The sequence below is a fragment of the Hymenobacter sp. DG25B genome, assembly GCF_000801315.1.
In the GTDB taxonomy this organism is placed as follows: Bacteria; Bacteroidota; Bacteroidia; order Cytophagales; family Hymenobacteraceae; genus Hymenobacter.
In genome coordinates this window covers 1,262,941-1,378,283 of the sequence record NZ_CP010054.1, presented here as the reverse complement: position 1 = coordinate 1,378,283, position 115,343 = coordinate 1,262,941, and the positions used below count along the sequence as shown (strand labels likewise).

Sequence of the window (115,343 nt, the reverse complement as noted above, 5' to 3'; positions counted from 1 at the left end):
AGCTAGACTTGATAATGAGCGGGTTATCCGAAAAAAATTCAACTGGCACGATATTCTACACGTCCAGCCTCGGGAAATAATCCGTAAGTTTGTAGTCAGCAAAAGCCCGGGGGCATCGGTCGGATGCCCGCATCGGTGCGTTGAGAAGTGAGTGGAAAGGGGCCGGCATTCAGGCGCGTAAAGCGGCAGCAGCTCGCCCCCACGGAACTTTTCAGTGCTGGCAAAAGTAGGGCTATTTCCGCTCGGATTCAATTTTACGCAGCTATAACGGGAGTCGATGCTCAAGGAATTTCGGATTAGACTTTTACTGGTTTTTATCGCCTTTACGGGTCTGATCATCTCATCTTCGGCACCACTTGACAAGGGCGCCCGGCCCAGCAGCGCCGCTGAGCAGTCCTGGGTAGATAGTGTGTTTACCTCGCTCACGCCCGATCAGCGGCTGGGCCAGCTGTTTATGGTGGCCGCCTATTCCAACAAGGACCGCAAGCACACGCAGTACATCGATTTTCTGGTTAAGGAATACCATATCGGGGGCATTATGTTCCTGCAGGGCGGCCCGCGCCGGCAGGCCATCCTGACCAACCGCTACCAGGCCGAGGCCAAAGTACCGCTGCTGGTGGCCATGGATGCCGAGTGGGGCCTGGACATGCGCCTGGACAGCTCCATGCACTTTGCCAAGCAGATGACTCTGGGCGCCATGGACGATGACCAGTACGTGTACCAGATGGGCCGCGAAATTGCCCTCAAGCTGAAGGCCATGGGTGTGCACGTGAGCTTCTCGCCCGTGGTGGATGTCAATTCCAACCCCAACAACCCGGTTATCGGCAACCGCTCCTTCGGCGAAAACAAGGAAGAAGTATCCAAGCGCAGCGTGGCCTATATCCGGGGCCTGCAGGACTATGGCGTCATTGCCGTAGCCAAGCACTTTCCCGGCCACGGCGACACCGACGTGGACTCGCACCTGGCCCTGCCCGTTATCAACACGGATATGGCCCGCCTGGCTAATGTGGACCTCTACCCTTTTCAGAAATCATTTGAGGCCGGGGTAATGGGCGTGATGGTGGCGCACCTGTACATGCCGCTATTTGATACCGTACGAACCCAGTCTACTACTCTTTCCCGCAACCTGGTAACGGGCCTGCTGAAGGAGAAAATGGGGTATAAAGGCTTGGTTTTCACCGATGCGCTGAATATGAAGAGCGTATCGAACCTCTATAAGCCCGGGGAGCTGGATGCCTTAGCCCTGATGGCCGGCAACGACGTGCTCCTGTTTTCGGAAGATGTGCCGGTGGCCATCCGGAAGATTAAGGAGATGGTGGCCGCCAACAGGATTTCGCAGGAAGACATTGACTACCGCGTCCGGAAGATTCTGCGCGCCAAGTTCTGGGCCGGCCTCAACCGCTACAAGCCCGTAGACGTGGCCCGCCTGGTTGATAATCTAAACCGGCCACTTAGCCGGGCCGTGCAGCAGCAGATTTATGAGCACGCGGTTACGGTAGTAAAAAACACCGACGATATTCTGCCCTTTCACCGGCTGGATACGCTCCGCATGGCTTCCATTACCATTGGGGCGCCCACCGGCAACATCTTCGCGCAGACCATGGCTAACTACATGCCCTGCGCCACCTATTCCGTGCCCAACCGCTACGCCTCCGACTCTACCTTCGACCGGCTGGCAGACCGGCTTACGCCCTACAATACGGTGGTGGTAAGCCTGCACAACATGAACAACACCCCCGTGCACAATTATGGCCTCGGGGATGGTGCGCTACGATTCATTCAGCGCCTGCAGGCCAATCCGCGGCAGAAAGTGGTGGTAGTAGCTATGGGCAACGCCTATGCCCTGAAATATCTGGAAGATGCCCGCACCCTGGTGTGTGGCTACGAGGATAACCCTGCGTCTCAGTATGTGGTACCGCAGGTGCTCTTTGGGGCCCTGCCGGCCAAGGGCCAGCTGCCCGTCACGGTTTCAGAGAAGCTGAAAGCCGGCCTGGGTCTGCCCACCCCCGATTTCCGCCGCCTGCGCTACGGGCAGCCCGAGAGCGTAGGACTCGACTCCAGAGTATTGGCCCAGATAGACAACATTGCGCTGGAAACCGTAGCCTACGCCGCCGCCCCCGGCTGCCAGGTGCTGGTGGCCAAGGATGGCGTGGTGGTGTTCGATAAAAGCTACGGCTACACCACCTACGATAAGTCGAACCCCGTCACCAACAGCACGCTCTATGATCTGGCCTCGGTGACCAAAGTAGCCGGTACGCTGCAGGCCATAATGTACCTGAAAGACCAAGGCAAGCTGAACCTGGACGCCAAGCTGGCCGACTACCTGCCGGAGCTGCGCACTTCCAACAAGAAGGATATGGTGGTGCGGGATGTGCTGCTGCACCAGGCAGGCCTGAAAGCCGGCATTCCTTTTTGGGAGCGTACTGTTACCCGGAGCGGCGGCCTGAAGTCGGCCTTCTACGCCAGCACCAAAACCGATGATTTTCCCCGTGAAGTGGTACCGGGCACTTACAGCGTAAAATCTGCCGAAGACTCCATGTGGGTCTGGACGGTGCGCTCTGGCCTGCTGCCCAAGGTAAAGGGCAAATATCCCGCGGAGTACAGCGACCTGAGCTTTATTGTGCTGAAGCGCCTGAGCGAAAAGCTGTTGGGCCAGCCCATCGAGAAGTTCCTGCAGGAAAATTTCTACAGCTCGCTGGGCCTGAATACCATGACCTATAACCCGCTGGAGCGCTTCCCTAAATCCTGCATTGCGCCCACGGAAAACGATACGTACTACCGGCGCACGCAGCTGCAGGGTACCGTGCACGACCAGGCCGCCGCTATGATTGGGGGTGTGAGCGGGCACGCAGGGCTGTTCTCTAATGCCAACGACCTGGCCATTCTCATGCAGATGAACCTGCAGAACGGCCGCTATGGCGGGCAGCGCTATTTCCAGAACCCGGTGGTAGCGGAGTTTGCCCGCTCTACGGAGGCCGGCAGCCGCCGCGGCCTGGGCTGGGACCACGGCGACCCCAACAAGCCGAATGGGCCTACTTCCAACCTCTCGCCCATAAGCACGTTTGGCCACACGGGCTTCACGGGCACCTGCGTCTGGATGGACCCCGAAAACAAAATCATGTATATCTTTCTTTCCAATCGGGTGTATCCGGATGCCGGCAACAACAAGCTGGTGCAATTCAATATCCGCTCACGCATCCATGACGTCATTTACAAGTCTTTAATCAAGACATGACCTGTTGTTTGCTCATCTGTTCTTCCTGAACCGCTTGGTGGCGGTGAGACATTCCTGGAATGTCCCACCGCCATTTTTTTTACCGTAAGCCCCGGCTTATTTCCTTCTCGTAGCTTTGGCTTTGGCCTTTCTTCACTTTCTGCACAGGTTTGCGCCTGTCTGCTTTCCCACCCATGAACATCGGAATTGTTTGCTATCCTACTTTCGGCGGCTCGGGCGTAGTGGCCACTGAGCTGGGCAAGGCGCTGGCGCTGAAGGGGCACCACGTGCACTTCATCACCTACAGCCAGCCCGTGCGCCTGGATTTCTTCAACGAAAATCTGTTCTACCACGAGGTTTACATCCCCCCCTATCCCCTGTTCCAGTTTCCGCCTTACGAGCTGGCGCTGGCATCCAAAATGGTGGATATTGTGCAGAACGAGAAGCTGGATGTGCTGCACGTGCACTATGCCATTCCGCACGCCTCGGCCGCCTACATGGCCAAGCAGATTCTTCTCACGCGGGGCATCCGGATTCCGGTGGTTACCACCCTGCACGGCACCGATATAACCCTGGTGGGCAAAGATGCCAGCTACGAGCCCGTGGTTACGTTTAGCATCAATCAGTCCGATGGGGTAACGGCCGTATCGGCCGATCTGCGCAAGGAAACCTATGAGTACTTTGCTATTGAGAAGGACATTGAGGTGATTCCCAACTTCATCAATCTGGACCGCTTCCAGAAGCAGAAGAAAGAGCATTTCCGGGCCGCTATTGCCCCGGAAGGCGAAAAGCTGCTGATCCACACTTCTAACTTTCGGGGTGTAAAGCGGGTGGAAGACGTGGTGCGCATTTTTGCCGGCGTGCGCAAAGAAATACCCGCCAAGCTACTGCTGGTAGGCGACGGCCCCGACCGCCCCCGCATCGAAAAACTCTGCCGCGAAACCGGCTATTGCAACGATATTCGCTTCCTGGGCAAGCTGGAGGCCGTGGAAGAAGTCCTCAGCATTTCGGATCTGTTTCTGATGCCCTCAGAAAAGGAAAGCTTTGGCCTGGCCGCGCTGGAAGCCATGGCCTGCGAAGTGCCTGTCATCAGCACCAACGCCGGCGGCATACCGGAGCTGAACGTGCACGGCGTAACGGGCATGCTCAGCGAAATTGGCGACGTGGCCGATATGGTCAAGAATTCGCTGTACGTTCTGCAGGACGAGAATTTGCCGCGCTTTAAAGATGCCGCCCGGGCCCGGGCCGAGGAGTTTGCGGTAGAGAAAATCCTCCCCCGCTACGAGGAATGCTACCAGCGCGCCATTGCCACCCAAATGGCCACTATGTAGAACCGTGGCATTGTGAGGCGGGTGCTGTCATTGCGAGGCACGAAGCAATCCGTCCTCTATGCAGCCAGACACTCCCTTTTACCAGAAAGCCCTTGACGTATGGTACGTCAAGGGCTTTCTGGTTTAGTAGGACTTAGCACGTTTGAGAGGACGGATTGCTTCGTGCCTCGCAATGACAATCGTCTATTTAAAAAAGCTGAGCGGCTTCCCGCTTTACCGAAAACAAAGCCTGCGCCGTGGGGTCTACTTCTTCGTTGATCAGGGTTTCCAGGACGCGTTTGGCCAGCTCGGTGCCGCGGGCCTGCTGGGGCGTGGGCATGGCGTGGTAGGCTTTGTTGATCATGGTGAGGACGTTTTCCTTGGCCTGCTTTACCTGGCCCCAGGTTTCGGGGCTCATGTAGAGCTGCTGGGAGAGGTTGTGCTCATACTCCGCCCGGATTTCCTGCAGCAGCTGGCGGTGGTAGTCGGGGGCGGTTTGGCCGGCGCTGCTCAGGCGCACCAGCAGGTTGTTGGGCGTGATGCGCTCCAGCAGCAGCGTAATGCGTTCAAACGCCTGCAGGCGCAGGGGCAGCGTGGTTTTGCTGGTTTCCAGCCGGTACTCAATCAGGCGGCGCTGCTGCTCCTTTTGCAGGTATTCTTTAATCAGGAAAAATATAACCCCGGCTACAATCAGCGCGGGCAGGATAATTTTTAGCAGATCGAAGACGTAGGTAGTGGTATCCATGCGGGCAAGACGGCCAAACAAGTGAGGAAGGAAAGGAAATGTACGCAGGCAAAGCCCGGCTGGCAAAGATATACGGTGAACCCCAGCCTTGTGTCTGTTGTTATAGGCTAAAGCCCGGGAGTAGCAGCAGTGCGCCGGGCTTTGTATCTTTGCCGTCTGTTTTCGTCTAACTCTGCACACACTATGGCCACCGCCACTAAACTTGCTCCCATCAGCCTCACTCCCCGCGCGTTGGAGGAGGTAAGAAATATTTTGCGTGAGAAGAATGTTCCGGCCGAATATGGCCTGCGCGTAGGGGTGCAGGGCGGCGGCTGTTCCGGCCTGAGCTACCTGCTGGGCTTCGATAAACCCAAAGAACAGGACGAAACCTTCGATCTGGACGGGGTGCGCCTAGTAATGGATAAGAAGCACGCCATGTACGTCATGGGCATGGAAGTAGATTTCCAGGATGGCCTGAACGCCCGCGGCTTTATCTTCAATAACCCCCAGGCTAAAAGCACCTGCGGCTGCGGTACGTCTTTCTCCGCGTAGTAGCTTTCTGATTTTAGCTTTCATTAAAGCCCCGACAACTTGCGTTGTCGGGGCTTTAATTTTTAATTCCCATTACTGCTTTTGTAGTAATGATCGAACAATGCCAGCAGACGCAATTATCAAAGGAATTACCAAAAACAGAAAAGCCTGATTGATAAGAAACCATTTAAGAGCCTGTTAAAGAATGTAAGTAACTGAAAGACAAAAAGAAACCAGCCAGGTTATTTCCTTTTCCTCATCCGACCAAAGATGTACGAAACGGACCTGACTGATTCCCAGTGGCAAGTTATGGAAGAAATTCTGCCGGTCAAACGCCGCCGTAAATACGACTTGCGCCTCATTCTCAATGGGTTGCTCTATCTGACCAAGAGCGGCTGCCAATGGCGGCTGTTGCCCAACGACTTTCCGCCCTACCCGCTCTGCTTTTACTATTTTCGGCGCTGGCAGCAAACCGGGCATTGGACTCGGCTCAATAAAGTGCTAGTGGAGCAAGAACGCCAACGCGCTGCGCCTTCCGGCCATGCCAGCCCAAGTGTGGCCATTCTGGATGCGCAATCCATCAAATCCAGCGAGCGGGGCGTGCCCAATAAAGGCTTCGATGGGCACAAGAAAATACAGGGCCGCAAGCGGCAACTCATCGTTGATACGGGCGGGCGGTTGCTGGCCGTTGCGGTCGGACCGGCCCACGAAAATGACCGTGTCGGTGGGCAAAGCGCCTTGCAGAACCTGCTTACGCAGGGCTATACACGCCTCAAGCTGGTGCTCACCGATGCCGGGTATGCGGGCCGGCCGTTGGCTGAGTGGGCGTTCCGACACGCCGGATGGCAGCTTGAAACAGCCCCAGGGCTAAGCGGCAGCGGCGGCTTTACCCCGCAACCGGTTCGCTGGGTTGTTGAGCGCTCCATCAGTTGGCTGCACTGGGACCGACGCTTGAGTCGGGACTACGAATGCGAAACCAAGAGCGCCGAAGCCGTCTTGCTTTTGTCTAGTATTCGACACCTCATTCGAAAATTTTAACAGGCTCTAAGATAATAACGATTGTTGACATTTCTGGGACCGATAAATGTGCCTTTTGGTGCTAAATAAATGGCTAGAAGTAACAAAGGAATATATCCATAAATCACAGTGTAAAAGGATAAAAGAACAGGCACATACAGATCAGAAAAACCTGATAGGAATAAAAACAATATCCCCAGTGTATTGATCAGCAGATGTAGCTTGATAACAAAAAGTCCTGCTTGCTCGGAAATAGATTGCCCTATCATTTTCAAATTCTTAATAAGTATTGCTTATATCTTCTGGATTTTTATTCGCCAAAAGTCACAGCAGCAGAAGTTGCCGGGTCCTTTTAGTTAGCGTATTTTTTCTCCTGCCATCACTTTTATGGATGAGCCATCTGCCATAAATACTGATTTTGGCGCTTCACTCAAGGGCGCAACAAATGCTTCGCCATACAGTTGGGCCACGCTGCAGTTCATTTCGTAATTGAGGACTTCATGCGCATTCCAGCGCGGGTGCACCACTTCGTATTGGCCGGTATTCTTTTCTCCTAATTGGGAATAGCCCCAGTAGTGCTCCGTAATGAATTCAGCCTCCGAACCAACTTCAATGGGCTTGGCTAAGTTGCTTGTAGTGGAGCGGAGGAAGTTCCAATCTTTTCCCACCCGCCAGCCATATTCTACCTCCAGCGCACCTGCGCCTTTTGGGCGCCAGTGGTGGCGCATGGGCATGGCCGCGTACTTCTCGCCGTACAAAGTGTTGGCGACGGCCACGATCATCGGGCGGGGCACAATCTCCTTCACAAACACTACACCGCGCCGCCAACCATGCTGTGGGTCGCGGTGGCGCACGTAGAAGCGCAGATTAACTTCCTCGAAAGTACGATGCCAGGGAATGCTGAAGCCTCTCACCCGTGTGTTAGTGAACAGAAAGCCCACCATACTGGCGTAGTGGGTGCCATTCCAATCGTCGAGTTCAGTACCGTAGGGCAGATAAGGCTTCAGGATACTGGGCTCAACGGCATAGTTGGCCATGAGCAGATTACGCCATTCAGCGCTAAGGAAGGTAGTGGGCATCTTTTAGTAAGTCTTGGTCATATCCTCCGGCACCACCAGCACATAATCCGCTTTCTGCCGGTTCTCCTTTTCCAACTCCTTCAACTGCTCCTGCGAAACGGTGCTGATGGTCATAATGCGCAGCTTGGGCTCGGCCTGGCGCAGGTACCACACAATGCCGTCGTGGTTATCGGAGTGGTAGCTGCCGTTGAAGTGCAGCAGGAGCTGGCCGGGCTGGCGGCTCTGGCGGATGAAGTGGGCCATAGTGGCATCTTTCAGGGCCTGCGCCTGAATAATGTTCTGCACGCCGCTGGCGTGGGCGGCATCCCCGCCAAACATCTTGCGCATGTTTTGGTAGCCGGGCAGCTCAAAATCCACCGCAATGGGCAAGGGTGCCAGCCAGGCTTTTTCAGGGGTTGCCAGGGTATCCAGGGCGGTGAGGCTGCCTTTGGCAACGAGCGAGGCGTAGCGGCGTGGCACGTTGGTGCCTACCACGCGCAGCTTTTGCTGCCGGGCCAGTTGCAGCAGTGGCTTGTAGTCGGTAGGGTAATTGGGCCAGGGGCGGCTTTGGGCTTCAAACTCCTTCTCGTCCAGCTCGCCTACGTTGTACTGCTCTACCAAAGGCTGCACGTCGCGCTCAAACATTTCCAGGCCCAGCACCAGCTGCCCTTGTTTCAGCTGGGCCAGATCGCGGGCTACCTGCAGCTCCAGCCAGTGGGCCATGGCATCGTTGTGCTGCTCGCCAAACAGGACTACATCGGCCTTGGCCAGCTCTTTCAGCATTTTAGCGTACCGTACCGAGCGGCCAGCGCCCGTAAAAAGGCGGTAGGCGGGTTTATCAGCAGCGGTGAAGCTAGCCAGCAGTAAGGCCAGGGGCAGCAGCAGTTTGGTGGGCATCATACCAGCATTAGGTTAAGAAAAAGCACTAGCGAAGCTACGCAGAAAGCCCCGATGCAGACCGGCCGGAGCAGCTGCATCGGGGCTTTCCCATAACCATTCAGAAACTGATTTAGCCTTTGTAAAACAGCCAGCGCGACAACTCGCGGTAGTTTACCTTCTTGCCGTACATGAGAATACCCACGCGGTAGATGCGGCCGGCCATCCAGATGGCAAACACAAATCCCATAATCAGCAGCAGCATAGAGAGGCCCAACTGCCAGGCGGGCACGCCGCCAAATGGCAGGCGCATCATCATGGCAATGGGCGAGGTCAGGGGAAACATCGACATCCAGAAAGCAACCGTGCCGTTGGGGTTGGTGGTAAGCACTGCCTGCGACACCACAAAGGTGAGCACCAGCGGCATGGTCACGGGCATCATAAACTGCTGGGTGTCGGTTTCACTATCCACGGCCGAGCCGATGGCCCCGAACAAAGCCCCGTAGAACAGGTAGCCGCCCAGGAAATAAAACAGGAAGCAGGCTATCAGCAAGGGCATGTTCAGGTCGGCGCTGGCCAGGGCCTGCGAGAATTTGGCCGCAACGTTTTCCTTTTTGGCGGCCTGATCCTGCGTGGTGGTGGGGCGCACCATGGCCGTGGTGCGGGCCGCCCGGTCTTCCACTACTTTATCCGGGCTGATGGAGCCGGCCATAACGGAGCTGATGCCCATGGAAAGCAGCACCCACAAAGCCAGCTGCGTAAAGCCCACGGCGGCAATACCCAGCACTTTGCCCATCATCAGCTGAAAGGGCTTCACGGAGGAAATCACTACTTCCACAATGCGGCTGGTCTTTTCTTCCATTACGCCGCGCATAATCTGCACGCCGTAGATGAAGATGAAAATGTAAATGAGGAAGCCGAAGAAATAGGCTACGCCGGTGCTGATGCCGGTACTGGAGCTTTTCTCGCCATCGTCGCTCAGGCTTACGGTTTGCAGATCTACATCGGCTTTCAGGTTGTCCAGCACGGCCTGATCGATGCCGGCGGCGCGCAGGCGCTGGGTTTCAATGGCCTTATTCACGGCGCGGTTGATGTCGTTTTCCAGCGACATACCCAACCCCTTCCGCGAAAATACCTGAAAGCCGGTGGGGTTAGCGGCATCCAGCTTGGGCACGTAGAGCAGGGCATCATACTTCGCCTTTTTAAACTCGGCTTTGGCCGTAGCCAGGTCCGGCGAGATGCGCGTAAAGCTAATATCGTCCTTGGCCTCGGGCAGTTTTTCAGCGAAAAGACCTCCGGCATCAGAAACGGCCACCACTTTGCCGCTGTCCGACATTTTGGCAATGAGCACCGGCACGGCAAACAGCCCCACCGTGAGCAGCGGCCCAATCAGGGACATGATGATAAAACTCTTTTTGCGGACGCGGGTGAGGTACTCGCGCTGTACGATAAGCCAGATTTTTGACATGATATTTTTGGGGCTAGGAGCCAGGAGTTAGAAGTCAGGAGAAAACGCGGGTAAAAGCAGCACAGAACAGGTCAGCGCCTAACTTCTGGCTACCAGCTCCTCTTCCTGGGGCACGTAGTCGGGGTGGGTTTCCTGCACCCGGCGAATAAAGATTTCGTTGATGCTGGGCACCTTCTCGCGGAACGTATGCACCTCCACGTTGGCCGGCCCAATGAGGTAGCGGAGCAGGTCGTTGGGAGTACCGTGCACAATGCGGATCCGGTCGTAGAAGTGGCCGTTTTCCCGCTCTTTGTGCTCTATCACTTCAAAATCGGGGTGCACTACTATCAGGCGGCCGCGGCCTTCTACCTCGTAGGTTTGGGTGCGGTAGGCGTCGCGCACTTCGCTTACGGGGCCATCCAGCACCTTTTTGGAGCGGTTAATCAGGGCAATATGGTCGCACATTTCCTCCACCGACTCCATACGGTGGGTGGAGAAGATAATGCTGGCGCCCCGGTCGCGCATGGCCAGAATTTCATCTTTCAGCAGGTTAGCATTAATGGGGTCGAAGCCGGAGAAAGGCTCGTCCAGAATGACCAGCGTGGGGTCGTGCACCACGGTGGCAATAAACTGCACCTTCTGCTGCATGCCTTTGGAGAGGTCCTCAATGTTCTTATCGGCCCACCCCTTAATATCGAAGCGCTCCAGCCAGCCTTTGATTTTCTGCCGGGCTTCGTCCTTCTTAATGCCTTTCAGCTGAGCCAGGTACAGAAGCTGCTCCCCTACTTTCATTTTTTTGTAGAGGCCGCGCTCCTCGGGCAAATAGCCAATCTGGCCAATGTGCGAAGGGTTCAGCCGCTCCCCGCGGAACAGGATTTCGCCGGAATCGGCGCCGGTAATCTGGGTGATGATGCGGATGAGAGAGGTTTTGCCGGCGCCATTGGGGCCCAGTAGCCCGAAGATGGAGCCTTCCGGCACTTCCAGGCTCACGCCATCGAGGGCAGTGTGGTTGGCGTACTGCTTATGTACGTCCACAACTTGTAGAATTGGTTTCACGGCAGAAAGGATCTGTAGATGATTTCGGGGACTAATGTAGGGTTTTTGCTATGTATATCACGTCAGAGGCCAACCCAATATTTTATTCTTTCAACTCATGTAGGGTAGCTTCCAGCTGGTCCAGGTACTTACCATAGCGTCGCTGTTGCCGCTGCTGGTCAAGATACAGCAAGCCGGCAATCAGCATAGCGGCAGCAAAAGTGAGCAGGATGGTTAGGCCCCAGTCCACGGTACCCTTGTGCAGGGCCTGCATGATGGAATCGTAGCGGATATAGAAGGCCGCCAGGATAATGGAGACCAGAAACAGCATACCCGCATATTTTTTATTCTTAATCAGGCTTCTTATCTGCTGAATTGTCTGCCTCAGGTGCCTATAGGTTGAGGTATCGGCCGCCTGCAACTGGGTGAGTAGCCGCCGCTTCCGGTAGGTGGTCCACGCAATAAATACCACCATCAGACCCACGCAGCCATAAAGCAGCAGCTGGGCATTCAGGCTGGCACCACTCAAATGGCGGTTAAACATATTGGATACATTCACCCAGTTCAGTATCAGGATGAACACCAGCACCCGCTGTTCTTTGCGGGCGTTGCGCAGCATTTGACTGACGAGGCTATCAGATTGATTAGCAAGCATGGTCTGGAGTTTTTGGTGTGTTAAAGTTGATTCTGAAGTGCCAGTGGGCTGCTGTTGCCACTGCCGGCGAAACGCATCGAGGTCCATCAGGCGGGTTGGGTTAAAAATTGGCGAAGCTTGTCCTGCACGCGGTGCATTTTCACGCGCACATTGTTTTGAGTGATGCCCAGGATATCGGCCATTTCCTCGTAGGTGCGCTCTTCCAGGTAAAGGAGTACAAAGGCCTTTTCTACATCGGATAGCTGCTCAATAGCCCGGTAAAGCTGCGCCAGGTCATCGGCATCGGGACCGGATTCCGGCGGCAGCGGAATGTCCGGCACGGCCGCATCCAGGCGGCTAGTGGCGGGGCTGCGCGTGCGTTGCCGTAATGCGGATATGGCTACGTTCAGGGCAATGCGGTAGAGCCAGGTGCTTACTTTCGCGCGCCCTTCAAAGCGGGGCCAAGCGCGCCAAAGCTGCAGCACTATTTCCTGGTACAGGTCCTGCTGGTCGTCGGCATCAGCCCCATACACGCGGGTTACCCGCCGCAGCAAGGGTTGGTACTGGTTTAATACAGCCAGGAAATCCGGCGAAGCATCAGCAGACATAGCGGCAGGGTTTGGCATATAGGTCGCCGCTCCGGTTTCAACATTACAACTCCGGCCAGATATTTTTTAGAATTCCACTCTCCCACTGTCATCTTCCCCCACTCTCTCCCTACAACCAGCTGTCATCCTGGGCTTTGCGAAGGACCTTCTCACCGCAGAACGATAATCGTCACAACGACTTGTGCTAGCGTGAGAAGGTCCTTCGCAAAGCTCAGGATGACAGGCATTTGGGGTTACTACAAACACAAAAAAGCCCGGCTTCCAAAACTGGAAACCGGGCTTTTCTACCGTTAGCGCACTTGCTTATTGGAAGTACTCCTTTACTTTCTCAAAGAAGCCTTTGTCGTTCTTGCCGGGGTTGGGCGTAAAGTTGCGGGAGTCGCGCAGGCGCTCCAGCAGCTCGCGCTCTTCGCCGGTTACGTTCTTCGGCGTCCAGACATTCAGATGAATGAGCTGGTCGCCGCGCCCGTAGCCGTTCAGGTCTTTGATGCCCTTGCCGCGCAGGCGCAGGATCTTGCCGGGCTGCGTGCCGGCGTCCACCTTAATTTTGACTTTGCCTTCAATGGTCGGCACTTCGATGTTAGCGCCCAGGGCAGCATCGACAAACGAAATGTACTGCTCGTACATGATGTTGTTGCCGTCGCGCCGGAGCACTTCGTGCAGCTCTTCCTCAATCTGAATGAGCAGGTCGCCGGGCACGCCGCCGCGCTCGGGGTAGTTGCCTTTGCCGCTCATGGAGAGCTGCATGCCTTCGGCTACCCCGGCGGGAATGTTAATTGGAATGATTTCCTCCTGTAGCTGGCGGCCTTCGCCGTGGCAGACGTCGCACTTGCTGGTTACTACTTTGCCCTCACCATTACAGGTGGGGCAGGTAGAGGAGCTCACCATCTGGCCCAGCATGGTATTTACCACGCGCTTTACCTGGCCCTGGCCGTGGCAGGTGCTGCAATCCTTCAGATCAGTGCCATTCTTGGCGCCAGTGCCGGAGCAGGGTGCGCAAGCTACGTAGCGCTTCACCTTAATCTTCTTTTCCACGCCGTTAGCTACCTCTTCCAGGTCCAGCTTCAGCTTAATACGCAGGTTGGAACCCTTACGTACGCGCCGGCCGCCTTGCCCGCGGCCTCCGCCACCGAAGAAGCCCTCGAAGCCGCCCCCACCGAAGATGTCGCCGAACTGGGAGAAAATGTCTTCCATGTTCGGGCCACCACCATTGCCGCCCATGCCCTGGTGGCCGAAACGGTCGTAGCGGGCCCGCTTTTGCTCATCAGACAGCACTTCGTAGGCCTCTGCGGCTTCCTTGAACTTGTCCTCGGCGGAAGGGTCATCGGGGTTTTTATCGGGGTGATATTTGATGGCCACTTTACGGTAGGCCTTCTTTATCTCGTCGCCCGCCGCGGTTTTGGCCACGCCCAACACCTCGTAATAATCTCGCTTCGTTGCCATTTTTTTGTTACTCGTCGGTCATGCCTCTCTTGGTTGGCATGACGTATCTTTTTTACTGGCCTAATACCACTTTGGCGTGCCGGATAACCTTATCGCCCAAGTAATAGCCTTTTTCAATCTCATCCACAATCTTGCCCTTCAGGTCTTCAGAAGGAGCCGGAATCTGGGTAATGGCCTCGTGCAGCTCCGGGTCAAACGCCCCGCCTTTGGCTTCCATAGAAACCAAGCCTTTTTGCTGCAGCGTCTTAGCCAGCTTGCCATGGATAATGTCGATGCTTTCGCGCACAGCGTTGGCATCATCGGTATCCTTGGTGAAGTTGCGGGCCCGGTCAAAATCATCCAACACGGGCAGCAAGGCCACCATCAGCTCTTGGTTAGCGGTTTTGAACAGGTCGGCGCGCTCTTTCGAGGTCCGGCGCTTGTAGTTTTCAAACTCCGCGGCCATGCGCAGGTATTTGTCCTTCAAATCGGCCAGCTCGGCATCAGTTTTGGAGCCTTCCTGTTTCGGGGCACCTTCCACCTCGCCCAGATCGGGGGCGTTGGGGTCTTCGGGCAGCTCGCCGGCCACATGGTCAGTGGCGGCGCCGGATGCATTTTGGTCGTTCTGCAATTCGTCGGGGTGGGGTACTTTATCGTCAGCCATTTTCGCTTGAAATCGTCGGAATGGGTTGAATCGGTTGGACATAAGCAACAGCGGCAGGCACAAGGAACCTGCCAAACGCCCAGCAGGTGTCAATTTGGCACAACAACCCCAAGATCTAATGTATTAGTTCGGACGAGGTGGCATATGGCTACTTCTCAATTTACTCCTTCATTTAACAATTACCGTGTAACACGATATTCCTCAACAATCCAAGGAGCGCTTTCTAACTTTTTATATAGATTAACAACAGCGTTATGATTGGTTAATAAGGATTCTAAAAAACCAATATGGCTTTCCAGATTAGCGCGGGCTGCCAAAAACTGGTTATCAAACAAAGACTTAGGCATATCAATAAATAGCGTTCTAAATATCAAATAAAACGCCGATAAATAAAGCCATTTAATACCCATTTTAAAGCGTTTTTCCTGCTTATTAAGGAGCAGTTTATAGGGCATTAGCAGACTATATCCTTTTCCAAAAGCCCGAATCATTCGCTTATAGTACGGCCAGTTCAAGCGAGGCTTGGTCATGTAATGCTTAAATAGTAACCGGGAGTCATAGTAGATATGACCACCGTTCAGAATAATGTTATAACAAAGTTCAACGTCTTCGCCGCCAGCAAGGTTTTTTCCCGTTCTTCCCTCAAGCACACTTTTAAATCCGGTGTTTTCTAAATCCTCAATAACCGATTTGCGGAAGGTAGACCCAGCCGTATATAAGAAACCTCTTTCCAGTGAAACCTTACTCGGATTATCTCTCCCCGCTTGTGGACCTATAGCGTAATATGCTTTAAATTGCTCAAACCAAGCAGGAGGCTGCACTTCACAAACAGCCTCGCCTTGTCCTCCTAGCGCGGCAATTTCAGCATTACTAGTCATGATGTTGTAGACATTTTCGACATAACTATCGATTAGCCAGTTGTCATCATCACAAAATAGCACGAATTCATATTTTGATTTTTGAATTCCTGATTCTCGGGCAATAGCTGTTCCTGGCCTAGGTTCAGTTATTACGTAGAGTGGAGCCGGCATCTTGTACTTCTGCCATTCTGATAAAGCAAAAGCAGCTGTATTGTCTGTTGAACCATTATCCATGATAATCACCTCCCATGGAATAGATAAGTTGCTAAACTTCTGCTTAGCAAGGTGAGCTAAGGTTTCCGGAAGTCGTGAACTGCTGTTGTAACAACATATTACAACTGATACACCCGCGTGATGGACTGCCATGTTTTTAATTTTAATCTCTCCGGGTTATTAATAAATAGCTGTAATCTCAGCTTCTAATGAAGACTGTGACTACAGCTATTTATAAGAATTCAACTTGTCAGGAAACCTGATCTATTTGGTCCACAAATCCCAAGGGAAAGCATTCAGAAGTTTAGTGTGGTCAAATTCCACAATGGGGGCCTGCCCTCCCATTTCCAATGCCTGCTCTACGGAAGTAGCAAACTCTATTTCACCGCGACCAGTACCCGACATGTAGTCATTGTACTTGAACAAATCCTGGTTATTTGAAATACGCAGATACCGTGAAGGAATCCCATAAGCTTCAGCAACTATAATACCGTGCAGCGAGCTGGAGATTACAAAATCTGCTTCCAGAATCTGAGAAATGATTTTGTTCCAGCTACCCATTGGCGAAATTACGTTCTGTACTTTCTGCTGTGCCAGCATCTTCTCCTCTGTGTGGTGAGGAATTACTGCATACTTCCGCTTGCTTTCGCGCTTAAACTTAGTGGGGAAAATATACGGCAGCAACAAAGCAGGGTCGCCATATACTTCAGGCACCTGAATACCACGCGCACGCAGATATTCCGCCGATAAGCGGCCTCGCACGGCACGAACATCTAAACGCTTGAACGTGTGATCCTCCGGCTTATAGCAACCATTCACCCCCGAACCCCAGATGGTCTCATCATCTTTTGCCAACTGCATAATGGAGCCGATAGCAAACATCTTGTGCGCGTGGGGCGTCTCTTCTTCCAGTGAGAACTCGCGCTGGGACAGAATGCGAGCCACAATCATCTTGGAAAGATGGTCACCAAAATTCTGCGCCAACGTATGTTGCGGACGCCAGTAGTATAAATCAATATGGTTGTAATCCAGAATTATATCACGGGTGTGTGGAAATTCATCGTACGGGGTAAAGCCAGCTACTTTCTGTAGTTTTCTAAAAACTCGTTTCTTGAGATTATTAGCAGAAGCTTGAGCCATGAGTTGTTTTTTGCAAAGAGATGGTGAATTAGGGTTAACCCCCAATCAGATTGAAACTGAGCCGTAAAGATAGGTGGTTTAGCACTTACTCCAATTATGGCCGCCTTGCACCACGATTACTAACAAAAGCGTTTCGCTACCTATCAGGAATACTGTCGCTCTAGGCGTGCAGCTCCTGCCAGATCATGTCCTTCAGTTGCTGGATGTTCTTATTCGTCAGGCTGGAGATGAAAATGGTGGGAATGTCCGTGGGCAGCGTGGCCTTGATTTCAGCCTCCAGCTCCTCATCCAGCATATCGGCCTTGGTAATGGCCAGCATGCGGCGCTTGTCCAGCAACTCGGGGTTAAACTGCTCCAGCTCGCTGAGCAGCACCTGGTACTCGGCCGCTATATCCGGCGAGTCGCAGGAAATCATGAACAGCAGAATGGCGTTGCGCTCAATGTGGCGCAGGAAACGGTGGCCCAGTCCTCTACCCTCGGCCGCGCCTTCAATAATGCCCGGAATATCGGCCATCACGAAGGATTTGTAGTCGCGGTACGCTACCACGCCCAGGTTAGGTGTGAGGGTAGTAAAGGCGTAGTCGGCAATTTTGGGCTTGGCCGCCGATACCACGGAGAGCAAAGTGCTTTTGCCCGCGTTGGGGAAACCCACCAGACCCACATCGGCCAGCAGCTTCAACTCCAGAATTACCCACTCGTCAATACCCGGCTCGCCGGGCTGGGCGTATTGCGGGGCTTGGTTGGTGGCGGATTTGAAGTGGTCGTTGCCGAGGCCCCCGCGGCCGCCGGGCGTCAGTATCAGGCGCTGGCCGTCTTCCGTAATTTCCAGCTTCTTCTCACCGGTTTCCGCGTCGCGGGCAATGGTACCCAGCGGCACCTGAATGATGATATCTTCCCCCTGCTTGCCGGAGCGTAGGTTTTCGCCGCCGCCTTCGCCCGCCTGGGCAATGAGGTGTTTCTGATACTGCAGGTGCAACAGCGTCCAGAGCTGGGAGTTGCCCTCCAGAATGATGTGGCCGCCGCGGCCGCCGTCGCCGCCATCGGGGCCGCCGTTGGGCAGGCCTTTGGCGCGGAAAAAGTGGTGCGAGCCGGCCCCACCCTTACCCGAGCGGCAATTGATTTTAACGTAATCGATGAAGTTATTAGAAGCCACTTTCGGGAATTAAGAATCAGGAATGAGAAATTAAGAATTGGAGGGTTCCAAATTCCGCTCTCCTAATGAGTTGTCTGAAAAACGGCTGTCATCCTGAGCATAGCGAAGGACCTTATCTCCTGGGAACGATTCGTAGCAACGACAGTCGTTCTAACGGGATAAGGTCCTTCGCTATGCTCAGGATGACAGATGGTGCTGCCACTACCCAAGCGGGTAGCAGGCGCAAAGTTACGCTTTTACTTCGTCGGTTGCTTGACGGCTGCTTTCCGGCGTAGCGGGCTGGTTCTGATCAATGATGCCGCAGATCTGCCCGAAGATATCTTCGATGGCGCCAATGCCGTTAAGGGCGTGGAATTTATTCTGTTGGGCGTAGTAGCCGGCCACCTGGGCAGTTTCAGTATTGTATACCGTTACGCGCTTGCGGATTTTCTCCTCGTTCTGGTCGTCGGGGCGGCCGGAGGTTTTGCCGCGCTCCAGCAGGCGCTTTACCAGCTCCTCTTCAGCTACCTCCAGCGCTACCATGCACGATACCTTGGTGCTGTGCTGGGCCAGCAGCTCATCCAGACTTTGAGCCTGGGGCACGGTGCGCGGGAAACCATCAAAAATAAAGCCGGCAGCCTGTTTGTTGGCCTGCAGCGCGCTGTCAATCATGCCAATCACCACTTCATCGGGCACCAGCAGGCCTTCGTCCATCAGCCGTTTGGCGCGCAGGCCCAGCTCGGTGCCCTGGGTAATCTGGGCCCGGAGCAGGTCGCCGGTGGAGAGGTGCACCAGGTTGTAGCGGGCAATCAGCTTTTGGCTTTGGGTTCCTTTACCGGCACCGGGAGGGCCGAACAGCACGATATTTAGCATAGAGCGGAGTGTTTCGCGAAGGAGAAATGCGGGAGGTTGGGAAAGATACTGAATCAGGGGCAAAAAGCCCGGTACGACAACCGGCAGTTTTAGGCTATCCTTTTCTATCAGACGGCCTTATAAACATCGGGGTAGTTACGCCCTAACCCATCATAATCAAGACCATAGCCCACAATGAAATCGTTAGGAATGCTCAGGCCCACGTAGCGGATCTGCAACTCATGGCGCAGGCACTCGGGCTTCATGAAGAGCGTAGCTACTTCCAGGGAGGCCGGCTCCTGCTTATTAAACTGCTCCAGGAGCAGCTGCATGGTATTGCCGGTATCTACAATATCTTCCAGTAGCACTACGTGACGGTCTTTCACTTCTTCCCGCAGGCCCAGCACCTGCTGGATATGGCCCGTGCTGCCGGTACCTTCATAAGAAGCCACCCGGATGAAGGTGATTTCGCAGGGAATGGTGATTCCCTTGAGAAGATCGGCCGCAAACATGAACGAGCCATTGAGCACCGCCACAAAAAGCGGCTGCCGGTTAGCATACTCCTCGTTCAGGCGTTGGGCCAGCAGCCGGATAGCCGTCGAAAGCTCATTTGCCGACAAATACGGCGAAAACTCCTTGTCGTGCAATGAAATAGTGGACAGCGGCATTCGGCGCGGGGTTGGTTCTGGGGGCGTAAGCGTGGTCAAAGGTAGCAGAAAAAAAACAGCCCCTCCGCGCCGGAGGGGCTGTTTCATCAGACAATCTTCACAAGGTTAGCGGCTTTCGCGCAGCATCATGAAGACAGCTTTAGCCGCGGCGGGCGCTATATCAGCATATTGCACCTTGGGCTTGGAGAGGCTTTCCAGGGTTTGCTCCGAGGGCGCTGGCATCGCCACGCCACGCTGCGGTACCGCATCGGGCGCCGCAATGTGGGGCGCAATTACCAGCGACACAATGGACATTAGCTTAATCAGGATATTCATGGACGGACCGGAGGTGTCTTTGAATGGGTCGCCGACGGTGTCGCCCGTAACGGAGGCTTTGTGGGCGTCGGAGCCTTTGTAATGCATGGTCCCGTCAATCATCACCCCTTTTTCAAACGACTTCTTGGCGTTGTCCCAGGCGCCACCGGCGTTGCTCTGGAACATGGCCATCAGTACGCCGCTCACGGTTACGCCGGCCAGCAAACCACCCAGCACTTTGGGCCCAAACAGGAACCCCACGATGATGGGGGTAATAAGGGCAATGGCACCGGGCAGGATCATTTCCCGAATAGCGGCCTGCGTGGAAATAGCCACGCACTTCTCGTACTCTGGCCGGCCAGTACCTTCCATAATACCGGGAATTTCGCGGAACTGCCGCCGAACTTCCTGCACCATAGCCATAGCGGCCCGGCCTACCGCCGAAATAGCCAGGGCGGAGAAGATAAATGGAATCATGGCGCCCACGAACAGGCCCGCCAGCACATCGGCGTTGCTGATATCGATAGTATCAATGTTGGCGGTGCCCATGAAGGCGGCAAACAGAGCCAGGGAAGTAAGGGCAGCCGAGGCAATGGCGAAGCCTTTGCCGGTGGCGGCGGTGGTGTTGCCTACGGCATCCAGAATATCCGTCCGCTCGCGCACTTCTTTGGGCAGCTCGCTCATTTCGGCAATACCACCGGCGTTGTCGGCAATGGGGCCAAAGGCATCAATAGCCAGCTGCATGGCCGTGGTGGCCATCATGCCGGCCGCGGCAATGGCAACGCCGTAGAGGCCGGCAAACTTAAAGCTGAGCACAATACCGGCGGCCAGTACCAGAATGGGCAGCACCGTTGACTCCATACCCACTGCCAGTCCGCCAATAACGGTGGTAGCGTGGCCCGTGCTGCTTTGTTGCACAATGCTCATCACGGGGCGCTTGCCCATGGCCGTGTAGTACTCCGTGATAATGCTCATCAGCGTACCCACTACCAAACCTACCAGCACCGCGTAGAAAATATCCATGGCATTAAACGTAATGCCCCGAATCAGGAAGTCGCCGGAAGGCATAATCCACTTAATCAGAAAGTAAGAAGCTACTGCCGAAACCAGGACTGATACATAGTTGCCGAGGTTGAGGGCAGCCTGCACGTTGCCACCTTCTTTCACGCGCACCATCAGAATACCGATGAGGGAGGCAATGATGCCCATGCCGGCAATAGCCATCGGCAGGAAGATGGGCGAAAGGCCATCGAACTGGTCGCCGGTAGCAATTACCTCGCGGCCCAGCACCATGGTAGCCAGAATGGTGGCTACGTACGAGCCGAACAGGTCGGCGCCCATGCCGGCTACGTCGCCCACGTTGTCGCCCACGTTATCGGCAATGGTAGCGGGGTTGCGGGGGTCGTCTTCCGGAATACCAGCTTCCACTTTTCCGACAAGGTCGGCGCCTACGTCGGCGGCTTTGGTGTAGATGCCGCCACCCACGCGGGCAAACAAAGCAATGCTCTCGGCACCCAGGGAGAAACCGGTGAGTACTTCCAACGCCTTTTCCATCTCAACGCCGTTGGCGCCGCCCTTGCCAACCACAAACATCTGGTAGAAAACGATGAACAGCGACCCCAGGCCCAGCACGGCCAGTCCGGCTACGCCCATGCCCATTACAGAGCCGCCGGAGAAGGAAACCTTCAGCGCCTGCGAGAGGCTGGTGCGCGCGGCCTGCGCCGTCCGAACGTTAGCCTTGGTGGCAATCTTCATCCCGATAAACCCTGCCAGAGCGGAGAAAACGGCACCAATAATGAAGGCTATGACAATGACAGGGCTGGATTTCTCACCGGTTGAGCCCAGGTAAAAAAGAAATGCGCTGGCAATCAACCCAAATAAGACTAAAACACGGTACTCGGCTTTCAGAAACGCAATAGCGCCATCGGCAATGTAGCCGGCAATGGTGCGCATTCGTTCGTCGCCGGGGTCCTGCCGCGTCACCCAGCCGGAGCGCAGCCACGTGTACAAAAGGGCCAGTATGCCCAGCCCGGGCACTACGTAAAGAAATGGGGTCATAAAGCGGTGGTAAGAGAGTTGGTGTTAGGTTGGATGAGAACAGACAAAGGGCTGGTAAAATAGAGGTTATTCGCTAAACCTCAATTTTATCAGCCCTTTGTAAGGAGTTTATCCAGAGGACTTTTTGATTTGATACTGTCCTCGGTCTACACTTTCTACAACTCCCGCATCAGTACCTGATACAAAGCCAGCATACTCTCAATATCCCGCTTATCCACTATTTCATGCGGGGTGTGCACATTATCTTCCGGGGCGCCTACAAAGCACCAGTCCCAAGGTTGGGCACCGTGCTGCAGCTCTTTGGCATCGGAACCCCCACTGCCCTCCACCTCCAGCTGGTGCGCAATGCCGGCCTTGCGGGCAATTTCCCGAATGCGGTTTACGTAGGAACGACGAGGTATCAGGGAATCACGCAGGGAAATAACGACTCCTTTGCCGGGCTGCACGCCTTCCGTTACCCAGGTGATATCCGAGATAAGCGCCTGACGCACCCCAAAACGCGCATAAATATAGTTGGCTAAATACGCCACGGAGCCTCCCCCATGCTCCTCCCAGCAGCTGAACACGATAATGCCATCCGCCAGCGTTTCCGCTAGCCGCAAAGCATTCCATACCCCTAATCGGTTATCGAGGTAGCAGCTCTGTACGCTGGTTTCCGTTTCCCGGAAGTCGCACTGAAAGGTTAGTTCCGTGCCTCGCTCAATCTCCCGGGTGAACTCATAACTCAGTGCGCCCGTTTCTTCCTCAATGGAAAGCGTACAGGAAATTGCACCGTGCCGGTCCTGGCCTACGAGTTGGTATCCATCCTCGGCTACTGGCCCACCAATACGGACCAATTCCCGGCCATAACGCACAGTGAAGCCAATAGAATCGATGTGGGCAAAAACGGCAGTGCGGGGCTTACCAAAAATCAAAATAATACAATCTTGAAATTCTTCTCCCACCACCACTTCCGGTTGCACCCTCCAAGTGCCTTTGTGCTGGTTTATGTAGTTTTGCAGAAACTGCGACAAAGCCGCCTCGTTTCCGGATGGCGCCGGAATCCGGCATAAGGTGTTTAACAGGTGCATACGAATATCTACTTTGTCCAAATCTAGTTTAATTGCCCTACTTTCGTCTTTTCACCGCAGCTCTGTCTAACATAAGGTGCGCCGATTTTTGGTCGTATCCCAGGCTCGTTACCATGCTTAAACTGCGTTTTATCCTGTCTATCCTTTGCCTGCTTCCGTTCTGGAGTCAGGCACAGCAGCCCGATACAGCTCGCTCAACTGATACTATCCGCAATATTGAGTTGGCGAACGTAGACATAGCACCGGGAGCCGTGGATACGAAAGGATGGCTCCTCCTCGACCGGGATATTCAGCTGGAACTGGATGGCGCAGTAGAGAACCTCTACAACTTCAAGTTTGACCGGGCTGAGAAGCAATTCCGCTCCCTGCGGCGGCGCTATCCCAAACACCCCATGCCCTATTTCCTGCTGGGTCTGAGCACATGGTGGAAAATTGTGCCGACTAATGTGCAGACCAAGCAGTACGACAAACTCTTCTTCGCTTATATGGATACGGCCGTGGTGTACGGCGAGAAGCTATATGAACAGGACAACAAGAACTACGAAGCTTGTTTTTTCTTAGCTGCAGCCTACGGGTTTAGTGGTCGGTTACACGCTGAAAGAGGAAACTGGCCCAAGGCTACCATCAGCGCCAAGCGGGCGTTGAAGTATGTTGAAATTAGTAATGAGGCAAATGGCCTGAGCCCGGAGTTTCTGTTTGGGCAGGCTTTATTCAATTATTACTCCGTCTGGATTCCGGACCACTACCCCATCTTAAAGCCGGTGCTGCTGCTGTTCCCCAAAGGAAATCAGCAGCTAGGACTGCAACAACTGCGCAATGTTTCGGAGAATGGCTTTTACACCGGCACCGAGGCCAGGTTCTTCCTGATGCGTATCCTCAACAATGAGGAAAACAACCCTGCCACGGCAATGCCCGTGGCGCGCTACCTGGCCTCCACTTACCCCGACAATGGCTATTTCCAGCGTTTCTACGCACTGCTGTGCTATAACGAAGGGGAATTCCGGGAGTGTGAGCGGGTAAGCCGAGAAATACTCGACAAAATCAACCGGGGAATGCCCGGCTACGAAGGAATTAGCGGCAGATATGCCACCTATTTCCTGGGCTGGATGATGCAGAACAAGTATAAGGACTTGGCTAAAGCAAAGGACTATTACCAGCGCTGCATTGTATTTGCTGAGAGCACCGGGGATACGGATGGTGGCTTCTACCTCTATGCAAACCTTAACCTAGCCCGTATGGCTGTTAAGGAAAAGGATACGCCGGCTGCTAAACGATATTATGATATTGTAAAGGAGAAGTCCGAGCATAAATCGGAGCAATATCGGGAAGCAAAGGAGTATCTTAAGAAGCATAAGAAGTAGGGCAGTATGGAATTAAAGGATCTTTTTTTAACACCTATTTATTTAGGGATATTCTATGCTATTGCTTATGCGGTGCGCCCTCGGTTTACGAATATTTATACCAAGAAGTATTTTATTCCGGCACTGACTGTAAAATTCATTGGAGCTATTGGACTGGGTGTTATCTATCAGTTTTATTATGGAGGAGGTGACACTTTCAACTACTTCAGGCATGTAAAGATAATTCATGAGGCCTTCAACAAATCTTACGAAATAGGAATTAAGCTATTAACACATAGTTCATCAGCCGATATTTCGATCTATACAAATAGACTATACTGGTATGATTCATCAACTGAATATTTTGTAATTCAGGTAGCAAGTTTTTTTTCACTGCTATGCTTTAACACCTACACTGTTATAGCTCTCTTTTTCGCTATTATAAGCTTCACTGGCATGTGGGCAATGTATATTACATTTTCCAATTTATATCCAGGAATATACAATAAATTCTCTCTACCGGTTTTCTTTTTACCCTCTGTATTCTTCTGGGGCTCAGGCTTAATGAAAGATTCATTATGTATTGGTGCACTAGGATGGATATTCTATTCCATTAGTCATTTATTTATTAGAAAAAACAGATTAATAAGCTCCTCATTATTTGGCGCTATAGGAATATACGTTTTAATGTCCACTAAATTATATATTTTACTTTCTTTTGCTCCTGCGGCATTATTTTGGATTTTCATAGAAAACAATAAAAGAATCAAGTCTACTGCACTTAGAATTGCTTTAAAACCGCTTTTCATCATTGCGGGTGCAATTGCAGCGTACCTAATTGCAATTAATATTACTGCTGGCGATGAAAGATTCGATGTAGACAAAATCGGACAAAGAACAAAAATAACAAAAGATTATCTTAGCACTTATGTATCAAGTGGCTCCGCTTATGATATAGGAACACTGGATGGATCTTTGGGATCTATTCTAAAAGTATCACCCCAAGCTGTTTTCATATCTTTATTTCGACCCTTTATTTTTGAAGCAAGGAATCCTGTAATGTTTTTATCTTCTTTAGAGGCTTTACTATTTTTATTTTTAACCATAAATTTATTTTACAAAACGGGTCTTTTAAAAGGATTTAGATTAATAATTAGCGAACCAGTTATTTTATTTTGCTTTTTATTTTCAATTATTTTTTCCATTGGCGTTGGTACTACCAGTGGAAACTTTGGCACCTTGGTAAGGTATAAAATTCCTTTAATGCCTTTTTATCTAAGCGCATTATACATCATGCAATATAAATCCAGAGGAATTCTAAAAAAAAATTAGAATAATATAACAATACTCAGCTACCGTTTATCTAACGCTTCCTCCATAGCTTTATTTGACTCTATAGGAGATTCGAAAACGGGATAGTTGCTGTTGCATGTCATACAATAAGCCTCCGAATGCAAGCTTATTCTCTGAATTGGCATCAGTACGCGGCGCTGTCGCGGCTGCCTTGGTTCGAGTCGAACATGTTGGGTACCGGTTGCTATTGCAAAGCCCCGTGTCAGGCACTCAGTCAAAAGCCTACGTCGAGCGTGTTGCTCAACGCCCAACTTAGCACGAAGCACGAATGCTAGTTGAGCACTGCACCAGGTAGATGAAGCCACGGGCCATCAGCACATAGGTGATGTCTGTGCTATAGACCTCATTGGGCGCTGTCAGTACCCACTCGCACAGTAGACAGGCTAGCGCGTAATGCCTTGAACGGGCACACTCAGGCGTGGTTTGGAATAGATACGCTCTTGACCCATGAGCTGCACGAGGTGGCGCAGCCCTGCTGGCGCAGATGGTGGCGCAGGCCGAGCAAGCCCTTAAAATTATGGTGCGTTAATCCCTCGTCCAGCCGGCCGCCCATAGGCTCTAGGTTCAGCGCATGTTCGCCTCGCGGTTGGTATTAGTAGCTGCTACGGGCCAGCCCTGGAGCCTAGCAACGAGCCTGTACGAAGGTTTCGCTACCAGCTTTCACTAGGGCGTGTAGCTGAGCCAAGGGCATAGCGACAGTGTTTTTTAACAGCTGATTTTCCATTTACAGCCACTCGAAAGCCGCGTAAAGCAGTTCTACCTTAGGAGCACAGCACGGCCACCGCTTCGATGAAGACCTGCGCCGCTTGCTGGCGCAAGTGCAGCTTGCAGCAACTTATTAGCACGACGGATAAACCGATAGAAGAAGGCCCGTTTGGCCAGTGGGTACCGCTCCGTCATGGCGGCCATGCCACCTCTGCATTGAACTCAGCAGTGAAGCGGCGACAGGCGCGATTTGGGGTCATAGCATTAACTAAGACAGCCACCAAAAACTGGCTAACTATTATAGATTACTACAGGCTGTCCCATCCCCCAATTTAGCACACGAGTCCATAATAGCCTATAGGATAAAGTTTGTGTGGCTGGTTCCCTTCAACTGCTCAAGACGATATAGCTCCGACTTAACCAGTTCACCATATGTTCTTTCGTTGAAATGCGGGCCTTATTGGTTCCCATATCTCAGTAGGTTTCTGTAATGAAAGCGCCTACAACCACTTGGCGCAGGTCAAAAATGCTTTGGGCAAAAGGAAACTCTGCCTTTTATATTGCACCTATCACAAAATTTTAAGATACAGCAGGGTTCTGGTTCTTATACTTTACCATGATGCAGATTCTTTGAGGGACTTCAGCCGTTAATAAACTTTACTTTGTATCTTTGCGCTATAAATTTATAAGTTATTTTTGACATTTTAGATTCAAAAAATAACTTATAATATAAATTTTTAAAGAAGGAGAAAGATGAAAATAGGATCCGGGGTTATAAAAAATTCATTTAGCAGCATACTTTTTTATTTAAGCCCAAGACAAAAAACTATAGCTATAGCCTTATTTATTTTATTATTCATATCTTCTTTACTTGATGCATTCAGTCTTGCTGCACTAATTCCTGTATTATTGGTTTCAGCGGAACCACAAGGGGTTTTTAAAAACAAAGTAACTAATTATGTCTTTCATGCTTTAAATTTTTCTAGTGAAAAATCATTTATTTTATTCATGATCTTGTCATTGTTGGCTTTTTTTATAATAAAAAATATATTTTCAACATGGGTTTTATATCTACAAGCTCGCTTTACTTCCAATGTCGGCATGTCTGTAGTTAGAAGTCAACTAAATAAATACATTAATTTACCACTTCTATATTTTAACAATTTAGGCTCTGCAAAGTTTTTTTATAGCACTTTACAGACAACATACTACTTTGTAAACAGCATCATGAGGCCTCTATTAGCCTTACTATCAGAAATAATGATTACTATAATTATCATTACGGGCATTATGATATACAACCCCACCTTATTTATAACTATGATAGCAGTAATGGGCCCAACTGCATGGTTAACATATACAATGCTCCGCAAAAGAGCACAACATATAGGCTCTCAGACAAACACAAGTAGGCCTATAACTATTGGATTATTGAATAATATGTTTAATGGCTTTATAGAATTAAAGTTAGCTCATAAGCAAGAGCAGCTTAGAGATGATTTACTCTCAAATCAAGATAAAATACACAAACTGGAAGCTGAATCATATGTTTATTCTCTGTTACCGCTCAAAATAATTGAAATGGTAGCTATTTTAGGACTAATCACTATATTTTCTTATTCTGTTTTTATATCGAAATCTCCTCAATCATCTATGACCTTATTAGGTTTATTTGCTGGTGCAGCATATAGATTGATGCCTTCTATTAACCGGATATTAACTTCATTAGTCACAATAAAGCAATACCAGACTACGATTGAAGATTTACAACTGTACCGTGGCCATGAATACGATGCTTCTATCCCAAAGAAGCAGTTACCGCTTTATTTCGAAAATCAAATTTCATTGGAAGGCCTTACCTTCTCTTTCCCAGGGACTGACTCTAAAGTTGTTGATAATATTAATTTAACCATAAAAAAGGGGGAAATCGTAGGATTTATTGGCACGTCTGGATCAGGAAAAACAACGCTAATGAATATCCTACTTCGCTTTTATAATGAAAAATCAGGAAATATAAGAGTTGATGACCAAGTTCTAACACCCCAGCATATTGTCTCCTGGCATAAAATCATAGGCTATGTTAAACAGGACACCTTTTTAATGGAATCCTCTATTAAAGAAAATATCACTCTATTTGAGCAAGAAGTGGATGAAGAAAGGTTGAATGATGCCATAACTAAAGCATCCTTAGCAGACTTTGTAAAATCCCTACCTGATGGAGTTGATACGCTTATTGGGGAGAGGGGCTCGAAATTATCAGGAGGGCAGCGCCAACGAATAGGTATTGCCAGAGCACTTTATAAGCGCTCTGAAATATTGATTATGGATGAGGCAACAAGTGCCCTTGATAATGACACTGAAAAAGAAGTAAATGAGGCAATCCACAATCTTGCCAATACTAATATTACCATTTTGATTGTAGCACACCGCCTGACAACCCTCCGTGACTGCAACTATATAATAGAGTTGAGCAATGGTCATGTTGTAGCCAAATATGATTATGATACTTTGATACAAGAGAAATTATTTAATTAATCTTTTTTATCAGAAACATGACACCAAAAGTTTCCGTTTTACTTCCTGTTTATAATGTATCTCCCTTTATCCATGATACTATTAAAAGCCTGTTAAATCAGTCCTTTTCTGATTTTGAGATTATCGTCATCGATGATTTATCTACTGATAACACTGTAGATATCATTAAATCCATTATTGACAACAGAATAAAATTAATTATAAATAAGAAGAATTTAGGACGTGCTGGGAGCGACATGGTTGGCTTGCAACACGTTCAGGGGAAATATATAGCAAAAATGGATGGAGACGACATATGCCGTCCAGACAGGCTGTCCTTACAAGTTAATTTTTTGGACAGTCATCCAGAAATCAATATTGTGGGGAGTTGGATGCAAAATTTTGGAGCAAGCACTTTTTGCAACCGGTATCCAGAACATCCAGAAGACACACAGGTTCTCACTTTATTCACTCTACCTACGGGCAACCCATCCGTAATGATGCGCAGCTCCCTTTTTAGAGAGGAAGGCATGTATTATGACGTCTCCCTACGCCAGACTGAAGACTATGATTTCTTTGTCCGCTATATAAAAGAAATTAAGTTGCATAATATCCAAGACAGTCTTATCAAATATAGGGTTCCAGAGGAAAAGCAAAAATTATCTATACTCAGTGAACGTTCATCTGTATCGGATGACGTACGTAGTGCTTTTTTAAAATCTTGGAACTTTCCAGCAGATAACAAAGCATTATATATCTTTAACTTAGTTTCTATGCTAAACAAACCACTGAACAACCTCACACATTCTGACGTGGAACAGTGGCTAATTAGTATTATATTTCACAATTCCGTATTCCCCATTTTTCATCCACAGGCTCTCAAGCGAGGAATAAGCCAACGTTGGTTTGAGTTTTGCTATAATTATCCGTTACCTTTTGCTCGAAATTGGTCGATTTATAAAAAAAGCACTCTATCAAAATATAATTCACTAACTTTTTTTCAAAAAGTTAAATTTATAACTAATTCTTTAATTAAGTATATCAAGTAATGCTATTAATTGATTTACTCACTTCACAATCATCTACACATGAAAGCTTACGTTGTTAGTTTGAAAAGAGCGGAAGACCGCCGCACTTATATTACCAAGCACTTACAATCATTAGGTATTGATTTTGAAATCATTGATGCTGTAGACTACAAAGAATTAGGACCAATTGGTTTGGCTAATCTGAGTGATACTGAAGCTGTAAGCAAGAATCCTTGTTTAACTCAAGGTGCTCTTGCTTGTGCACTTTCGCACAAGAAAATTAATGAGTTAATCGCAGATAGGAATGACAAATATGCTCTTGTTTTAGAAGATGATGCAGCGCTTCCAAATAATATACAGACTATATTACGCAATATTGAACATAGTATACAGTCTGACGAAGTTATTTCTCTTTCCTATTATGGCCACTTCGAGAACTGCACATACCTCAGCAAGCGTAATGCTATTAAAGTAGGGAATGATGCTACCTTATTTTATCCTATTGATCTGCACACCATAGCTTCTAGTATGGCTTATGTTATTACTAAATCTGCAGCTAAAAAGATGAGTGAAAGAATTGTCCCTGTATCAGTTACAGCAGACCAATGGGGCGTTTTCTTCGAAAGAGGTGCATTTTCTTCTTTTCGCTGCTACTATCCAGCGAATGTCATTCCATATCCTTTTCTTAGCACACTTAATTATTCAGAGACGGCCTCGTTCAAAAGTAAGGTGGCACAGTTTGTTAAACAGTATAACATCCCTATACTTTCCTCCTTGATTCACTTTAAATATAATAAGATGATTCAGGAAAAACATACAATTAAGATAGTGGATCAGCAGCCTTATTTTGCAAAATAAGGCTGCTGATCCACTATCTTAATTGTATGTTTTTCAATAAAGCATTATACAGCTTACCCAGTTTTTGGTAAGTGGCTTCCCCACTGAACTTATTCCGCACATAACTTCGGCCTGCTATTGACATGTCTTGACGAAGCTGAATGTCGGAGCCAAGTTGTAAAATAGCTGTTACCATAGCTGATACATTACGGTTTGGCACTAACAAGCCCGACTTTCCAGACTCAAATAGTTCAGCAGGCCCTCCACAGTCTGAGGCAATAAGGGGCGTGCCGAAGTATAAGGCATCTAGACAGGTAAGAGAAAACGATTCTGATTCGGAGAAATTCAGGACTATGTCAGCTTGTTTGATGGCGGCTTCCACATCTTGAACAAAGCTTCCGAATGTTACTATATCCTTCAAATCAGCTTTGTCCACAGCTGATTCCAACTGCCGACGGTATTCCCGATTTTTTTCCAAGCCCATGTCTCCACCAGCAAAGTGCAGACGTAACGATGGTTGCTGAAAAAAGGCTTTTTTAAACGCCTCTACAGCATAGTTCTGCCCCTTTCCCGGAATGTAGTTTCCTAAAAACAGGAGGCGAACAGTCCCATCAGGTCGAGGAGATAAATCAGTGGGGGGATACTTCTCCCCTTCGGGAATGGGGTCGTATACTACATGTATATGAGGCAATGGTTGGAAATACGAGTATACTGCCTGCGAAACGCATATTACACGTTGGGCCAGATGTTCTGCTACCCAACGCCATGTTTTAGCCAAAGGCTGCATCTGTGTGTGTGGCAAAAAACGCACATGCGTTACGAGAGGAAGTCCAGTGAGTAGCCGGGCTATGAGGCCAGCCAGGTTATAGAAGTCGTTCATGTGTAGCACACGGGCCTGCTCCCGGCGCGCCAGCGCAGCTAGCCGCCATCCGTTAAGCAGTAGCATGGGCACATACAGTAAAAGGCTACGCACTCGTTTGCTGATTTCAACGAACGGCAACTCATGTACCCTGTAGCCTGCGTCTTCTAACACATGGCGGCCGCTGCTGCCGCTGGGAAGCACGTATACAAACTCGTAACGGTGACGTAGTTGATCGGTAGCATTCCCTATAGCCTTTAGGGCACCCGTTACGGCCGTTGAGTTATCGACAATGAGGATGATGGGCTTGGCAGAAGACTGAATCATTTTTGTGCCAGTACGTCGTCGAGCAGGTTTACCCACTGACTGAATATTTTTTCGCGGCTAAAATCCTGCATTCGCTGGCTGGCCAAGCATCCTAGCCGCTGCCGCTCTGTTGCATCACCCAGCAACTGGTAAATTGTTTCCGTCCAAACCCGCTGATCAGCAGGCAATGTAGCCGGCTGGTTTAGCATGGGCATTAACACACCAAATTCTGCCATTTCTGCAGCTCTAATGCCTATGCGAGGCGTTGACGTGCTGGGCGCCAGAATTTCACGTGGGCCCGTGGGACAATCCGTAGTTACGGCAGGTACCCCACAAATCATGGCTTCGCCCAGAGCCATTGGGAACCCTTCCCACGCGGATGGAAACACGAACAAAGAAGCCGGACGAATGTATTTAAACGGATTCTGCTGAAGACCCATGAAGTACACGTCGTACTCAGGCGTGAGTGTATCCTGATTCCAGGCTTCGTACACATGCAACCCCAACTCGCGGGCATGGCGGGTCAGATCATTCCGCAGTTCCCCATCGCCCACAAAAACCAGCTTGGCCGGCCGGCGCTTAAGCAGGGCGGCAAACGAATCTAGCAAGGGTGCTTGGTTTTTCTGGATAGTGAGACGGCCGGAGGTGACCAGAACTGGAGCTGCTCCATACACCATCTGCTCCTCAGCAGACAGGGGTTCTTTAGATTTCGCTTCAATTTGACTTACCTCAAAGAAGTTGTTGATGGTGACCAACTTCTGCGGATTGACGCCAAAACCTTCTATCAGTTCCGGATTGATGTCGCGGCTCACCGTAACAATTTTGTCAGCGCGGTTATATAGGCCGGGCATCAGTACTTTTTTTCGTAACCAACCCACTATGCCGTTAATGTTGCCATCGTGCAGTTTAGAGCCGTGGATGCACAGCACTACTTTCTCAGAGCCCTTGCTAAGCAGATTCACGTAATCGGCTCCTTCCAAGTGACTTACGCATACTTTCGTATGCAAACGTTGCTTTAGACGGCGTAGTCGCCCGATGCGACGACCAAAGTTTCTTATTTTTTCAACTGCACTTCCTCCTCCACTCACTTCCAGACTTACCATGTCGTTGCCGCTGGGATACGTATTTCCGCCTTCCAGGTTAAACACTGCTTCTGTCACCTTATAGTGCTTAGCCAATTCCACGCTGTGGTCATGAAAAACCCGCTGTGCACCACCAAAACCAAGATTCGGAATCAGTAGTAGTACATTCTTTTCTAAATCGGAAGAACTCATAAATAGGGTCTGTTCTGGATAAGCGAAGAGGAAGTGAATCGGCAAGAGAGCAGGAGCATTTCAGAAATGGGTAGTTGCCTTATGCTGACTGGTCGAACCATGGCTGTTGCTTCGTTCAGAAAATCTCAAACGAAACAACAGCCATGGTTCGACCAGCGCCTTGCATCAAAATGCCTTGATACCGTCTTAAAGTCTATCGAAACATAACTGAAAGACGGGCATACCTATTTTGCTTTTACCAAGAGGTAACATGTTGTTTGAAGTGCTCCAGAGTGCGACGCAGACCTTCCGCGCGGTCAACCTTAGGTTCCCAGCCCAGTATTTCTTTAGCCTTTGTAATGTCTGGTCGGCGCTTCAAAGGGTCATTTTCGGGCAGTGGGCGGTAATCAGGCTTAAACTCTACTCCGGTAAGACGAGCAATTTCTTCGCCAAACTCCTTGATAGTGATTTCAGAGGGATTACCAATATTTACGGGCAGATGATAGTCGCTCAGCAATAGGCGGTAGATGCCTTCCACTAGGTCATCTACATAGCAGAAGGAACGCGTCTGTGAACCATCTCCAAATACCGTAAGTGCCTCACCGCGCAACGCCTGTGACAAGAACGCCGGCAATACACGGCCGTCATCCAGACGCATCCGGGGGCCATATGTATTGAAAATGCGGATAATGCGGGTTTCTAGGCCATGATGGTTGTGGTAGGCCATTGTAATAGCCTCTTGGAAACGCTTGGCCTCATCGTAGCAGCCACGCGGCCCTACGGGGTTTACGTTACCGTAATACTCTTCCACCTGAGGGTGTACTTCTGGGTCGCCATACACTTCTGAGGTACTGGCAATAAGTACCCGCGCGCCTTTTACCCGGGCCAAGCCCAGCAGATTGTGCGTACCAAGTGAGCCGACTTTCAGAGTCTGAATCGGAATCTTGAGGTAATCAATGGGAGAAGCAGGCGAGGCAAAATGCAGGATGTAATCCAATTTCCCGGGCACGAATACAAACTTCGACACATCGGCGTGATGGAACTCAAAATCCTCCTTGCCAAACAGGTGCTCAATGTTTTTAAGGTCGCCAGTGATGAGGTTATCCATGGCAATAACATGGTAACCCTCCGCTAAAAATCGGTCGCATAGGTGCGAGCCTAAGAAGCCTGCTCCGCCTGTAATCAGGATACGTTTCTTTTCAGACATGCTTTTAGTTATTTATTTGGGCTGTTAGCCTTCAATTCTGTTGCCAGATCTTCGCTTTACCTGACAGCTAACAACGCTAAGCGGCCGGCTCTTTGTGATTAGTACGGATTCCGATGCAGTGATAGGCAAAGCCTATCTTTTCCATTTCCTGAGGCTCGTAAATGTTGCGGCCGTCAAAGACCACCTTGTCCTTTAATAAACGGCCCACAACCTCAAAATCAGGAGAGCGGAACTCCGGCCATTCAGTAACAATTAGTAGGGCGTCGGCATCAATAACAGCTTCATACTGATCCTTGGCATAGGTAATGGTGTCGCCCAGGGTATGTTTGGCTTCTTCCATAGCAACCGGGTCGTAAGCCGTTACAGTGCATCCTTCGGCCAGCAGCTTATCAATGATAACTAGGGAGGGCGCCTCACGCATATCATCGGTTTTGGGCTTGAATGAGAGGCCCCAGATGGCAATCTTCTTGCCTTTTAGGGCGCCGTCAAAGTGCTTCACTACTTTGTCGAACAGCACTTCTTTCTGGGCTTCATTCACGCTTTCTACCGCCTTCAGCACCTGCATCTCATAGCCATTCTCGGCGGCCGTTTTGATAAGGGCCTTTACATCTTTGGGGAAGCAGGAGCCACCATAGCCGATGCCGGGGTAGATGAACTTGGTACCAATACGCGCATCAGAGCCAATGCCTTTGCGCACCATGTTCACATCGGCACCCATGATTTCACACAGGTTGGCAATATCGTTCATAAACGAAATTTTGGTCGCCAGCATCGAGTTGGCAGCATATTTCGTCATCTCGGCCGATGGAATATCCATGAAGATGATGGGATGGCCGTTGAGCAGGAAAGGCTTGTAGAGTTTGTTCATCACCTCTTCAGCCCGCTCTGATGATACGCCTACCACGATACGGTCGGGCTTCAGGAAGTCATCAATAGCAGCACCTTCCTTCAGAAACTCGGGGTTAGAAGCTACGTCGAAATCGATATCAACGCCACGCTTTTCCAGGGCCCGCTCAATTTCTTTGCGCACTTTGGCTGCTGTGCCTACCGGAACCGTACTTTTGGTCACAATAACGCCATAGTCCGTCATGTGCTCACCAATGCCACGAGCTACGGCCAGAACATATTTCAGATCAGCGGAGCCATCTTCGCCGGGAGGCGTGCCGACAGCAATAAATGCAACGTCGCAATCTTTAATAGCCTCACCAAGATTGGTAGAGAAATGCAGTCGGTCAGCTGCCACATTGCGCGACACCATTTCCTCCAGGCCTGGCTCGTAAATGGGCAGGATACCGTTGTGTAGGTTATCTATTTTCTTCTGGTCGATATCGATACAGGTTACATCAATGCCGACTTCAGCAAAGCATGTTCCCGTTACAAGGCCTACATATCCGGTACCTACTACTGCTATTTTCATATCGCCTTTATGCGTTTGAAAGTCTGTTATTGGTGAAAAAAATGTGCGTTACATCATCCACTTCTTCCACCAGTGCTGGAACACAATCAGCGCCCAGATGCGGGCATGCACGTCGCCGGGATTGCGGGAGAAGAGCTGTACTTTAAGTCGGCGAATCGCATCCACATCAAATATTCCCTGCGACTCGATAAAGGCATCCGAAAGCAGGTCATCTTCGATGAGAGGACGGAGCTCATTGCGGAACCATTTCAGCAAAGGTACTTCAAATCCGTGTTTCGGGCGCTTATATAATTCCTCGGGCAGCATGGGCCGGAAGGCATCCTGCACAATTTTCTTCTTAATCTTCGCGTCGATTTTGCTTTCAACGGGTAGCGAGAAGGCGAAGTTCACTACGTTCACATCCAGGAAGGGGCTGCGTACTTCCAGCGAGTTAGCCATGCTCATGAGGTCCACCTTCGCATTCATGTCGTAGGGCAGCACCAGGTTCATGTCTGTGAGGAGTACCTCGTTCAGGTCGCCGTCGGCGCGCAGGTGCTGGAGGATGTCCTTGCGGCGCTTTTCCACCAGCTTTTTACCCACTTTACGCTTGGAGGCAGCGCTGAGCAGGCTACGGGCATCCTGCTCCGAAGCCAAGGAAGCCCAGTCCCAGTAACGGTCTTTTGGGCCGCTGCTCATACCGCGGGAGAAGCGCTGAAACTGCCGGACTTTATTGCCAATAAAAGAGTTGCGTGACTTGGGCAGCAACTCCCACAGAATACCCAGACCAGCAACGGCCTCTGCTTTAGGACCACCACGGCGCACCTGCCACTCAGCCATGTGCTTGTTGTAGCCGGCAAACAATTCATCGGCGCCGTCGCCGGAAAGGGCTACGGTTACTTTTTCGCGGGTGCGCTTGCTGAGGATGTACACGGCCAGCGCCGAAGAATCCGCAAAAGGCTCGTCAATGTAGTTGAGCACATCGAAGATGTGGTCGTAGAGGTCCTGATTAGTGAGAGAGAAGACCGTGTGATTGGTCTTATGCATTTTGGCTACCAGGTTGGCGTACTTCGTCTCATCGAAGAAGGGCTCGTCCCGGAAACCGATGCTGAAGGTATTGAGGTGCGGGGTATGGCGGGCCGCCAGCGCCGTAATAACCGATGAATCAATACCACCACTCAGAAAAGAGCCCAGCGGCACATCGGCTACCAAACGGCGCGCCACCGACTCATCCATCAGCTCCACCAGCTTTTGCTGCTGCTGCTCGTAGGTGAGCTTGTTTTTAGCAACCTTCTTGGGGTCATAGGGAATACGATACCAGGCCTTGCGAACTACCTTCTCGCCCTTTATATACAGGTAATGGCCCGGCAGGAGTTTTTTCACTCCTTTGAAAATGGTGGCCGGGCCGGGAATGTAGTTGAGCTGCAGGTAATGGCTGAGCGCGGCGTAGTCCAGCTTGCGCGGCACGCCGAGGGCCATCAGGGCCTTCATTTCCGAGCCGAAGAGCATCTTGTCCTCGTCGCGGTACACCAGCAGAGGCTTCACGCCCATCCGGTCGCGGGCAATGAACAGGGAATCTTCTTCCTTATCGTAGATAGCCAGCGAGAAAAAGCCATTCAGCTTTTTCAGAAAGCCGCGGCCTTCGGTGATATACAATTGCAGAATAACTTCAGTATCCGTCTGCGAATGAAAGGTGTAGCCTTTCTTCACCAGCTTTTGGCGCAGTTCCCGGAAGTTGAAAATCTCCCCGTTGAAGATGATAGTGTAGCGGCCGGCCGCATCGGTCATCGGCTGGTTGCCGTCACACGATAGGTCCAGGATGCTCAGGCGCCGGTGGCCCAGGCCTACCCTATCGTATACATAGTGTCCCTGCGAATCAGGCCCGCGGCTGCTGATAGCGTCAGTAGAAGCATGAAGCGAAGCCAGCGAGTTGCGGCCTGCTTCAGTAAAAGCGAATACTCCGGTGATTCCACACATAATTAGCGGGCAAAAGTACGAAGTATCGGGTAGCAAGTTTTGAAAAAGTGCATCCGCCCCTCGTAACCAAACCCGCAGCCCCAGAGTAAAGCCTACTATAATCCTCTTCTTTAGCTTTTCCTTCCTATGAATCTGCAGCAACAAATGGATTTACAACAGCAATTTGAAGCCGCGGTAGCGCGCGTAGACGGCTTACCCGAGGAGCAGGTCGGCCCCCATATGACGGAGCTCTACGGCTTATATAAACAAGCCACCCAAGGCGACCATGATACCCAGCCGGATACCGTAGATACCGAGGAGCACGACAACCCTGACGGCCCCCAAGGTATGTCGCAGGCGCAATGGGACTCCTGGAGCAAATACAAAGGCATGAGCGAGGAAGCTGCGAAGCGCCACTACCTCCAGCGAGTGGAAGAAATAGCCGGACCGCTTGACCAGGAAGCGGTACTGCTCACGGGGAGCGGCCAGCCCGCTACGCCCGACCAGGTAACCGACCAAACGGCGCATGAGCTACCTTCCCCCGGGACGGAAAAAGCCCAGCGGGAAGGGCCTGGTATTTCAGCCGGCGGCCTGCGCGGTAACCTGAATACCGGCACACCCTACGGCGGCGAAGACGAACTGAAAACGCAGCAATAAGCAATTCGGCCTCCTTGGCCAGCCAACGGTATAGAGAGGCCCCCCAAAAGCAGGCCGGCTTTATCCTTTCCATTAGGAGAGGAAAAAGAGCCGACCTGCTTTTTAATAATCTTATTTACTAGCTGTTTTTGGGCTGACCAGCACTTACTTCTGGCCCCATACTTCCCGAAACAGCTCGTAGCTGCGGATATAGTCCGCCTCATCATAAAGCTCGGAAGCAAACGTGAGCTGGATGGCGGTTTCGGAGTACTGCATGGTGTGCCAGCTGTTCGGCGGGATGTACACGCCTTGGTGCGGACTGTCGAGGCGAAAGCTGAGCAGCTTCCCATCAGGGCGCTCAATGACCACAATAATGCGCCCCGACAGCGCCACCAGCACCTGCTCGGTTTTGTAGTGCGCGTGGCGGCCCCGCACAATGGTTTCCGGGGTATGGTAAGTCCAGAAGGTGCGTTTGGGCACGAAGGGCAGCGTACGGCCTTCCTCGGCCACAGAAATAAAACCGATATCGGGTTCCCCCAGTTTCGAAAAATCGATGAGGTGGGGAGCTAGCATGCAGAAGGCAACGAAGGAAGCAGCACGGTTGGTTAAAAGATTTTGCCGGGGTTCATGATGCCATGCGGGTCGAACACCTGCTTAATGCCGCGCATCAGGTTCAGGTTGGCTTCTTTCAGCGCAATGCCGATATAGCCTTTCTGCACCAGCCCGATGCCATGCTCTCCGGAGATAGTACCGCCCAGCTTTACGCAAAGCTCAAAAATCTCCGTGATGGGCTGACGCAACCCTACATTCCATTCCTCGTCGGTCAGGTTGCCCCGGATGATGTTCACGTGCAGGTTGCCGTCGCCGGCATGGCCGTAGCACACGCTTTTGAAACCGTAGCGCGCGCCAATTTCCTTTACTCCTTTCAGCAGGGTGGGCAGCGCGGCCCGGGGCACTACGGTGTCCTCTTCCTTATACACGGAGTTATAGCGCACGGAATTGCCGATGTTGCGGCGGATCTTCCACAGCTCGTCTTTCTGGGTGGCATTGTCGGCCAGCAGGATTTCACCTACGTCGTAGCCTTCCAGTACCCTGTATACCTGCTCCGCTTCTTTGTATAGCTGGTCCAGATCCTGCCCGTCCAACTCAATCAGGAGGTGGGCCCGGATGTCCTCGGGCAGCGTCAGGGGGATTTTCAGATAATCAGAAGACCAGGCAATGGCTTCCCGCTCCATAAACTCCATACCGGAGGGAATAATGCCGGCCCGGAACACAGCCGCCACCGCTTCGGCGGCCTGCTCCTCCCGGCGGAAAGGCACCAGCATCAGAATATTGTGCTGCGGATACGGCAGCAGTCGAAACACAGCCTTGGTGATAATCCCCAGTGTACCTTCTGAGCCCACCATAAGTTGGGTAAGATTGTAGCCGGTGGAATTTTTCAGGGTATTGGCTGCCGTCCAGATAATGTCGCCGGTGGGCAGCACTACCTGCAGGTTTAGCACATAGTCCTTGGTGGTGCCATACTTCACGGCCTTGGGGCCACCGCTACTGTGGGCCAAGTTGCCGCCCAGAAAGCAGCTGCCTTTGCTGGCAGGGTCGGGCGGGTAGAAAAGGCCAACTTCTTTCACCGCATTCTGAAACACCTCGTTTACAACCCCGGGCTCTACGGTAGCCTGCAGGTTGCGCTCATCTATCTCAATGATTTTGTTGAGCCGCTCCACGCTTATTACTACCCCCTGATGCACGGGCAAAGCGCCGCCGCTCAGCCCCGTGCCGGCACCGCGGGGCGTAACCGGCAGATGGTTTTCGTGGCACAGCCGCACAATCTGACTGACCTCTTCGGCGTTACCCGGCCGAAGTACAACACCCGGCTCAAAATGCAAGTCTTCGGTATGGTCCCGGCCGTAGTCGGCATACACGTCGGCATCCACGCGCTGGGCCGTGAGAACGTGCGTGACGCCTACTATGCGCTCAAAGGCCTCTATCAGCGCCGGGGTGATGATTTGAAACTCAGACATTTTCTGCTTGATGAGGAACTCGCTTATCTTTGCCCCGATGAGGCATTACTCTGCTAAGGTACAGGTTTCGACGTTCAGGGTTCATTGGTTTTACTATACCACACTGGCTCTGGTGCTGTTTCTGACGGGCTGTAACAGCACCCGAAAAGTAAATTACCGCAACGGCCATTATGTATCGGCCCGTGAGATGGCCCGCATTAAAGCCGAGGAGCGCCGCCGCGGCGGAGCCCGCAAGAGCAAGACCGTGCGCACTACGCCGGCCGGCCGCAGCAAAGTGGTAGCCAAGCGCAAAGGCAGCGCAGCCCCAACCCGCCGGGAAATCAATACCGTTATCGAAACGGCCCGCTCCTACCAGGGCACGCCTTATAAGTACGGCGGCACCACCCGCATGGGTATGGATTGCTCGGGCCTGCTTCTGGCTTCTTTTAATGCCATTCAGGTGCCTATTCCGCGCTCCTCTAATGAGCAGGCCTTGTGGGGCACCCCCATCCGCCCGCAGGAGTTACAGGCCGGCGACCTGATCTTTTTTGGGGCTTCGCCGGGCAGTGGCACTATTACGCACGTAGGTTTGGTAACAGACGTATCTACCGAAGGAGTGCAATTCATCCACTCTTCCACTTCCCTTGGCGTAGTGGAAAACAGCCTGGAATCTGACTATTATCTAAGTCGATTTATTAAAGCGGTACGACCCAGAATCTAATAGTTAGGCGTACCTTTGCGGCCAAATCGGGGTATGGGCGCATCTGGAGCACATTGTTAATAATTCGATAACATGTAGCCCGGGCGGGTATCCGTACTTTTGCGTCCGATTTCGAGGCATCCTCATTTTTCACCAATTTCCCTTTTTATGAAGAATTTAGGTTTACGCCACTTTCTCCTTCTGCTGCTGACAGTACTTTCAGCGCAGATGGGGTGGAGCCAGGGTACGACCACCGCGGCCATGAACGGTATTATTACCGACAAGGCCGGCGCGGGCTTGCCAGGAGCAACGGTTATAGCCGTTCATACGCCTACCAACACCCAGTATGTGGCCCCCACTAATGCCGAGGGCCGGTTCAACATTCAGAACATGCGGGTAGGTGGTCCCTACACCGTGCGCGTAACCTTCATTGGCTACAAAGAGGCAGTTCGGGAAGGGTTGTCTTTGTCGCTGGGTCAGAACCAGCGTCTGGACATCAACCTCAGCGAAGAGACAACGGAGCTGGCCGGCGTAACTGTAACCAGTGCGCAGGATCCGGTTATCAACTCCAACCGCACCGGTGCCGCTACCACGGTACAGCGCGAGCAGATTGAGCGTTTGCCCACCATCAGCCGTAGCTTCCAGGATTTCACCCGTCTGACCCCGCAGGCCAACGGTAACTCCCTGGGCGGCCGTAGCAACCGCTACAACAACATCTCCATTGACGGGGCTGTAAACAACGACCTGTTCGGTTTGGCCCCCAGCGGCACGCCTGGTGGCCAGGCAGGCACCCAGCCTATTTCGCTGGACGCTATCCAGGAATTCCAGGTAGTACTGGCCCCCTACGATGTACGCCAGGGCGGCTTCACGGGCGGCGGTATTAACGCCATTACGCGCTCCGGTACCAACAAAGTAGAAGGCTCGGTTTTTGCCTTTGGTCGTAACGAGAACCTGCTGCGTCAGGATGCTACGGATTACCTCACCAAAGCTACCGAGTTTAAGGACTATCAGACGGGTTTCCGCGTAGGTGGTCCTATCATCAAGGACAAGCTGTTCTTCTTTGTAAACGGTGAAATTGCCCGTCGTAGCGAGCCTATCCTGACCCGCATTCGTCCGGATGGTGTGGCTTCCGGTACCCCCGGCTATTCCAACATTACGGCCGTAGAAGCAGAGCGGGTGCGCCAGTTCCTGCTCCAGAACTACAACTACGACCCCGGCAGCTACGGCGACTTCACCAACCAGACGGAAAGCAACAAAGCGTTTGCCCGCCTGGACTGGAACATCAGCCCCGACCACCAGCTGACGCTGCGCCACAACTTTGTGGATGCGTTTACTGACAACCTGAGCCGCTCGAACACCAACTTCCGCTTCGAGAACAACAGCTACCGCTTCAACAGCCAGACCAACTCCACGGTGATGGAGCTGAACAGCAAGCTGGGCCCCAAGTTCTCGAACAACCTGATTGTAGGCTACCAGCGCATCCGCGAGAAGCGTGACCCCCAGGGCAACCCCTTCCCGCAGGTAAGCATTCAGAGTGGCTCTAACTCTACCCTGGTTTTTGGTGGTGAAACCTTCTCCAACCGCAACAGCCTGAACCAGGACATTGTGGAAGTTACGGACAACTTCACGCACTTCGCTGGCAAGCACGTACTGACCCTGGGCACGCACAACGAATTCTTCAAATTCCAGAACGTTTTCCTGCGCGATGCTTTCGGCAACTACTCCTTCCGCTCGGTGGATGACTTCCTGAACAGCGACCCGAACCACCCCGTGCAGCAGGTAGATGAGAATGGCACGCCAGTAGTAGACGAAAGCGGCCAGCCGGTATATCAGCCTACGGCGCACCCCTACTCCTACTCCTACTCTTACCCGGTAGTAGCCGGCACCAACCCCTCAGCGCAGTTTAAAGTAGCCCAGCTGGGTTTGTATCTGCAGGATGAATTCTCCGTTCTGGAGAACCTGAAGCTGACCGGCGGTATCCGCGTGGATTTGCCAATTCTGCCCACCAAGCCGCTGAACAACGCCACTTTCAACAGTGAGTTTGGTCCCTTGTTCGATGTATCTACCACGGAGGTTCCTACCCGTCAGCTGCTGGTTTCGCCGCGTCTGGGCTTTAACTGGGACGTGTTTAACGACCAGACCACGCAGGTACGCGGTGGTACGGGCATCTTCGCCGGTCGTCCGCCTTACGTGTGGATTTCCAACCAGTACGGTAACACCGGTATGGATATCTCCCGTATCTCGCTGTTCACCAGCAACGGCACGCTGAATGCTCCGGCTCAGTTCTACGCTGACCCCAGCGCCCAGCCTACGGCCCAGCAGTTGGGTCTGAACGCCGCTTCTTCGGAAATTGACGTAACGGCCAAGAACTTCAAGTTCCCGCAGCAGTTCCGCTCTAACCTGGCCATCGACCGCAAATTGCCCGGCAACATTGTGGCTACGGTAGAAGGTCTGTACTCCCGCACGGTGAAGGATATTCTCTACAAGGATATCAACCTGAAGCCTTCCACTACCACGGCGCCCGATGGCCGTCCGTTCTACAACAGCAACTCTTCGGCGCGTAAGATTAACCCCACCTACACCAACGTTATCCTGCTGGATAACACGGATAAAGGCTACACCTACCAGCTGACGGGTAAACTGGAAAAGACCTTCAACAACAACCTATCGGCGCTGGCGGCTTATACCTACGGCAAGTCGAAGGATGTGAACAGCGGCACTTCCAGCCAGGCGTATTCCAACTGGCGCTTCAACCAGGTGTCCAGCGACCCTAACAACCCGGCCCTGGCTTACTCCAACTACGACCTGCGCCACCGCGTTATTGCCTCGGCCACGTACCGGAAAGAGTATGCCAACAACTTCGCTACCGGCATCTCCCTGTTCTACGCCGGCCAGTCAGGCACGCCCTACACGTACCTGTATAGCAACGACGTGAACGGTGACGGCGAATCCGGCAACGACCTGCTGTTCGTTCCGGCTGACCTGAACACCATGGTGTTTGAGCCCAACAGTGCTTCCGATACGCGTACGCCCGACCAGATCCGCCAGCAGTTCATTGATTTCGTGAACCGTGACCCGTATCTGAAAGATCAGAAAGGCCAGTTTACGGAGCGTAACGTAGCGCGCACGCCTTGGTCGCACCAGGTGGATCTGCGCCTGCTCCAGGATTTCTATATCATGAGCGGCGAGCAGAAGCACACGCTGGAAGTTACCCTGGACGTGTTCAACATTGGCAACATGATCAACAAGGATTGGGGTCGTCAGTACTTCGTACCTAACCAGGCGTACAGCCTGCTGGGCTACCGTACGGACAAGACCACCGGTGCACCCATTTACAAGTACACTAATGTGCAGAACCCCTATCAGGTAAGCCAGCTTTCATCCCGCTGGCAGGGCCAGTTGGGCCTGCGCTACTCGTTTAACTAACGAGTTTCAGCCTACCGAAATGAAAAGGGCGGAGATATATCTCCGCCCTTTTTGCATTTTATCAGCACACCCCCCTCCTATCACACTCTCCAAATCCGATGGTTTTATTGGTTATACGCTTTAAGACAATAGCTTTAGCCAAGCTGGACAGTAATTCACAATATAACTTTCTTTTATTAACATGTTCATAGTAGCAGACTTCAATAAGCCTGCTACTTTTGTATCGTTTTTCACTTAAACCGTCATATGAAAACACTTCTTCTCCGTTTGAGTATACTGCTGTTGCTCGCGGTGGCATTCACTAACACAGGCTGGGCTCAAGGCACAACCACAGCGGCCATGAACGGTACTATTACCGACAAGGCCGGCGCCGGGCTTCCCGGGGCTACGGTTATTGCCATCCACACGCCTACTAACACCCAGTATGTGGCCCCCACCAACTCGGAAGGCCGCTTCAACATCCAGAACATGCGGGTAGGTGGTCCCTACACCGTGCGCGTAACCTTTATTGGCTACAAGGATGCTATCCGTGAAGGGTTGTCTTTGTCGCTGGGTCAGAACCAGCGTCTGGACATCAACCTGAGCGAAGCTACCACGGAGCTGGGTAACGTAACCGTAACTGGTCAGCAGAACCCGGTTATCAACTCTGACCGCACCGGTGCCGCTACCACGGTTGCCCGCGAGCAGATTGAGCGTCTGCCCACCATCAACCGCTCCCTGCAGGACTATACGCGTCTCACGCCGCAGTCTAACGGTAACAGCTTTGGTGGCCGCAGCAGCAGCTTCAACAACGTAACCATTGACGGTGCTATCTTTAACAACGCTTTTGGTCTGCAGTCTACCGTAGGCAGCCAGGCCGGCGCACAGCCTATCTCCCTGGACGCAATTGACCAGATTCAGGTAAGCATTGCTCCTTTCGACGTTCGTCAGGGCTCGTTTACGGGTGCCGGCATTAACGTAGTAACCCGTTCCGGTACCAACAAATTTACCGGCTCGCTGTACGGTTTCTACCGCGACCAGAAACTGGTAGGCAGCAAAGTAGGTGACTTTGAGCAGGACTACCCTAAGTTCCGCCTGCACAACGAAGGCTTCCGTTTCGGTGGCCCTATCATCAAGGACAAGCTGTTCTTCTTCGTAAACGCGGAGCGTGAGCGTCGTAACGACCCCCCAACGGGCAACTTCACGGCTAACCGCTCTAACACGCCTCCTCCTGCTGGCTCGCAGACCTCCCAGGCTTCGGCTTCCGACCTGGACTTCCTGCGCAACTTCCTGCAGGAGAAATATCAGTTCAATGCCGGCGACTACGAGAACTATCAGCTGCGCTCGAACAGCGACAAGGCAACCATTAAGCTGGACTGGAACATTACCCAGAACCACCGCTTCAACATTAAGTACAACTGGCTGCAGTCGTACGGTGATATTCCCCCGAGCACCTCGGGCGCTATTGCCGGCCAACGCTCTCAGTCGCAGTTTGGTCTGCCCTTCTCCTCGTCTTACTACACCATCAACAACAACCTGAATTCGTTCATTGCTGAACTGAACAGCACGCTGGGTGGTGGTAAGTACTCCAACAACCTGACGGCGGGTTACACGGCTTTCCGTGACTTCCGCGAGAGCAGCGGCGGTATTTTCCCGCTGGTTGACATTGGTACCGCAACAGGCCGGAGCACCGGTGCTGCTTTGGGCGGCATCACGGCTACCAACTCCCTTACCTCGTTTGGTTACGAGCCTTTCTCGGCGAACAACGTCCTGAACTCGGATGTGTACCAGATTGGTGACAACTTCACGGCTTACCTGGGCAAGCACAACGTAACGGTGGGTACTTACAATGAGTACTACAAGTTCAAAAACGGCTTTGCCCCCAGCTACTACGGTAACTATTCCTTCAACTCACTGGAGGATTTCTACGCCTCGGCTGGTTATAACTACGACCGTACCACGAACCCCGGCAACCCCAGCATTTCTCCTCTGCCCGCTGGCGAGGTACGCCCCGGCCCGGCCCGCTACAATCTGCAGTACTCGGCTCTGCCGGGTGGTGAGTTCCCCTTCGCGGAAATTACGGCCGCCCAGCTGGGCCTGTATGCTCAGGACGAATGGTCGCCGCTCAACAACCTGAAAGTAACGTACGGCATCCGCGCTGACCTTCCTTTCCTGACCTCGGACCTCCAGCAGAACACGAATGCGGCTGCTCTTACCTTCCGCGATGGTGTAAAAATTAACACCGGCGAAGTTCCCAAGAAGCGTGTGCTGCTCTCGCCCCGCGTTGGTTTCAACTGGGACGTGAACGGCGACAGCAAAACCCAGCTGCGTGGTGGTACCGGTATCTTCACCGGCCGCGTACCGTTTGTATGGCTGTCTAACCAGGCCAGCAACAACGGTGTGCAGTTTGGCTCGTTCAGCACCCCTGGCTCGGTAGCTACTACCAACCCCGATGGCTCGGCCAAACCCAATGCCTCTGTTTATCCCTTCGATCCGAGCGTAGATGCTTACCGTCCGCAGAATGCTTCTGCTAACACGGCTTATAACCTGGCTGTAACGGACAAGGACTTCAAATTCCCGCAGGTTTGGCGTACTAACCTGGCCGTTGACCAGGAACTGCCCGGTGGTATCATTGGTACCCTGGAAGCCTTCTACACCCGCGACCTTAACTCGGTATATCACCAGAACGTGAACCTGCCCGGCAGCGAGAATTCTCCTTATGCCCGTGCTAATGGGGCCGATAACCGTCCGATCTTCTATAACCTGGATCCGACCAAATCAGGTGTATACAGCCCTTCCAAAAACTACCAGATCTACGGTTTCATCCCGGCTCCTAAGCCTAACCCGAACAACTTGCCGAATGGCAACACCGCTGCTGCGCCAAACATCAGCGACGCCATCGTAATGAAGAACTCTAACAAGGGTTATTCCTACGCGGTTACGGCCCAGCTGCAGAAAGCCTTCACCGGCGGTCTGTTCGTGAGTGCTGCTTACACCTACTCCGATGCCCGCTCGGTAAACGATGGTGGCTCGATTGCCCAGTCTATCTGGCGTGACCGTTCCGTATCCGGTGACCCGAACGCGGAAGCGCTGAGCTACTCCAACTTCCTGCAGCAGCACCGCGTAATTGGTTCGCTGTCGTACCGCAAGGAGTACCTGGGCCACCTGGGCACTACGCTCTCCATGTTCTTCGAGGCTGCTCCGGCCGGTCGCTTCTCGTATGTATACTCCGGTGACATGAACGGTGACAACCAGACGTCGAACGACCTGATGTACATTCCCCGCAACCAGAGCGAAATCAACCTGCGTGATCAGAACTTCTTCGCTAATACGCCCCAGGCATTCACCTACACGGCTGCTCAGCAGTGGGCTGATCTGGATGCTTACATCCAGCAGGATAAGTACCTGAGCAAGAACCGCGGCGAATACGCTGAGCGCAACGGTGGCGTTCGTCCATGGCAGAACCGCCTCGACGTGCGTCTGTTGCAGGATATCTTCACCGACCTGGGTGAGAACCGCAACACGCTGCAGCTGAGTATCGATATCTTCAACGTGGGCAACCTGTTGAACAGCGACTGGGGTACTTTCCAGCAGACGAACCGTACCAACCCTCTGTCCTATGTTGGCTACAATGCCCAAGGTCAGCCGGTATTTGAGTACAGCTACCTCACGCGCCCATCTACCTCTACGGTCAACGGTGTTACTTCGGTAACCCCAGGCACTCCGCTGTCCCGCACCTTCCGCAACGATACCGGTGGTATTGGTTCGCGCTGGCAGGGTCAGGTTGGCCTGCGCTACATCTTCAACTAAGTCAGCGGCTTAGTTAGCTAAAAGAGGGCGGAGAGATTTCTCCGCCCTCTTTTTTTATAAAAAATGCACCCCAGTGCTTGCAGATTCAGATATCGGCTGTACTTTTGTCCCACCAAACGCTTCACGGCAGCTGGTAATTTGAAATAAGGGGGATTAGCTCAGCTGGCTAGAGCGCTTGCATGGCATGCAAGAGGTCATCGGTTCGACTCCGATATTCTCCACTTTTTCTTAAAAGCCCGACTTAACCAGTCGGGCTTTTTTTATGCCCAATGCGCAGCTGCATTAGCCTTAACAAAAAACGCCCGGCAAATTGCCGGGCGTTTTTTGTTGGTGAACCGTGAACAAAGTAGTTCCGGGGAAAAACTCGTTTACCCCATCTGATGAAGCCAGATGCCAGAAGCGGTTTATACGAACAAGCCTTCTACCGACAGATACCGCTCGCCGGTATCGTAGCAGAAGGTGAGCACGCGGCCACCCTGCGGAACCTCATCCAGCTTTTTAGCTACGGCCGCCAGGGAAGCCCCGGAGGATATTCCCACAAAGATGCCTTCTTCCCGGGCCGCGCGCCGGGTCATTTCATAGGCTTCCTGCTGGCTGATCTGGATGGTGCCATCCAGCACGTCCTGGTGGAGGTTGCCGGGAATGAAGCCCGCCCCGATGCCCTGTAGCGGGTGTGGGCCAGGAGCGCCGCCACTGATAACCGGAGAAAGCTCCGGCTCTACGGCAAACACTTTCAGGTTCGGGAATTTGGGTTTCAGTACTTCCGCCACGCCGGTGAGGTGGCCACCAGTGCCTACCCCCGTAATGTAGTAGTCGAAACCTTCGGGGGCATCCCGCAGGATTTCGGCGGCCGTGGTTTCGATATGCACCTTCACGTTGGCGGGGTTATCGAACTGCATGGGCATCCAGGTGCCGGGTGTGTTCTTCACGATTTCCTGAGCCCGCTCAATAGCGCCTTTGGTGCCTTTCTCGCGGGGTGTCAGCTCCAGCTCGGCACCATACGCGGCCATCAGGCGGCGGCGCTCAATGGACATGGACTCGGGCATGACAATGATAATCTTGTAGCCTTTCACGGCGGCTACCATGGCCAGGCCCACGCCGGTATTGCCGGAGGTGGGCTCTACAATGGTCATGTCCGGGGTGAGGGTACCGTCTTGCTCGGCCTGTTCTACCATGGCCAGCGCAATCCGGTCTTTGATGCTGCCGCCGGGGTTGGCCCGCTCCAGCTTCATCCAGACTTCTACATCGGGGCGGTGCGCAAACAGGCGGTTGAGGCGCAACAGCGGGGTGTTGCCAATGGTATCCAGAATGGTGTTGACTTTCATGAGGAAGGCTTAGGTGTTACTGATGTCAGATATTAGAATTAATAAGAAGCGACGGAACTACTGGCGCAGCAATAAGGCCAGGGCGGCTCAGATAGAAAACGTGAAGTCGGCGGTAGGGTCCTCGGTGCGGGTGACGTGTATCTGGGCCCGGTGGTACACCCGGGAGTGCGAGGGCACGCTTTCCGTGAGCCAGACATTGCCCCCAATGATACTGTGGCTGCCTACTACCGTGCTGCCGCCCAGAATGGTGGCGCCGGCGTAAATCACCACGTAATCCTCAATAGTGGGGTGGCGTTTAATGTTGGCCAGCTCTTTGGTTACGCTAAGGGCGCCCAGCGTAACGCCCTGGAATATCTTCACGTGCGTCCCGATTACGGCGGTTTCCCCGATAACGAGGCCGGTGCCGTGGTCGATGCAGAACGAGGAACCAATCTGCGCCCCGGGGTGGATATCGATACCGGTGCGGGCGTGCGCGTACTCGCTGAGCATGCGCGGCAGCAGAGGAATTTTCAGTTGATGCAGGGCGTGCGCCAGCCGGTATAAGGCAATAGCATAGAAGCCCGGGTAGGTGCGCACTACTTCCGTATGCCCCTGCGCGGCCGGGTCGGCCGCCACAATGGCGGCGGCATCCAGCAAAAGCAACTGGTGCAGGGCAGGAAGCCGGCTAAATAAGTGGGCGGCTGTTTCCTCGGCCAGGGCGGGCTCCATCGGCAAAGCCATGAGAATAGCTACCAGGTGCTGCTGTAGCTTCTGCAACGTGGCGGCAATGTCCTCTTCCGTGGATAGCGGATGCTCGGTGCGCTCCGGAAACAGTACGTTTAATACTTGCTCGGCCAGGTGGCACAGGGCTTCGCCCGGTACCGGGGCCGCTACCTGCTGATGGGCCTGAGCCAGCGTACGAATAAAGGTGGAATCCATAAAAAAGAGTAGCTAAGCCGACCTCCTTATACGAGGGCGCCCCAGGCTGGGCGTACATAACCCCGGCAGAACGGGAAGGTTTAGCCAAAGGTAACCGCACGGCTCAAGGGCGCGTTAGCTGGAAATATAGAATCTGTTCTTTCATTTTTTACATCAGCTGTACTTATTATGTCTGACACGACCATCACCAAAGTTGATTCTGCCTACTCGCCTAAGGGCCACGATGGCGAAAAATACCTGGCTTCCGGTATTCATATGGCCATGCGTCTCTGGGAAAACGAGCAGCCGGCCGCGGCAAAGGAGCCCGCTGCCCGCCCTTATGAAACCGTGGGCTACGTTATCAGTGGGCGCGCCGAGCTGCACGTGGCCGGCCAAATGGTGTTATTGGAGCCCGGCAACTCCTGGGTGGTTCCCAGGGGCGCCGAGCACAGCTATAAAATACTGGAGCCCTTTACGGCCGTAGAAACTACCTCGCCCCCGGCCCACGTGCACGGGCGCGAGGACAAATAAGGTACCGTCTGCCACTTATGAAACTGCCCGCCCTGAGTTTACAGGGCGGGCAGTTGTGGTTACGGAACAGGCTGACCTCCTCCGTTAGCGTAGGCTGACTACTACGCGCAGGCCCGTGGCATCCAGGCTTTGCCAGGGGGTGGCCGAGACGTGCCCGATAGAACGGCCCATGGGCTTGCGCCCCCAACGGTTGCGGTGCGTGAGGTAGCCGAGGTGGGCCGAAAGAATACCGATGCCAGCCCCCGCTACCACATCACTCTGCCAGTGGCGGTTGTTGAGCATGCGCAGGGCCGCTACGCTGGTGGCCAATGTATAAGCTCCTACCCCGTACCATTGGCTTTTGTCCCGAAACTCGGTATGCACGATGCTGGCCGCCAGAAACGCCTGCGCCGTGTGCCCCGAGGGAAACGAATGCATATTGGAGCCATCGGGCCGGCGGATGTTAGTGGTATACTTCAGGCCCGTGACTATTGCGCCAAAAATCAGCTCCGACTTTACAATCACCAATGCCATGTTCAGCCGGTCGTTGTGCGACTCTACCCCAGCCAGTGTGGTGGCCGCCAGCTCCAGATAGGGCGCCAGTACCAGGTAGTCATCTACCTTGGTGTGGAAGTTGGGGAAGTGGCGATGCAGGTCGCGCTGGGCATCGTAGCTACTGTAAATGCCGTTGCCATTGATGGTGGTAAGGCCATAGCCAATGAGCAGCACCGGAATGGCCGTGGCCCGCACTGCTTTGGTCTGGTACCAGCGCTTGGCCTGGCCCGGCACCTCATACTTATGCACGGAGTCCGTTGGGGCCGTGGTTTGGGCCTGAAGCGGCGTGACAGCCAGGCTAATCCATAGCCACATGAATAGCGCAGCCAGGTTGCGCGAGCGTGCGGGTAGCATCAGGGATAAATGGCTCATTACGGCAACAGTTCAATACGGTCAATAGTATCCCCTATCGCCAGCTGGCTGACAACCTCCATTCCCCGGTCTACCTGCGCAAAAATGGTGTAGCGGCCATCCAGGTGCGGCGTGGGAGAATGGGTGATAAACCACTGGCAGCTTTCCGTGTCTTTCCCGGCTGAGGCCAGGCCCACGGCGCCTTCGTTATAGCGAAGATCGGCAAATTCAGAGCGCAGGTTATAGTCGGAGCTGCCCCAGCCGTCGCCGCGCGGGCAGCCGCCCTGCACCACAAAGTTGGGCACCACGCGGTGAAAGTTTTTCTGATTGTAGAACCCGGCTTTCACCAGCTGTACAAAGCTGGCCACGGAGCCCGGGGCCTGCTCTACCAGCAGCACCAGCGTAACGGGGCCTTTGCTGGTATGCACCACAGCTTTCTGGTACGCCGGAATGGTCTGTACCAAGGTCCAATCAATGGGGTGCGTGGCGGCTTTGGCTATGGGCTGCGCGGAGGGCTTCTTTTTCTCCAGATAATCAAGGGTGAGTTGGATAGATTGCCAGGCTTCCAGGTCGCGGGGCAGCACCAGCCGGCGCTGCGCCTCCCGCAGGAATGCGGGGCCGGGCAACCCATCTCCTGCCGCCAGCCGGGGGTCCCGGATGGCTTCGGCAGCGGTTCCCATCAGGGCCACATCTCCACTGCTGATAGCGCGCTTCAGGGCCTGCGCAAACGCCGCGCGCTGTGCGGCCGGAAAACCAGGCTGGTGGCGCAGCGCTACCAAAGCCTCTATGCCATAGGTACCCAAAACTACGGGCTGGTTAGGAGCAAAAGTAGCCTGCTCCACAAAGGAATAAGCCTCCGGGTCTTCGCTTAAGGCTTTCAATAAATACCCTTTCTCATACACGGAGCTGGCTGCGGCAAACCGCTGCTCAATAGCCTGGCGGATTGCGGCGCGGTTGGGCCCTTCCTGCCGGAGGGCTGCTGCCAGCAGCGTGGCCCGCACCCGCCAGGGCGTGGTTTTCTCAGCTTTATCGAGAAATAAGGAGCCCGGCTCCCCGGTGGCATTGGCCAGAAAGAATTCGGCCGCTACCAGGGCCACCTGTTCTTCCTTATCAGCCAGGGCATCCCAGGCGGCTTCCTTTACGGGGCTGTACATGGCTTTCGACATGGCGCGTAGCGCGCTTAACCGTACGCGGTAGTCCTGGTCGCGGCGGGCCAGGGCTGCCAGCGTGGCCGGCACTTCCGGGGCGCTTACTTTGCCCAGGGCCAGCGTGGCGGCCGCCCGCACGGCATAATCAGGGTCGGTTTGGCAGGCTTTAGTGATTTGGGCAGCGAAGGGCGTGAGGTTGAGGTTGCGTATGCGCGCCAGCGTACTGGCCGCGGCCAGGCGGGCCCGGTATGGCGTGGGCATGGCCAGCAGCTGTACCACGCGCGTAACGGCCGCCTCGGACGTAATACCGCGCAGGGCAGCCCGGTATAATCCCCAGGCCTGCCCTACCTGAGCGCTGGTATCCTGCAAAAGCGGAGCCGGGAGCCGGACTAAGCTTTCAAACCCAGCCCGGGGTGTACTGCGGCCCAGTGCTTCCAGCACGTAGCGCCGCACGGCGCGGTCGGGCTCCGTGGCTATCCGCGCTGACAGAGCCGCGGCACCGGCAGTGGTATCGGCGGTTTGCCCCAGGGCAAAGGCGGCCATGCGCCGCACCGAGGCATCGGGGTCAGTAGCCAGCAGCCGGGCTAAAGCCGGCACGGCCGCTTTATCCTGCACTGAGGCGAAAGCCAGCGCCGCTTCGCGGCGATACGTCGCTTCCGGGTTACTGAGGAAAGGCAGCAGAGCGCTAGTACTGCGTTCATCCTGGGCGGTGGCTATCTGCCGCAGGGTAGCATCGGCATACTTGTTGGGCGGGCCGACTGGTGCGGCTACGGTGGGGCCGGAAGCCGGAACACGGGGGGCGCAGGCCGCCATACTCAGGAGAAGCGCAGCGGAGAAAGCAGCCCGGGGAGAGAAAGGGAGAAGTGGCATAGGCAGCCAAAGTAGCCAAATTCCAGGGAGCCTGCCAGCCCCGCTATGGCTTCGGCGTGGTTTTCGCTGCGCAGCAACAAATCCGGTTCGCTGCTTACCTTCGCCCTCTATGAACTCTCCCCTACTCCATCGTTGTGTGCTGCCGGCCCTGGGCCTGCTGCTGGCTGCTGCCTCCTGTACCGCTCCCCGCTCCGTTATCCACTCGGGCAAGGTTACGCCCAAGGGCCAGTTTAAAGTGGGAGGTGATGTTGTTTTTAACGTGGGCACCCGCACCCTGAACGAGCTGGGCAATGCGGTGAAGGACGAAGCCAAAGCGGCCGCCAGCAAAGACACTGTTAACTATAATAAGCGGATAGAGCGGGTACAAACGGCGGCGCTGGCTTACGTGCTGGACCCCATTCAGCCCAACTCTGACCTGTACCTGCGCTACGGCCTGGTGGACCGCGTGGATGTAGGCTATAAATATGCCTTCGGCACGCACGTGTTCGATGCCATGTATCAGTTTCTGGGACCCACGGGCACCCCGGAAAGCCCCGGCGGCGCTGCTGGCGCTACCTATGGCAGCATTGGCCTGCAATACGCCACGCAACGGGCTAAGCTCCCTAACGTGCCCTTTCTGGATGATGTCACTTCGTTTCTGAATTTCCGGGCTACCCGCCACGACCTGATGATACCGCTGGTGTTCAGCCGCTCTCTGGGTCCGGAAGAGGAAATAGGCGCGCTATCCTATGGGGTGGTGTATAACCACACGTTCCTGCGCTATGGGTTTGAGCCTCAAAAGCTTTTCCTGCCGGGCAGCAACAACCGGATTCCCGGCCTAACGCGGCGCAACAACTTTGCCTCCTTCGGCATGTTCGTGAACGGTAAATTTGGCTTCCGCTATGCCTACATTCTGCCCGCGCTGGCCGTTTACTACCAGAACTACGGCACCTACGAGCTGCTGAACGGCGCCTCTACCAAGATGAAAGGCGTAACGTTTATTCCTTCGCTGGGCCTGCAGTTCCGGGTTCCGACGGCGCGCCGCTAGAGCCGCTGGGTTTTATTTTTTACTGTTGATGTAGCCCTGGGAAAATACCCGGTACTCATCAAAAATGGAGCGCACTGAGCGGCGCAGCACGGTTACGCCCTGGGTGCCCGCCGGCACCGTTACGCCGCCGGCATAGCCATTCCAGATGGCCCGGTCCGTTCGGTTGTCAATCAGGGTGATGAGGAGCGTACCTTCCCGCAGCAGCAAACGCAGGGGCTGGTAAGTGGCCCGCTGCTCCTTGGGCGTGGTTTCCGTCTCTACCTGCCCCGATGATATCCAGGAAGTAAGGGTGGGCTGCGCGAAGCCCCGGAACCGCAGGTCGCCCTCATACACGTGGAAGTTCACGAGTAAATCGGGGCGGTGGTCCGTAAGCTGGTAGCCCTGCTGGCGCAGGCGGGTCCGGATGGCGTCGCGCAGAATTTGCCCCAGCTTGCTGGTGTCGGCCGCCAGTCCGTCGCCGGAAACAAAGGAGAACGTGCGGTAGCGGCGGAAGTCGGCCTTGTAACTATAATCCGATTCAATCTGGGCCTCATAGGCGGTGAAGCAGCCCGTGAGGGAAAGCCCCAGGGCAACCAGTAGCGTGGCTGATGGTTTCATAGGCTTATAGTAAAATATGATCTATCAAGATACATATCTTACCGCAGCTTAGCTACTGATTACCAGAGCAAAAACTACCCGCCTGGGCCGGAATATTTTGGCCTTTCCGGCCGGCTGTATTTCTTACCGGTAACCGGCTGCCTGCAGCTGAAACAGCTCAGCGTAGCGCCCGCCTTTCGCCAGCAGCTCGGCGTGCGAGCCGATTTCCACAAACTGCCCGTGCTCAATCACCAGAATGCGGTTGGCCATACGCACGGTGCTGAAGCGGTGACTGATGAGGATGGCGGTTTTGCCTTTGGTAAGGTCGGCGAAGCGCTGGAATACCTCGTGCTCGGCGCGGGCATCCAGGGCGGCGGTGGGCTCGTCCAGAATCAATAGCTGGGCATCGCGCATGTAGGCGCGGCCCAGGGCTATTTTCTGCCACTCGCCCCCGCTCAGGTCTACTCCTTTAGAGAAGCGGCGGCCAATTATCTGGTTGTAGCCATCCGGCAGCTTGCGTACTACGGAGTCGGCGAGGCTTTGAGCGGCAGCCTGCTCAATGCGGGGCTGGTTGTCTTTTTCGTCGATGCGCCCCACGGCCAGGTTCTGGCCTGCGGAAAGCTGAAACCGGACGAAGTCCTGAAAGATGACGCCAATTTCCTGGCGCAGCTCGGCGGGGTCATACTCGCGCAGGTCGTGGCCATCCAGCAGAATGCGGCCTTCGGTGGGGTCGTATAGCCGGGCCAGCAGCTTCACCAGGGTGGTTTTGCCGGCGCCGTTCTCCCCTACCAGCGCCAGCTTTTCGCCGGCCTGCAGGGTAAAGTTGAGGTTACGCAGGGCCCAGCCGCTGGCGTTGCGGTACTTGAACCCCACGTTTTCAAACGTGAAGCCCTGCTGAATGGGCTGCGGAAAAGGCCGCACGGGGCGGGCTTCATCGCGCACAATGCGGGGCTGCAGGTGGAAGAAGTCGAAAAAGTCCTGCAGGTACAGCGCGCCTTCGGCTACTGAGCTGAAGCGGCTGAGGATGCCTTCCAGCAAGCCCCGCATCCGCCCAAAAGAACCCGCCAGAAACGTAAGCTGCCCAATGCTGATAGCGCCCTTCACGGCCTGGCTGATGATGTACACGTAGGCCGCATAGTAGCCCGCCGCCCCCACGGCCGCAAAGAATGCCCCCCACCCCGCCCGGCGCAAAGCCAGCACTTTGTTTTTCTGATAAAACTCATCAGAAAGCAGCCGAAACCGGTTGATGAGAAAGCCCGACAGGCCAAAAATCTTGACTTCCTTGGCGGTTTCATCGGAAGCGCCGGTCTGGCGCAGGTAGTCCAGCTCGCGCCGCTCGGGTGTCCAGGAATGCACCAGGGAGTAACTGCGCTCATTAAAGTGCGACTCGCCCAGAAATGCCGGAATAACGGCTATTAATAAGAGCAGCAGCAGCCAGGGGTTGAAGGCAGCCAGTCCCACGGCCAGAAACAGCATGGTAATGGTATCCTGAGCCTGAGCCAGCACCTGCGACATAAGCACGGTGCGGGACAGGGTCTGGCGGCGGGCGCGCTCCAACTTATCGTAGAACGTGCTGTCTTCAAACTGGTCCAGATCCAGCTCGGCGGCGTGCTCCATCAGCCGCACCGAGGAGCGGTTGGCAAACAGGTCGCCTAACAGAGAATCCAGCAGCGCCACGGCCCGACCCAGGGCATCAGACAGCACGGCCAGCCCAAACTCCAGGGCCAGCAGGCTTAGCACGGGAGTAAGCGTACGCTCAGCAGCGGGCAGGCGGTTGAGGCTGATGACCTCATCCAGAATCAGCTGGCCCACATACAGCATGGCCAGCGGCAGGGCCGCGCGCACCAGGCGCAAGGCCATATTGCCTAATGTGAGGGCCGGGCTGGTCTCCCAGATGAGACGCAGAAAAGCCGGCAGGTGCCGCAGGGCCGACACCCGCTCCCGCACGGTGAGCGTGGGCTTGCCATCCGGCCGGGGTCTTTTGGCCGATATCGAATTTAAAAAGGAGGAGTACCAGGACATAGGCGGCAGCTATGGCACACTTCGCGCCGAAGTGTAGCGCCGGCCGTTTTGGCAGAACGCACTACCGCCCGGCAGGAGCTACAACCAACAGAACACCGCATGGTTCCTGCTGCTTGCGTAGCCCCTGCCGGGCGGTACACCCTATCGAAGCGTGAGTTAGTACGGTTTGGCTTCGTGGGCGGTAGCTTCGGCCTGCTTTACGGCCTGCGCGTTTTTGCTTTCATTGGCCTGGGTAGCCCCGGCCATACTGCTATGGGCTTTGCGGATGCCCTCGGCCACGCGGCGGCCCCAGTCCGGGTCGCAGCTGGTGCACAGTTCAATCATCTTGTCCTGCACCTTCTTATTAGCATAGGCCAGAGCACCCACCATGTTACTGATGAGGTCGTCCCGCTCCCAGTCCTCGTGCAGGCGGTACCGCTCGCCGGCCTGCTTGAAGTTGTTCTGCCGGTCAATGGTTTCCCGTATCAGGCGGCCTTTGTACTCGGGCATGTGGTCCGGGGCGCTGCGGGGGGCTTCCTGCAGGCCGTTCAGGCTGCTGGGCTCGTAGTTGATGTGCAGGTTCTGGCCGGGCGCGGAATCTACGTGGTAAGCCATCTGGCCGTCGCGCTGGTTGGTGGCCACGTGCTTTTTGGGCGCGTTGATGGGCAGCTGCAGATAGTTGGTGCCCACGCGGTAGCGCTGGGTATCGGAGTAGGAGAATGTGCGTCCCTGCAGCATTTTGTCGTCGGAGAAATCAAGGCCATCCACCAAAACGCCGGTACCGAAGGCGGCCTGCTCCACCTCAGCAAAGTAGTTTTCGGGGTTGCGGTTGAGCGTCATCTTGCCCACGGGCAGGAAGGGAAACTGCTCCTGGGGCCAGATTTTGGTGTCATCCAGCGGGTCGAAGTCCAGCTCCGGGTGCTCATCATCACTCATTATCTGCACGCACAGCTCCCATTCCGGGAATTTGCCGTCATGGATGTGGTCGAACAGGTCCTGGGTGGCGTGGTTGAAGTTCTTGGCCTGAATGGCTTCGGCTTCGGGCTGCGTCAGGTTTTTGATGCCCTGCAGCGGCTCCCAGTGGTATTTTACCAGCACGGCCTCGCCCTGGGCATTCACCCACTTGTAGGTGTTCACGCCCGAGCCCTGCATTTGGCGGTAGTTGGCCGGAATACCCCAGGGCGAGAACAGGAACGACACCATGTGCATGGCCTCCGGCGTGTTGCAGATGAAGTCGAAGATTCGCTCTCCGCTCTGGCGGTTGGTTACCGGGTCGGGCTTCTGGGAGTGAATCAGGTCCGGGAACTTCATGGCATCCCGGATAAAAAACACCTTCAGGTTATTGCCTACCAGGTCCCAGTTGCCGTCTTCGGTGTAAAACTTCACGGCAAAGCCGCGGGGGTCGCGCAGGGTTTCCGGGGAGTGGCCACCGTGGCCTACCGTGCTGAACCGCACGAACACCGGCGTCTGCTTGCCTTTGGTATTGAAGAGCTTGGCGCGGGTATACTTCGCAATGGGCTCGTTGCCTACTTTGCCATAAGCTTCGAATACGCCGTGGGCCCCGGCACCGCGGGCGTGCACCACGCGCTCCGGCACCCGCTCCCGGTCGAAATGACTGATTTTTTCCAGGAACTGGTAGTTCTCCAGGGTGGCCGGGCCGCGGTTGCCCACGGTGCGCAGGTTCTGATTATTGGTGAGCGGGTGGCCCTGGCGGGTGGTCAGGGTCCGGCCAGTTTCGCCGGCGGCCGTGCGCCGGTCCTGCGAGGAGCCCGCGCCCGTTACGCCGGTACCAGTACCATCGGCGGGCGTGTGGCCGTTTCCACCAGCGGTATTTTTCTGCTCGTTATCCATAACTCCTATCGTAAAAAGTTGATTTCCAATCTAAAATACCACTCCTAAGGGTAGCCTGTTTATAATAGCACCTATAAAATTTTGGTCTTTATTAAGACAACCTGTTTTGGTATGGCCTGGGTGGTGCCGGGGTACTGGCTGCGGTGCCTACCTTTATGGCAATGCCCCTTCCTGCCAGCTCCTCCCGCGTCTATACCATTGGCTTCTGGCTGATGGCCCTGTCGTCGTTCCTGTTTTTCCTGAGCTTTAACATGCTCATACCCGAGCTCCCCGACCACCTGACGCGGATGGGTGGAGCCGACTACAAGGGCTTTATTATTGCGCTTTTTACCCTAACAGCGGGCCTCTCCCGCCCCTTTAGCGGCAAGCTGGCCGATACCGTGGGGCGCATTCCGGTGATGGTATTCGGCTCGCTGGTGTGCTTTGTGTGCGGCTTTTTTTACCCCTGGGCTACCACGGTGGCGGGCTTCCTGTTCCTGCGACTCGTCCACGGTTTCAGCACCGGCTTTAAACCCACGGGCACGGCCGCTTTCGTTGCAGATATTGTGCCGCTGAACCGGCGCGGCGAGGCCATGGGCCTGCTGGGTGTGGCCGGCTCCCTGGGCATGGCTGCCGGCCCGGCGCTGGGTAGTTTGCTTACGCAGTGGTTTTCGCTGAACACCATGTTTTACTGCTCCTCGGGGGCGGCACTGCTGTCTTTGCTGGTGCAGGGCACCCTAACGGAAACGCTGCCGCAAGAGCAGCGGGAACGGTTTAGCTGGCGCCTGCTCAAGCTTAACTGGCGCGAAATTCTGGAGCCCCGCGTGCTGGCCCCTTCCCTGGTTACGATGCTCTGCCTTTTTCCCTTCGGCGTAATTCTCACGGTGGTGCCTGACCAGAGCCAGCTCATGGGCACCACCAACAAAGGCCTGTTTTTCACCTGCTACACGCTGGCCTCGCTGGTGGTGCGGCTGGTGGCCGGCCGCGCCTCCGACCGCTACGGCCGGGTGCCGGTGCTACGGGCTTCCACGGCCCTGATGTTTGGGTCGCTGCTGGTGCTGGCCGGGGCACATTCCCTGGGCACCTTTCTGGCCGCGGCAGTGCTCTTCGGATTGGCCGCCGGCATAAACTCCCCTACTCTATACGCCTGGACCATTGACCTGAGCCACCCCGAGCGGCGCGGCCGGGCCGTGGCTACTATGTACATTGCCCTAGAAGCCGGCATTGGCCTAGGTGCTTTGCTGGCGGGCTGGCTTTACGGCAACGTAGCGGCCCATTTGCCCTACGTACACGGAGTAAGCGCCGCCCTCACGCTGGTAGCACTGCTTTATCTTTTTATTGGAGTAAGAGCGCGCTCTACGGCATAACGTGGGTTTTGTTCGGGTTTTGGAAGAATATTTTTGATGAACAGTCTCTCGGGGTATAGTACAACTCTCTGAATTCTGTACATTTGATCAGGCTTATTCTTAGCGCGCCGGCACCTCACCTAGTCGGCGCACAACAGCCTGTAAAGGCTGCTATTACTTTCTCTTAATCAGGATTACTTGTGTTGAATACTTTACGAATCAGGCAGCGCCTGCTGTTACTGGCGGTGGTTTGCGGCGGCTTTACCACTCAGGCGCAAGCCCAGGCCGAGCCTATTAAGTTTGGCAAAGTCAGCGTAGCGGATTTCACGCCCCAGGCGGCCGACTCTGCCGCTCCGGCGGTGGTGCTTTGTGATTTTGGCGTGTCAAAAGTAGTGGGCGGCGACGATGGGTTTCGCCTGAACTTTGAGCGTACTACCCGCATCCTGATTCGGCGCAAAGCCGGCTATGACTGGGCCACGGTGGAGGTGCCCCTGTATCATCGTGATGAGGATACAGAGCGTGTGAAAGCCTTAAAGGGCACCACCTATAATCTGGAAGGCGGCAAACTGGTGGCCACCAAAATGGGCTCCGAGAGCATCTTTCGGGATAAAGTAGATGAGCAGCATAATACCTGCCGTTTCACGCTGCCCAATGTGAAGGAGGGCTCCATTATTGAGTTTACCTATACAGTAGACTCTGATTTTATCTTCAACCTCCAGAACTGGCAGTTTCAGCATACCATACCCGTGCGCTGGAGCGAATACCGCACCTTGATTCCATCCTACTATAAATACAAACAGATTACGCGCAGCTATTTGCCTTTCACGGTTCAGGAAGAAAAATCAGTGCCGTATTCTACCGTCATAAGAGAAAGTATTGATGGCCGGCTGGACAACAGGGATATTCCTATTTCAACCAATGCCTTAAGCAGCCGCTGGGTGATGCAGAATGTACCCGCGCTGCAGGAAGAGCCTTTTATGACCTCGGCCCGGGACTATTTTTCTTCCATTGAGTTCGAGCTGGCTATTATTCAAAGCTTCAATCAGCCCCCTAAGGACGTAGCCAATACCTGGGAAAAGATTGCAGAAGAGCTATTGAAAGACGAGCAATTTGGCCGTGACCTGAATCGCCCCTCCCCTTTAGCGGCCGCAATGGCCGAGTTGCCGGCGCGCTATCCGGAAGCTCAGGCCCGCGCTACCGCCGTATTGGCACAGGTACAGCAAGCCATAAAATACAATAGCGAAGAGCGGCTATACATCAAGACTTCCCTGAAACAGGCCATACAGCGTGGGCAGGGCAACGCCGCCGAAGTAAACCTGCTACTGGTGCAGGCGTTACGGGAAGCTGGACTCCAGGCCAATGCTTTAATTTTAAGTACCCGCTCACACGGCCACATCCTATTGGACATGCCGGTGCTGGCCCATTTCAACTACGTGGTAGCGCACGTGCGCCTGCCCGATGGACGGGACTTTCTGCTGGATGCCACCGAGCCGCTGGTTCCGGCTGGTATGCTGCCGGAGCGCTGCCTGAATGGGCAGGGCCGCCTGATAACGGATACCCCGGCCCAAAACCGCTGGGTATCGCTGGCGCCCGCGCAGAGGCATACTGTATATACCAAGGCCGACCTTACCCTGGCCCCCAATGGTGCGCTGCAGGGCAAAGGCCACTGGGAGTGGGCTGGCTATGCGGGCCTGGAAGCCCGCGGCACGGGCACTACCGACCTGGTGCGCGCTATCCGCCAGCAGCTAGGCGACGAAACCACAATTCCTGCCCCGGCGCAGCCGTCCGGCACCGATGTCAGCAAGCCCCTGGCGCTGGATTTGCCCATTCAGGTATCCGGGAGCGAAGACGGGGCCGTTGGCACTATCTACCTCTCGCCTATGAAGCAGTTTGGCCTGACGAGCAACCCGCTCCGGGCGGAAAGCCGCTATTTCCCGGTGGATTTCGGCATGGGCCGCGACGGAACACACATTATTACCATTACGCTGCCTAAAGGCTATACCGCAACCGAGCTACCCAAGGCCCAGGTGCTTACCCTGCCCAACGGCGGGGGTCAGTTCCAGTACGGGTGTGTGCAGCAGGGCAATACCATCAGCATTACCAGCCGGCTAAGCTTGCCCAAAGCCCAGTACCCTGCCGCTGAATACAGCGCGCTACGGGAGCTTTACGACCGGGTAGCCGCTAAGCACGCCGAGCCTCTGGTGCTCAGCAAAGCCCCCGGCACGCAGCCCTAACCGCTGTTTTACCCGGCTTCCTTTGCTTTATCCTTCCTTTATTTTCTTTTTATGACAACACGCTTACTCCTATCCTGTGGCCTGGCAGCCGGCCTTATCCTGACAAACTTTACCCAGGCCCATGCGCAGGCTGATCCTATTAAGTTCGGGAAGCTGGACCCCAAGGATTTCGACGCCAAAAACTTTGTGGCTGACAGTGGCGCCGAGGCCGTTATTCTATGTGATTTTGGCCGCTCCCGGATTGACCACCAGCCCGAAGGCTTCCTGGTAGTTTTTGACCGGGTTACCCGCATCAAGATCCTGAAAAAATCAGGCTACGACTGGGCTACCGTCCGCATTCCGCTTTACAAAAAGAATTCGGATGAGGAGCAAGTGAAGGGATTGAAGGGCTTCACCTATAACATGGTGAACGGCGAGCTGGTGAAGGAAAAACTCGAATCATCGGGCATCTTCTCCGAGCAGGTAGATGCCAACCATTCCGTACGCAAGTTCACGCTGCCCAACGTGAAGGAGGGTTCCGTAATTGAGTTTACCTACTCGGTTACCTCTGATTTCGTCTACAACTTCCAGGACTGGCAGTTTCAGCAAAGTATTCCGGTGCGCTGGAGCGAATACCGGGCGAACATTCCGGAATACTTCAACTACAAGATGCTGATGCAGGGCTATGAGCCCCTGGCCCTGAATGAGCACCCCATTTCCACGGGCCAGATGACCATCCGCTGGTCGGGCCAGGGGGTAAACGCCCTGAACGGTGAGCGGCAGTCGGCGGGCTCCGAAACCCTGACGCCGCAGGTAACCAACCACCGCTGGGCCATGAAAGATGTGCCCGCCTTCCGCGACGAGCCTTTCATGACCACTCGGCAGGATTATATAGCCCGCATCAACTTTGAGCTGGCCGGGGTCAGAATGCCGGAGCAGCCTTATCAGAACACGATGGGCACCTGGGCCAAGATCAACGATGAGCTGATGGGCAGTGAAAGCTTCGGTATGCAACTCAACCGGGCTGGCTTTCTGAAGGCCGAAGTAGCGGCCATTGTAGCAAAATACCCCAACCCGGAGGAGCGGGCCTTTGCCCTGGTAGAGCTGGCCAAGCGCAGCATTGCCCACAACGGCGACGATGAGCTCAGCTCCGACAATGGCATCCGGAAAGCCTTTGAACAGCACCGGGGCAGCACCGCCGATGTAAACCTGCTCTTAATTGCTTTGCTGCGCGATGCTGATCTGGTGGCCAGCCCCCTTATTCTCAGCACCCGCAACCACGGCCGCATTGATGAGAGTGTGCCGCTGATTAGCCGCTTTAACTATGTAATGGCGCACGTGGCGCTACCCGAAGGCAAAGAACTGCTGCTGGACGCTACCGATGCCCTGGCCATGCCGGGCCTGCTGCCCGAGCGCTGCCTCAATACCCAGGGCCGCCTGATTACCAAAAAGGCCGCTGATGGCCGCTGGCTGCCGATTGCCTCTGCCCAGCGCTACGTGCATTTCCAGATGGCCCAGCTGGTACTGGATGAACGCGGCGGCCTGAGCGGGAAAGTGCATGATGAGCATGGCGGCTACCAGGGCCTGCATGCCCGCACCAAGCTGCACGCCGATGGCGAGAAGAAGTACGTGGAGAACAACTACCTGAAGCCCCATGACGGCTGGGAGATATCGAAATATACTTTCCAGCAGAAAGACATGCTCAGCAAGCCCCTGGCCCTGGATCTGGAAGTGAAAGTGCCCGGCGGCGAGGCCGCAGCTTCTACCATTTACCTGAGCCCCATGCGGTATTTCGGGGAAAGCCGGAACCCCTTCCTGCTGGAAAACCGCCTCTTCCCCGTAGACTTTGGCGCCGCCCACGATGAAACGCTTATGCTCACGTACACGCTGCCCGCCGGCTACGAAGTAGAGGAGCTCCCTAAAAGTTTGCTGGTAAGTCTGCCTGATAATGGTGGTCGGTTTCAGTACAGCGTTACGCCCGGCCCACGGGCCTGCAGGTAGTTAGCCGCATTAGCTTCAGCAAGCCCTCTTACTCCGCCGAGGAGTACGCCCACCTGCGGGAGTTCTACAATCATATTGTGGCCAAGCACGCCGAGCAAATCGTGCTTAAAAAGAAATCCTGATATGCGGCACTTTCTTCTTTTGATTGGCCTACTGGCAGTTTCCGGGGTTGCTGAGGCCGGGCCCAACCTGCGTTATCCGGTGGCCGCTATGCCGGCTGCCCTGCGCGAAAATGCCCACGCCGTGATACGTATGTACGAGCATACCTTCACGGTAAAATCGGCGAAACAAGCGGTGAATACGCTGCGGTTTGCTATTACCGTGCTGGATGAGCAGGGGGATGACTACGCTACGGATGTCGTAAACTACGACCGGTTCACGACCGTGAACTACCTGCGCGGTACGGCTTACGATGCCAATGGCAAGGTATTGCGCACGTTGCGCTCAGCCGATATTCAGGATGTAAGTCTTTCCTCCGGCGTTAACCTTTCTGATGATAGCCGGGCCCGGGTAGCGCGCCTGCAGCAAGGCAGCTACCCCTACACGGTAGAGTTTGAGGAAGAATTTATTACTTCTAATACCCTATTCTACCCGGTGTGGCGGCCGCTGCTGAACACGCACTTAGGGGTGGAGCAGTCCCGCTTTCAGGTGTTGATGCCTGCTACGTTGCCGGCCCTGCGCTACCGGGAGCTTAACCTTCCGGCCGGGGTGCAAACCAGGCATCAGACGATGGGGGACCAAACGGTTCATGAGTGGAGCGTGGCCAACCTGCCCGCGCTGGAGCTGGAAGCCTATAGCCTGCCTGCGCGGGAGCTGTTGCCCGCTGTATACACGGCCCCTTCCCAGTTTGAAGTGCAGGGCCACGCCGGCGACTTATCTACCTGGGCAGGCCTGGGCAAATGGGAATATCAGCTAAATGATGGTCGCAACGTACTGCCCGAAGCCGTTACCGCCCGCATGAAAGAACTGGCCCAGCGCGTGCCGGACGTGCGGGAGCGTACCCGGCAGGTATACGAATTCCTGCAGGGCAGCACCCGGTATATTTCCGTGCAGCTGGGTATTGGCGGCTGGCAGTCGGCGCCGGCTACGGAGGTAGCCACCCGGGGCTATGGCGACTGCAAAGGCCTTTCTAACTACGGCATGGCGCTGCTGCAGGCGGCCGGCGTGCCCTCCTACTGCGCCCTGGCCGGCGCGGACCAGCCTGATATTCAGACGGACTTCCCCAGCAACCAGTTCAACCACATGATTCTGTGTGTGCCCCTGGCCCAGGCCGGCCGCCGCGACACAGTGTGGCTGGAATGCACCAGCCAGACGGCCCCGTTTAACTATCTGGGCGACTTCACGGCGGGCCGCCATGTGCTGCTGCTCACGCCGGAGGGCGGCCGCCTGGTGCGCACCCCCGTGTACCAGGCCACCGACAACACCCAGTTCCGTCGCGCTAATGTGCAGCTGGATGAGCAAGGCAACGCCAAAGCCACCGTACGCACCCGCAGCGCGGCGCTGCAGCAGGATGATCTGGCTGCCTACATGCATAACCTGACGCCCGAAGACCAGAAGAAACGGGCCTACGGCCGCATTGGCATTCCCAGCTTTACCATCAGCCGCTATAACCTGGCGGCCGCCCCGGCGGCCCCGCTGCCGGCCATGGTGGAAACCCTGGAGCTGACGCTGCCCCGCTATGCCACCATCACCGGCAAACGGGTATTTGTGGTCCCTAACCTGCTCAATCAGTCGGCCCCGCCGGAGCCTTTGCTGGGTGAGCGGCAAACGGATATGTGGCAAAGCTTTGCGTTTGTGGATGCTGATACGGTGCACCTGCGCATGCCCAAAGGCCTGCAGCCCGAAACCATGCCCGCTCCCGTGCAGCTCACCTCCCGCTACGGCTCCTATTCGGCCCAAACGCAGGCTCTGCCCGATGGCACGGTGCAGTACATTCGGCGACTGCAGCTTAACCGCGGCCGTTTCCCCAAAGCCGAGTACCCAGCTTATCTGGAGTTCCGGCGTAAAATCAGCAAAGCCGACCGATCAGCCCTGGTTTTATTGAAAACCGACGTCTGATTTCCGGCTTTTACTCTGGCTTGAAGGCGGCCCGTTTCCTGCACAGGAAGCGGGCCGCTTAACGTATGGCCAGGGGTTGCGGCTGATTACGTACTTTGAAGCTCTTTTTGCCTGATGGTGCTCTGTTTATGACGTTTTCTGTAGCCTGCTCCGCTCCGCACCAAGTTGCGCGGGTGTTTCTTGCTGCGCTCCTGCTGGTGCTGGGCTGGCTAGTGCCGCCTCTGGCCCTGGCTCAACGGGTGCTGTGGGCCGATGCCCCCCTGCGTGCAGCCGCCAGGCACCCCGTGGCTAAAGGCCTAGGGCGCTACCGGGTGGTAGAATTTCAGCTTGCTACCCTGCAGCAGGCCTTGCAGCCGGCCCTGGCAGCGGGCCAGGCCCAGGCGCGCGGCGCGGCCGAGGTGGTTATTTCCCTGCCGCTGCCGGATGGCACTTCGGGCCGTTTTCGCCTGGCGGCCGTTCCGGTGCTGCCGGCAGCGCTGGCCGCCCACTACCCGCAAATTGCTACCTATATGGGTCAGGGACTGGATGATGTAACCGCTACTGCCCGCCTGGACCTGACGCCGGCGGGGTTTCACGCCCAGATTCTATCCACCACCGGCACTACGTATATCGATCCGGCGGCGCCCGGCTCCGCTACGCATCTGGTGTTCGACCGCACAGCTATTGTGGCGTTGCCGGCACCCTGCTACACGGCGGCCCCGGCCCGTCTGGCAGCAGGGAAGCGCGGCCAAACCAAACGGCTTACCTCCGGCGAGCAGCTCCGCACCTACCAGATTGCGGTGGCCTGCACCGGAGAATATACTCAGGCAAAAGGCGGCACCCGGGCCGGGGCGCTGGCAGCCATTGTTACCTCCATTAACCGGGTTTCGGGTATTTATGAGCGGGAGCTGGCCATCCGGCTCACGCTGGTGCCCAAGGAAGACTCTATCATCTACCTCAACCCCGCTACCGACCCCTACACCAACCAAACCGACGACAACTCGCTCAACACCAACCAGCGCACCATTGATAAGCGCATCGGCGAAGCCAACTATGATGTGGGCCACCTTTTTACTACTGATGGCGGCGGGCTGGCTCTGCTGGGTGTGGTGTGCCTGAACGGCGAAAAGGCCAAGGGCATCACCGGCCTCTCCAACCCCACCGGCGACGCCTTCGACGTGGATTTTGTGGCCCATGAAATCGGGCATCAGTTTGGGGCCAACCATACCTTCAATGGGAATACCGGCAACTGCAGCGGTGCCAACCGGGAGGCGCAAACGGCCTACGAGCCCGGCAGCGGCAGCACCATTATGGCCTATGCCGGTATTTGCGCGCCCCAGAACCTGCAGCCCAACAGCGACCCTTACTTTCATACCATCAGCCTGGAGGAAATTATTGCCTACACCACGCAGGGCACCGGCAATTCCTGCGCAGCGGTAACCAGCACCGGCAACCACGCGCCCACGGCTAATGCCGGTGCCCGCTACCTGATTCCGGTGAATACCCCTTTCACGCTCACCGGCGCCGGCACTGATGCTGATGGAGATGCCCTGACTTACAGCTGGGAGCAATTTAACCTGGGGCCCGATGGTTTCCCGGACCTGCCCAGCGACGACGCGCCTATTTTCCGGTCGTTTCTGCCTGCCAGCAGCCCAACACGCACGTTTCCCCGGCTGCCTGACATTCTCGCTAATCAGCATACCATCGGGGAGCTGCTTCCCTCCTACGAGCGGCAGCTGCTATTCCGGCTCACGGTGCGCGACAACCGCGCCGGCGGGGGCGGCATTGCTACCGATACGGTGAGCATTCCGGTGATAGGTACGGCCGGTCCGTTCAAGATAACCGAGCCCTCCGGCGCGCAGACGTGGCTGGCGGGCTCGCCGCAGCTCATCCGCTGGGATGTAGCCAACACTGACCAGACCCCCATCAATACGGCGGCCGTTTCTATCCGGCTTTCTACGGATGGCGGGCTTACTTTTCCGGTGACACTAGCTGCCAACACGCCTAATGATGGCCACGAAACCATTATCCTGCCCGCCGCCACCAAAGCCACTACTAATGCCCGCATCAAAGTAGAGGCCGTAGGCAATGTGTATTTCGATATATCCGATGAAAGCCTGAGCATTCAGGTGCCCAGCGGGCCTGCGTTTTCCCTCAGTCAAACCGAAAACGCCCCCACCGAGCTAAATCTATGCCCCGGCACTACCGGGCAGGCCAGCCTGACGGTGAGTCCGCTCAATGGCTTCAGCGGGACGGTTAACCTGGCCGCTACGCAGCTGCCGGCTGGCGTTACAGTGTCCTTTTCTCCTGCTCAGCTCACCGCTACCGGCACAACTGTTGTCACGCTGAACATACCCCTAACCTTGGCGTTGGGCAACTATTCGGTTACCATTGAAGGTACCAGCGGCTCGCAAAAGCGGGGATATGTGCTACGCTTTTCTGTGCGGCGGGCGGTAACGGCGGTGCCCACTTTGCGCACCCCGCGCACCAGCCCGCAGGGCACGCTGCCCCTGTTTGCCTGGTCACAAGTAGCCCTCGCCCAAAGCTATGAGCTGCAGGTGGCCAATAACCCGGAGTTCACTAACCCCGAGCTCAGCACTAGCTTATCTGATACGGCCTACGTTCCTCAAAATCCGCTATCGGAGCAAACCACCTATTACTGGCGCGTGCGCGGGGTAGGTTCGGAGTGCGGCCCCGGACCTTATTCTGCAGTGGCTTCGTTCAAAACCGGTGCTATGGCCTGTGCCCGTTATGCCAGCCTGGATGTTCCGAAGCCTATGCCAGCGGCCGGGACCGTCAGCATTACCTCTGTTATCCGGGTTTCTACTGATGAGCTGATTGCCGATGTGAACGTGCGCGACCTGCGGATTTCGTATCCGAACCTAGGCGACCTGACCGTGGAGCTAACCGCGCCTTCGGGCCGCAAAGTGCTGCTCACGGAAGCCCCCTGCCCCGGCAGTGCCAACCTGCACGCCAGCTTCGATGACCAAGCCACCAGTGCCATCAACTGCCCGCTGAATACCGGCCAGACGGCCCTGCCCCAAACTCTGCTCGCGCGCCTGCAGGGCCAGCCCGCCAACGGCAACTGGACCCTAACCATCCAGGCGCCCCAGGCCCAGGAAGGCAACGCCCTCCTGGGCTGGACGCTGGAGCTATGCACCGTGCAGGGCTCGGGTACCATTTCGCTTTCTACTACTGATCCGCTGGCCGGGGCCTCAATTTTCCCCAACCCGGCACCAGGAAATATCTATCTACAACTGGAAAATGCCAGGGCGGGTACGCTACAGGTAAGAGTGCTGGATGCGCTGGGACGGCAAGTGCATGATACCAGCTTCAACAAAGCTGCCAACCCCTCGATATTTCCGCTTCACCTCTCACGGCTTGCAGCCGGCCTGTATTTCGTGCAGGTACAAGCACCGGATGGAAAAATAATTACGCTTCGCCTGCTAAAGCTTTAGCGCAATGAAACTATGCCTGTCCGTCCTGACAGTTTGATGAATCCTTCTTCAGAGTGGAATTGGTCAATCATATTTTAAAGGATTAACTCGACCAGCAAAAAGAGGAAATCAATTTCCTAGTTAACTGAGGTGGGCACGTAATCCAAGGGCAGGGCTTCACCAACTTTTTCAAAGGCCCAGTAGCCATCCACCATTAGGCTCAGCGGATTGCTTAAATAACCGTTCGACAGAATAACAGCTTCAGGGCCCAGCAGCCACAGCTGCGATACTTCTTGTACCTCCTGATAGGGCAAGCTGCCAACGGCCGTGCCAGACTTTGCGGTGCTCCATTGTTTGCTGGAGGCCTCCTGCACGGCGTTGCGGCGGGCATTGGCCATGCGCATTACATATACATTATCGGGCTTTTCTCCTTGGTAGGTCACCCGCAAAGAGGCGGGGAACTGCAACTTCACCCGCCCCGATGCGGCATCCTCCGAGCGCAGCTGCGAGGCCATTAGGGGCTGCTTATACACCCGGACGAGTATGCTTGGCTCAGGTGAGAATACCTGCGCTAAGGAGTCACCGGCGAGGGCGGCCCGCTGCTTTGCGGCATCCGAGCTCGGCTCGCTCACCAGGGTCTGCACCACGTAGCCTTCTTCCGGCAGGCGGTTTTCGCGCACACTGCGCAGAAAGTGGGGCAAGGAGCCGAGGTAGGCCCGGCGGCGGTTTTCCTGCCAGCGCTGCTGCTGCTGAACATCGGCACTTTGGAGTTCCTCAAATACGGGCGCCCCTACGAACGCGAGGCGGTTGAAATGGTAGTTTACCTTGAAATTGAACTGGTGATAGGTAATGCGGTACCCCAGGGCCTGGTTTACTATCCGTAGGTTGCGGGGCGCCACGGCCACCAGCTCGCCGCTGCCAGGGTCGTTGATGACTACCACATCCTCCGGGTTTTCAATGCGGCACTGCTTCGAAAAAGTAGTAGTCCCGATAAACTGAGCGATGAATTTCTGATAGTCGGCGCGGCGGTTTTTGCCCGGTCGTACCACCACTTCGCTTAGTTGCGCGGCCGGTTTCAGGCTTACCCGAGGGAGTACAGTGGGACCTTGTAAGTCTAAGGTCCTCTTGTACAGCTCGTAGCCCACGAAGGACACCACTACCTCATATTGCCCGCCCGGAAACCCGGTCAGGGTAAAATGGCCAGTAGAATCGGTGGCGGTACCGTGCGTGGTGTTGGCCAGAAACACGGTGGCAAAGGCGAGCGGCTGCCGGGTGCTGGCATCGAGCACCTGTCCGGTCAGGTTCACTTGGGCCCTGGCCGGCAGATATCCGAACACCGCTGCCAGAAGCAACAACAACACAGCAGAGAACCGGAGCATATGGTTAGTGGGAAGAAGTAAATTCAAACCGTATAGTACAATAATTCTGCGTTATTTGTATAGTCCTTTAAGAGGCTGCTCGACTTGTTTTTATGAAACGCCCGGGCCTAGTCCCACTGGGTATAACCCTTTCTACTTGCTCCTTTGGCCCATCTATACCGCCGGCTCAGCCTGGCTTTCGCTATTCTTCTCTTAGTGGTCATTTCTGCTTTTCAGCTGCCTGCGGAAGACGGTATTTTACAGCGCATCGCCAAAAGCCTGGTTACGTTTTACGGCACTTCCCTGCCTGAAAAAGCCTATCTGCACCTCGACCGGCCTTTCTATGCCAGCGGCGAAACCGTTTGGTTTAAAGCCTACTTAGTGGAGGCCGATTCCCACCGCCCCGACACGCTCAGCAAAGTATTATATGTCGACCTGCTTTCGCCTCAGCAACGTGTAGTGGCACAGCGCATCCTGCGGCTGAGCGGCGGCTTGGCCCACGGCGACATTGCCCTGCCCGACACGCTGGCTACCGGCACCTACCAGCTGCGCGCCTACACCAGCTGGATGCGCAACGCGGGCCCGGCCTTTTTCTTCTCCCTGGCCTTACCCATTGCCCGAACGGCGGCCCAACCCGCCAGCCCACCGGCGGCCAGCGCCCCCGTCGACCTGCAGTTTTTTCCTGAAGGCGGCACCCTCGTGGATGAGCTGGAAAGCGAAGTGGCCTTTAAGGCTGTGGACGGACAAGGCCACGGCGTAGCCCTGCAGGGCACCGTGCTCGATGAGCAGGGCCAGCCCGTGGCCAGCGTAAACTCCCGCCATGCCGGTATGGGCTCCTTCCGCCTCACCCCGGCGCCCGGGCAACGGTACCGGGCTGTGGTGGTGTTGCCGGGTGGCGCCAAAGCAGAGTACACTTTGCCCACGAGCCAGCCCACCGGCTATACCCTGCACGTGAGCGAAACGGCTGATGATTTTGTCGTGGTTCTTCGCCGCCGCATAGCCGCCGGCGCCGCTCCTGCCGGCCCCGCCCTACTACTGGCCCAGGTGCGGGGCACGGTAGTCTTTGTGGCCCAGGCACCTCTGCCTGGGACGGCGGCCATCACGGCCAAGCTGCCGAAGGCCAAATTTGTGCCCGGCCTCGCGCACATTACCTTGTTCGACGAGCAGGGCACGGCCCAGTGCGAGCGGCTGGTGTTTATACCCAACCCGCCGGGCATCCGCCTCACCCTGACACCTGATAAACCGTCTTACGCGGCGCGTGAAGCGGTGCGCCTGAAACTAACTGCCACCGATGCCGCGGGCCAGCCGGTAGCCGGGGCGTTTTCTGTGGCCGTCACGGCGCCATCTCCCGCCTTTGCCGATGGCCCCACCATCGTATCACACCTTTTGCTTAGCTCCGACCTCGCCGGGCCAGTCGAAGACCCGGGTTACTATTCTAAGGAGCCCCAAACTCCGGAAATCCGGCGCGCCCTCAACGACCTGCTGCTAACCCAGGGCTGGCGGCGCTTTGTCTGGAAAGAGCTGCTGGCCGGGCAAATGCCGAGCCGGGAGTTTGCCCTCGAACAGGGCCTGAGCGTGAGCGGCCAGTTGCTGGCAGCCGCCGGCCAGCCCGCCGGGGGCCGCCAGGTAGCGTACCTGCAAACCAACCCGTCGCGCGAAGCGCAGATGCAAACCGATGCCAGCGGGCGGTTCCTGTTTCGCGGCCTTGATGGCCTGGATACTACGCACGTCATGCTGCGGGCCCCATCCAGGAAAGGCGAAGAAGCGCTGCGCATTCGGCTGGTGGCCTCACCTCCGGCCCAACCCTTGCCTAACGCCCTGCTCCCGGCTATGGGCATTTCCACGGCCCTAGACGAGTACGCCCGGCGCAGTACTCAACAGCAAGCCTTGGTGCGAAGTGCTAATATGGCACAGGGCAAGAGCATTATGCTCCAGGAAGTAAGCGTGCGCGGGACACGGCCCCGGGTGGTTCCGGATGGAGTAACGCGGCCCTACTCTAATGCCAATGCGGTGGTGCTGCAAGTGAAAGACGATGTAATAAACGAGAGCAAGACGCTGGCGCAATACCTGGCGGGGCGCGTGGCGGGCGTTGCCGTTACGGGGAACAAGGTCAACATCCGCCAGGCATCTACCCTGCAAAAACAAGGTGGCGGCGACAATTTGATTGAACCGCTGTTCCTGATTGACGGCGCCATCGTTTCGGGTGAAGCCTTTGCGTCGTACCCGCTCCGGGAGATTCAAACTATTGACGTAATGAACCAAAGCGCGGCCGGCCTCTTCGGCTCGCAGGCGTACGGCGGGGTTATTGCCGCGTACTCCCGCCAAGGCAAGTCCGAGCCCGCCAAGGACCCCAAAGCGGCCTTCAAGGCGTCCCGTGGGGGCTTTATCTCCTTTCAAATGCCGGGCTACTACCGGGCCCGCGAGTTCTATGCCCCGCGCTACGAAGCGGCGGCTCCGGCTCAGGGCCCCGACCCGCGCTTTTCTACGCTCTACTGGGCCCCGGAGGTGCGCACCGACGTCCGTGGCCTGGCGCAGCTCTCCTTCTTCGCGGCCGATGCCGGGGGCACCTTCTCAGCTGTTGTAGAGGGCATAACATCCCAAGGCACCCCTATGCGCGGAACTACGACGATTATCGTACGAAGTCCTGCTAAGTAATTTACCGGGTGGTGGAGCGTAGTTTTGGCGGAGCCGCTTGGCCCGCGACCAAAAGCACTTGGCTCTAACCATGCAGCAATTTCATTTTCTTGCCTTCATCGGCCTAGTGTCAGCAAAAGGTGTTTTGCAACCCATCAACTCGTAACAGGCTCCAGTAAAATAAAGTACAGCATCCTGCCTTACCGCAAAAAGCCCTTCCTCAGGTGTGAGGAAGGGCTTTTTGCGGTAAGGCTCACGAGCTACTATTGCGGCCTAAAGTCGATACCGGAGCTGGGCTTTTACCTCAGAGCGCTCTGCTCCCTGGATTTCCTCCAGGCCGGAACCTACGGTTTCCACGTCGCGGTAGCGGGTGGTGGCGTAGCGCATCCAGAGGGTGAGGTGGCGGTTCATACGCACTTCGGCCAGCAGATACATGCGGGTGCCACGGCCACTCAGGCCTGGCACGGAAAACGCGTAGAGCACGTCCTGCTCAAAGGCATACTGGCGCGTATCAAAGTTATCGGTATCGAAGAGGGCGTAGCGGGCACTCAGGCGGAGCGGGCGGCCAATGGCCACGGAGGCATCCTGGGCCAGCAAAAAGCCGGTGCTGGTGGGGCCAGTGCCTTCGCGGTAGCGGGTGCCTTGCACGCGGGTGCGCAGACTGAAGGCCGGCGTAACTTCGGTATTGAAGTAGGCCAGCAGGCTATGGCGCACGGTCGGCTCCGGGTCGGGCGTGAGGCGGTTGGCGTCGGTATCGGAGTCGTAGGGCTTGGTGCGGGCGCGAAACTGGGCGTAGAGCGTGCTGGTTTTGGTGGGCTGAAAGGTGAGGCGCAGTAGCCAGTCGTTGCCGTGTGAGGGGGCACCCACCCGGTATTTCAGCCAGGGAAAGCTGAACTGGTCGTAGTACGCCGATACTTCCCAGCGGGCAACAGGCCTTACTTTCAGGCCCAGATACAGGCCGCTTTCGTTGATGTTGCGGGTATTCTCGCTTAGCGCCAGCCCGTAGAAGGTGTGGAAGTCGCGGGCGTAGTAGCGGTACAAAATGGAAGCATCTACGTTGGAAGCCAGGCTGGCCAGCAATCCGTTTACGGTACCAATGCCGCCCCCTGATGAGCGGGCCGTTTCGCCAAACACGTTCCAGTTGCCGCGGGAGTAGCCGTAGTGCGCCCCTACTATCAGGTTGTCCTTCCCCTGAAACTCATAGGCGTTATAAGGCTCATCGCGCTTCTGAATGGCTTTATCGTAGTGCGTATTCACGGCCGTCAGGCCCACGGTCAGGCTACCATCGGTGCTCTGAAAGCCGATGTTGCCGCCCCCAATGGTTTCCTGCAGCGCCTTACGGTTAGCCAGCTCGGAAGCCGTGCGGTGAAAGCCCGTGAGTACAATGCCCGACGAAAACTCATCGAAATCAGCCAGAGAATCCTGGGCCTGCTGCACGTTGGCATCTACCCGCTTGCGGGACAGAAAGCCGGTGGCCTGAATTTGTTTGGTGAGCGAAGCCGTAGCGGCGGCCCCGCGGTAAAAAGTACTTTCCAGCACGGAGGAATAGGCGCGCACGCCTAAGCTGCTGCGCCGGATGGTGGTAATGGTTTCGGCACCCTTGCCCACCTGCAGGCCTGAGGAAAGCACCAGCCCCTGCCCAAACTGCAGCTGATAGTCGCCCAGGGCCAGGGTTTTCAGGCGGCCGCGCTCCTGCAGCAGCATGTGCGCCGACAGGAAATCGGGCCCGTAGCGACGCTGGCCGGGATTCCAGGCCAACTGCTCGCCGGCATCTTTTTCGGCTGTGAAGCCAAAGCTAAAGTCGCGGGTGTGGCTGACGCGGTAGCGCATCATGAGCTTATCCGGGGAGCCCGCGTAGCGCGAGGAGGTAGTGCCGGTGCTGCTGGTTGTAGGTTCAGAATAGCCTTTGCGGTCCTGCAGCACCCGCTCGTAGCGGAGAAACAGGGCGTTATTATCTTCCTTATACACCCGCTGCCACAAGGGGCCCCGCGCCGCGTTGGGGTTGGCATTTACTACCGTGACAAAAGGGGCTACCCGGTAGATGGTGCGCAAGTCAAACGCCGGAATACTTTGCAGCTCATAAATGCTGAGCAGGGAGCCATACTGCTTGCGGTGCTCCAGCAGGGAGGCTATCTGCTGCTCCCGCAGCAACAGCAAGGAGCGGAGCTCCTCGGCGCTGGCCGTATTCAGGTTCAGCGGCGTTTGGTAGTACTGCAGCAGGGTTTCATACAGGTCCTCGTAGGGCACATCGTCGCTCTGAGGCTCGGCAAAAAGCTCCTGCACCAGTCGGTCCAGGTCGGCGGGCGGGCGCACGTATTCCTGGGCCTGCGCCCGAGTGCTCATCAGCAGCAGCAGAGCGGCCACGCCGGCCAGGCCGTGTAAGGGTCGAAACAGTTTCATGGCTCGGCGCGCTTATTTAGCCTCCAGCCGGAAACCGGCCGAAATATGCTGGCTCAACCCCAGCGACGAATGCCACGCGCCGGCGTAATCAATACGGAACCGACCGGCATGGAAGCCCGCCCCGCCCGTTACCTGCTCCGATACGCCCAGCACGCCCACGCGCAGCGCCAGCGCTTCCAGAGCCTGGTATTCTATACCCGCGCGGAAGTCGGCGGCGTGGTCTACGTCTTTTTCCACTTCGGCATTCAGCATTACCTTTTCGGTGGGGCGGTACGAGAGGCCGGCTTTCAACACGGTAGGCACCCGCTCGTCTTCGTACTCGGCCAGCTTGGCCTGGTTGAGGTTATAGAGGGAAGCGCCAAACACCAGCTTCCGGGGAATCAGCTCGGCCTGCGCGCCCACTGAAGCCGCTACGGCCCGACGGCTGCCCAGCCCTTCTATGGCCACCTGCAATACATCGGCGCGTACGCCCACACTCATCACGCCGGTGCGGTAGGCATAGCCCAGGCCCACGCGCTGCTCATTGTAGAGCTTGTCGCCGAAGCGCTGAAGCTCCAGACCCGCTACGCCGTAACGCGGCTCCTCGCCGGTGAGGCGGCCCAGGGGAGAGGCTACTGCCAGCCCCACGGTATTGAGGGAGCTGATCAGAAACCGGTTTTCGGCATACACGCCCACCTCGGGGCGGGTAAGCTGGGAAAGGCCGGCCACGTTGTTGCCCAAAGCCCAAACATCAGAAAGCGTAACGGCGGCATTGCCCATGCCGGCGGCCCGCGCGCCGTGCAGCCCCGGACCATTTCCCTGCGCTAAACAACACTGTGATATCAAAAAAAGCCAACTTACTAGTAGGTAGAGTTTTCCCATACTGGAAAGGTACAGGGCTATTTAAGCTTGTACAAGCGGGCAATTAGATATTTTCGACGAGCCCTTATGCCAATAGATTTTCTGCTAGCATCCGGCCTATGGCCTGGGGTTAAGCAAGGGGTCCAGTTTCTATATTATCAGGGTTGTGAAAAGAGAAAAACAGGCAGTTTATAGCCTTTATAATAGAAAAAACTGTACATTATATTTCTCTCCGGATTATGGGTGCTGCACCTGAACCCGCACCCTGAATCAGCCGGGAGCTTACGGTATGTTTGTTCGTCTGACCAGCATGAGTTTTACCCCCGACCAGATTGAGGGAGCCAAGAAAGTTTATGCCGAGGAGATTGTGCCCATTGTGCGGGGGCAGAAGGGCTGCCTTGATATTATGCTACTGGAACCCCTTGTGGAAACCGATGCCCATATTTCCTGTACCATGTGGAACAGCAAAATAGAAGCCGATGCGTACGAGACCAGCGGCGTTTATCAGCAGATGGTAAATAAGCTGACCAATAGTCTGACGGGACAGCCTAAACTAAGATCGTACTACGTTCAGCATGCCCGGTATCCGGAAGTGCCCAAAGCCTAGCTGTTTAGTTGCGCCTTTAATTTTAAGAAGCCCATTTTGATGTGAGAACGGGCTTTGCCTTTGGTAGGCAAGCCGGGCAGGGCGGCCGCTTCCGGGAACCCAAACTTCCATAAAAGGCTTTCTTTTGCGTAGTTGAGCCGTTCCATCCATCGGCTGCCGGAGTAGTTGCCTACCATGAATTCTCTCTTCCGATTTCTTTTTCTGGGGCTGGTCTGGGTGTATCGCCATCTGATTTCGCCCCTCACGCCCGCCAGCTGCCGCTACACGCCCACATGCTCGGCCTACGCTACCCATGCCCTGCAGAAGCACGGGCCCTGGCGGGGCGGCTGGCTGGCCCTGCGCCGCATTGGCCGCTGCCACCCCTGGGGCGGCCACGGCTACGACCCGGTACCCTAAAGGCGCCGTTTTGCGTATAGCTGCTTATGCCTCTACCCAATGGTAGGGGCTTTTTTCACGCTGATACTTTGCCTGATGCGCGTTCTGTTTAGTTATTCACTGGCTGCCCTGCTGCTTTTTGGCAGCTGCTCGCAAGCCCAGAGTGAGAAGTCGCCCCACGAGCCCAAGGGCTCTTCCGGCAAGAAACACAAGAAAGAATCCCTGGAAAACCGCTTTACCGAAGCCGCCGTGCCGGGTCTGAAACGTCTGGGCCAGTTGGAAGGCGTGCAGGAAAGCTCCGGCCTGGCCCTGGGCCAGCCGGGTACCTACTATACCATGGGCGACCAGGGCAACCCGCCTATACTCTATCAGGTTGATGGGGATGGAAAGCTGCTGAAGGAAGTACGCCTGAGCGCCACCAATGAGGACTGGGAAAGTATTACGCACAGCCCCGATGGTACCCTGTTTGTGGCGGATGCCGGCAACAATAATAACTCCCGCCGCGACCTGACCATTTACCGGGTAAACCCGGCTCAGCCCGATGCGGTAGGGCAAATCCACTTCACCTACCCCGATCAGCAGGAATTCCCGCCCAAAAAGAAACAGCGCAATTTCGATTGCGAAGCCTCCGTATGGCACGATGGGCAGATTTACCTGTTCACCCGCGACCGGGGCAGCAAGGCCATCAGCAAAGTATATACTGTGCCCGATAAGTCCGGCACCTATACCGCCCGCCGCGTGGCCAGCCTTAGCATTCCCGACGAAGTAACCGATGCCAGCATCAGCCCCAATGGCCGCCAACTGGTGCTGATGGGCAGTGAGCAAATGTTTGTGTTGAAAGGTGCCTCCCTGAGCAGCCTGCTGAAGGCCAAGCCCCGCCGCATAGCGCTACCCGGCGCCGGCCAGACAGAAGGTGTTTTGTTTACCGATGATCAAACGCTGCTGATCAGCTCTGAGCAGGGCAGCCTCTATCAGTATAAAATGCCCTAAGCGCTGCCAACCTGCCTGCAGGGCTCATTTGAACTACTTACTGCCCGGAACTCATAGAGTCCTGCAGATGGTTAGGTTCGGATGGGCCCTGTTTCTTTGCTACCTTCACCGGCTCAAACCCTCACCCGTGCGGCCCGGTAAGTGACCGGCTGCGCAACCAATGCCCTTCTATGGCTGACCAAACCACTCTTACCGGCCTGCGCGCCGGCGTGCTGCACGGCGACGAAGTGCAGCAGCTCTTCGACCACGCCAAGGCGAATGGCTATGCTCTGCCCGCCGTGAACGTAACCGGCACCGATACGGTAAATGCCGTGCTGGAAGCGGCCCGCGACCTGAACTCGCCGGTTATCATTCAGTTTTCCAACGGTGGTGCCCAGTTCTTTGCCGGCAAAGGCCTCGCTAATGATAAGCAGCAGGCCAGCATTGCCGGCGGCATTTCGGGGGCCCAGCACGTACACCTGCTGGCGGAAGCCTACGGCGTACCCGTGATTCTGCACACCGACCACGCCGCCAAGAAGCTCCTGCCCTGGATTGATGGCTTGCTGGAAGCCGGCGAGAAGCACTTCGCCCAGTACGGCCAGCCGCTGTACTCCTCGCACATGCTGGACCTCTCGGAGGAGCCTATTGAGGAGAACATCGAAATCTGCAAAGAGTACCTGGAGCGCATGGCCAAAATTGGCATGACGCTGGAAATTGAACTGGGCGTAACCGGCGGCGAGGAAGACGGCGTAGACAACTCTGACGTGGATTCCAGCAAGCTCTACACCCAGCCTTCGGAAGTGGCTTATGCCTACGAAGAACTGAGCAAGGTGAGCCCCCGCTTCACTATTGCCGCTGCTTTCGGCAACGTGCACGGCGTGTACAAGCCCGGCAACGTGAAGCTGCAGCCCGTTATCCTGAAAAACTCGCAGGATTTCGTGAAGGAGAAATATAGCCTGACCGATGAGCGCCCCATCAACTTCGTGTTCCACGGCGGCTCAGGCTCGTCGCAGGAGGAAATCCGTGAGGCTATCGGCTACGGCGCTATTAAGATGAACATTGACACGGACCTGCAGTGGGCGTTCTGGGACGGTATCCGCGGGTACTATCAGAAAAACGAAGGCTTCCTGCAGAGCCAGATTGGCAACCCCAACGGCGAGGACTCGCCTAACAAGAAATACTACGACCCCCGCGTGTGGCTGCGCAAGGGCGAAGAAAGCTTCATTGCCCGTCTGAAATCGGCGTTTGAAGACCTCAACGCCGTGAACCGCCGCTACTAGTTTTCAGCGTTGGTTTCAAAACAAGAAGGCCCGCTCTCAGCTGAGAGCGGGCCTTCTTGTTTTATGCTCTATCAGAAATCGTTACCGGGTTTTTACGGCGGCCTTATTGGCTTCTTCCTCGCTTAAATCCCGCACGGCATAGCCGTAGGGGTTGTTGGGCCACTTACCGGCGCGCAGCAGCACATACACGCCCAGCAGAATCAGCGGAATGCTCAGCAGCTGGCCCATATTGAACTGCAGGTTGTTTTCGAAATCCACCTGATTTTCCTTTAGGAACTCTACCAGGAAGCGGAAGGTGAAGAGCAGCACCACGAACAAGCCGAAGAGCAGTCCACGAGGGGTGCGCTCCTTGTATTTGTTCCAGAGCCAGTACAGCAGCACCAGCAGGAATACACAGAACAGGGATTCGTAAATTTGGGTGGGGTGGCGCGGCACGGTGGTATGCTCAGCATCGCGCGGGAAAATGAAGGCCCACGGCACATTGGTAGCGCGGCCCACAATCTCAGAGTTCATCAGGTTGCCCAGGCGGATGCAGGCGCCACCCACGGCCACTACAATTACAATGCGGTCCAGCACCCACAGGTAATCGAACTTATGCCGGCGGCTGAAAAGCCACAAAGCCAGCAGAATGCCGATAGTGGCGCCATGGCTGGCCAGGCCGCCGTGCCATATCTTCAGAATCTCCCAGGGATGCTGCTTATACGCGGCCCAATCGTAGAAAAACACGTGGCCCAGGCGCGCACCCACCACCGTACCGATAATCATGTACAGCGTAATAATATCCACCCACTGCGCCGAAACCCGCTCGGTGCGGTAGATGTGCGTGAGGATGAAAGAGCCCAGCACGAAGCCCAATGCAAACAGCACGCCGTACCAGCGCAGGGTAAGCGGCCCTAGTTGGGCAATGATGGGCGAAACATCCCAGGTGATGTAAGCAAGCATAGGTAGTATGGTTACGGGAAGATGAGAATAATTCAAAGGTACTCAGACAATCGGCTTACAGCTTTACAAACTACTTTCCTTCGCCGGTAGCTTGCCGGTAATGAGGTGTTATTTACCGATAAGGTGGGCCTCATACCGGTTGGCACTGTCTGCTGCATGCAGGGTAATATCGTCTCCGCTAAGCATCAGCACTATGCCCAGCATAGCAGCATAGGCGGGCCAGCGAAACCAGGCCCGTACCGCTGGGCGCACCCCATCTGCCTCGCTGACAAGCCGCGCACATACCCGACTGTAAAAGTAGGGTCGGGGCTGGGGAGCTGGCTGGGTACGCCATTGGCGCAGCAGATTTTCCCATTCATCATCGGCATTTGGGCGAGCGGCTGAATCAGACATGGCGGAGGGAAGGTTGAAGATGGTTGCGAAGCGTTTTTCGGGCACGGAACAACAAAGATTCTACGGCAGGCACGGTGGTATTGAGAACGGCAGCTATTTCCTCGTAGCTCAATTCCTGCTCATGGCGCAACGTAAAAGCCACCTGTTGCTGGTCGGGTAATCGGGCAATATGTGCAAGCAAAAGCTCTACCTGCTGCCGGCCTTCCAGTTGCGCCTGCGGGTGTTCATTGTCAGGCGGCTCGTACAGTACATGATTGTCAAACCCTAGCAAGCTGGTGAAATACGCAAAGCGCTTCTGCGCCTTGGCCCGCTGCCGGTTTTTCAGGGCCCGCGAGGTTGCCAAGCGGTAGAGCCAAGTGCTTAGCGCTGCCTCACCCCGAAACCGGCCAATGGTTTGGTGAACTTCCACAAAGACTTCCTGCGCCACATCTTCCGCCTCTTCCGGTGACCGTAGCAGGGCCAGTGCCGTGCGGTAAATACGGTTTTGGTACCGTTCCACCAAGGTGCGAAACGCCGCCTCACTGCCCCGCTGCAGTTGTGCTACCAGCTCGGCATCGGCGGAAGCCTGGGTGGGCTGCGCAAGAGGCAGGGATGGTGGAACAGCAGGCAGTAGAAGGGTATACACCGGTAAGGCGAGAACTGAAGAATAGATACGGCACCTGGTCAGTCTCCGGTCATGGCCGCCAGTACTGGGGTACACAAGCTTAGGCCCAGTCAGAGTAAAAAACTTGCGCTAATTCTTTTAACTATTCCACAATATACTGACAGCCATATCAATGGATTCAGAATGACTGGCTATACCTTGCGTATTGAGGCCAACTAATACCTACCCTGTAGCTACAAGGCGTTCAGCTCCTCCGTGTAGCCGCCGCTCAGAATGGGGAAGCGCAGCCAGGAGCGTGGGTCCACGTTATAGTCATCGAGGTGGAAGGATGGGGCGTACCGCTCCCGCTTCCACTGGTTGCGGCTCCAGAGCGAGTAGAAGCGCTTAACGTATGTTTTGAGCTGTTCCGCATCAGCCGCGGGGTCTTCCTGCACCAAAGTGGACAGCACTTGTTTGGGGCTGAGCCGGTCGTAGAAGGCCAGGCGCTCAATGCGGTTGAGCAGGATATAGGGCATCAGGTCCCGCTCGTCGGTCTGCTTGTCTTCCAGGGGGCGCAGCTCGGCGGTGGGCTGCAGGTTATTCACGCGGTGCAGGGCGGTGTAGCCCAGCTCGGCCTCGGCCCAGCGCAGCCATTTCTTCACAAAATCTTTGTCTACGCCGGCAATGGGCGAGATGGAGCCGGCCGTGTCACCGTCCATGGTGCAGTATCCTACGGAGGCCTCCGAGCGGTTGGAGGTGGTCAGGAGCAGGCAATTCTGCACGTTGGCCAACAGCCAGATGGCCGGGGCCCGCACCCGCGCCTGGATGTTCTGCAGCGCCAGGTCGTCGGTTTGCCAGGTCAGGTCGCGGCCCAGGGCGTGCTCAATTTTGCCCACGTAGCCAGTTACTTCCTCATCAATGTCCCAGTTATAAAATACCGCACCCAGCGCCTCGGCCAGTTCCCGGGCGGAGTTAAATGTATCGTCGGAGGAATTAACGGTCCCCTGATAGGCGGTTATCAGCAGGCGTTTGGTGAGCTGCTGATTGATGGTAGCCTGTTGATTGTCGGGCGTGGAATGGGAGGCGTCTTTGGGGCCTGAGGCATTTTTTTCCGGCACCGGAGCCACTGGTCCGGCCAGCTGCTGGATTTCCGCCTCCGTGAAACAGCCCGAGCGACGCATAAACTGGGCAGTGCCCAGCTCGGCGGTACCCAGGCGCACCATCTCGGCCACGGCCACGGCGCACATGCAGGAATCGGCGCCGCCACTCAGGCTCAGCACAAAACCGCGGCTACGGGCTTTGCGCAGGTAGTCAAACAAGGCCAGACTCAGGGCCTGGTTCAATTCCCGGTATTCATCGGGTGTGGGCAAGGGCTCAATGGCTTCAGCGCGGGCCAGCTCGGAGGCAAAATCAACATCCACGCACTCCATATCCACCTCCTTGAAGCTCATAAGCTGGTTGCGCAGCAGCAGATGGCCGTTGCGGGCCACCAGAATTTCGCCGTCGTAGGTGATGCGGCCGGCCTCGTTGCCCAGCAGGTTGGCGTAGAGATACGTGCAGCGGAAGTTGCGCGAGGCGTTCAGCACCAGATTATAGCGCACATCCGTCTTGCTCATGGCAAAGTGGCTGGCCGAGGGATTTACAATCAGATCCACGCGGCCTACCAGGCGGCAGGCGGGGCGCACGTCGTCGGGCCGCCAGGCATCCTCACAAATTTCAAAGCCAAACTTTACGCCTTGGTGCTCAAAAATAAGGTCGCCCAAAGGCCACTCCTCCCTTGCCAGCTGCACGGTGGTGGTTTCGCCGGCCATCCAGGGGAAGAAGAAGCGCGGCTCGTAGTGCACGCCATCATTGGCCAGGAACTGCTTGGCGGCAAAGCCCAGAATCTGCCCATCGCGCAGCACGGCCGCCGTGTTGTAGGTGCGGTGGTTGAGGCGCACCGGCAGGCCCACTACCACGCAAATACCTTCCGTCCACGGCCGGATCAGCTGCAAATGCTCCAGGGCTGATTGAGGCAGCCAGTCGCTCAAAAACAAATCTTCGCAGCCATAGCCCGTCAGGCACAATTCCGGCAAACAGAGTAGCTGCACCCCGGCGGCTTTGGCCTGCTCAATGGCCTCGCGGATGGTGCACAGGTTGTGTTGCCAATCGAAAGGAATCTGGTTGAGGGCGGCGCCGGCTATTCGCATGGGAGAAGTGGGTAAGGTTGCTTCTGCAAAACAACTCCAATTCCGCGGATTGGGTTACGGAAGTCCGTGTCATGGCGAGCAGAGCGAAGCCATCCGTCCGCTGAAAGGCAGAAAGCTCTAAAATGTAAAAAGCCCGTTTCCGTTGCTGACGGAAAGGGCTTTCTGGTAAAAGGGAGTGTCTGGTACTTAGATGACGGATGGCTTCGCTCTGCTCGCCATGACACAAAAAGCTACACGCCCAGCGTGGTCAACGCCCGCTCGGCGGCCAGTTGTTCCGCCTGCTTTTTCGAGAGGCCCATACCGGTAGCAACTTCCTCATCATCCAGCATCACCGTGGCCGAAAACTCCATCACGCCGCCCGGGCGGGCTTCGCTTTGCATATCGTAGCGCAGGTTTTTGCCGTGTCGCTGCGCCCACTCAATCAGCTTGCTCTTGAAGTTGGTGGTGGTTTCCGTGAGGGATTTTACGTCCACGAAGGGCTTCACTAACCGACTGAGCACGAATTTACGGGCGGCTTTATAGCCTTGATCAAGGTAAACGGCCCCTACCAAAGCTTCCAGTGCGTTGCCGTTTACGGAGCGCGAGCGGGCCGAGCGGCCCTGCGTCACGTCCAGCTGCACCAGCTTATCCAGCCCGATTTTCAGGGCCAGTGCGTTCAGGCTTTCGCGGTTTACAATGCGGCTGCGCATCTCCGTGAGGAAGCCTTCCTGCTCGTAGGGAAACTTGCGGAACAGGTATTCGGCTACCACGGCGCCCAGTACGGCGTCGCCGAGGAATTCCAGCCGCTCGTTGCTTTGGTGCCGGGCAGTATCGCCCTGCTGCCGCACTACGGAAGCATGCGTGAAGGCCAGCTGGTACAGGCGGATATTATCGGGCGTGCGGCCCGTGAGTGTGGCAATGGCTTGCCGGAAGGCCCGGTCCTGCCCTACCAGTCGGCGGAAAAAGCCGAATAGCGGAAGTGGCTGGCCGGGCCTTGGCATTAGTCGCGGAATTTGCTGAATACCACCGACGTATTGTGACCACCAAACCCGAAGGTGTTGCTGACCGCAATGTTGATTTCCCGCTCCTGGGCCTTGTTGAAGGTGAAGTTCAGCTTGGAGTCCAGCTCGGGGTCGTCGGTAACGTGGTTAATGGTAGGCGGAACAATGCCGTGCTGCATGGCCATAATACAGGCCACGGCCTCAATACCGCCAGCTCCACCCAGCAGGTGGCCGGTCATGCTCTTGGTAGAGCTGATGTTCAGATTATAAGCGGCCTCGCCGAATACTTTCTGAATGGCCGTCACCTCGGCACCGTCGCCCAGCGGGGTACTGGTGCCGTGGGTGTTGATGTAATCCACATCCTCGGGCTTGATGCCGGCATCGCGCAGGGCGTTTTGCATCACGATTACCACGCCTTCGCCGGTGGGGTCGGGAGCAGTAATGTGATAGGCATCCGACGACAGACCACCCCCGATAACTTCGGCGTAGATCTTGGCGCCGCGGGCTTTGGCGTGTTCGTAATCCTCCAGAATCAGCGCGCCGGCACCTTCGCCCAGCACAAATCCGTCCCGGTCCTTATCGTAAGGACGGGAACCGGTTTGCGGGTCGTCGTTCCGCTCGCTCATGGCTTTGAGGGCATTGAAGCCCCCTACACCCGCTTCGGTAATGGCGGCTTCCGAACCACCGGTCACCACCACATCAGCCATACCCAAACGGATGTAGTTGTAGGCGGCCACAATGGCATCGGAAGAGGAAGCGCAGGCGGAGGTGGTCACGAAGTTCGGCCCCCGGAAACCATTCTTAATGGAGATGTTGCCCGACGAAGAGTCGGCAATCATCTTCGGAATGAAGAACGGGTTGTAGCGCGGCGTACCGTCGCCCTTGGCGAAGTTGAAGCACTCATCCTGGAAGGTTTTCAACCCCCCAATACCAGAGCCCCAGATAACGCCTACCCGGTCTTTATTCACGCCTTCCAGCAGGCCGGCATCCTTAATTGCCTCGTCGGAAGCAATGACGGCGAACTGCGTGAACAGGTCCATCTTCCGGCCTTCCTTCCGGTCGAAATAATCGTCGGGGTTATAGTCCTTCACTTCGCAGGCGAAGCGGGTCTTGAACTTACTGGCATCAAACCGGGTGATGGGGGCGGCCCCACTCACACCAGCTTTCAGCCCTTCCCAGAAGGTGGGGGCGGTTTTGCCGATCGGGGTAATGGCACCCAGGCCGGTCACAACAACTCTCCGAAGAGACATAGGCTGGCTCAGAGAAGCGAAAGAATACGAAAACTAAAAAAGCAAAACGGCCGGCGGCTAGCCGGCCGGTAAGCACTAAGGGAGCAGCGGTAGTCTGACAGACTACTTAGCGTGCTGCTCGAGGTAGCTGATAGCCTGACCCACGGTACCGATGTTTTCGGCCTGGTCGTCGGGAATCGATACGTTGAATTCTTTTTCAAATTCCATGATCAGCTCAACAGTATCCAGCGAGTCAGCACCCAGGTCGTTGGTGAAGCTGGCCTCCGGAGTTACTTCCGAAGCTTCTACGCCGAGTTTATCGATGATGATGGCCTTTACTTTTTCTGCAATTTCAGACATTTCCGTGGGGGTTTAAGGAAAACTCAGCCACAAATAACACCATCTTCCCTAACATTGTCAAACAAACACGCAATCTTGTCTTTCCTCTCTGCGTTATGGCCCGCCCCTGCCGGCAACCCGTAACTTTGCTGCCGTTGGCCTAACTGCTTCCGCCATGCTTACCCTAGACGTTGAGTACGACTGCGACTTTGATCTTTTTGGCATTGTTTCCTCCAGCCGCGAACATACCCTGGCCTGGACGCTGAACAACGCCCTGCGCCTGCGCCTGGTAAAGCAGCAGGATTTAATCTATGACCTGCTCTCCCGGGGGCGCCTGGTGATCAGCAACTACCTGCACGCCACGGAAACCCTTTCCCTGCGCCTGTTGCGCAACCGCTCCCTGGATCCGTCTATCCTGAAAAGGCCCTTTCTGGCGCCCGATATCAAGGAATACGACTACCTGTTGCAGGTGAGCAATGGCAGCGACGAATTTTCCGGCGACGAATTCCTGGCTCGTTTAAGTGCGCTGCCGGTGGTGCAGTACGCCTGTCAGTTCGACCCCAATTCATTAAAATTCAAAGAAAATCTCCTTTTTTGAGCGTTCTTGTAGCGCGAAGCGGCTGCTTCCGGCATCGTTGTTCCGGGTCGGTGAAAACGGCCTAAACGATGCTTAAAGCAGCCGCTTCGCGCTACCTTTGTGAGGCAGCCCCAGGTTGCCTTTGTTTAAGAGAGTCACTTATTCCTTTTGCATGGAACCGCGTCCTAAGTTTAATAAGACCAAGATTGTGGCCACCGTTGGCCCCGCCTCCAATACCTACGAAAAGCTGGGCATGCTCATCCGCGAGGGGGTGGATGTTTTCCGCCTCAATTTCTCGCACGGCAGCTACGAAGACCACCTGGCCGTTATTCATAATGTGCGCCGCCTGAACAAAGACATGCGCACCAACGTGGGTTTGCTGCAGGACTTGCAGGGCCCCAAAATTCGCCTGGGCGATGTAGAAGGCGGCGGCGTGGAAATTAAGGCCGGCGACAAGATTAAACTGGTGTGCGGCGAGAAGGAAATCAGCACGGCCACGCGCCTGAGCACCATTTACCTGGGCCTGGCCCGCGACGTGAAGGCTGGCGACATGATCCTCATTGACGACGGTAAGATTGAGCTGCGCGTGCTGGCCACCGACCGTGACAAGGAAGTGGACGTGGAGGTTATCTACGGCGGTCTGGTGAAGCCCCGCAAAGGCATCAACCTGCCCGACTCCGAAGTATCGGCCCCGTCTATGACGGAGAAGGACATTGAGGACCTGAAATTTGGGCTGGAGAATGATGTAGACTGGATTGCCCTTTCGTTTGCGCGCCGCGCCGATGACATCCGCTTCATCAAGAGCCTGATTGCGGAAAGCGGCAAATCCACCCGCGTGATTGCCAAGATTGAAACCCCCGAAGGCCTGCGCAACCTCGACGAAATCATAGCCATTACTGATGCTGTGATGGTAGCGCGCGGCGACCTGGGCGTGGAGGTGAAGATGGAAGAAGTGCCCATGGCCCAGAAGGAAATTGTGGCTAAGTGCAACAAGGCCGGCAAGCCCGTAATTGTAGCTACCCAGATGATGGAGAGCATGATTACTGCGCCCCGCCCTACCCGCGCCGAAACCAGTGACGTGGCCAACGCCGTGATTGACGGGGCCGATGCCGTGATGCTCTCCGCGGAAACCGCCGTAGGCGCTTACCCGGCGGAAGTAATCCGCTCCATGGTGGCTACTATTCTGAGCGTGGAAAGCCGCATGCCCAGCCTGTACAACCACTGGCATACCATTACCCCGGAGTCGCCCACGTTCATGGTAGACAGCATTCTGTCGGCGGCCTGTCACCTGGCCAAGAACACCGGCGCCAAAGCCATTACCGGCATGACGCACCGCGGCTACACGGCCTTCCAGATTGCCAAGTACCGCCCCAAGGCCAGCATCTTTATCTTCACCGATAATCGCCCCCTGCTCACGGCTCTCAGCCTGATCTGGGGTGTGCGCGGCTTCTACTACGACCGGATGGTGAGCACCGACAGTACCGTTTCGGACATCAAGTACGTGCTGACCACCACGGGCCACCTGGATGCGGGCGACGTGTTCATTAACACTGCTTCCATGCCCATCAATGAGAAGGGCAAAACCAACATGGTAAAAGTGAGCGTAGCGTAATTTTCGGCTTATTCATTGAATAAAAAAGCCCCTTGGATATCTTCCGAGGGGCTTTTTTATTTCAACGTATCTTCGCTAATGCTGTACGCGCAGCGTTACGGGCGCATAGCCTGGCTGCTCCAAGCGCACTACATACAGACCAGCCGGGTAGGCCGCTAATGGCACCTGCGCCTGCGTACTACCTGTCGGCGGTTCTGCCTGCCAGAGCGCCCTCCCTGCCAAGTCAGTTAAGCTGAGCCGGACACCCTTTATGGCGGGCAAAGCCCAATCCAGGGTAACTACTCCTGCCGCAGGATTCGGATAGGCGCGAATTGTCAGCAAACTACCGGCGGCCCGCACGGGCAATAGCACCTCGTATTGCTGCCGATTGCCAAACGTGGAATAAGTACCATCCGGCAGGCGCCGGCGGTAGTACACCAGCCAGGTATCGTTATCATGCACCATGCCTACCGGCGCACTAAGTTGTTGAGGGTGGGCCAGGTAGTCCAGGCCGATGGCGTAAGTTTGGTCCCGCTTATATACCCGGATATATTCCGGGCCGGGCAAGGCAGTTCCGGCATTTGTACTTAGGGGTAGAGCCAGGATATAGCTTTCCGGGTCTGAAGCCGTGCTTTGCTTCTGGTACTCCCAGGTGAGCAGGCGCAGCGGCGGGTGTGTTTTATCGGCCCACTGCCCGGTTCTTAGCGAGACGGCTATGCGCCCCACGGTGCGGGGATGGATGGTTTCAGCATATACATTATTGCAGGGGCTGCCGGGCCCAAAGCCTCGGGTAGCCCGCTCTTCCTGATAGGTATATTTCAGGCTATCCTGGGTTTGCTCCCGGGTGCTGATGCGCCGCAGGATATAGTCTTTGGCACAGGGAAGGGAGAAAATCCAATCATACTGTTCATACCCGAATTCGTCGCCCGGCTGAAAGTCGAAGGTATGAGCGGGGTAATAGTCAGATTCGGCCCAGGTAACGGGCACACGGTCGGCTTGCAGGTTACTAGCCGTAGCGGCATCCAGATTAAGCCATTGCGGGGCCTGCAGTAAGCCCAGTTTCTCCCCTATCAGCACCTGCTGCCCGTTGCTGAGCACTACCGTAGCTACTATATCCGGCACACCATGAACCGTTTGCTGGGTGCGGCTGCTCAGTACCGCCGTAACGCCCTCCGAAGCCTGCCAGCTACTACCTATGGCTGCAGCGGGGCGCAACAGCAGTTGCACGGGCGCTTGCAGGGCATCAGTCAATGCTTCCAGCACGACTTCCTGGCTGCCAGGCACAAAACGTACCTGCGCACCAAACAGGTTATTGTCAGACTTATGATACAGTTCCGGGGAGAAGCGGTCGGGCCGCATAATTCGGTTAAACCGGTACACCGAGTCGGCTCCTATCATAAAGGCGGAATCCAGCCGGAGGGTATAGACCTCAGGTTTGCCCACCACCTGGTAAGAGTATATCAGGCCCGGCCGGAATAGGCGCCAGTTCTGCGCTACCGCCTGCTGGCTACTGATGCCTAGACTGAAAAAGAATAATAAGGAATAGAAATACCGCATAGCCTGGGAAAATGCTCTTTGAGCCTAAAGCTACAGTTTCCCCACTGTTGCGCCGGGCACATGCGTATCAAAATAAAAAATAACGCGAAAAGGCCTTGCGTCTGCACGCAAGGCCTTTTCTATATAAGAGCAGAATGTCGGTTGACTACTTAAGCAGCCAGCGACTTCACGAACTTAGCCAGCTTCGATTTGTTGTTGGCGGCTTTGTTCTTGTGAATGATGTTCTTTTTGGCCAGGCGGTCCAGCATAGACGATACTTTCTTCAGCAGCTCTTGTGCCTGGGTAGCATCGGTGGTAGCACGCAGTTTCTTAACGGCAGTGCGGGTAGATTTAGCCTGGTAACGGTTCAGTACGCGCTTAGCTTCGTTGGAACGGATGCGCTTGAGGGCCGATTTATGGTTCGCCATGAGTATGTAAAGGTGACGGTCTGCTCGAAATCAATTCAATTGGGTTGGCAAAGGTAAGGCTTTGATCGATAATAGCAAACCAAAATGGGCAAAATGCGCGCCACCATCGTACAACGGCTGCCCTTACTGTTCTACCACCTTTTTTCGTGAAGTACCTGACCCGCACCATCTGGCTGCTTTCCCTGGTGAGCCTGTTCACGGACCTGGCCAGCGAGATGCTGTACCCCGTCATGCCCTTATATCTGCAAAGCATTGGCTTTTCGGTGGCACTGATTGGGGTGCTGGAAGGTGTAGCCGAAGCCACGGCGGGTTTGAGTAAAGGCTATTTCGGGCAGTGGTCGGACCGGTTAGGGCGGCGCCTGCCTTTTGTGCGCTGGGGCTATGGCTTGAGTGCCCTCAGCAAGCCCATGCTGGCCGTGCTGGCGGCGCCCTGGTGGGTTTTCCTGGCCCGGACCCTAGACCGCCTGGGCAAAGGGCTGCGCACCGGCTCCCGCGACGCGTTGCTTTCCGATGAAACTACTCCCGCCTTTAAAGGCCGCGTGTTTGGCTTTCATCGGGGCATGGATACCACCGGCGCGGTGCTGGGGCCGGCCGCCGCGCTGGTCTGGCTGGCCTACCACCCGGGCGAGTACCGACTCTTATTTCTGCTGGCTTTTCTGCCGGGGTTGGTGGCCGTTTTTACCACGTTTCTGGTGCGGGAAAAGTCCCGAACCAGGTCTACGCAGCCTATGCAGCCGTTCTGGGCGGCCTTCCGCTACTGGCGGCAGGCGCCAAGCAGCTACCGCCGGGTGGTGGGCGCGCTACTGGTATTTGCCCTCTTCAATAGCTCCGATGCGTTTTTGCTACTGCTGGCCCGGCAGCGCGGCCTGCCCGATGCGCACGTCATTGGGCTGTATATTTTCTACAACCTGGTATATGCGGTGGCCGCCTTCCCGGCCGGTTTCCTCGCCGACCGGCTGGGCCCCCGCCGTATGCTGATTGCCGGACTCCTGCTGTTTGCCGGCGTGTATCTGGGTATGATCTGGGCCCGCCAGCCCGGTGTACTGGCCCTGCTTTTTGGTTTGTACGGCTGCTATGCGGCGGCTACGGAGGGCGTGAGCAAAGCCTGGGTCAGCAACCTGTGCGCGCCTACGGATACCGGCGCGGCGCTGGGTACCTTTGCCGGACTCAGCAGCCTGGCGGCGCTGGTAGCCAGTTCCCTGGCCGGCGTACTATGGCTGTGGGCAGGTGCCGCCCTGCCGTTTGCGCTGGCAGGCGGCATGGCGGTGGCTGTGAGCCTGTTTCTGGGAATGGTCAGGATTCCAGCCGCCCGGCAGCAAAAAGCTTTCTAAAATGCTCAATTCCATCTTTTAAAAAAATTCAGGCAGGGATAAATAGTATGCAAGCCGCATTATTAGTATATTAAGTAAAGCCTTGCAGGCACCATCTTTTTTCACAGTTGGTTACTATCCTACCTATTTCCGCTGACTGTCATGCCACTCGTTTCTACCTCCGGATATCAGCCGCCCATGTATCTGTTTAATGGGCATATACAGACGATTGTCCCCAGCCTTTGGCGCTCTGTCCCGGATGTACGCTACCAGCGGGAACGGGTAGAAACTGAGGATGGGGACTTCCTGGACCTGGACTGGTCCCGGCTTTCCACCGACGAGCCGGCCGACACCCTAGGTATCGTCTCGCACGGCCTGGAGGGCAGCGCCGGCCGGCCTTACGTGCGGGGCATGGTGCGCGCCCTCAACCGGGCTGGGTTCGATGCCCTGGCCTGGAACTACCGCAGCTGCAGTGGCGAGATGAACCGCCTGCTCCGCTCCTACCACCTCGGCGACACTGACGACCTGGATTTTGTGGTGCGCCACGCCCTGAGCAAGCTGCGCTACCGCCGTATTTTCCTCACCGGGTTCAGCGCCGGCGGCAACGTTACGCTGAAGTACCTGGGTGAAAACCCGGAGCGGGTGCCGCGCGAAGTAAAGCGGGCCGCCGTTTTCTCGGTGCCTACCGACCTAAAGTCCAGCTCAAACCACATTTCACGCCTGGAAAACCGGTTGTATCTCAACAACTTTATGAAAACGCTGCGGGAAAAAATCCGCCAGAAAGCCGAGATTATGCCCGATAAGGTTGACGTCTCCAAGCTGGACGATTTGCGCTACTTCCCGGAGTTTGATGATCAGTATACGGCTCCCATGCATGGTTTTAAGTCGGCGGAGGAGTACTATGAGCATGCCAGTTCCGGGCGCTACCTCAGCAATATTCGTATCCCCACGCTGCTGGTAAATGCCGAAAACGACCCCTTCCTACCGCCCGCCTGCTTTCCCCGGGACGTGGCCTCCCATAGTCAGTATGTTTTCCTGGAAACCCCGCACGAAGGCGGCCACGTGGGTTTTGGCGAGGGCACCCCGGACGGAGAATACTATTCCGAGCGCCGCGCCATTGAATTCCTCACGGCCGAAGTTCCGGCGTGAGGTCAATGTCATTGCGAGGACGAAGGACGAAGCAATCCGTCCTAGCAAACGTAGAAAGCCTTCCAATGTGAAAAGCCCTTGACGTGAAAACATACGTCAAGGGCTTTCTGGGTAATTAGGGCTCGTCACCTTTTAGAGGACGGATTGCTTCGTCCTTCGTCCTCGCAATGACGGGAGCTAGTTATTCGGCACAAACACTACCTTCTTGGTCTCGAAAAACTCTTCTTGGAAATAATCTTTCAAATCGAAGACGTGCGCGGGCAGGCCGGCTTCTTCTATTTCCTCGGTCAGGTCACCGCCTTTCAGGTAGTAGAGGCCCGTGGTAGCATCTTTACTGGGTTTGTAGCTGTGCTCAATCCAGGGGTGGAAAGTGGCCAGGCGGGCTACCGCGCGGCTCACCACGTAATCGTATTTATGGCGCACCTGCTCGGCGCGGGTTTGCTCGGCGGTGAGGTTGGTCAGGTTCAGGGCGCGGGCCATTTCCTGCACTGCCCTGATCTTTTTGCCGATGCTATCCACTAGGTGAAACTTCACCTCCGGGAACAGAATAGCAAGCGGCAAGCCAGGCAAGCCGCCGCCCGTACCTACATCCAGCACCGACGAGCCTGCCGGAAATTCCACCACTTTCGCAATGCCCAGGGAGTGCAGGAAGTGCCGCTCCGCTAGGTTGTCCACGTCGGTGCGCGCTACCAGATTCAGGCGCTCATTCCAGCTGCGGAATTCCGTATCAAGCTGCCGGAATAACTGGCGCTGATGGTCGGTGAGGTGGGGAAAGTAGTGAAAGAGGATGTCCATGATGGGGCAAAGGTAGGCAGGGATGTAGCGCGAAGCTCCGGCTTCGTGCACGAGCGAAGCGAGTATCGGCCGTATGGTTTGGGCGCGAGGGAACTCGCCTCCGGCTCATGCACGAAGCCGGAGCTTCGCGCTACATTAAAAAAGCCCCGACCTGCGCCGGGGCTTTCGTGTTAGATGATGTGCTTTTTGTTTTTCACCATGTCATAGAGCAGCTCGCGGGCGCGGTGCAGCTGGGCTTTTACGGTGCCCAGAGGCGCTTTCAGCTCCTGCGCAATTTCCTCGTAGCTCAGCTCATCGAAATAGCGCAGCGTAACCAGGCGCTGGTATTTATCGGGCAGCCGGGATACCACGTGCTGCATGATTTCGATTTTCTGATTTTTGATGGCGGTTTCCTGCGGATTCAGATTGTTGTCGCGGAAATCAATGGTGATTTCGTCGCCGTTGTCAATCTTGATGGCCGAGTCAATGGACATCGTTTTAATTTTATTCTTGCGAATAAAATCGATGCAGTTGTTGGTGGCAATGCGGAACAGCCAGGTACTGAAAGCAAATTCCGGGTTGAATTTGTGCAGGTTACGGAAGGCCTTGGCAAAGGCTTCAATGGTGAGGTCCTCGGCGTCGTCGGGGTTGCGCACCATTTTGAGCACCACGTGATACACCGGCTTCTTGTAAATCTGCATCAACTCAGCGTACGCCTTTTCATCGCCCTGCTCTACAGCAGCACGAATCAGCTTAAAGTCATGCTTGGCTTTAGCCGAAAACTGTTTCTGAATTTCCTGATTGTTTACTTCCATCGGAGTTTGCGGTAGAGGAACAGCGAAATTCCCAGAGCGAGATAATAAAAAAAATAGACAGCGTCTAATACCGGCAGCACAAACACTGGCTGGCGGTCATCGAGCCGCCGCCCCAGGTAGGTATAAGTGATGCAGACAGCTGCCGTACGCAGCCCCCACACCGTGGCCAAAGGTATCCAATCCGGGCGGGAAAACAGTAAACCTATCGTCGCGATATAAAAAAGCAGATTGCTTCCGATAAAGTTTCCTATTCGCAGCCTATCGGCCAGGCGGTAATGCCGGCCGGCTGATAGATGCCGCCTTTTTTGCAGCCACCAGGCGCGCCAGCGGGAGGCTGGTTCGCTGAGCGTATGCGCCGCCGGCTCGGCTACCACGGCCACGCGGGCCCCGTGCTGCACGGCGTCCTGCACCAGCAGGTCGTCGTCGCCGCCGAGGCTGCGGATGTGAGAAGCAAAGCCTTTGGTGGATTGAAAGACTGCGCGGGTATAAGCGAGGTTGCGCCCCACGCCCATGTACGGGTTGCCCCGCCACGCGAACGACAGATACTGCGCTCCGGTAATCAGGGTTTCAAACCGAATCAATTTATTTAAAAACCCGGTTTCCGGTGCATACGCCGAATATCCCACCACCATATCGGCCGGCTGGGCAAAGCCACGCTGCATCAGCCTGAGCCACTGATTGGTAGCCGGAATACAATCGGCATCGGTGAAAAGCATACGCGGATAACGCGCCGTTTTAATGCCTAGGGTAAGGGCGTATTTTTTTGGGGAGAGTCCGGCCGGGGTGCGGTCTACCGTCACCAGCCGCACGTGCGGATAGTACTGCGTGAGCTGCTGCACATACAGGTAGGTGTCGTCGCCGGACCGGTCATCAATCAGAATAATCTCGAAGCCTGGCGGGTACTCCTGCTGCAGGAGCAGCGGTAGCAGGCGGCGCAGGTTTTCCAACTCATTGTGGGCGCACACCAGCACGGAAACCGGCTCGGCATCGGCGGCCTGGTTTTCCTCAGCGGGCAGCTCCTCCGGCCGGCGGGCGAAGGGTAGAAAATAATAGCCCATAAAGTAGAGCTGCACCAGCACGCACGCAATCAGGAGCCACAACAAGGGAGAAAATGGGATGGGCACGGCGGATAAGCGGGGTAAGCCGGCAAAAATAGGGATTAATCACCGCTGAACGGCAGCTACCGGCTACCTTTGCGCTTTCATTTGCCGGTGTATCCGGGTATTTGTCATGTCGAGCGAAGGCGAGACATCTCGCCTGCTGATGTTGTAATGGTAATTATATACCATACTAGCGAGATGTCTCGCCTTCGCTCGACATGACAAACGCCATTTTCTGACGTGCAACCGGCATCTCCTTTCTTCCGCATGACGTTCGACCTCGTAGCTCAAGACCCCCACACCAAAGCCCGGGCCGGGGTGGTACACACCGCCCACGGCAGCATTGAAACCCCCATTTTTATGCCGGTGGGCACGGTAGGCTCGGTAAAGGCAGTGCATCAGCGCGAGCTGAAAGAAGATATTAAGGCCCAGATTATTCTGGGCAACACCTACCACCTGTACCTGCGCCCCGGTCTGGACGTGTTGCGGCAGGCCGGCGGGCTGCACAAGTTCAACGGCTGGGACCGGCCCATTCTCACCGACTCAGGGGGGTACCAGGTGTATTCGCTCAGCAAAACGCGCAAAATCAAGGAAGAGGGCGTCAAGTTCCGCTCCCACATTGATGGCTCGCAGCATTTGTTTTCGCCGGAAGGCGTGATGGATATTCAGCGCGTGATTGGGGCCGATATTATTATGGCCTTTGATGAATGCACGCCCTGGCCCTGCGAGTACGACTACGCCAGCCGCTCCCTGGACATGACGCACCGCTGGCTGAAGCGTTGCATCGAGCGCTTCGACAGCACCGAGGGCCTGTATGGCTACCAGCAGACGCTGTTTCCCATTGTGCAGGGCAGCACCTTTAAGGACCTGCGCGTGAAATCAGCCGAGTTTGTGGCCGAGCAGGGCCGCGAGGGCAACGCCATTGGCGGCCTGAGCGTGGGCGAGCCGGCCGAACTGATGTATGAGATGACGGAAATTGTGTGCGACATCCTGCCCAAAGACAAGCCCCGCTACCTGATGGGCGTGGGCACGCCGGCCAATATTCTGGAGAACATTGCTCTGGGCGTAGATATGTTCGACTGTGTAATGCCCACCCGCAATGCCCGCAACGGCATGCTATTCACCACGCAGGGCATCATCAACATCAAAAACAAGAAGTGGGAAGCTGACTTCTCCCCTATTGACGCTGAACTGGGCGGCTACGCCAGCACGTTTTACACCAAGTCTTACCTGCGCCACCTGTTTCAGAGCACGGAGTACCTGGCCGGCATGGTGGCCTCGGTGCATAACCTCTCCTTTTACCTGTGGCTGGTGGGCGAGGCCCGGCAGCGCATCCAAACCGGCACCTTTCTGGAATGGAAGGAGCGCATGGTAAAGCAGCTGATGGTCCGGCTGTAAGTGAGCGTTACGTTAGTGGTGCTGCCGATACCGGCAGGACAGATTAAAGCATCTGAATGAAGCTCCTCGATAAGTACATTCTCAAGAAATTCCTCACCAGCTACCTCTTCACGGTAATTATGCTGGTGTCGGTTATCTGCGTGATTGATTTCACGGAGAAGAATGACGACTTCATTAAGCACAACCTGGGGGCCTGGCAGATTATTTCGGAGTACTACGTGAACCTGTTTCCGTATTTCGCCAATCTGCTCTCCCCTATCACCGTGTTTATTGCCACGGTATTTGTAACGGCGCGGCTGGCCGCCCGCACCGAAATTGTGGCCATGCTGAGCAGCGGCATGAGCTTTCAGCGGCTGCTGGTGCCCTATATCATGGGCGCTACCATTATCGGGGTTTCCATCTTTGGGCTGATTGGCTGGGTGATTCCCAACGCCAATAAAACCCGCGTAGCCTTTGAGCGCGCCTACATCAAAAACCCATTTCGTTTCCAGGCGCGCAACATCCATATTAAGGTAGGCCCCAAAAGCTACGCATACATGGAGAGCTACGATAACGTGAACAACGTGGGCTACCGGTTTGCGCTGGAAACCATTGAGGGCACCCAGCTCAAGCGCCGCCTCACGGCCAACGCCATTACCTGGGACTCCACCAAAAAAGCCTGGCGCCTCACGCCGCAGCTGGTGCATACGTTTGATGGGGAGAAGGAAACCCTGCGCGCCTATCCCGCCCGTGACACCACCCTCAATCTGTACCCCAAGGACTTTGCCAGTACCTACCGCCTCAGTGAGACCCTCACGCTGCCGGAGCTTAACCGCTACATTAAGCAGAAGCTGGACCGCGGCTCCGATGACACGGAAATCTACCTGATTGAGAAGTACGAGCGGTATTCCTACCCGTTTGCCATCATTATTCTCACCATCATCGGGGTAATTCTGAGCTCCCGGAAATCCCGCGGCGGCGTGGGTGGCCAAATTGCGCTGGGCTTCACGCTGGCTTTCGTGTTCATCATCTTCGTGATTCTGAGCCGGAACCTGGCTTTGGTCGGCGACTTGTCGCCGATGCTGGCGGCCTGGGTGCCCAGTCTGGTCTTCACGCTGATTGGCACCGCCCTCTATCGATTTATTCCCAAGTAGTTTCAACTTATGCTATTGCCTGCTGGCTTTTAGCTATTAGCTTTTTGTTCAACAACAGCCATCGGCCAAAAGCCATCAGCTAACCGCTAAGTAGATGCTTAAAGACTACCTCCGGCTCCATTTCATTGTTTTGCTGTGGGGGTTCACGGCTATTCTGGGCAAGCTGATTTCTGTGCCGCCGGTGGAGCTGGTGTTCTGGCGCACCCTGCTGGCCTCGGTGGGCCTGGCCGGTCTGCTGGTAATGCGCCGGCAGCAGTGGCGCGTGGCTCCTGCGGAAGCGCTGCGCCTGCTGGCCGTGGGTGCGCTGGTGGCCACGCACTGGATTACGTTTTTCCTGGCCGCCCGCCTGTCGTCGGTCAGCGTGTGCCTGGCTGGCATGGCTACCCTGGCTTTATGGACGTCTTTGCTGGAGCCTTTGCTGTTGTGGCGCCGCATCAGGGCGTATGAGGTGGGGCTGGGCCTGCTGACGATGGTGGGCCTGTACCTGGTGTCGCAGGCGGAACTGGACCAGCTGCTGGGCCTGGGCGTGGCGGTTATTTCGGCGGGCTTATCGGCGCTATTCAGCGTAATAAACTCGCAGCTGGTGAAGCGGCATGCGCCGCTTCGGCTCACGTTCTATGAAATGCTGGGGGCCTGCGTGAGCATCGCCCTTTTCTTCCCGGTATACAGCCATTTCTACACCAACGGCGCCGGTTTGCACCTAGCGCTAAAGCCGCTGGACTGGGTGTGGCTGCTGCTGCTGGCCGGTTTCTGCACGGTCTATGCGTTTTCCACTTCTGTAGAGTTGATGAAGCGCCTGTCAGCCTTTGTTATTAACCTTACCATTAATCTGGAGCCGGTGTACGGCATCCTGCTGGCGGTGCTCATTTTCGGCTCGAAGGAGAAAATGTCCGGTGGGTTTTACCTGGGCACGCTCGTCATCCTGTTCAGCGTGCTTATTCACCCGGTACTGGACCAGTGGGCGGCCCGCCGGCGGCGCAAGGCCGAGGCCGCGGAGGTAATGGTATAAGAATAGCCTGCAGTAGTAGCGCGAAGCCGGAGCTTCGCGCTACTATAATTTACCGTTCCACACCAGATATTCTGCTGGTAGTGTCACTTGGGGCGGCTCTTCCAGCCCCGGAAATAACCCATACACCGCCGAGCCCGAGCCCGAAAGACTGGCATAAGTGGCCCCGGCGGCATAAAGCGCCTGCTTTAACTCGCCCAACACCGGATAATGCGGCGTGAGGGCATCTTCAAAGTCATTGCGGACGGTGGTGCGCCACGTTTCCATGGGCTGCGCTAAGGCTGCGCGCAGCTCATACTGGGGCGGGCGGGGCTGCACGCGGGCATACGCCTCAGCCGTGCTGATGTGCAGGCCGGGGTAGATTACCTGGCAGGCTACGCCGTGCAAATCCAAAGAAACCGGCTCAAAAACGTCCCCCTTCTCATAAGCGAATACCGGCTGGTTCCGGATGAAAAAAGCGCAGTCGGAGCCCAGCTGGCGGGCGTAGGCTTCCAGGATTTCGGCGGAAAGCTGCAGGGAGAATAGCTCATTCAGGGCCCGCAGCATAAAGGCGGCGTCGGCGGATCCGCCGCCCAGGCCGGCCCCAATGGGCACCACTTTGTGCAGGTGCATCTGCACCGGCGGCAGCTTAAAATCAGCTTTCAGTAGCTCGTAAGCCCGGCGGCAAAGGTTGGTGGCCGGGTCGCCGGGAATGGGAATACCCGTGAGCGTAAGCGTAATGTCAGCGGCGGGCAATACTTCCAGCGCATCGTACCACGGCAGGGGCACAAACACCGACTCCAGGTTGCGGAACCCATCGGGCCGGATGCTGGTCACGTACAGACCGAGGTTGAGTTTGGCGTTGGGGAAAACAAGCATACAGCAGCGGAATTGGGCGGCGCAAGCTACGGCCGGCAGGCCAAAATCGAGCGTGCTTCCCGCACAAACTCTATTTTTGGCCGTACATCTGCATCTGTTTGGGTTTCGTATGTCGTCGGCAGTGATAAAAGGCTCTTCCTGGTATGCACGGCGCGGCAAACGGCTGCTGGATGTCGGGTTGGCCCTGCCCCTGGCGCTCCTCACATTGCCGCTGTTGCTGCCAGCCGCTGCGCTGCTGTCCATCCAAAATCAGGGGCGGGTATTGTTTCGGCAGCCACGCCCTGGCTTGCATGGCCGCTTATTTACCCTTTATAAGCTCCAGACCATGACGGAGGCCCGCAATGCCAATGGCCAACTGCTGCCCGATGCCGACCGCCTGCTCCGCTTGGGCCGCTGGCTGCGCGCCACCTCTCTGGATGAGCTTCCCCAGCTTTGGAACGTGCTGCGCGGCGACATCAGTTTGATTGGCCCGCGCCCCCTGTTGCCAGAGTACCTACCTTTGTACTCCCCGGAGCAGGCACGGCGCCACCTGGTGCGGCCGGGCATTACGGGCTGGGCGCAGGTAAATGGCCGTAATACCATCAGTTGGGAACAAAAATTTGCTTACGACGTCTGGTACGTCGAGCATCTCTCCTTTGGGCTTGATCTTCGCATTCTGCTGTGCACGGCCGGGCGGGTGCTGAGTGCCCATGGTATTTCGGCTGAAGGCCAGGCCACCATGGAAGCCTTCCGGGGCTCTGCTATTTCTTCTGAATCTGCTGGTAAAGTATGACGCAATTATTCTTTTCGGATTTACATGATGCTGACCAACCCTCCCTTCGGCCCCTGGCTATTTTTGGAGCCGGAGGCCTGGGCCGGGAAATATTAATGCTGGTTCACCAGATAAATGAAGTGTCGCCCACCTGGGATGTTGTCGGTTTTTATGATGACAAGCACCCGACTACGGATTCTATCAATGGCGTGCCGTACCGCGGCACCGTTCAAGACCTCAATACCACCACCGAGCCGCTCCATGTGGTAGTAGCCGTAGGCAGCAGCCACAGCCGCGCGGCCGTAGTGGCCCGCCTCACCGCTCCGCACCTGACGTATGCCACCCTCATTCACCCGGATGTACGCCTGCAGCCTTACCAGCAGGTGCAGATTGGGGCGGGCAGCATCATCACGCAGGGCTGTATCCTCACCACCGATATTCAACTGGGCCGGCATGTGCTCATGAATCTGGGCTGCACCATTGGGCATGATGCCGTGTTGGAAGACTTCTGCTCCCTGATGCCTCATGCCAACGTAGGCGGCGAAGCCTACCTGGAAACAGGCGTGTACCTGGGCACCAACGCCACCGTGCTCAACCAGGTGCGGGTAGGCGCGCAGACCATTTTGGGAGCGGGCGGCGTGGCCGTCCGAAACCTGCCGGCTAACTGCACTGCCGTAGGCGTGCCGGCTTCCGTCATAAAAGTGGTGGGTTCCTCGTTGTAGAGCTACCACCCTATTCTTATTTGCTTTTTTCGGTCTGGAAGCGCTTCCACCGGTATTCAGTAGCTTTTTCCACCTATGCGCAGTCAGGACCACGACCGGATTTATTTGTCACCACCCCACCTGGGGCGGCACGAGCTGAACTACTTACACAAAGCCATTGAGGACAACTGGGTGGCGCCCGTAGGCCCCAACATCACCGGTTTCGAGCAGGATATCTGCCAGTATACGGGGGCCGGGCACGGCGTAGCGCTTACCTCCGGCACCGCCGCCATTCACCTAGGCCTGCTGGCATTAGGCGTGGGGCCCGGCGACGAAGTGCTGTGCTCCTCCTTCACCTTTGTGGCCTCGGCCAATCCCATCACCTACGTGGGTGCCACGCCGGTTTTTGTGGATAGTGAAGCGGAAACCTGGAACATGGACCCCGTCCGGCTTCGGGAAGCCATTGAGGACCGGCAGCGGCACGGCCGCATGCCTAAAGCCCTGGTGCTGGTGCACCTCTACGGCATGCCCGCCCAGGTGCGGGAGATAATGGCCATAGCCGAGGAATTCAACATTTCGGTGCTGGAAGATTCGGCCGAAGGCCTGGGCTCCCTCTACCACGGGCAGGCGCTGGGCACATTTGGCGCGGTAGGCGTATTCTCCTTCAACGGCAACAAAATCCTGACTACCAGCGGTGGCGGCGTACTCATCACTCACCGGAAGGATATAGCCACGCAGGCGCTTTTTCTGGCCACCCAGGCCCGGGAAGCGGCGGCACACTACCAGCACGAAACCACCGGCTACAACTACCGCCTCAGCAACCTGCTGGCCGGTATTGGCCGGGGGCAGATGGGCCTGCTTGAGGATCGGGTGAAGAAGCGCCGGGAAATATTTGCCTGGTATCAGAAGCACCTGCAGGATATTCCCGGCCTCACGGTAGGCCCCACGGAACCTGTCAAAAGCCGCAGCAACCGCTGGCTGACTACGGTGCTGCTGGATCCGGAGCAGACCAGCGTTACCCCGGAGCAGCTGCGCCAGCATCTGGAAACGCACAACGTAGAAAGTCGCCCGCTCTGGAAGCCCCTGCACTTGCAGCCTCTTTTCGCCAATGCTCCCATGTATGGGGGCGAGGTCAGCGCCCGTTTGTTTCAGCAGGGCCTGTGCCTTCCCTCCGGCTCCGCCATGACCGATATTGACCTGCGCCGGGTGGTGGATGGGATAAAAGAGTTGCTGGTATCGTAGGCTGGGTTTAAGCCAGCGCCTGCTCCAGATCAGCAATCAATTCCCCCACGGGCTCAATACCCACTGATACACGAATCAACCCGACTGTTATGCCCAGTTCCTGCTGCTGAGCGGGCGTAAGGGAGCGGTGTGAAGTACCCAGGGGGTAGGAAATAGAAGAATCAACCCCGGCCAGGGAAGGCGCAAACGGGAAGCGCTTCACCCGCTGCATAAAGTCGTTTACGGCGGCTGCTTCATCCTTCAGCTTAAAGGAAAGCATGCCGCCAAACAGGCCGTTTCCCTGCCCGGCGGCTAACTGGTGCTGCGGGTGGGTAGCAAGACCAGGGTAATACACCTGTTTTACGGCGGGGTGGGCAGCCAGGAACTGCGCAATGGCCAGGGCATTATGGCTATGCTCCCGGACCCGCAACCGGAGGGTTTTTAGCCCGCGCACAGCCAGCCAGCTTTCCATGGGACTGAGCGTGAGGCCATAAAACACGCCAATCTGCTTGAGCCGGGCTACAATGGAGGGGTCAGTAGCTACCACGGCTCCGGCGGTTACGTCGCTGTGGCCGGCTATGTATTTGGTCACGCTGTGCAGGGAAATATCGGCCCCCAGCGCCAGCGGGCGGGTAAGCAAGGGTGTGGCAAAGGTATTATCCACTACCAGCTTCAGCCCGTGGCGGTGGCACTCCGCGGCCACCCGGGCCAGGTCGGCTACGCGCAGCAGGGGGTTGCTGATGGTTTCGCAAAGCAGCAGCCGTGTGGTGGGCTGTATAAAGGGCTGCAAGGCCTCCAGCTGCTCAAACGGAACATACGTGGCGGAAATACCCAGCCGGCTCAACTCTGCATTCAGCAGCGCCGATGAACCCCCATAGATATCAGCGGCGCAGAGCACATGGTCGCCGGCCTGGCAGCAGGCCATAATAGCAGCAAAGATGGCTGCCATGCCCGAGCCGGTGGCAATAGCCCCGGCCCCACCCTCCAGCTTGTTCACCGCTTCAGCCAGCTCATCAGAGTTAGGATTCCCGTTGCGCGAATAGAGGTAACGGCTGCCGGGCTCCCCAAAATACAGCTCCAGCTCGTTCAGGTCCTCAAATTTGAAAACGGAGGTTTGGTAGATCGGGGTAATTTTGGGGGTGATTTTCATTGGGCGTCAACTGGTAACGAGCGGCACTGTTGCAAATCCGCACTTTGTAATTCGCATCGCAAGCTAAAGCATAGGCTGCACTATTTGAGGCAGTAAACACAAAAAAAGCCCCGCAGCCTGAGGCCGCGGGGCTTTTTTATTCGTTTTACAGCTTAAGCCACTACAGCTTCGGCCAGCACAATAACATTGTTGCGCAGAACTTCTACCACACCACCTTCGATACGGAACGACTCACGGCCGCCAATACCCATGATGGTTACCTCACCGGGCTTCAGGGCCGAGATAAGAGGTGCGTGGTTATTGAGAACCTCAAATAGGCCATCGGCACCCGGAAACTGAGCCGAGGAAACCTCGCCTTCAAATACTTTCCGGTCCGGGGTGATGATTTCCAGATGCATATTCTTTCTCAGTTGCCAGTTGCCAGTTGCCAGTTGTCAGTGTTTTCAGCCCATTAGGAGAACTGACAACTGGCAACCGGCAACTGGCAACTGATGAAATTACTTGGCTTCCGCAATCAGCTTTTCGCCCTTGACAACGGCATCCTCAATGGTGCCTACCAGGTTGAAAGCAGCCTCGGGCAGGTGGTCATACTTGCCGTCGATGATTTCGTTGAAGCCTTTGATAGTGTCTTTGATGTCAACCAGTACGCCTTTCAGGCCGGTGAACTGCTCGGCTACGTGGAAGGGCTGCGACAGGAAACGCTGCACGCGGCGGGCGCGGGTTACCGTCAGCTTGTCTTCCTCGGAGAGTTCATCCATACCCAGAATGGCGATGATGTCCTGCAGTTCTTTGTAGCGCTGCAGAATCTCTTTCACGCGCTGGGCCGTGCCGTAGTGCTCTTCGCCCAGTACTTCTACCGACAGAATGCGCGAGGTAGAATCCAGGGGGTCTACTGCGGGGTAGATACCCAGCTCGGCAATCTTACGGGACAGTACCGTGGTGGCGTCCAAGTGAGCAAACGTGGTGGCCGGAGCCGGGTCAGTCAAGTCATCGGCAGGCACGTAAACGGCCTGTACCGAGGTGATGGAACCGCGCTTGGTAGAGGTGATACGCTCCTGCATGGCACCCATTTCGGTAGCCAGTGTGGGCTGGTAACCTACGGCCGAAGGCATACGACCCAACAGAGCCGATACTTCCGAGCCCGCCTGCGTGAAGCGGAAGATGTTGTCGATGAAGAACAGGATGTCACGACCGGCACCGGTGCCGTCGCCGTCGCGGAAGCTTTCGGCTACCGTGAGGCCCGAGAGGGCTACGCGGGCACGGGCTCCGGGAGGCTCGTTCATCTGACCGAACACGAGGGTTGCCTTCGAGTCTTCCAGGGCCTTCTCGTCTACTTTGGAAAGGTCCCAGCCGCCGGCTTCCATCGAGTGCTTAAACTCTTCGCCGTACTTAATTACGTCTGATTCTAGGAATTCGCGCAGCAGGTCATTGCCTTCGCGGGTACGCTCACCCACGCCGGCAAACACCGACAGACCACCATAGGCCTTGGCAATGTTGTTTACCAGCTCCATGATGAGTACGGTTTTGCCTACGCCGGCACCACCGAACAAACCAATCTTACCACCCTTTACATAGGGCTCGAGCAGGTCAATTACTTTGATACCGGTGAAGAGTACTTCCGAGGAAGTAGCGAGGTCTTCGAAAGCCGGGGCGTTGCGGTGAATGGAGAGGGCACCGTCGCTCTTCGGCTGGGCAATACCATCAATGGCATGGCCGATAACGTTGAACAGACGGCCTTTGATACCATCGCCGGTGGGCATGGTGATGGGCGAGCCCAGGTCACGAACCAGAGCACCGCGGGTCAGACCCTCGGTGGAGTCCATGGCAATGGTGCGCACCCGGTCTTCGCCCAAGTGCTGCTGCACTTCCAGCACGACAACCTGGCCGTTATCTTTGGTGACTTCGACGGCGTCGAGGATATTAGGAAGCTTGGAGCCTTCACCCGCGAAGCTTACGTCCACAACTGGACCGATAACCTGGGTGATTTTGCCGGTATTCGCCATGTGCGATTCTATGATATAGGGTGGGCAAGATTTCAGGGCGCAAAACTACGGCTTAATCCCCGCTTTGCCAAAGTCCGGCTGGCCAGAAAGTTTTTTCCACGGGCAGAAAAACTGTTTTAACTGAAAATCAGCCTGTCAAGCCCAGAAAAAGGCCTCTAATGGGCTCCAAATGCAGAACTCCCACAAAAAATATTTGCCGGAAAACTTGCCATGAATCAAAGCCGTTGTACATTTGCGAACCCAAACGGCAGTGCTGGCTGGGAAATTGTCCGATGGTGTAACTGGCAACACGCTTGATTTTGATTCAAGAAAGTCCAGGTTCGAGCCCTGGTCGGACAACCGACTAAGAAAAGCGAAAGGCGCTGAATCTTCCTCTCCGGAAGGTTCGGCGCCTTTCGCTTTTTCAGTTTCTGTCATTCCTCCCGGAAATCGGGCAGGACGTCTTTTCTTCCCCACCCTTTACTATTGCCATGGCACCCCAGGTAAAAATCTTCGCAGGAAACGCCTCCCACGAGCTCGGTGAAAAGATAGCCGCCGCATTCGGCCAGCCCCTCGGCGACCTGAGCCTGCAGCGCTTTGCGGATCAGGAACTCGGCCCCAGCTTTAATGAGAGCATCCGCGGCTGTGCCGTGTTCCTCATTCAGAGCACCAACCCGCCCGCTGAGAATCTGATGGAGCTGATGCTGATGGTGGACGCTGCCAAGCGCGCCTCCGCCGCCTCCGTAACGGTGGTAATGCCCTACTACGGCTACGCCCGTCAGGACCGCAAAGACAAGCCGCGCGTGAGCATCGGCGCCAAAGTAGTAGCCGACTTTGTGCAAAGCGTAGGCACCGACCGCCTGATGACCTGCGACCTGCACGCGGGCCAGATCCAGGGCTTCTTCGATATCCCGGTAGATCATCTGGACGGCGCCACGGTATCGGCGCCCTACATCAAGTCCCTGAACCTGGAGAACTTGATTTTTGCTTCCCCCGACGTGGGCGGCGTGGTACGTACCCGGGCCTTCGCCAAGAAATTTGGGGCCGAAATTGTAGTCTGCGACAAAATGCGTCTGCGGGCCAATGAAATTGCTTCTATGCAGGTAATTGGCGATGTAACCGGTATGAACGTGGTTCTGGTAGATGACATTGTAGACACAGCCGGCACGATCTGCAAAGCCGCCGAGCTGCTGATGGAGCGGGGTGCTCTGTCGGTGCGGGCGGTGATTACCCACGGCGTGCTCAGCGGCCCGGCTCACGAGCGAATCCGCAACTCACAGCTGGTAGAGCTGGTGATTACCGACACGATTCCGCTGAAAGAGGAGAACCCCAAAATCAAGGTGATTTCGCTGGCTGATTTGTTTGCCCGCGCCATCCGCAACGTGGTAACGCACGAGAGCATCAGCTCCCTCTTCGTGTAACAGACTAGCACGGCATCTGCTGAATGGATGCTTGGCGTGTCATTTAATAAACGCAAAAGCCCGCTCAACTTCACGTTGAGCGGGCTTTTGTTTTTTGGCAAACCAGACTCTGCTTCTTGCTACGCCGACCTCCGGCTTGTCCAGTTCAGCAGAACACCAAATATCGATCTGAATCTCTACTTCACCATTGCCGGCAGCACTTCCACGTCCAGGAAACTGTCGCCGAATACGCTGTGGGTGGCAGTTACGTAGTCGCTTTCGTTGGCTTTGTAGGGGTTGGGCACAAAGGTTTGCGGGTTGCGAGCAATGAAGGGGAACCAGGTGCTTTGCACCTGCACCATAATGCGGTGGCCCTTTTTGAAGGTATGGAGCACATCCTGCAGCCGGAAATTAACGTCGGTTTTTTGGTTGGCCACCATGGCCTCGGGCTTCTCGAAGCTGTGGCGGAAGCGGGCTGGCATCACCTCCGAGCGCACCATTTGCCAGTAGTTGCTGAGGGTAATGTTCTTGTTGGGCATGTAGTCGTTATCGGGCTCATTGGCGGGGTAAACGTCAATCAGCTTCACCACCCAGTCAGCATCGGTGCCGGTGGTGGCCACGTTCAGGTTGGCCATTATTTCCCCGCCCAAGGTTACGTCCTCGGTCAGCACATCGGTCTGGTACACCAGCACATCGGGCCGGCGGCCGGCAAAGCGCTGGTCCTCGCTCATGTAGTTGTGGGGCGTGAAGCTGGTGGTGGTAGTCAGGTCCTCGGTATAGGGCACGGGCTTCAGCGGGTCGCTCACGAAGCGCATGGCGCCGGGGGTGGCTGCCGGCTGCGGCTCCAGCTTGCCGTTGGCGCTTAGGTACAGCTTCTGGTGGGTGGCGGTAGCGGCGGGCCACTGCGGAAAGGTTTCCCACTGCTTTTTGCCGGTATCGAAGAGATAAGCTTCAGGTAGGCCGGAGTTTTTATCGCCGTCGCCTTTCAGGAAGTGGGCAAAGAACTTTGCCTCAATGTTGCGCTGATAAAACGTGGCCACACTATCGCCAAAATACACGTTGCTGTGCATGGTATGGCCGGTTTCGCGCGACCAGCGGCCGTGCCCAAACGGCCCCATCACCAGCGTGTTGTAAGTGCCGGGGCTTTTCTTTTCGATGGTTTTGTAGATGGTGAGCGGGCCACGCAGGTCTTCGGCATCAAACCAGCCGCCCACCGTCATAATGGCGGGTTTCAGGCCGGCCTTGTAGTGTTCGGGCAGGCTGCGCTGCTGCCAGAAGGAGTCGTAGTTGGGGTGGTTAATAGTTTCCTGCCAGAAGAAATTATCGGCGTAGTACTTGTCCGCATTTTTCAGCGGGCCCAGGTCCAGCAGGAACTGGTAGCCGTCCTTGGTGCCGGGAGCAATCATCTGACCGCCGTACCAGGCGGTGCTGGTGGTATCGCGCTTCTGCACCCCAAACACCGGAAACGTGAACAGGTAGGATTCCAGAAACGCACCGTTGTGGTGGAAATCATCGAAGAAGAAGTCGGAAATGGGGGCCTGGGGCGAGGCCGCCTTCAGGGCCGGGTGCCCCGAGAGGATACCGGCGGCCGTGTAGAAGCCCGGATAGGAAATGCCCCACTGGCCCACGCGGCCGTTGTTGTGGGCTACTTTTTTCACCAGCCAATCCACGGTATCATAGGTATCAGAGCCTTCGTCTACGTCCTTTTTACCCTTCTTCTTGTCGATGACGGGGGTCATGTTGGTCCAGGTGCCCTGGCTTTTCCAGCGGCCGCGCACATCCTGATACACAAAGATGTAGCCCTGCTTCATCATCGTTTCGGAGGGACCCAGGCGGGCCGGGTACTTACCCGCGCCGTAGGGCGCCACGCTGTAGCAGGTGCGCTGCATCATGATGGGGTATTTACGGCCAGCGGCGGCATCACGCGGCGTGTAGATGGCCGTGAACAGCTTCACCCCATCGCGCATGGTAATGTAGACTTCCTGCTTGGTGTAATGATCCTGCGCATAGGTGGAGGCGGCGGGTGCCTGCGCCACTGCGGCGGCGCTACTGAGCAGCAGGCAAATCAACCCGAATAATCTTTTCATGATAGTAAATTAGAGGGAAAGCGGTGGTTAGAAAGGAGAGAAAGTAAATAGGCACACAGGGCTGGGAACGGGCTATCTACGCACTGAAAATAGTACTTTCTTCGGTACCAGGCGCAATCCGGCGGCTAGATGTAGCAGCGGGGTTAGTATCTCATGCGGGCATTCCCTATCTTTGCGGCCCGTTTGCCTGCTGTGGGTAGGCGGTCCATTTCTCCAAAAACCACTTTTATGAAAAGCCTCGAGATTGTAGGGTTTAAAAGAGCGAATCTCGGTAAGAAGGATGCGAAAGCACTGCGCCTTGAGTCGTATGTACCGTGCGTATTGTACGGTGGCACCGAGCAGGTTCACTTCTCGGCTCCGGCCATCCTCTTCCGCGAATTGCTGTACACCCCCGAAGCTCACATCGTTGATCTGAACGTAGAGGGCACCATGTACCGCGCCATCGTGCAGGACGCCCAGTTCCACCCCGTGAACGAAATGCTGCTGCACGTTGACTTCCTGGAGCTGGAAGAAGGCAAAGAAATTAAAATGGACATCCCCGTGAAGTACATCGGCGTTTCGCCGGGCGTACTGGCTGGTGGTAAGCTGGTAAGCAAGCTGCGTAAGCTGAAAGTAAAGGCTACGCCTGCTAACCTGCCCGACTACGTGGAAGTAAACATTTCGGACCTGGCCCTTGGCAAATCCATCAAAGTGAGCAAAGTAGAGCCTAAAGGCTACACTATCCTCACCAACGCGCAGGCTCCTATTGCTACGGTAACTATCCCACGTGCCCTGAAAGGCACGCTGAACGCCGAGAAGTAATTCTCAGGATTTCGCGGAGAAGCTTACCCATGCTGATTTCAGCGGCGTAGCTGACCCCGATAGCCAACAAAAAAGCCGCTCTATCAGTAGAGCGGCTTTTTTATTTTGGTCCTTTGCCGTAACCGCCTTTTTGTGTTTGCTGGCTGACAGCAGCCTGTTTCTCTGTTTATTTTGTGATATGAAATACCTTGTTCTGGCGCTGGGAAATATTGGGCCCGAATACGCTGATACGCGCCACAACATTGGCTTTATGGTGGCCGATTATATGGCGCGCAAGTTTGATGCCGCGCCATGGGAGCTGGGCCGGCACGCCTTTGTGACGGAAATCAAACACAAGGGAAAAACCTTTGTGCTGGTAAAACCCACCACCTACATGAATCTGAGTGGTAAAGCAGCGGCTCACTGGCTGAACACGCTCAAAATCCCGAAGGAAAATATGGTGGTGGTGACGGATGATCTGGCCCTCCCCTACGGCAAGCTGCGCCTGAAAGGCAAAGGCTCTGCCGGCGGGCACAACGGCCTCAAGCACATCCAGGAAACCCTCGGCACCGATGAATATGCCCGCCTGCGTTTCGGCGTTGACGCTAACTTCCCGAAAGGCCGGCAGGTGGATTATGTGCTCGAGCCATTTTCCAATGATGAGCAGATTGACTTGTCGCTGCGCATCGAAAAAGCTGCCGAGGCGGTACTGGCCTTTGGTACCTTAGGCCTGGAGCGCGCTATGAACGTGGTAAACGTGAAGTAGTAGGCGTGTCCTTGCGAGCAAAGCGAAGCAATCCGTCCTCTGAAAGGTGACAAGACCTAATAAACCAGAAAGCCCTTGACGTAGCACACGTCAAGGGCTTTCTGGTAAAAGGGAATGTCTGGCTGCGTAGAGGACGGATTGCTTCGTCGTGCCTCCTCGCAAGAACAGATTTTTACGCAATGCCCGAACCCGGGCGTACGTGGCTGCTGGGCTGCATGAGGCTTAAAGAACCGTCTGCATTTTCGGCCATCAAGAGCATGCCCTGGCTTTGAATGCCTTTGATTTCCCGCGGTGCCAGATTCAGTAATACCTGCACCTGCTGGCCCACCAGCGCCTCGGCCACAAAGTGCTCGGCAATGCCTGATACAATGGTGCGCGGCTCTTCAAAACCCAGGTCGACGCTCAGTTTGAGGAGCTTTTTGGTTTTGGCTACTTTTTCAGCGGACAGAATAGTGCCCACGCGCAAATCCATGGTCTGGAATTCCTCGAAGCTGATATCGGGCTTGGCGGGGGCGGCTACGGCGTTAGCTAATTCGTTGGCCTGTTTGGTATCGAGCAGTTTTTGCACCTGCGCTTCCACGGTAGCATCTTCTATTTTATCGAAAAGCAGCGCGGCTTCCCCAATCTGGTGCCCGGCGGGCAGCGCGTTGGCCCGGCCGGCAGCCTGCCAAGTGCCCTGCTCGTGGCCCAGCATACGGCCCAGTCTGCTGGCCGACTCCGGCAAGAAGGGCTCCAGCAGCGTAACCAGGCTGGCGGCTAGTTGCAGGGCTACGTGCAGCACCGTACCAGTGCGGGCTTCGTCGGTTTTAATGAGCTTCCAGGGCTCTGTATCGGCGAGGTATTTATTGCCGGCGCGCGTCAGGTTCATCAGCTCATTCAGCGCGTCGCGGAAGCGGTAATTTTCAATTAAATCACCGATGCGCTTGGGGAATTCCGCCAGGTGCTGCAGCACTTCTTCGTCCTGCGCGGTAAAGGCGCCGGCAGCGGGTACTTTACCCCCGAAAAACTTATGCGTGAGTACCACGGCACGGTTAATAAAATTACCCAGATTGGCTACCAGCTCGTTGTTATTGCGCGCTTGAAAATCCTTCCAGGTAAAGTCATTATCCTTGGTTTCCGGGGCATTGGCGCACAGTACGTAGCGCAGTACATCGGCTTTGCCAGGGAAATCCTGCAGGTATTCGTGCAGCCACACGGCCCAGTTGCGGGAGGTGGAAATTTTGTCGCCTTCCAGGTTCAGAAATTCATTGGCGGGCACATTATCTGGCAGAATATACTCCCCGTGCGCCTTTAGCATGGCCGGGAAAATAATGCAGTGGAATACAATGTTATCCTTGCCAATAAAATGCACCAGCTTGGTGCCTTTATCTTTCCAGTAAGTTTCCCAGGTATCGGGCAGTAAATCCTTGGTGGCGGATATGTAGCCGATGGGGGCATCAAACCATACATACAGTACTTTGCCTTCGGCGCCGGGCACCGGCACGGGCACACCCCAGTCCAGGTCGCGGGTTACGGCGCGGGGGTGCAGGCCCTGGTCGATCCAGGATTTACACTGCCCGTACACGTTGGTTTTCCAGTCGTGCTTGTGGCCTTCCACAATCCACTCGCGCAGCCAGGGCTCGTATTGGTCCAGCGGTAAATACCAATGCTTGGTTTCGCGCAGTACCGGCTGGTTGCCGGAGAGCATGCTGCGCGGCGAAATAAGCTCCGTAGGACTGAGCGAAGTGCCGCATTTCTCGCACTGGTCGCCGTAGGCGTTGTCGTTGCCGCAATTAGGGCAGGTGCCTACAATGTAGCGGTCGGCCAGAAATTGACCGGCTTTTTCATCGTAATACTGCTCGGAAACCTGCTCAATAAATTTTCCTTCGTCGTACAGCTTTTTGAAAAAGCCGCTGGCTACTTCGCTGTGCGTTTGGGAAGAGGTGCGCGAATAAATATCGAATGAAACTCCAAATTCCTGGAAAGAGTCCCGAATAATAGCGTGGTATTTATCGACCACTTGCTGGGGCGTAACCCCTTCTTTCTGCGCCCGAATGGTTATGGGTACGCCATGCTCATCGGAACCACAAATAAACTTTACGTCCCGTCCGTTGGCGCGTAGATAGCGCACATAAATATCAGCCGGTAAATACACGCCCGCCAGGTGTCCGATGTGCACGGGGCCATTGGCATAAGGCAGCGCGGCAGTAACGGTATAGCGTTGAGGATCAGATTGCATGAGACAAAACAAAAATCACGGGCCAAGGAAAATACCAGCGTGATATGGATGTAAAAAACCGATGTAAAATGGCTGCAAAAGAGCCGGAAAAAGCAAAATTAAAAAAGGATAAAAATCCTTTGTGCCGTTACTAAATCAATTACTTTTAATTCCGTCACAACGGCGGTAATTAATTGTCGTACTGCACTACAAATCCACCATCAACTTCTTTTCCGGTATGAAAAAAGCAGACAAAGGGCGAGCAGGTAAAAAAGCCAAGAAAGACCCGGCATTGAAAGTAGAGCGGAAAGCAGCCAAAGCCGCCTCCCGTGCTACCGATTCTATGACGGATGCCCGCGCCGACAAAAAGTCCGGACAGAAGAAATCCCTGAAAGCAGCGGCCAAGCAGTTGCAAAAGGAACTGGATGACCGAATGAATGAGATGGTGAAACAGATTCGCAAAGAAACGAAAGAGAAGCTGAAGGAAGTAGTGCGCGAGGCAACCCGCCGCCTGGATGTGGACACTGAGCGGATGTTTGAGCAGGCCCTGCACACCATTGTGCGCCATTATGACTCAGCCTCACCAGCTTTTTCCGACAGTATTTCTACGGATATGGGCGCCACGGAGGAATCTTCTTCCGGCCAGAGCCCCCGGGCAACTACGGCCACCCGAAACACTGCCCCGCGCCGTTCCCGGACTACCGCCGCCAGTGCCAAAGCCAGTGCCAGTGAAACGCCGGCGCGCCGGGGCCGCCCGGCCGCGGCCAAACCAGCCGCAGCCCCCACTCGCCGGGGCCGCCCCACTACCGCCAACACGGGTGGCAGCAATGGCCCTAATACGGCAACCGATACCAACGCGCCAACCAACGCGTAAGCCTTTCATTTTCTCTCCCGGTAAAACAGCCCGTCGTTTCCTTCCGGAAGCGGCGGGCTGTTTTTTGTGGTGCTAGTTGGGGAGCGGGCGCAGCGTATCGCCCACGGGGCTTTGCTTGAGGCGCTGCATACGGGTTTCGGGCGTGGTATTATTGGGGGCGTTGGTGTTAATATTCTCCACGCGCTGGCGGGCGTTGGTGCCGCTGGCCTGCTCGCCTACCGGCACGCGTCGGGGCGTGGCATCGGGCACGGAGCCGCCGTAGCCGGCATTGCTGTTGTAGGCTGCCTGCCGGTCGGCATCCGTCTGAATCTGGGCGGGGGGCTGGGCAGCCGCATTCCGCTCGGCGGTAGATTCTTCGGTGGTGGTGCACGCAGTAAACAGACCGGCGCTG

General features: G+C 55.6%; 92 protein-coding genes and 2 tRNA genes. 42 read left to right on the top strand and 52 right to left on the bottom strand.

Annotated features, from left to right (window positions below):
- The first annotated feature begins 277 nt into the window (after window positions 1-277).
- Together PK28_RS05895 and bshA are read left to right on the top strand one after the other, a co-directional pair.
- Window positions 278-3,235, top strand: coding sequence for a serine hydrolase domain-containing protein (locus PK28_RS05895; protein WP_052430527.1), 2,958 nt, complete (start codon window positions 278-280; stop codon window positions 3,233-3,235).
- A gap of 173 nt (window positions 3,236-3,408) precedes the next feature.
- Window positions 3,409-4,545 carry an N-acetyl-alpha-D-glucosaminyl L-malate synthase BshA gene (bshA, locus tag PK28_RS05890; protein WP_044512367.1) on the top strand — a complete coding sequence of 379 codons (1,137 nt, stop codon included), beginning with the start codon at window positions 3,409-3,411 and terminating at the stop codon, window positions 4,543-4,545.
- Between the two features lie 187 nt (window positions 4,546-4,732).
- Here bshA and PK28_RS05885 read toward each other — a convergent pair whose 3' ends face one another.
- Window positions 4,733-5,290 carry a DUF7935 family protein gene (locus tag PK28_RS05885; protein WP_231576224.1) on the bottom strand — a complete coding sequence of 186 codons (558 nt, stop codon included), beginning with the start codon at window positions 5,288-5,290 and terminating at the stop codon, window positions 4,733-4,735.
- Window positions 5,291-5,452: 162 nt separating this feature from the next.
- Here PK28_RS05885 and PK28_RS05880 point away from each other — a divergent pair, with 162 nt between their 5' ends.
- The gene (locus PK28_RS05880; RefSeq protein WP_082016981.1) at window positions 5,453-5,800 is read left to right on the top strand and encodes a HesB/IscA family protein; all 348 of its coding nucleotides are present in this window, start codon (window positions 5,453-5,455) and stop codon (window positions 5,798-5,800) included.
- Between the two features lie 249 nt (window positions 5,801-6,049).
- Window positions 6,050-6,817: an IS5 family transposase gene (locus PK28_RS05875; RefSeq protein WP_044512362.1), complete on the top strand. Its 768-nt coding sequence runs from the start codon at window positions 6,050-6,052 to the stop codon at window positions 6,815-6,817.
- 335 nt (window positions 6,818-7,152) lie between these two features.
- Here the strand turns inward: PK28_RS05875 and PK28_RS05870 are convergent, their stop codons facing one another.
- The 15 genes from PK28_RS05870 to PK28_RS05800 all read right to left on the bottom strand — a co-directional run bounded on the left by PK28_RS05870 (window position 7,153) and on the right by PK28_RS05800 (window position 22,827).
- Window positions 7,153-7,875 (bottom strand): YqjF family protein, encoded by a 723-nt coding sequence (locus tag PK28_RS05870; RefSeq protein ID WP_044512360.1) that lies wholly within the window; start codon window positions 7,873-7,875, stop codon window positions 7,153-7,155.
- A gap of 3 nt (window positions 7,876-7,878) precedes the next feature.
- On the bottom strand, window positions 7,879-8,754 hold the full coding sequence (locus tag PK28_RS05865; protein WP_044512358.1) for a ChaN family lipoprotein: 876 nt from the start codon (window positions 8,752-8,754) through the stop codon (window positions 7,879-7,881).
- Window positions 8,755-8,863: 109 nt separating this feature from the next.
- On the bottom strand, window positions 8,864-10,198 hold the full coding sequence (locus PK28_RS05860) for an ABC transporter permease (protein ID WP_044512355.1): 1,335 nt from the start codon (window positions 10,196-10,198) through the stop codon (window positions 8,864-8,866).
- A gap of 78 nt (window positions 10,199-10,276) precedes the next feature.
- Complete coding sequence (locus PK28_RS05855; protein WP_044512353.1) at window positions 10,277-11,233, bottom strand: ABC transporter ATP-binding protein; 957 nt, start codon at window positions 11,231-11,233, stop codon at window positions 10,277-10,279.
- Between the two features lie 82 nt (window positions 11,234-11,315).
- Window positions 11,316-11,867, bottom strand: a complete 552-nt coding sequence (locus PK28_RS05850; RefSeq protein WP_156126261.1) for a hypothetical protein — start codon at window positions 11,865-11,867, stop codon at window positions 11,316-11,318.
- Window positions 11,868-11,953: 86 nt separating this feature from the next.
- Entirely contained in the window at window positions 11,954-12,454 is a 501-nt protein-coding gene (locus PK28_RS05845; RefSeq protein WP_044512348.1) for an RNA polymerase sigma factor, read from the bottom strand.
- A 303-nt stretch (window positions 12,455-12,757) separates the two neighbouring features.
- Window positions 12,758-13,897, bottom strand: a complete 1,140-nt coding sequence (dnaJ, locus tag PK28_RS05840) for a molecular chaperone DnaJ (RefSeq protein ID WP_044512346.1) — start codon at window positions 13,895-13,897, stop codon at window positions 12,758-12,760.
- A 52-nt stretch (window positions 13,898-13,949) separates the two neighbouring features.
- Window positions 13,950-14,540, bottom strand: a complete 591-nt coding sequence (locus tag PK28_RS05835) for a nucleotide exchange factor GrpE (RefSeq protein ID WP_044512344.1) — start codon at window positions 14,538-14,540, stop codon at window positions 13,950-13,952.
- 179 nt (window positions 14,541-14,719) lie between these two features.
- Window positions 14,720-15,766 carry a glycosyltransferase gene (locus PK28_RS05830; RefSeq protein ID WP_071885047.1) on the bottom strand — a complete coding sequence of 349 codons (1,047 nt, stop codon included), beginning with the start codon at window positions 15,764-15,766 and terminating at the stop codon, window positions 14,720-14,722.
- Window positions 15,767-15,877: 111 nt separating this feature from the next.
- Window positions 15,878-16,753, bottom strand: coding sequence for a polysaccharide pyruvyl transferase family protein (locus PK28_RS05825; protein WP_082016979.1), 876 nt, complete (start codon window positions 16,751-16,753; stop codon window positions 15,878-15,880).
- A gap of 160 nt (window positions 16,754-16,913) precedes the next feature.
- Window positions 16,914-17,906, bottom strand: coding sequence for a GTPase ObgE (gene obgE / locus PK28_RS05820; RefSeq protein ID WP_044512339.1), 993 nt, complete (start codon window positions 17,904-17,906; stop codon window positions 16,914-16,916).
- Window positions 17,907-18,134: 228 nt separating this feature from the next.
- Window positions 18,135-18,758 (bottom strand): adenylate kinase, encoded by a 624-nt coding sequence (locus PK28_RS05815; RefSeq protein ID WP_044512335.1) that lies wholly within the window; start codon window positions 18,756-18,758, stop codon window positions 18,135-18,137.
- Window positions 18,759-18,865: 107 nt separating this feature from the next.
- Window positions 18,866-19,405, bottom strand: a complete 540-nt coding sequence (hpt, locus tag PK28_RS05810; RefSeq protein WP_082016978.1) for a hypoxanthine phosphoribosyltransferase — start codon at window positions 19,403-19,405, stop codon at window positions 18,866-18,868.
- 105 nt (window positions 19,406-19,510) lie between these two features.
- The gene (locus PK28_RS05805; protein WP_044512331.1) at window positions 19,511-21,757 is read right to left on the bottom strand and encodes a sodium-translocating pyrophosphatase; all 2,247 of its coding nucleotides are present in this window, start codon (window positions 21,755-21,757) and stop codon (window positions 19,511-19,513) included.
- A gap of 155 nt (window positions 21,758-21,912) precedes the next feature.
- Entirely contained in the window at window positions 21,913-22,827 is a 915-nt protein-coding gene (locus tag PK28_RS05800; RefSeq protein WP_044516370.1) for a M20/M25/M40 family metallo-hydrolase, read from the bottom strand.
- A gap of 113 nt (window positions 22,828-22,940) precedes the next feature.
- Here PK28_RS05800 and PK28_RS05795 point away from each other — a divergent pair, with 113 nt between their 5' ends.
- The 5 genes from PK28_RS05795 (at window position 22,941) to PK28_RS05775 (ending at window position 30,625) form a co-directional block, all read left to right on the top strand.
- The gene (locus tag PK28_RS05795) at window positions 22,941-24,188 is read left to right on the top strand and encodes a tetratricopeptide repeat protein (protein WP_044512329.1); all 1,248 of its coding nucleotides are present in this window, start codon (window positions 22,941-22,943) and stop codon (window positions 24,186-24,188) included.
- Window positions 24,189-24,194: 6 nt separating this feature from the next.
- Window positions 24,195-25,499: a hypothetical protein gene (locus tag PK28_RS20355; protein WP_071885046.1), complete on the top strand. Its 1,305-nt coding sequence runs from the start codon at window positions 24,195-24,197 to the stop codon at window positions 25,497-25,499.
- Window positions 25,500-26,978: 1,479 nt separating this feature from the next.
- Window positions 26,979-28,760 carry an ABC transporter ATP-binding protein gene (locus PK28_RS05785; RefSeq protein WP_082016977.1) on the top strand — a complete coding sequence of 594 codons (1,782 nt, stop codon included), beginning with the start codon at window positions 26,979-26,981 and terminating at the stop codon, window positions 28,758-28,760.
- A gap of 17 nt (window positions 28,761-28,777) precedes the next feature.
- A complete protein-coding gene (locus PK28_RS18890) occupies window positions 28,778-29,788 on the top strand; it encodes a glycosyltransferase family 2 protein (protein ID WP_048825644.1) in 1,011 nt (336 codons plus the stop codon).
- 39 nt (window positions 29,789-29,827) lie between these two features.
- Entirely contained in the window at window positions 29,828-30,625 is a 798-nt protein-coding gene (locus tag PK28_RS05775; RefSeq protein ID WP_044512322.1) for a glycosyltransferase family 25 protein, read from the top strand.
- 13 nt (window positions 30,626-30,638) lie between these two features.
- Here the strand turns inward: PK28_RS05775 and PK28_RS05770 are convergent, their stop codons facing one another.
- The 5 genes from PK28_RS05770 to asnB form a co-directional block, all read right to left on the bottom strand.
- Window positions 30,639-31,790: a glycosyltransferase family 4 protein gene (locus PK28_RS05770; RefSeq protein WP_044512320.1), complete on the bottom strand. Its 1,152-nt coding sequence runs from the start codon at window positions 31,788-31,790 to the stop codon at window positions 30,639-30,641.
- Window positions 31,787-33,043, bottom strand: coding sequence for a glycosyltransferase (locus PK28_RS05765; RefSeq protein WP_156126260.1), 1,257 nt, complete (start codon window positions 33,041-33,043; stop codon window positions 31,787-31,789). The genes PK28_RS05770 and PK28_RS05765 overlap by 4 nt, the downstream gene beginning before the upstream one ends.
- A 235-nt stretch (window positions 33,044-33,278) precedes the next feature.
- Entirely contained in the window at window positions 33,279-34,229 is a 951-nt protein-coding gene (locus tag PK28_RS05760) for a UDP-glucuronic acid decarboxylase family protein (protein WP_044512316.1), read from the bottom strand.
- Between the two features lie 76 nt (window positions 34,230-34,305).
- A complete protein-coding gene (locus PK28_RS05755) occupies window positions 34,306-35,646 on the bottom strand; it encodes a UDP-glucose dehydrogenase family protein (protein ID WP_044512314.1) in 1,341 nt (446 codons plus the stop codon).
- 48 nt (window positions 35,647-35,694) lie between these two features.
- Window positions 35,695-37,599: an asparagine synthase (glutamine-hydrolyzing) gene (gene asnB / locus PK28_RS05750; protein ID WP_044512311.1), complete on the bottom strand. Its 1,905-nt coding sequence runs from the start codon at window positions 37,597-37,599 to the stop codon at window positions 35,695-35,697.
- 126 nt (window positions 37,600-37,725) lie between these two features.
- On the opposite strand from asnB, the gene PK28_RS18885 reads away from it, so the two are divergent.
- Window positions 37,726-38,235, top strand: a complete 510-nt coding sequence (locus PK28_RS18885) for an acyl-CoA-binding protein (protein WP_048825643.1) — start codon at window positions 37,726-37,728, stop codon at window positions 38,233-38,235.
- A 144-nt stretch (window positions 38,236-38,379) separates the two neighbouring features.
- Here the strand turns inward: PK28_RS18885 and PK28_RS05740 are convergent, their stop codons facing one another.
- Both PK28_RS05740 and PK28_RS05735 read right to left on the bottom strand, forming a co-directional pair.
- Window positions 38,380-38,787: a sugar 3,4-ketoisomerase gene (locus PK28_RS05740; protein ID WP_044512309.1), complete on the bottom strand. Its 408-nt coding sequence runs from the start codon at window positions 38,785-38,787 to the stop codon at window positions 38,380-38,382.
- Window positions 38,788-38,819: 32 nt separating this feature from the next.
- Window positions 38,820-40,232 (bottom strand): FAD-binding oxidoreductase, encoded by a 1,413-nt coding sequence (locus PK28_RS05735; protein ID WP_044512306.1) that lies wholly within the window; start codon window positions 40,230-40,232, stop codon window positions 38,820-38,822.
- Between the two features lie 37 nt (window positions 40,233-40,269).
- On the opposite strand from PK28_RS05735, the gene PK28_RS19525 reads away from it, so the two are divergent.
- The 4 genes from PK28_RS19525 (at window position 40,270) to PK28_RS05715 (ending at window position 48,347) form a co-directional block, all read left to right on the top strand.
- Window positions 40,270-40,932, top strand: a complete 663-nt coding sequence (locus PK28_RS19525) for a C40 family peptidase (protein ID WP_082016976.1) — start codon at window positions 40,270-40,272, stop codon at window positions 40,930-40,932.
- Window positions 40,933-41,079: 147 nt separating this feature from the next.
- Window positions 41,080-44,337, top strand: coding sequence for a TonB-dependent receptor (locus PK28_RS05725; RefSeq protein WP_044512305.1), 3,258 nt, complete (start codon window positions 41,080-41,082; stop codon window positions 44,335-44,337).
- Between the two features lie 339 nt (window positions 44,338-44,676).
- Window positions 44,677-48,126: a TonB-dependent receptor gene (locus tag PK28_RS05720; RefSeq protein WP_048825642.1), complete on the top strand. Its 3,450-nt coding sequence runs from the start codon at window positions 44,677-44,679 to the stop codon at window positions 48,124-48,126.
- Window positions 48,127-48,273: 147 nt separating this feature from the next.
- Window positions 48,274-48,347 (top strand) — tRNA-Ala (locus PK28_RS05715).
- 183 nt (window positions 48,348-48,530) lie between these two features.
- Here the strand turns inward: PK28_RS05715 and cysK are convergent.
- Together cysK and PK28_RS05705 are read right to left on the bottom strand one after the other, a co-directional pair.
- Window positions 48,531-49,451, bottom strand: coding sequence for a cysteine synthase A (gene cysK / locus PK28_RS05710; protein ID WP_044512301.1), 921 nt, complete (start codon window positions 49,449-49,451; stop codon window positions 48,531-48,533).
- A gap of 87 nt (window positions 49,452-49,538) precedes the next feature.
- Complete coding sequence (locus tag PK28_RS05705; RefSeq protein ID WP_044512299.1) at window positions 49,539-50,369, bottom strand: serine O-acetyltransferase; 831 nt, start codon at window positions 50,367-50,369, stop codon at window positions 49,539-49,541.
- Window positions 50,370-50,537: 168 nt separating this feature from the next.
- Here PK28_RS05705 and PK28_RS05700 point away from each other — a divergent pair, with 168 nt between their 5' ends.
- A complete protein-coding gene (locus tag PK28_RS05700) occupies window positions 50,538-50,879 on the top strand; it encodes a cupin domain-containing protein (RefSeq protein ID WP_044512297.1) in 342 nt (113 codons plus the stop codon).
- 84 nt (window positions 50,880-50,963) lie between these two features.
- Here the strand turns inward: PK28_RS05700 and PK28_RS05695 are convergent, their stop codons facing one another.
- Window positions 50,964-51,785: a phosphatase PAP2 family protein gene (locus PK28_RS05695; RefSeq protein WP_048825641.1), complete on the bottom strand. Its 822-nt coding sequence runs from the start codon at window positions 51,783-51,785 to the stop codon at window positions 50,964-50,966.
- On the bottom strand, window positions 51,785-53,782 hold the full coding sequence (locus PK28_RS20090; RefSeq protein WP_082016975.1) for a peptidylprolyl isomerase: 1,998 nt from the start codon (window positions 53,780-53,782) through the stop codon (window positions 51,785-51,787). The genes PK28_RS05695 and PK28_RS20090 overlap by 1 nt, the downstream gene beginning before the upstream one ends.
- 109 nt (window positions 53,783-53,891) lie before the next feature.
- On the opposite strand from PK28_RS20090, the gene PK28_RS05685 reads away from it, so the two are divergent.
- Window positions 53,892-54,809, top strand: coding sequence for a hypothetical protein (locus PK28_RS05685; protein ID WP_156126259.1), 918 nt, complete (start codon window positions 53,892-53,894; stop codon window positions 54,807-54,809).
- A 12-nt stretch (window positions 54,810-54,821) separates the two neighbouring features.
- Here PK28_RS05685 and PK28_RS05680 read toward each other — a convergent pair whose 3' ends face one another.
- The 3 genes from PK28_RS05680 to PK28_RS05670 form a co-directional block, all read right to left on the bottom strand.
- Window positions 54,822-55,406, bottom strand: coding sequence for a DUF4136 domain-containing protein (locus tag PK28_RS05680; RefSeq protein WP_044512294.1), 585 nt, complete (start codon window positions 55,404-55,406; stop codon window positions 54,822-54,824).
- Between the two features lie 123 nt (window positions 55,407-55,529).
- Entirely contained in the window at window positions 55,530-57,407 is a 1,878-nt protein-coding gene (locus tag PK28_RS05675; RefSeq protein WP_044512292.1) for an ABC transporter ATP-binding protein, read from the bottom strand.
- Between the two features lie 156 nt (window positions 57,408-57,563).
- Entirely contained in the window at window positions 57,564-59,237 is a 1,674-nt protein-coding gene (locus PK28_RS05670; RefSeq protein ID WP_044512290.1) for a catalase, read from the bottom strand.
- A gap of 161 nt (window positions 59,238-59,398) precedes the next feature.
- Here PK28_RS05670 and PK28_RS05665 point away from each other — a divergent pair, with 161 nt between their 5' ends.
- The 6 genes from PK28_RS05665 to PK28_RS18870 all read left to right on the top strand — a co-directional run bounded on the left by PK28_RS05665 (window position 59,399) and on the right by PK28_RS18870 (window position 70,271).
- The gene (locus PK28_RS05665; protein WP_156126258.1) at window positions 59,399-60,583 is read left to right on the top strand and encodes an MFS transporter; all 1,185 of its coding nucleotides are present in this window, start codon (window positions 59,399-59,401) and stop codon (window positions 60,581-60,583) included.
- Between the two features lie 182 nt (window positions 60,584-60,765).
- Window positions 60,766-62,796 carry a DUF3858 domain-containing protein gene (locus PK28_RS05660; RefSeq protein ID WP_044512287.1) on the top strand — a complete coding sequence of 677 codons (2,031 nt, stop codon included), beginning with the start codon at window positions 60,766-60,768 and terminating at the stop codon, window positions 62,794-62,796.
- 51 nt (window positions 62,797-62,847) lie between these two features.
- Window positions 62,848-64,776 carry a DUF3857 domain-containing protein gene (locus PK28_RS05655; protein WP_044512286.1) on the top strand — a complete coding sequence of 643 codons (1,929 nt, stop codon included), beginning with the start codon at window positions 62,848-62,850 and terminating at the stop codon, window positions 64,774-64,776.
- Window positions 64,767-64,898 carry a DUF3858 domain-containing protein gene (locus PK28_RS21365; protein ID WP_502213707.1) on the top strand — a complete coding sequence of 44 codons (132 nt, stop codon included), beginning with the start codon at window positions 64,767-64,769 and terminating at the stop codon, window positions 64,896-64,898. Before PK28_RS05655 ends, PK28_RS21365 begins: the two co-directional genes overlap by 10 nt.
- 1 nt (window position 64,899) lies before the next feature.
- Entirely contained in the window at window positions 64,900-66,834 is a 1,935-nt protein-coding gene (locus tag PK28_RS05650) for a DUF3857 domain-containing protein (protein WP_044512284.1), read from the top strand.
- 128 nt (window positions 66,835-66,962) lie between these two features.
- The gene (locus tag PK28_RS18870) at window positions 66,963-70,271 is read left to right on the top strand and encodes a reprolysin-like metallopeptidase (RefSeq protein WP_048825636.1); all 3,309 of its coding nucleotides are present in this window, start codon (window positions 66,963-66,965) and stop codon (window positions 70,269-70,271) included.
- 116 nt (window positions 70,272-70,387) lie between these two features.
- Here PK28_RS18870 and PK28_RS05640 read toward each other — a convergent pair whose 3' ends face one another.
- Window positions 70,388-71,629 (bottom strand): carboxypeptidase-like regulatory domain-containing protein, encoded by a 1,242-nt coding sequence (locus PK28_RS05640; protein ID WP_082016973.1) that lies wholly within the window; start codon window positions 71,627-71,629, stop codon window positions 70,388-70,390.
- 144 nt (window positions 71,630-71,773) lie between these two features.
- Between PK28_RS05640 and PK28_RS05635 the strand changes: the two genes are divergently transcribed.
- Window positions 71,774-74,263: an MG2 domain-containing protein gene (locus tag PK28_RS05635; protein WP_044512280.1), complete on the top strand. Its 2,490-nt coding sequence runs from the start codon at window positions 71,774-71,776 to the stop codon at window positions 74,261-74,263.
- Between the two features lie 252 nt (window positions 74,264-74,515).
- Here PK28_RS05635 and PK28_RS05630 read toward each other — a convergent pair whose 3' ends face one another.
- Entirely contained in the window at window positions 74,516-76,642 is a 2,127-nt protein-coding gene (locus tag PK28_RS05630; protein WP_044512278.1) for a helix-hairpin-helix domain-containing protein, read from the bottom strand.
- A 12-nt stretch (window positions 76,643-76,654) separates the two neighbouring features.
- Window positions 76,655-77,467 (bottom strand): PorV/PorQ family protein, encoded by an 813-nt coding sequence (locus tag PK28_RS05625; protein WP_156126257.1) that lies wholly within the window; start codon window positions 77,465-77,467, stop codon window positions 76,655-76,657.
- 304 nt (window positions 77,468-77,771) lie between these two features.
- On the opposite strand from PK28_RS05625, the gene PK28_RS05620 reads away from it, so the two are divergent.
- The 4 genes from PK28_RS05620 to fbaA all read left to right on the top strand — a co-directional run bounded on the left by PK28_RS05620 (window position 77,772) and on the right by fbaA (window position 80,713).
- The gene (locus PK28_RS05620) at window positions 77,772-78,089 is read left to right on the top strand and encodes an antibiotic biosynthesis monooxygenase family protein (protein ID WP_156126256.1); all 318 of its coding nucleotides are present in this window, start codon (window positions 77,772-77,774) and stop codon (window positions 78,087-78,089) included.
- 174 nt (window positions 78,090-78,263) lie between these two features.
- Window positions 78,264-78,485: a membrane protein insertion efficiency factor YidD gene (yidD, locus tag PK28_RS05610; RefSeq protein ID WP_044512272.1), complete on the top strand. Its 222-nt coding sequence runs from the start codon at window positions 78,264-78,266 to the stop codon at window positions 78,483-78,485.
- A 75-nt stretch (window positions 78,486-78,560) separates the two neighbouring features.
- Window positions 78,561-79,454, top strand: coding sequence for an SdiA-regulated/phytase-like domain-containing protein (locus tag PK28_RS05605; protein WP_156126255.1), 894 nt, complete (start codon window positions 78,561-78,563; stop codon window positions 79,452-79,454).
- 170 nt (window positions 79,455-79,624) lie between these two features.
- Window positions 79,625-80,713, top strand: a complete 1,089-nt coding sequence (gene fbaA, locus PK28_RS05600) for a class II fructose-bisphosphate aldolase (RefSeq protein ID WP_044512269.1) — start codon at window positions 79,625-79,627, stop codon at window positions 80,711-80,713.
- Window positions 80,714-80,794: 81 nt separating this feature from the next.
- On the opposite strand, the gene lgt is transcribed toward fbaA, so the two are convergent.
- From lgt to PK28_RS05565, 7 genes are all read right to left on the bottom strand, one after another.
- Window positions 80,795-81,655 carry a prolipoprotein diacylglyceryl transferase gene (gene lgt, locus PK28_RS05595; RefSeq protein WP_044512267.1) on the bottom strand — a complete coding sequence of 287 codons (861 nt, stop codon included), beginning with the start codon at window positions 81,653-81,655 and terminating at the stop codon, window positions 80,795-80,797.
- A gap of 108 nt (window positions 81,656-81,763) precedes the next feature.
- The gene (locus PK28_RS20350) at window positions 81,764-82,048 is read right to left on the bottom strand and encodes a hypothetical protein (protein ID WP_156126254.1); all 285 of its coding nucleotides are present in this window, start codon (window positions 82,046-82,048) and stop codon (window positions 81,764-81,766) included.
- Window positions 82,041-82,673 (bottom strand): RNA polymerase sigma factor, encoded by a 633-nt coding sequence (locus tag PK28_RS05585; protein WP_082016972.1) that lies wholly within the window; start codon window positions 82,671-82,673, stop codon window positions 82,041-82,043. The genes PK28_RS20350 and PK28_RS05585 overlap by 8 nt, the downstream gene beginning before the upstream one ends.
- A 212-nt stretch (window positions 82,674-82,885) precedes the next feature.
- Window positions 82,886-84,820: an NAD(+) synthase gene (nadE, locus tag PK28_RS05580; RefSeq protein ID WP_044512264.1), complete on the bottom strand. Its 1,935-nt coding sequence runs from the start codon at window positions 84,818-84,820 to the stop codon at window positions 82,886-82,888.
- A 230-nt stretch (window positions 84,821-85,050) separates the two neighbouring features.
- Window positions 85,051-85,800 (bottom strand): ribonuclease III, encoded by a 750-nt coding sequence (rnc, locus tag PK28_RS05575; protein ID WP_044512261.1) that lies wholly within the window; start codon window positions 85,798-85,800, stop codon window positions 85,051-85,053.
- Window positions 85,800-87,050 (bottom strand): beta-ketoacyl-ACP synthase II, encoded by a 1,251-nt coding sequence (gene fabF / locus PK28_RS05570; RefSeq protein ID WP_044512259.1) that lies wholly within the window; start codon window positions 87,048-87,050, stop codon window positions 85,800-85,802. The genes rnc and fabF overlap by 1 nt, the downstream gene beginning before the upstream one ends.
- A gap of 102 nt (window positions 87,051-87,152) precedes the next feature.
- Window positions 87,153-87,389 (bottom strand): acyl carrier protein, encoded by a 237-nt coding sequence (locus PK28_RS05565; RefSeq protein WP_044512257.1) that lies wholly within the window; start codon window positions 87,387-87,389, stop codon window positions 87,153-87,155.
- A gap of 154 nt (window positions 87,390-87,543) precedes the next feature.
- Here PK28_RS05565 and PK28_RS05560 point away from each other — a divergent pair, with 154 nt between their 5' ends.
- Complete coding sequence (locus PK28_RS05560) at window positions 87,544-87,966, top strand: IPExxxVDY family protein (RefSeq protein ID WP_044512255.1); 423 nt, start codon at window positions 87,544-87,546, stop codon at window positions 87,964-87,966.
- 151 nt (window positions 87,967-88,117) lie between these two features.
- Window positions 88,118-89,557 (top strand): pyruvate kinase, encoded by a 1,440-nt coding sequence (pyk, locus tag PK28_RS05555; protein WP_044512253.1) that lies wholly within the window; start codon window positions 88,118-88,120, stop codon window positions 89,555-89,557.
- Window positions 89,558-89,632: 75 nt separating this feature from the next.
- On the opposite strand, the gene PK28_RS05550 is transcribed toward pyk, so the two are convergent.
- Both PK28_RS05550 and rpsT read right to left on the bottom strand, forming a co-directional pair.
- Complete coding sequence (locus PK28_RS05550) at window positions 89,633-91,093, bottom strand: T9SS type A sorting domain-containing protein (RefSeq protein WP_044512250.1); 1,461 nt, start codon at window positions 91,091-91,093, stop codon at window positions 89,633-89,635.
- Between the two features lie 149 nt (window positions 91,094-91,242).
- Window positions 91,243-91,500 carry a 30S ribosomal protein S20 gene (rpsT, locus tag PK28_RS05545; RefSeq protein ID WP_044512248.1) on the bottom strand — a complete coding sequence of 86 codons (258 nt, stop codon included), beginning with the start codon at window positions 91,498-91,500 and terminating at the stop codon, window positions 91,243-91,245.
- Between the two features lie 146 nt (window positions 91,501-91,646).
- Between rpsT and PK28_RS05540 the strand changes: the two genes are divergently transcribed.
- Window positions 91,647-92,831, top strand: a complete 1,185-nt coding sequence (locus PK28_RS05540; RefSeq protein ID WP_044512247.1) for an MFS transporter — start codon at window positions 91,647-91,649, stop codon at window positions 92,829-92,831.
- Between the two features lie 141 nt (window positions 92,832-92,972).
- Window positions 92,973-93,959 (top strand): YheT family hydrolase, encoded by a 987-nt coding sequence (locus tag PK28_RS05535; protein ID WP_044512245.1) that lies wholly within the window; start codon window positions 92,973-92,975, stop codon window positions 93,957-93,959.
- 177 nt (window positions 93,960-94,136) lie between these two features.
- Here PK28_RS05535 and rsmG read toward each other — a convergent pair whose 3' ends face one another.
- The 3 genes from rsmG to PK28_RS05520 form a co-directional block, all read right to left on the bottom strand.
- Window positions 94,137-94,754 (bottom strand): 16S rRNA (guanine(527)-N(7))-methyltransferase RsmG, encoded by a 618-nt coding sequence (rsmG, locus tag PK28_RS05530; RefSeq protein ID WP_044512243.1) that lies wholly within the window; start codon window positions 94,752-94,754, stop codon window positions 94,137-94,139.
- A 170-nt stretch (window positions 94,755-94,924) separates the two neighbouring features.
- On the bottom strand, window positions 94,925-95,548 hold the full coding sequence (locus tag PK28_RS05525; protein ID WP_044512241.1) for an RNA polymerase sigma factor: 624 nt from the start codon (window positions 95,546-95,548) through the stop codon (window positions 94,925-94,927).
- The gene (locus PK28_RS05520; protein ID WP_156126253.1) at window positions 95,539-96,672 is read right to left on the bottom strand and encodes a glycosyltransferase; all 1,134 of its coding nucleotides are present in this window, start codon (window positions 96,670-96,672) and stop codon (window positions 95,539-95,541) included. Before PK28_RS05520 ends, PK28_RS05525 begins: the two co-directional genes overlap by 10 nt.
- A 243-nt stretch (window positions 96,673-96,915) precedes the next feature.
- Here PK28_RS05520 and tgt point away from each other — a divergent pair, with 243 nt between their 5' ends.
- From tgt to PK28_RS05505, 3 genes are all read left to right on the top strand, one after another.
- Complete coding sequence (gene tgt / locus PK28_RS05515) at window positions 96,916-98,046, top strand: tRNA guanosine(34) transglycosylase Tgt (RefSeq protein ID WP_044512239.1); 1,131 nt, start codon at window positions 96,916-96,918, stop codon at window positions 98,044-98,046.
- Between the two features lie 56 nt (window positions 98,047-98,102).
- On the top strand, window positions 98,103-99,179 hold the full coding sequence (locus PK28_RS05510) for an LptF/LptG family permease (RefSeq protein WP_044512237.1): 1,077 nt from the start codon (window positions 98,103-98,105) through the stop codon (window positions 99,177-99,179).
- Between the two features lie 130 nt (window positions 99,180-99,309).
- Complete coding sequence (locus tag PK28_RS05505; protein ID WP_316931973.1) at window positions 99,310-100,188, top strand: DMT family transporter; 879 nt, start codon at window positions 99,310-99,312, stop codon at window positions 100,186-100,188.
- 42 nt (window positions 100,189-100,230) lie between these two features.
- Here the strand turns inward: PK28_RS05505 and ispE are convergent, their stop codons facing one another.
- The gene (gene ispE, locus PK28_RS05500) at window positions 100,231-101,043 is read right to left on the bottom strand and encodes a 4-(cytidine 5'-diphospho)-2-C-methyl-D-erythritol kinase (RefSeq protein WP_044512232.1); all 813 of its coding nucleotides are present in this window, start codon (window positions 101,041-101,043) and stop codon (window positions 100,231-100,233) included.
- A 76-nt stretch (window positions 101,044-101,119) separates the two neighbouring features.
- Here ispE and PK28_RS05495 point away from each other — a divergent pair, with 76 nt between their 5' ends.
- The 3 genes from PK28_RS05495 (at window position 101,120) to PK28_RS05485 (ending at window position 103,737) form a co-directional block, all read left to right on the top strand.
- Window positions 101,120-101,815 (top strand): sugar transferase, encoded by a 696-nt coding sequence (locus PK28_RS05495; protein ID WP_316931972.1) that lies wholly within the window; start codon window positions 101,120-101,122, stop codon window positions 101,813-101,815.
- Complete coding sequence (locus PK28_RS05490) at window positions 101,812-102,516, top strand: acetyltransferase (protein WP_044512227.1); 705 nt, start codon at window positions 101,812-101,814, stop codon at window positions 102,514-102,516. The genes PK28_RS05495 and PK28_RS05490 overlap by 4 nt, the downstream gene beginning before the upstream one ends.
- A gap of 75 nt (window positions 102,517-102,591) precedes the next feature.
- Window positions 102,592-103,737 carry a DegT/DnrJ/EryC1/StrS family aminotransferase gene (locus tag PK28_RS05485; RefSeq protein ID WP_044512226.1) on the top strand — a complete coding sequence of 382 codons (1,146 nt, stop codon included), beginning with the start codon at window positions 102,592-102,594 and terminating at the stop codon, window positions 103,735-103,737.
- 7 nt (window positions 103,738-103,744) lie between these two features.
- Here the strand turns inward: PK28_RS05485 and PK28_RS05480 are convergent, their stop codons facing one another.
- From PK28_RS05480 to atpD, 3 genes are all read right to left on the bottom strand, one after another.
- The gene (locus PK28_RS05480) at window positions 103,745-104,866 is read right to left on the bottom strand and encodes a trans-sulfuration enzyme family protein (RefSeq protein WP_044512224.1); all 1,122 of its coding nucleotides are present in this window, start codon (window positions 104,864-104,866) and stop codon (window positions 103,745-103,747) included.
- 152 nt (window positions 104,867-105,018) lie between these two features.
- Window positions 105,019-105,264 (bottom strand): ATP synthase F1 subunit epsilon, encoded by a 246-nt coding sequence (gene atpC / locus PK28_RS05475; protein ID WP_044512221.1) that lies wholly within the window; start codon window positions 105,262-105,264, stop codon window positions 105,019-105,021.
- A gap of 99 nt (window positions 105,265-105,363) precedes the next feature.
- On the bottom strand, window positions 105,364-106,869 hold the full coding sequence (gene atpD / locus PK28_RS05470; protein ID WP_044512219.1) for a F0F1 ATP synthase subunit beta: 1,506 nt from the start codon (window positions 106,867-106,869) through the stop codon (window positions 105,364-105,366).
- Between the two features lie 266 nt (window positions 106,870-107,135).
- On the opposite strand from atpD, the gene PK28_RS05465 reads away from it, so the two are divergent.
- Both PK28_RS05465 and PK28_RS05460 read left to right on the top strand, forming a co-directional pair.
- A tRNA-Gln gene (locus tag PK28_RS05465) sits at window positions 107,136-107,208 on the top strand.
- 131 nt (window positions 107,209-107,339) lie between these two features.
- Window positions 107,340-108,269, top strand: coding sequence for a ribose-phosphate pyrophosphokinase (locus PK28_RS05460; protein WP_044512217.1), 930 nt, complete (start codon window positions 107,340-107,342; stop codon window positions 108,267-108,269).
- A 176-nt stretch (window positions 108,270-108,445) separates the two neighbouring features.
- Here PK28_RS05460 and PK28_RS05455 read toward each other — a convergent pair whose 3' ends face one another.
- Window positions 108,446-110,335, bottom strand: coding sequence for a CocE/NonD family hydrolase (locus PK28_RS05455; RefSeq protein WP_044512216.1), 1,890 nt, complete (start codon window positions 110,333-110,335; stop codon window positions 108,446-108,448).
- Window positions 110,336-110,563: 228 nt separating this feature from the next.
- On the opposite strand from PK28_RS05455, the gene PK28_RS05450 reads away from it, so the two are divergent.
- On the top strand, window positions 110,564-111,136 hold the full coding sequence (locus PK28_RS05450) for a 50S ribosomal protein L25/general stress protein Ctc (RefSeq protein ID WP_044512214.1): 573 nt from the start codon (window positions 110,564-110,566) through the stop codon (window positions 111,134-111,136).
- Window positions 111,137-111,314: 178 nt separating this feature from the next.
- On the top strand, window positions 111,315-111,881 hold the full coding sequence (gene pth / locus PK28_RS05445) for an aminoacyl-tRNA hydrolase (RefSeq protein WP_044512212.1): 567 nt from the start codon (window positions 111,315-111,317) through the stop codon (window positions 111,879-111,881).
- Between the two features lie 172 nt (window positions 111,882-112,053).
- Here pth and metG read toward each other — a convergent pair whose 3' ends face one another.
- Window positions 112,054-114,099, bottom strand: a complete 2,046-nt coding sequence (metG, locus tag PK28_RS05440) for a methionine--tRNA ligase (protein ID WP_044512210.1) — start codon at window positions 114,097-114,099, stop codon at window positions 112,054-112,056.
- Window positions 114,100-114,316: 217 nt separating this feature from the next.
- Between metG and PK28_RS05435 the strand changes: the two genes are divergently transcribed.
- Window positions 114,317-114,952, top strand: coding sequence for a hypothetical protein (locus tag PK28_RS05435; protein ID WP_044512208.1), 636 nt, complete (start codon window positions 114,317-114,319; stop codon window positions 114,950-114,952).
- Between the two features lie 72 nt (window positions 114,953-115,024).
- On the opposite strand, the gene PK28_RS20345 is transcribed toward PK28_RS05435, so the two are convergent.
- Complete coding sequence (locus PK28_RS20345) at window positions 115,025-115,201, bottom strand: hypothetical protein (RefSeq protein ID WP_156126252.1); 177 nt, start codon at window positions 115,199-115,201, stop codon at window positions 115,025-115,027.
- Window positions 115,202-115,343 lie beyond the last annotated feature (142 nt).

Bases quoted from the DNA above. Each gene is read 5' to 3' on its own strand.
- fabF (WP_044512259.1), bottom strand. From the start codon at position 87,050: ATGTCTCTTCGGAGAGTTGTTGTGACCGGCCTGGGTGCCATTACCCCG.
- PK28_RS05665 (WP_156126258.1), top strand. From the start codon at position 59,399: ATGCCCCTTCCTGCCAGCTCCTCCCGCGTCTATACCATTGGCTTCTGG.
- PK28_RS05510 (WP_044512237.1), top strand. From the start codon at position 98,103: ATGAAGCTCCTCGATAAGTACATTCTCAAGAAATTCCTCACCAGCTAC.
- PK28_RS05835 (WP_044512344.1), bottom strand. From the start codon at position 14,540: ATGGCTGACGATAAAGTACCCCACCCCGACGAATTGCAGAACGACCAA.
- asnB (WP_044512311.1), bottom strand. From the start codon at position 37,599: ATGTGTGGAATCACCGGAGTATTCGCTTTTACTGAAGCAGGCCGCAAC.
- PK28_RS05605 (WP_156126255.1), top strand. From the start codon at position 78,561: ATGCGCGTTCTGTTTAGTTATTCACTGGCTGCCCTGCTGCTTTTTGGC.
- PK28_RS05680 (WP_044512294.1), bottom strand. From the start codon at position 55,406: ATGAAACCATCAGCCACGCTACTGGTTGCCCTGGGGCTTTCCCTCACG.
- PK28_RS05815 (WP_044512335.1), bottom strand. From the start codon at position 18,758: ATGCTAAATATCGTGCTGTTCGGCCCTCCCGGTGCCGGTAAAGGAACC.
- PK28_RS05620 (WP_156126256.1), top strand. From the start codon at position 77,772: ATGTTTGTTCGTCTGACCAGCATGAGTTTTACCCCCGACCAGATTGAG.
- rnc (WP_044512261.1), bottom strand. From the start codon at position 85,800: ATGCCAAGGCCCGGCCAGCCACTTCCGCTATTCGGCTTTTTCCGCCGA.
- PK28_RS05490 (WP_044512227.1), top strand. From the start codon at position 101,812: ATGACGCAATTATTCTTTTCGGATTTACATGATGCTGACCAACCCTCC.
- bshA (WP_044512367.1), top strand. From the start codon at position 3,409: ATGAACATCGGAATTGTTTGCTATCCTACTTTCGGCGGCTCGGGCGTA.
- PK28_RS05560 (WP_044512255.1), top strand. From the start codon at position 87,544: ATGCTTACCCTAGACGTTGAGTACGACTGCGACTTTGATCTTTTTGGC.
- lgt (WP_044512267.1), bottom strand. From the start codon at position 81,655: ATGCTTGCTTACATCACCTGGGATGTTTCGCCCATCATTGCCCAACTA.
- PK28_RS05880 (WP_082016981.1), top strand. From the start codon at position 5,453: ATGGCCACCGCCACTAAACTTGCTCCCATCAGCCTCACTCCCCGCGCG.
- atpC (WP_044512221.1), bottom strand. From the start codon at position 105,264: ATGCATCTGGAAATCATCACCCCGGACCGGAAAGTATTTGAAGGCGAG.
- PK28_RS19525 (WP_082016976.1), top strand. From the start codon at position 40,270: ATGAGGCATTACTCTGCTAAGGTACAGGTTTCGACGTTCAGGGTTCAT.
- PK28_RS18890 (WP_048825644.1), top strand. From the start codon at position 28,778: ATGACACCAAAAGTTTCCGTTTTACTTCCTGTTTATAATGTATCTCCC.
- PK28_RS18885 (WP_048825643.1), top strand. From the start codon at position 37,726: ATGAATCTGCAGCAACAAATGGATTTACAACAGCAATTTGAAGCCGCG.
- PK28_RS05740 (WP_044512309.1), bottom strand. From the start codon at position 38,787: ATGCTAGCTCCCCACCTCATCGATTTTTCGAAACTGGGGGAACCCGAT.
- PK28_RS05640 (WP_082016973.1), bottom strand. From the start codon at position 71,629: ATGCTCCGGTTCTCTGCTGTGTTGTTGTTGCTTCTGGCAGCGGTGTTC.
- PK28_RS05895 (WP_052430527.1), top strand. From the start codon at position 278: ATGCTCAAGGAATTTCGGATTAGACTTTTACTGGTTTTTATCGCCTTT.
- PK28_RS05480 (WP_044512224.1), bottom strand. From the start codon at position 104,866: ATGAAAATCACCCCCAAAATTACCCCGATCTACCAAACCTCCGTTTTC.
- PK28_RS05705 (WP_044512299.1), bottom strand. From the start codon at position 50,369: ATGGATTCCACCTTTATTCGTACGCTGGCTCAGGCCCATCAGCAGGTA.
- PK28_RS05435 (WP_044512208.1), top strand. From the start codon at position 114,317: ATGAAAAAAGCAGACAAAGGGCGAGCAGGTAAAAAAGCCAAGAAAGAC.
- PK28_RS05725 (WP_044512305.1), top strand. From the start codon at position 41,080: ATGAAGAATTTAGGTTTACGCCACTTTCTCCTTCTGCTGCTGACAGTA.
- PK28_RS05535 (WP_044512245.1), top strand. From the start codon at position 92,973: ATGCCACTCGTTTCTACCTCCGGATATCAGCCGCCCATGTATCTGTTT.
- dnaJ (WP_044512346.1), bottom strand. From the start codon at position 13,897: ATGGCAACGAAGCGAGATTATTACGAGGTGTTGGGCGTGGCCAAAACC.
- PK28_RS05845 (WP_044512348.1), bottom strand. From the start codon at position 12,454: ATGTCTGCTGATGCTTCGCCGGATTTCCTGGCTGTATTAAACCAGTAC.
- PK28_RS05525 (WP_044512241.1), bottom strand. From the start codon at position 95,548: ATGGAAGTAAACAATCAGGAAATTCAGAAACAGTTTTCGGCTAAAGCC.
- atpD (WP_044512219.1), bottom strand. From the start codon at position 106,869: ATGGCGAATACCGGCAAAATCACCCAGGTTATCGGTCCAGTTGTGGAC.
- PK28_RS20350 (WP_156126254.1), bottom strand. From the start codon at position 82,048: ATGTCTGATTCAGCCGCTCGCCCAAATGCCGATGATGAATGGGAAAAT.
- cysK (WP_044512301.1), bottom strand. From the start codon at position 49,451: ATGAAAGTCAACACCATTCTGGATACCATTGGCAACACCCCGCTGTTG.
- PK28_RS05720 (WP_048825642.1), top strand. From the start codon at position 44,677: ATGAACGGTACTATTACCGACAAGGCCGGCGCCGGGCTTCCCGGGGCT.
- PK28_RS05870 (WP_044512360.1), bottom strand. From the start codon at position 7,875: ATGCCCACTACCTTCCTTAGCGCTGAATGGCGTAATCTGCTCATGGCC.
- PK28_RS05795 (WP_044512329.1), top strand. From the start codon at position 22,941: ATGCTTAAACTGCGTTTTATCCTGTCTATCCTTTGCCTGCTTCCGTTC.
- PK28_RS05865 (WP_044512358.1), bottom strand. From the start codon at position 8,754: ATGATGCCCACCAAACTGCTGCTGCCCCTGGCCTTACTGCTGGCTAGC.
- PK28_RS05550 (WP_044512250.1), bottom strand. From the start codon at position 91,093: ATGCGGTATTTCTATTCCTTATTATTCTTTTTCAGTCTAGGCATCAGT.
- PK28_RS05455 (WP_044512216.1), bottom strand. From the start codon at position 110,335: ATGAAAAGATTATTCGGGTTGATTTGCCTGCTGCTCAGTAGCGCCGCC.
- PK28_RS05770 (WP_044512320.1), bottom strand. From the start codon at position 31,790: ATGATTCAGTCTTCTGCCAAGCCCATCATCCTCATTGTCGATAACTCA.
- PK28_RS05825 (WP_082016979.1), bottom strand. From the start codon at position 16,753: ATGGCTCAAGCTTCTGCTAATAATCTCAAGAAACGAGTTTTTAGAAAA.
- PK28_RS05670 (WP_044512290.1), bottom strand. From the start codon at position 59,237: ATGGATAACGAGCAGAAAAATACCGCTGGTGGAAACGGCCACACGCCC.
- PK28_RS05485 (WP_044512226.1), top strand. From the start codon at position 102,592: ATGCGCAGTCAGGACCACGACCGGATTTATTTGTCACCACCCCACCTG.
- PK28_RS05695 (WP_048825641.1), bottom strand. From the start codon at position 51,785: ATGAGCCATTTATCCCTGATGCTACCCGCACGCTCGCGCAACCTGGCT.
- PK28_RS05760 (WP_044512316.1), bottom strand. From the start codon at position 34,229: ATGTCTGAAAAGAAACGTATCCTGATTACAGGCGGAGCAGGCTTCTTA.
- hpt (WP_082016978.1), bottom strand. From the start codon at position 19,405: ATGCCGCTGTCCACTATTTCATTGCACGACAAGGAGTTTTCGCCGTAT.
- rsmG (WP_044512243.1), bottom strand. From the start codon at position 94,754: ATGGACATCCTCTTTCACTACTTTCCCCACCTCACCGACCATCAGCGC.
- PK28_RS05850 (WP_156126261.1), bottom strand. From the start codon at position 11,867: ATGCTTGCTAATCAATCTGATAGCCTCGTCAGTCAAATGCTGCGCAAC.
- PK28_RS18870 (WP_048825636.1), top strand. From the start codon at position 66,963: ATGACGTTTTCTGTAGCCTGCTCCGCTCCGCACCAAGTTGCGCGGGTG.
- PK28_RS05700 (WP_044512297.1), top strand. From the start codon at position 50,538: ATGTCTGACACGACCATCACCAAAGTTGATTCTGCCTACTCGCCTAAG.
- PK28_RS05675 (WP_044512292.1), bottom strand. From the start codon at position 57,407: ATGTCCTGGTACTCCTCCTTTTTAAATTCGATATCGGCCAAAAGACCC.
- metG (WP_044512210.1), bottom strand. From the start codon at position 114,099: ATGCAATCTGATCCTCAACGCTATACCGTTACTGCCGCGCTGCCTTAT.
- PK28_RS05830 (WP_071885047.1), bottom strand. From the start codon at position 15,766: ATGGCAGTCCATCACGCGGGTGTATCAGTTGTAATATGTTGTTACAAC.
- nadE (WP_044512264.1), bottom strand. From the start codon at position 84,820: ATGCGAATAGCCGGCGCCGCCCTCAACCAGATTCCTTTCGATTGGCAA.
- PK28_RS20090 (WP_082016975.1), bottom strand. From the start codon at position 53,782: ATGCCACTTCTCCCTTTCTCTCCCCGGGCTGCTTTCTCCGCTGCGCTT.
- PK28_RS05565 (WP_044512257.1), bottom strand. From the start codon at position 87,389: ATGTCTGAAATTGCAGAAAAAGTAAAGGCCATCATCATCGATAAACTC.
- PK28_RS05755 (WP_044512314.1), bottom strand. From the start codon at position 35,646: ATGAAAATAGCAGTAGTAGGTACCGGATATGTAGGCCTTGTAACGGGA.
- PK28_RS05785 (WP_082016977.1), top strand. From the start codon at position 26,979: ATGAAAATAGGATCCGGGGTTATAAAAAATTCATTTAGCAGCATACTT.
- PK28_RS05655 (WP_044512286.1), top strand. From the start codon at position 62,848: ATGACAACACGCTTACTCCTATCCTGTGGCCTGGCAGCCGGCCTTATC.
- PK28_RS05630 (WP_044512278.1), bottom strand. From the start codon at position 76,642: ATGAAACTGTTTCGACCCTTACACGGCCTGGCCGGCGTGGCCGCTCTG.
- PK28_RS05460 (WP_044512217.1), top strand. From the start codon at position 107,340: ATGGCACCCCAGGTAAAAATCTTCGCAGGAAACGCCTCCCACGAGCTC.
- ispE (WP_044512232.1), bottom strand. From the start codon at position 101,043: ATGCTTGTTTTCCCCAACGCCAAACTCAACCTCGGTCTGTACGTGACC.
- pyk (WP_044512253.1), top strand. From the start codon at position 88,118: ATGGAACCGCGTCCTAAGTTTAATAAGACCAAGATTGTGGCCACCGTT.
- rpsT (WP_044512248.1), bottom strand. From the start codon at position 91,500: ATGGCGAACCATAAATCGGCCCTCAAGCGCATCCGTTCCAACGAAGCT.
- yidD (WP_044512272.1), top strand. From the start codon at position 78,264: ATGAATTCTCTCTTCCGATTTCTTTTTCTGGGGCTGGTCTGGGTGTAT.
- PK28_RS05765 (WP_156126260.1), bottom strand. From the start codon at position 33,043: ATGAGTTCTTCCGATTTAGAAAAGAATGTACTACTACTGATTCCGAAT.
- PK28_RS05450 (WP_044512214.1), top strand. From the start codon at position 110,564: ATGAAAAGCCTCGAGATTGTAGGGTTTAAAAGAGCGAATCTCGGTAAG.
- PK28_RS05800 (WP_044516370.1), bottom strand. From the start codon at position 22,827: ATGCACCTGTTAAACACCTTATGCCGGATTCCGGCGCCATCCGGAAAC.
- PK28_RS05875 (WP_044512362.1), top strand. From the start codon at position 6,050: ATGTACGAAACGGACCTGACTGATTCCCAGTGGCAAGTTATGGAAGAA.
- PK28_RS05735 (WP_044512306.1), bottom strand. From the start codon at position 40,232: ATGTCTGAGTTTCAAATCATCACCCCGGCGCTGATAGAGGCCTTTGAG.
- PK28_RS20355 (WP_071885046.1), top strand. From the start codon at position 24,195: ATGGAATTAAAGGATCTTTTTTTAACACCTATTTATTTAGGGATATTC.
- PK28_RS05805 (WP_044512331.1), bottom strand. From the start codon at position 21,757: ATGACCCCATTTCTTTACGTAGTGCCCGGGCTGGGCATACTGGCCCTT.
- pth (WP_044512212.1), top strand. From the start codon at position 111,315: ATGAAATACCTTGTTCTGGCGCTGGGAAATATTGGGCCCGAATACGCT.
- PK28_RS05685 (WP_156126259.1), top strand. From the start codon at position 53,892: ATGAACTCTCCCCTACTCCATCGTTGTGTGCTGCCGGCCCTGGGCCTG.
- PK28_RS05650 (WP_044512284.1), top strand. From the start codon at position 64,900: ATGCGGCACTTTCTTCTTTTGATTGGCCTACTGGCAGTTTCCGGGGTT.
- fbaA (WP_044512269.1), top strand. From the start codon at position 79,625: ATGGCTGACCAAACCACTCTTACCGGCCTGCGCGCCGGCGTGCTGCAC.
- tgt (WP_044512239.1), top strand. From the start codon at position 96,916: ATGACGTTCGACCTCGTAGCTCAAGACCCCCACACCAAAGCCCGGGCC.
- PK28_RS05775 (WP_044512322.1), top strand. From the start codon at position 29,828: ATGAAAGCTTACGTTGTTAGTTTGAAAAGAGCGGAAGACCGCCGCACT.
- PK28_RS05860 (WP_044512355.1), bottom strand. From the start codon at position 10,198: ATGTCAAAAATCTGGCTTATCGTACAGCGCGAGTACCTCACCCGCGTC.